The sequence below is a fragment of the bacterium genome (genome assembly GCA_004299235.1).
Taxonomy (GTDB): Bacteria; Chloroflexota; Dormibacteria; order Dormibacterales; family Dormibacteraceae; genus SCQL01.
Genome location: SCQL01000026.1, coordinates 1 through 115055 on the forward strand (window position 1 = coordinate 1; position 115055 = coordinate 115055).

Consider the following 115055-nt stretch of genomic DNA (forward strand, 5'->3'; position numbering starts at 1 on the left):
ACGAGCGTGCACACACCGGTCGGCGTAACCAAGGTCGACCACCGGCCGAACTGGTCTATGGTGCTCGGAAGATGCGCCCACGATGAGCCGCGACTGTCGCGACATCTCGTGCGCTGTTCACACTAGGCCGGAAACGGGAAAGCGGCCAGCAGCGCCGTCAGGCCGGCGACCGCGACCGCGGCTCCGGCCTCGACTCGGGCCACCGGCAGCCCACGACGCCAGGCCAGCGAGGACAGGACGAGCATCGCCAACACCCCGGCGGACTTCAGCCCCAGGACCAGCCCGTAAGGCGTGGTCCAGAGGTCGCTGACCCCGGACAGCTGCTCGGTCGCCCGGAGCACGCCGGTGAGCGCCGTCACCCCGAACGCGATCAGCGCCACGCTCGAGAAACGGCCGAGCAGCATCCGCGCCTCGGGGCCGCGCCAGCCGCCGGGCGGACGCAGGGTCGCAAGCGCCAGGATGCCGCCCGCCCACATGCCCGCGGAAAGCACATGGATCGCGTCGGCGAACTCGGCGCCGGCGGGAGGCTCGACCGCCGTGGAGTGGCCGGCCAGGGCCAGGGAGGCGGCCGCGAGCGCCGTCATCGGAGCCACGTAGGGCAGGCCGCGCACGCAGAACAGGAGCGCCAGCCCCTCGGCCGCCACGCGCACGATGCGCACCCAGCCGCCGGCGCCACCGATCAGGAAGGCCAGGGCGCCCGCGGCCGAACCCGATCCTTCCAGCGCCTCCAGCGTGATCACGCCAAGGCCGCCGGCGAACGCCGCGGCGAACGCGATCGCCATGGGCGGGCGCGCCCACGGGATCCGCGGCGGGTGAGAGGCCAGCCGCCTGACGACGAACGAGCCCAGGCCCCCGAGCAGCCCGACGTACTCGAGCCAATGGAATGCCGCGGCGGCCAGGTCCGGGTGCCCGCTCAAGCCGGCGAGCTACGCCCTGGCGGCGGCGATGATCCCTCCACCGAGGACCCGGGTCCCCGAGTAGAGCACAGCGGCCTGGCCGGGCGCGGCGCCGAGGAACGGCTCTTCGAGCGCCAGCCGGCCTGCCTCGTACACGGCGGTGATCGGCGTGGCGTGGTAGCGGAGGCGGGCCTCGCAGGCTAGCGGCCCCTCGGTCGCCTCACCGACAAAGCTCATGTCGCGCAGGTCGACCTCGCGTGCCCCGAGCGCGTCCCGGCGCCCGACCACGAGCCGGTTGGACGCCACGTCGACCCGGAGCACGTACCATGGGCCGGCTTCGGCTAGGTCACCAAATCCGCTGCGCTGGCCGACCGTGTACAGCGCGGCGCCGCGATGGGTGCCGAGCTCGCGACCGACCGAGTCGACGACCGCGCCCGCGCGCACCGGCAGCCGCTCCGCCAGGTAGCGTGCCGTCTTGCCGCGGGGCACGAAGCAGATCTCCTGGCTCTCCGCCTTGTCGGCAACCGGCAGCCCGAACTCGCGCGCGTGCTCGCGGACCTCGCCCTTGGTCATGCCGCCGAGGGGAAAAACGATGCGCGCGAGGCGCTCGCGGTCGAGGTGATAGAGCATGTAGGACTGGTCCTTGGCAGGGTCGACGGCAGCGTGCAGCTCGGGGCCGTCCGAGCCCTGGACGATGCGCGCGTAGTGACCGGTCGCGAGGCGGTCGAAGCCGAGCTCGAGGACGCGGGCGAGCATGAGGTCGAAGCGCACGAAGGCGTTGCAGCGCACGCATGGGTTGGGCGTCCGGCCCTCGAGGTAATCGCGGTGAAAGGGTTCGATGACCCTCTCGCCGAACTCCTTTTCGAGGTTCCAGCAGTAGTAGGGGAGGCCCAGTAGAGACGCCACTCGCCGCGCGTCTTCGACTGCCGACAACGAGCAGCAGCCGCCGTGCCGCGCCGATTCCTCGGCGTCATCCCTCGGCCACTGCTGCAGGGTGACGCCGACGACGTCGTGACCCTGGGCCTGCAGCAGCGCGGCCGCGACCGAGGAGTCCACGCCGCCCGACATCGCGACTGCGATCCTCACGTGCGCCCGGCCACGAGCTGAGTGCCCTCGCCCGACCCGTCTGCCGTCTCGTGGCCCCGGCTACTCAACGAGATCGCCCTCGGTGGGCTCCACCTTGACGCCGCGTGATTCGAGATAGGCGACGCCCCGGTCCAGCTCCTCCGCCTCACCCGTGATCTCGAGCAGCACCCAACCTTGATCTCGCGTCACGTCGGCGCGGCGAATGTTGGTCACGATCTCGAACCTCCTGCCCAGCTGGTAGATGACCGGTTCCTTGACCAGAGCAGGGCCGAAGACGAGCTTCAGGCGGCGGCGTCCCATGGCCGAAGTCTAAGGTCGGCGCCGGCCCCCCGCCACGGCGGGCACGATCGATATCTCGTCCCGCTCGCTGACCTGGGCTTTGAGGCCCGAACCGAGACGGACGTCCTCGTCGTTCAGGTACACGTTGACGAACTGCCGGAGCTCGCCGCTCTCATCGAGCAGGCGGTCTTTAAATCCGGGGTAGCGGGCATCAAGCGCCGCGATGGCGGCGCCGAGGTCCGTCGCGTCGACGGCCACGGTGACCTGTCCTTCGGACAGACGGCGGAGGGGTCCAGGGATTCGAAACTGCGGCATCTTCAGATATTCACCTTTTCACGTAATGACTTTAACGTCGGATCAATTTCCACCCGTCTCGCATGACCGTCCACGGAGGCGAGAACGTCGGCCGTCTTGAGGCCGTGTCCGGTGACGTAAGCTACCACGACCTCGTCGCCCCGCCACCGACCCGCCTTCGCGAGCTTGGCGAGCACGCCGATCGTCACCCCGCCCGCGGTCTCGGTGAAGATCCCCTCGGTGCGCGCGAGCAGGCGCATCGCGGCCACGATCTCCGTCTCGGTGACCGCCTCGACCACGCCCTTCGTCTCGCGTGCGATCCGGTTGACGTACATCCCATCGGACGGGTTGCCGATGGCGATCGATCGGGCGATGGTGTCGGGTTTGACCGGCAGCACGCGCTCGGGCGTCTCCGAGTGAAACGCGTTGTAGACCGGAGCGCAGCCCAGTGCCTGCGCGCCCGTCAACGCCGGAAGGCGATCGTCGGAGACCAGGCCGAACTCCATCAGCTCGCGCACCGCCTGGCGGTGACGCACGAACTGGCAACCGCTGGCGATCGGGATGATGATCTCGTCCGGCAGCTTCCAGCCGAGCTGCTCGGCGGTCTCGAAGGTCAGGGTCTTCGAACCCTCGGCATAGAAAGGCCGGATGTTGATGTTGCAGAACGCCCACGGCGTCGACTCGACGAGCTGGCTGCACAGCCGGTTGACCTCGTCGTAATTGCCCCGCACGGCGACGACGTTGGGATCGAAGACCCCGATGCTGACGATCTTGGCCGGCTCGAGGTCCACCGGGACGAAGACGAAACATTCGAGACCGGCCCGGGCCGAGTAGGCGGCCACGGCATTGGCCAGATTGCCCGTCGACGCGCACGCGATGGTTTCGAAGCCGTGAGCCCGGGCCCAGCTGATGGCGACCGACACCACCCGGTCCTTGAAGGAGTTGGTCGGGTTCATGCTGTCGTTCTTCAGGTAGAGATTGCGCAGCCCCAGCTCGGCGCCGAGCCGGTCCGCCTTGACCAGCGGGGTGAAGCCCTCGCCCAGGGTGACGACCGCGGTCGACTCCTCGACGGGGAGCAGGTCGCGATAGCGCCACATCGACGGCGGGCCCTGCTCGATTCGCCGGCGGCTCACCACCTTCTTGAGCGCGGTTTTATCGAAGGCCACGTCGAGCGGACCGAAGCACATCTCACACACATGCGTCGCCTGGAGCTCATACTCCGCCCCGCATTCGCGACAGCGCAATCCGAGCAGCTTGGGCACGAGCTCAGTTTAGAGTTGGAGTCGGATCACTTGCTCGGGTCAGGCGGAAACGGAGCCACTCGGATCGTAGGCTCGATGTGGATCAAGTCAGTCGCCCTGCTGGTGGCAGCAGAACTGCTTGCCGCCTGCGCTCACCCGGCCGCGGCGCAAGCCCATCGCAGCCCGACCCCGGCGCCGGTCGTCCAGCAACAGCCCAGCCCGACCCCGACCCCGACCCCGCCTCCGGCGCCGGCGCCCGCTCTCACGCACGTCTTCGTGATCGTGATGGAGAACCGCAGCTACGCCCAGGCGATCGCCAACCGCTACACGGCACAGCTGGCCGCGCAGTACGGCGCCGCCATCAACTACCACGGCGTTGCGCACCCCAGCCTCCCCAACTATCTCGCCCTCACCTCGGGCAGTACCTGGGGTATCGCCGATGACGGCTTTCACCCGCTGCCGCCCGGCGGGCTCGGCGCGCAGCTGACCGCTGCCGGCATCGACTGGCGCGCGTTCATGGAGGGGATGACGAACGGCTGCTTCCACAGCCCGTATCCTTACGCGCTGAAGCACAACCCGTTCGCGTACTACGGCAGCGCGTGCCCGCCCCAGGTAGTGCCGTTCACCCAGTTCGCGGTCGCCATGTCCGGCAACGTCCCGCGTTTCGTCTGGATCACGCCGAACATGTGTCACGACGGCCATGACTGCTCGAGCTCGGCGGCCGCCGCCTGGCTGGCCCAAACCGTCGGGACGATCACCGCCTCCAGCGCCTGGCAGGACGACGGGCTGCTCCTGATCACGTGGGATGAGGGCGGGGATCCCGCGAACAGCGTGCTCACCCTGGTCATCCACCCGGACCCCCTCGTGCATCAGAGCAACCGCGCCTACGACCACTTCTCTTTGCTGGCGACGATCGAGGACCAGCTCGGCCTGCCCCGCCTCGGACGGGCGGCAAGCGCGAGCCCGATGACCGACCTGCTCGCCGTGCGGCCGCCGGGCTTACGAAAGGGCCTGACCTGAGCGGCCCGCCTCGACCGTTCGGGTCCGGTGGGTGATCTCCTTCAGGAACGCCTCATCGACCGTCACGCCCAGGCCCGGCCCGGCCGGCACCCTCAGGCGCCCCTCGTCGAGGACGAACGGTTCGGTGATGTCGCGGCGGTAGTAGCGGTCTGAGGCGGAGGTGTCGCCTGGCAGGGTGAAGTTCGGCATCGCCGCCATGGCCACGTTGCCGGCGCGGCCCAGGCCCGTCTCGAGCATCCCGCCCATCCAGACGGCGATGCCATGCGCCGCACAAAGGTCGTGGATCCGGCGCCCTTCGAGGTAGCCTCCGACACGGCCTGGTTTGATGTTGATGATCTGACAGGCGCCCAGCCGGATGGCGTCGGCCGCGGCCTGCTCCGAAGTGATCGATTCGTCCAGGCAGATCGGCGTGCGCACCACCCGCGCGAGCTCTGCGTGCGCCAGCACCTGATCCTCCGGCAGCGGCTGCTCGATCAGCAGCAGACCGAAGGCATCCAGCTCGGCCAGGTGCCGTGCGTCGGACGCGGCATAGGCGGTGTTGGCGTCGACCTGCAACGGCACGTCTCCGAATCGCTCGCGCACCGCGCGCACCGGTTCGATGTCCCACCCCGGCTTGATCTTCAGCTTGATCCGCCTGTAGCCCTGGTCGAGATAGTCACCGACCGTTTGCATGAGCGCGGGGATTGAGGCCTGGATGCCGACCGAGACGCCGCAGTCGACGGCCGGGCGCACGGCGCCGAAGTAATGGCCGAACGACTCACCGCGAGCGCGGAGCTCCGCGTCGAGGACGGCCATCTCGATCGCGGCCTTGGCCATGTTGTGGCCGTGAACGGGACGCAGCGACCTCGCCACGTCAGCGGCCTCGAGGCGCGGCTCGGCGAACAGTCGGGGCAGCAGGTGGTGGATCAGCACGTGCTCGGCCGCATCGACGTACTCGGATGAGTAAGTCGGCTCCTCGGCGGCGACGCACTCGCCCCAGCCCTCACCCTCGCTGGTGGCGGCCTTCAGGAGCAGGATGTCGCGCTCCGTCTGGACTCCGAAAGACGTCTCGAATGGAGCCACCAGCGACATGCGCACGCGGCGCAGCTCGACGGCCTGCAGCTTCACGAGGCCCCCAACGTCAGGCGGTCGTACACCATCTGCGACCACGATTCCATGCCGAGGTAGTAGATGCGCATCTCGTCCAGGGTCAGCAGCTCACCCGCCAGCTTGTCGGTTTCACGGATCGAGATGTTCGGCGAGTCGCCGTCCACCAGGAAGACTACCCCGAGGTGCACCCTGGACACCGGCGACGAGTCGTCGTTCAGCAACCCCAGGAGCTTGGCTTCGAACCGGCCGTCGTAGACGACCTCCTCTCGCCACTCGCGCTTCAGGCCGTCCAGGATGGGATCGCCGGCTTCGAGGTCTTGCGGGTTGACATGGCCGCCGACGCCCAGCGAGTACTGCTTGCGCAGGCGCTTCTCCGAAGATGCGCGCAGCCGGTGGGTGAGGAAATAGCGGTCCGCATGCCGGAAGACGACGTAGGGGATGATCTGCTGGTAGGTCGGATCATCTTCGACCGAAGCACGCGTCATGAACAGGTGGCGGTCGCGGATCACGGCCTGGTGGCGCTCCAGATCCCGGCTCACGAACCCGTGCCAGGCTCCGTCGGGGAAGATGTCCTCCCGCTTCACGCACAGGACCTCCTCGGAAGCCGGTCTCAAGCTCGGATCACACCATCCGGATCAGGCCGCGGCCGAACACCGCGACGAGCTCGGCCGTCCGATCGACGACCTCGTCGGCGACGGGCAGGAAGTAGATCCAGGCCGCACGCTCGGTGTCGGTCGTGATCATGGTGCGCGCGGAATCGGAGCTCGGGTTGCCGCAAGGCCCCTCGGCGTCGGCGACGCAGATTCGGCCCGCCACGTTGACGCGCTCCTTGCCGATGCCGAGGTAGCCCTCTCCATCGGCGCCCAGCCTGATCACCAGCTCCCCGCCCTTGATCTTGTCCAGGTCGTAGAGCCCGACCGGCACCTGGAGCTGCACGGAGAGCGCGTTGGCGACATCGACCAGGGAGTTTATCCGGGGCAGCGGATCCCCCTTCTTCAACCGCCGCAGGAGGGCTTCGGAGGACGGGCGCACACGCGTCGGATCGACGCCGAAACGGCGGTACAGCTCCCTGGCCCGGCTGACCTGCCCGACCTCGCCGGAGCGGGCCGCCTGCAGTGCGCGCGCCACCTCGAGCTCGAAGTCCTCGCGGGGCTCCGTGACCTCGAGCTCGTACAGCTCGAGCGTGACCGGCTCGACCTCGATCTCGCAGCGAACCTTCAGCACAGGGATTCGAGGGTGTCGAAAAAGCCCGGATACGAGATGTCGACACACCCGGCGTCTTCGATCTCGGTGGCGCCATCCGCAAGCAGCCCGGCCACCGTGAGCGCCATCGCGATTCGATGGTCGCCACGCGAGCGGACGCGCGCGCCTTCGAGGTGACTCGGTCCATGGATCGTCCAGCCGTCGTCTTCGGCGGTGATGTCCGCCCCCATGGCGAGCAGTCCTTCGGCCATCGCCGCGATGCGATCGGACTCCTTGACGCGCAGCTCGCCCGCATCCGCGATCAGGCTGCGACCCGGCAGCTGCGTGGCCGCGACCGCGAGCACCGGCAGCTCATCGATCATCTCGGCGGACATCGCGCCGGTGATCTCGAAGGGTCGCAGCCCGGCCGCCGGCCCGACCTCGAGGTCGGCCACCGGCTCGCCGCCCTCCGTGCGCTCGTTGGACATGGCGACGCGCACTCCGAACGTTCGCAGCAGGTCGATGAAGGCGGTTCGTGTCGGGTTGACCCCAGCGCCCGGAAGACGCAGCCGTGAACCGGGGACGAGCCCACCGGCGACGAGCCAGAAGGCGGCGGCGCTCAGGTCGCCGGGAATCTCCATGTCGAGCGGCTCGAGCCGGTCTGTCCTGGCGACCCCGACCCGCCGGCCGTCGACCCTCACGTCCGCGCCCATCGCCTTCAGCATCAGCTCCGTATGGTTGCGGGTCCCCACCGGCTCGATCACCGTGGTGGCGCCATCGGCGAAGAGCCCGGCGATCAGGATGGCGGACTTGACCTGGGCGCTCGCCACCGGCTGGCGGTACTCGATGCCCTGAAGCGGCACCTGCCCGCCCACCCGCAGGGGCGGCCAGTCCGCACGCGCGCCCATCTCGCGCAGCGGAGTCACCACGCGATCCATGGGCCTCCGCGACAGGGACTCGTCACCTTGCAGCTCGCTCGCGAACTCCTGTGCGGCGAGCAGGCCGGCGAGCAGGCGCATGGTCGTGCCGGAGTTGCCGCAGTCGAGAGGGCCCTTGGCCTCACGCAGCCCGCGCACCCCGCAACCGGCGAGCGTCGAGCCGTCGAGCTCGGCGCCCAGGGCGCGCAGGCACCGCGCGGTCGAATTCACGTCCGCGCCGTTCGAGAGCCCGCGCAGGCGACTGCGGCCGGAGGCGATCGCGCCGAAGATGAGCGCACGGTGGGAGATCGACTTGTCGCCCGGAAGCCGGACCTCGCCTTCGAGGCTCCGAGGCCGGCGAACGCTCGCGATCACGACGGGCGGGCCCAGCGCTCGCGCACCGATCGCGCCTCTTCGAAGAGCTCGACCAGGCGGGGATCGTCCGCCTCCAGGTGCCGGCGCAGGCGCGCCAGCTCGGCGCTGACGGCGTCGAGCTGTTCCAGCATGTTCGCGCGGTTGGTGCGCGCCACGCCCGCGTAGAGCTCGGGGTCACCGGCGGCGAGCCGGCTCATGTCACGGAAGCCGGACGCCGCGAGGCGGGCCGCCTCGGGCCAATCGGCACGCCGCGAAAGGGCCAGGACGTAACCCACCGACAGCAGGAAGGCGGCGTGGCTGACGCCCGCGACCAGGCGGTCGTGAGTCTGGGCGCTCATCACCATCGGATGCGCGCCGACCGCCTCCACCAGGCCGCTCGTCATGGGCTCGGCCCGTGTCAGCGCCCAGGGCGCATCCCTGAACATCGACGCGTCGGCGCCGTCGATGCCGGCCACCTCCCTGCCGCACATCGGATGGCCGCCCACCAGGTCGATCCCGGCAGCCGCGGCCCACTCCATGACGTCGGCTTTGGTGCTCGCCATGTCCGTGACCACCTTGCCGGCGGTTCTGCCGGCCAGGTTGCCAAACACCTCCCGCATCGCCCGGATCGGAGCCGCGACGACCACCAGGTCGGCGATCTCGACGGCACCCAGGTCGGTGGACGCGCTGGCCACGATCCCGCGATCGAGCGCCTTGCGCACCGTCGCGGGATCGCGGTCGCTGCCGACGACCACGACGTCCGGCCGCGCCGCCTTCAGCGCCAAGGCGAACGAAGCGCCCATCAGGCCAAGGCCGACGACCGCGACGGCAGGCATCGACTTAGTGGCGGGGCACTTACGCGAGCTGCTTGGCCATCGAGGCGAGGAGCCGCCGGAGGTCGGACATCAGGTGGTCGAAGGAATGGAAGTCCAACGACTGGGCGCCGTCGGACAGCGCCTGGTTCGGCGTCGGGTGCACCTCCACGATCAGGCCATGGGCGCCGGCCGCGACCGCCGCCAGCGCCATGGGTCGCACGAGCGACCACTTGCCGGTCGCCTGGGAGGGGTCGACGATGATCGGCAGATGTGACAGCTCGCGCGCCAGCGGCACGGCGTTCAGGTCCAGTGTGAACCGGGTCGCGGTCTCGAAGGTCCGGATGCCGCGCTCGCACAGGATCACGTCTCGGTTGCCCTGCGACAGGATGTACTCGGCCGCCAGCAGCCACTCCTCCATGGTCGACGACATGCCCCGTTTCAGGAGCACCGGCTTGCCCGACCGCCCCGCCTCCTGCAGCAGCGCGTAGTTCTGCATGTTGCGCGTCCCGAGCTGGAGCACGTCCGCGTAACGCGCGACCAGCTCGACGTCGCCCGTCGACACCACTTCGGTCACCACCTTGAGCCCCGTCTCCGCACGTGCCGTCGCCATCATCTTCAGGGCGGACTCGCCCAGGCCCTGGAACGAGTAGGGCGAGGTGCGAGGCTTGAACGCTCCGCCTCGTAGCAGCCGGGCGCCCTGCTTGGCGACGTGGCGGGCGGTTTCGAGGAGCATCTCCTCACCCTCCACCGAGCAGGGACCCGCCATCATCACGACCTCGTCCGAGCCGATCTTCACCCCGCCCACGTCGACCACCGTGTCGACCGGCCGGAATTCGCGACTGGCCAGCTTGAACGGCTTGGTGATCGGGATGATCTCGTGGATGGCGGCGAGGTGCGAGAACGCCTCCTTGTAGGCGTATGCGTTGCCGCCGATGACCCCCACCAGAGCCCGTTCCTCGCCGCGGGACAGCTCTGTCTTGAGGCCGATCTCGTGCACGCGGTCGACGACCGCCTTGATCTCGGCTTCGGTCGCGGTGTGCGACATGACAATGATCACGGTGTTAAAGACCCCCTGAGATAGTCGAGGTCGACTTTGATCGCCTGCGCACCCCGCAGGTACGCAAAGCGCATCGCCGACTGCGGTCGTGAGGTGTTGTAAAGCAGCAGGATACGCACACACATCGGCACGCCGCGCGGGTTCGGCGGCCGGACGTCCATGTCATGCCCGCACAGAAGCGGCACGTCCAGCCAGCCCAGCTTGCGGGCCGCGAACGCTGGAAATTCGGCGGTCAGGTCGCGCGTCGTCGTGAAGTAGGCGAAGCAGATCTCAGCCGGGTCGAGGTCGTTGAGGCGGACGAGCTCGCGCAGCAGCTCCTCGGTGGCGTCGGTGATCGCCTCGGTCGTGTTCGCCGTCGCGGTGGTCGCGCCGCGAACCCCCCTCACCGGCATGCTTTCAGCAGGTCTTTGATGAGCGGCACCGGGTCCTCACCGCCGTCGATCTTCTCGACGATGGCGCTGCCGACCACCGCCGCGTCGGCGCTGCCGCGCAACGCCTTCATGTGCTCGGGGCGGGAGATCCCGAACCCGGCCGCGATGGGCAGCTGGGTGTGGCGCCGCACCTTCTTGAAGAGCTCCTCCATCCCTGCGGGCAGCTCTCTGCGTGCCCCGGTGATGCCGGTGACCGTCACGCAGTAAACGAATCCAGCGGAGTGTCCGCAGATCGACTCGAGGCGATCTTCGGACGTGGTCGGCGCGACCATGAAGACCGTGTCCAGCGACGCGGAGCGCAGCCACCCGGACACCGGCTCGGACTCCTCGACCGGGAGGTCGGGCACGATCACGCCCGCGACGCCGGCCTGAGCCGCCTCCGCGGCAAAGCGCCGGGGATCCTGCGCCAGGATCGGGTTGATATAGGTCATCAGCACGACCGGCACGCCCTCGTTCGCGACCGCGGCGGCCACCTCGAGCGCGCCTCCGACGGTCATGCCGTGCTCGAGCGCCGCCTGGCCCGCGCGCTGGATGACCGGGCCGTCGGCCAGCGGGTCGGAGAACGGGATGCCGATCTCCAGCGCCGCGATGCCCGAGTTGGCAAGCCTCTTCCCCACCTCGATGGAGCGCTTCTTGGTCGGGTGCCCAGCCATCATGTAGGCGACCAACTTTAAGTCGCCTTGAGAGTGCAGGGCCAGCTCGAGCCGGGTGCCTTCAGCCACCGTCGACCGAGTCCATGTCCTTGTCGCCCCGGCCCGACAGGCAGACCAGGATGCGCCCGCCCGGCCCGAGCTCACGTGCGAGCACGCCCGCGTGATGCAGGGCATGCGCCGGCTCGAGCGCCGGCATGATCCCCTCGAGCCGCGTGCAGAGCTTGAAAGCGGCGACGGCGTCCTTGTCGGTGACGGCCACGTACTCGACCCGCTTGGAGTCGTGAAGGAAGGCGTGCTCCGGGCCGACGCCCGGATAGTCGAGACCGGCCGAGATCGAGTGCGTGGGCAGCACCTGGCCGTCCGGGTCCTGGAGCACGTACGAGAAGCTGCCGTGCAGCACGCCCGGGCGTCCCCCGACGATCGACGCGGCATGGTGACCGCTCCTCACGCCCTCGCCCGCCGCCTCGACGCCCACCAGCGCCACGTCCTTGTCGTCGAGGAACGCGGTGAAGATCCCCATCGCGTTGGAGCCGCCACCGACGCATGCGACGACGACGTCGGGCAGCTTGCCGTCGGCTGACAGGTACTGCTCACGCGCTTCGTCACCGATCACCCGCTGCAGGTCGCGAACCATCTCCGGGTACGGGTGAGGTCCGACCACGGAACCGATGATGTAGTGAGTGGTGCGGACGTTGGTCACCCAGTCGCGGATGGCCTCAGACGTCGCGTCCTTCAGCGTCCTGGTCCCGCTCGTCACCTCCATCACCTCGGCGCCGAGCAGCTTCATGCGCCTCACGTTCATCGACTGTCGGCGCATGTCCTCGGTGCCCATGTAGACGGTGCATTCGAGCCCGAAGCGCGCGCAAACGGTCGCGGTGGCGACGCCGTGCTGGCCCGCTCCCGTTTCCGCGATGACGCGCTTCTTGCCCATCCGCAGAGCCAACAGCGCCTGCCCCACCGCGTTGTTCAGCTTGTGAGCCCCGGTGTGGCACAGGTCCTCGCGCTTGAGGTGAATGTGGGCGCCGCCGAAGTGCTCACCGAGCCGGGTGGCCGAGTAAAGCGGGGTGGGACGGCCGACGAAAGCATGCCTGTGGCCGGCCAGCTCGAGCTGAAACTGGGTGTCGGCCTTCGCCTCGCGCCACACCCTCTCCAGCTCCGCCAGCGCGCCCATCAGCGTCTCGGGCACGTACTGGCCGCCATAGGCGCCGAAGCGCCCGCCCACCGGTTGGGTCACGCGGTCCTCCCCCCTCGGCCCGAAGGCGTCGGGTGCGGAGCCGGATTCCACATCACGCCGGGACCTCGGCCAGGCGCACGGCGTTGACGAATGCCCGCATCTTGTCCGGGTCCTTGATGCGAAGCGCGGCCTCGACGCCGCTCGACACGTCGACGCCATATGGCTTGAAGCTGCTCACGACCCTGCCCACGTTACCCGGTTCCAGACCGCCGGCGATGAACACCCGCCGCGTGGCGAGAAACTCGCGCGCGAGCTCCCAGTCCCACGTGCGCCCGGTGCCCCCCCGCTGGTCCGGCGACCAGGAGTCGAGCATGAGCGGATCCGGCCAATCGTCCACGCCCGGGATCCGGCCGTCCTTGACCTTCAGCACCTTCATCACCGGCCGCCCGGCGTCAAACCCCGGAGGCTCGGAGCCGTGGAGCTGGAGCACGTCCAGGCCGACGAAGTCCGCGACCTGCCGGACCTCTCGCGGATCCTGGTCGAGGAACACGCCCACGATCGAGGGTCGCGAAGACAGCCCCTCGACGATGCCCCTCGCCTCCTCCGGGGAGACCCCGCGTTTGGACGGGCAGAAATGGAAGCCGAGCAGGTCGGCGCCGGCCTCGACGGCGGCATGCGCGCCGCCGGCATCGCAGATGCCGCAGATCTTCACCTGGACCATGCGGTCAACTCCCTGATGCGGGCCGCGGGATCCGGCGCGCGCATGATGGCCTCGCCCACCAGGATGGCGTCGGCGCCCGCGTCGTGCATCCGGCGCGCGTCGTCCGGGGTGTGAATGCCGCTCTCCGCCACCAGGACCACGTCGCTCGGAACCACCTTGCGCAGCCTCTCGGTGAGGGTCAGGTCGACGGTGAAGGTCCGCAGGTCGCGATGGTTGACGCCGATCACCCGCGCGCCGGCGTCCAGGGCGGCGGCCGCTTCGGCCTCGTCGTGCACCTCGACGAGCGCCGCGATGCCCCGGCTTCGCGCCACCCGGATCAGCTCGGCCAGCCGCGGCCGGTCGAGAGCGGCGACGATCAGCAGGACGGCGTCCGCTCCCGACGCCCTCGCCTCGGCCACCTCGTAGGAGTCGGTGATGAAGTCTTTGCGGAGAATCGGGAGCGGCGTCGCGACACGCACCGCCTGGACGTGCTCGGGACGGCCGCCAAAGCCCGCCATGTGAGTCAGCACCGAGATGGCGGCGGCGCCGCCTTCGGTGTATGCGCGTGCCAGGTCCACCGGCCGGTAGTCCTGCGAGAGGACGCCCATGCTCGGGGTGCGCTGCTTCATCTCGGCGATGACCGCGAGCCCCGGACCCCGCAGCGCCCCGACGAAGTCCTTCGGCACGTGCGACGCCACGGCGCGTTCGAACTGGTCTTGCGAGATCAGCGCCCGCCGCCGCCGCAGGTCCTGCCGGGCCTCCGCGACCAGGCGGGCCAGCAGGTCTTCTTCCGCGCTCACTCCTGTGAGATTCTCGCCCAGCGCTGGAGGACCTCGCCGGCGCGCCCTTGGTCGATCGCCTCCGCGGCCTGGCCGATGCCCTCCCTCCAATCCCTGGCCAGGCCGGCCGCCCGGAGCGCGGCCGCGGCGTTGAGCAGGACGACGTCGCGGCGAGGACCGGCCGCGCCTTCCAGCACCTCACGCGCCAGGCGCGCGTTCTGCTCGGGGCCTCCGCCGCGCATCGATTCGAGCGGGGCTGCGGCCAGGCCAAGCTCCGCCGGGTCGAGCTGGTACTCCTTGTGCGCGCCGTCGATCTCGATCACGAATGACGGCGAGCTCACCGAGAGCTCGTCCATGCCGTCGCCGGCGTGAAACACGATCGCCCGCTCGACGCCCAGGCGGACGAGCACATCGGCCATCTTCGGCGCCAACGATCCGTCCGCGACGCCGAGCGCCTGGTATCTGGCCCCGGCGGGATTGCACAGCGGGCCGAGCACGTTGAACACGGTGCGGATGGCCAGCTCGCGGCGCGTCACGCCGGCGAAGCGGAATGACGGATGGAACACCGGCGCGAAGAGAAAGCCGATGCCGGCCTGTTCGATGCAGCGGGCCACGCCATCGGGTCCGAGGTCGATCTTCACGCCCAGCTGCTCGAGCACGTCGGCAGAACCACACAGTGAAGAGGCGGCACGGTTGCCGTGCTTGGCGACGCGCGCGCCGCAGGCCGCGGCGACGATGGCCGCCAGCGTCGAGATGTTGAAGGTCGCCAGCCCGTCGCCGCCGGTGCCGCAGGTGTCGAGCAGCGCACCGTCCACCGCGATCGGCGTCGCCATGGCGCGCACGGTGCGAGCGAAACCCGTGATCTCGTCCGCGGTCTCGCCCTTCATCCGCAGCGCGACGACGAATCCCGCGATCTGCACCGGGGTGGCGTCGCCTCGCATGACCACCTCGAACGCCGCCGCGGCCTCGTCCTCGGTCAAAGACTCGCGCCTCACCAGCTTGGCGATCGACTGGATCAAGCCGCACCCCTGGCCGAGCGCCGCAGGAAGTTGGACAGTATCTTTTTGCCCTCCCTGGTCAGCACCGACTCGGGGTGGAACTGCACGCCGTACGTGGGGTGCTTGACGTGTCGCAGTCCCATCACAGTTCCGTCAGGAGTCCAGGCGGTGACGATCAGCTCTTTCGGCACCGAGGCCCGCTCGACGATCAGGGAGTGGTAGCGCGTGGCTTCGAACGGGTCGCTCACGCCGGCCATCACGCCCGAGTTGTCGTGACGGATCCAGGAGGTCTTGCCGTGCGCCGGCTCGTTGCGGACGACCCGGCCGCCAAAGGCCTCGCCGAGGCACTGGTGGCCGAGGCACACGCCGAGGATGGCGACCCTGCCGCTCAGCTCACGAATCGCGCTGGTCGAGATCCCGGCATCGGCCGGCGTTCCCGGGCCGGGTGAGATGACGATCCCGTCGTAGCCGCCCAGCTCGTCGACCGTGACCCGGTCGTTGCGATGGACCACGGGTTCGCAGCCCAGCTCGCCCAGGTACTGCACCAGGTTGTACGTGAAGGAGTCGTAGTTGTCGATCAACGCCAGATTGACCATCCGCGGGTCCTCTTAGAGGCTCTCGGCCATCTCGATGGCCTTGAACATCGCATCAGCCTTCTCGAGCGTCTCCTCGAACTCCCGCTCGGGCCTGGAGTCGGCGACGACCCCCGCGCCGGCCTGCACGTATGCGATGCCATCCGCCACGACCACCGTACGGAGCGTGATCGCCATGTCCAGGTTCCCGCCGAAACTCACGTAACCCAGCGATCCCGCATACACCCCGCGCTGCTCAGGCTCGAGGTCCGCGATGACCTCCATCGCGCGGATCTTGGGCGCCCCAGAGACGGTGCCGGCGGGGAACGCCGCCCTCAGCGCATCCAGCGACGTGCAGCCTTCACGAAGCTCGCCACTGACCGTCGAGGAGATGTGCATGACGTGCGAGTAGCGCTCGACCTCCATCAAGCGGTCGACGCTCACCGTGCCCGGCCGCGCGACACGGCCCACGTCGTTGCGCCCGAGGTCGACCAGCATCACGTGCTCGGCGCGCTCCTTCAGGTCGCTGAGCAGCTCCTTCTCGAGCCTGAGATCCTCCGCCGGGTCGGCGCCCCGCCGTCGCGTTCCGGCCAGCGGCCTCGTCTCGACGCGCCTGCCCTCGACCTGGACGAGCTTCTCGGGCGACGTGCCGACCACGTGCCGGTCGCCGCCCAGCGCCAGGAAGTACATGTACGGCGAGGGGTTGATCGCGCGCAGGCAGCGATACACATCGAACGGGCTCGCCTCGAGCGGCTTGCGGAATCGCTGCGACACGACGATCTGAAATGCGTCGCCGGCGAGGATATGCTCGCGGGCGGCGTCCACCATGCCGTGGAACTGGCCTTCGGTCACGTTGGACTGCCAGCGCGCGCCATTGGCCCCGCGCGGTGCGGCCGGTGCCGGGTCACCAGCCAGGCGCATCTCCATCTGATCGATGCGATCGACCGCCGCCTGGTAGTCCTCGCGGTCGGGACGGTGGATCGTCAGCAGCTTCAGGCGTCGCGTGACGTGGTCGAAGACCGCCAGGTCCTCGGCGCGCAGGAAGGCGCTCTCCGGCATCGGCGGCGGCGCCCCCTTGGCGACCGGCAGGCGCTCGAAGTGGCGCGCCATCTCGTAGCCCAGGTAGCCCACCGCCCCGCCGTGAAAGCGCGGGACGCCCGGGACCGGCGCGGTCACCTCGGCGGCCACCGCCTTCAGGGCGGCGAGCGGATCACCTCCGGCAAGCGCTGCGCCCGGCGCCGGCTTGTCACCTGCAATTGCCAGATCCAGCGGCCGCGGCTCGAAGCCGATGAAGGAGTAGCGGGCCAGGCGCTCGCCACCCTCGACGCTCTCGAGCAGGAAGCCAGGGGCGCCGGGCGGGCACAGGAGCGTGTAGGCGCGGACCGGAGTGAGCATGTCGGCCAGCACCTCCCGGTAAACCGGGATGAGGGCATGGTCCTTCGCCAGCGCCCGGGATTCCTCCCGGGTGGGGGTGCAACCTTTCACGAAATGCGCTCTGCGCGCGCCCGGCTCACCAGCTGTACCTCTCTCGTCTCAGTCTTTCTCGTCTCAGTCTTGCCGCGCGGCTCACTCTGGCCGCGCCGGGTGGCAAACGTTACCAGAGGACGGGTCAGCGGCCGGCGCGCATCTCGCGCTTGACCTCGCGCGCATGCGCCATCGATTCCTCCGTGTCCACGTCCGCGATCGTGTGCCAGTTCGCGGCCTGCTTCTCCCAACCCCTGGGTTGGACCCCGAACTTCTTGGCGAGGACGGCGACGAGGATCTTGACCTTCATGTCCCCAAAGCCGGGCAGCTTTTTGATGCGAGCCGCCAGGTCGTCCCCGTCGCGGGGCTCTCTCCAGACGGCGCCGGCATCTCCGCCATAGTCGCTCACGACCGCCTGGCAGAGAGCCTGGACGCGCTTCGACATGGTGCCCGGGAAGCGGTGCAGCGCCGGGCGTTCGCGGAACGCGGCCAGCAGCTCGTCGGGGTCCATGGCCGCGATCCTGCCCGCGTCCAGGTGGCCCAGGCGCCGCTGGAGCTCGTAGGGACCGTTGAACGCCTTCTCCATCTTCACCTGCTGGTCGAGCACCAGCCCGATCAGCAGGGCGAGCGGATCGGTCTCCAGGAGTTGGTTGGCCGCCGGATTGCCGGTCCAGACGATTGGCACGCTCTCACTTTAGGCCACCAGGGCATGTAGCCTTCGGCGTTATAGCAAGCGTGGGGGCAGCGCCCGATCCGCAGGCGGAAACCTACCGGCCGGGGGCCAAAGACGACTTCGATCGGCTGTATCGCAGCGCCTATCCGCGCGTCTATCGGACCCTGACGGCCATCCTCGGCGATCCCGCCGAGGCCGAGGACTGCGCCCAGGACACCTTCGTGCAGGCGTTCGGGGCCTGGCCGCGGTGGCGCCCCGATGCACCAGCCGAGGCGTGGGTCCACAGGATTGCGGTCAACAAGGCGATCTCCTACCGCCGCCGGGCGCGTCTGCGTTCGGTCGGCGAGCTCCTGCGGCGCCTCGGGAAACCCGCCCGAGGTCACGACCCGGCCGAGATCGCACTCCGCCCGGACCTGTTGACCGCCCTCCGCGCCATCCCTCCGAAGCTGGCCGCGGCGATCGTGCTGCGCCACTACCACGGGTACAACAACCGTGAGATCGCCGCCGCGCTCGGTGTTTCGGAGCGGACGGTGGGCGCGCGCTTGAGCCAGGCAGCCGGCCGATTGCGCTCCCTGCTCGCCGGCGCCGGGCAGCCGAGCTTCTCACTTGACCCCCGAGCGGCGTTGTCTTCAGAACAGGACCAAAACTCATATGCCGACCGCTGAGCACGATCCGCTGGGTCCGGGGTTTGAATGGCGGCTGAAGGCCGCCCTGGATCGGCTTTCTCCCCCTCCATACCTCACCAACGCCCGCTACCGGTCGATGTCACCGCCGGCACGCGTGTGGCGCTTGGCCCCTGCGCTGCTCGCCATCGGCACCGCCGGCATCCTCGCCCTGAGCGCCACCGCGGCCACGGGCAGCCCCAGCCCTGCCGTGTGGACGCAGCGTGCCGCGTCCACGATCGGATCCATGGGCCACGCCCCGGAGACCAGCCCGATCTCGGACCTCAGGCCGAGCCCGAATCCGCATCGTGAGCCGGGCGGGGATGAGCCTGGGGCGGCCCCCCTGCCCTCGCACGACCGCGAGGCGTCCCCCCGGCCGGAACCCGCAGCGACCCCCCACGGGTCACCCCGACCCGAGCCCTCGGAGTCCCCTGCGTCCTCCGACCGCCCATCTCAGACCAACTCACCGAGCCCTTCGCCCAGCCCCGCCGATCACTGAGTGGGCCTTCCGACTTGGCCGCGGCGAGGCGTTTTAAGTCCATCAGGCCAGGTAAGCAAGGAGGACAAGCGTGCCCAAGAAAACGATGTTCAGGATCGGAGCCGCCACCGCCGCCGCCGCGGCGGGAGTGATCCTCGCGATCACGTCGGTCGCGGCCCACTCGGACACCCGCGCCACCGGCGATTCGCTGATCGGCAGCCTCGTCAGCGCGGCCGACAGCACCGGCCTCTCGCCGGACCAGGCCGGCTCCGCGCCCAACTCCGTCACCGACGAGCAGGCCTCGGACGCCGCCGAGCTCGCCGCCCAGCAGGCCGAGCAGGCTGCAGAGCTTGCCGCCCAGCAGGCGGAGCAGGCCGCCGAGCAGCAGCCGGAGGCGAACGACCAGGACCAGGACACCGACCAGGACGAAAACGAGGCTCAGCAGCAAAAGACCAAAGACCAGAAGACCGGCGACGACACCATGAGCGCAACGACGACGGCCGGCGCACGCGAGAGCGATTAGCGTCACGGTTCGATCGCGCTGACGAGGGCCGGGCGAGCGTCGCCCGGCTCTTCTCTTATGGCTTTCTTTTCTGCACGAACTGGAAGCCGAACCGCCCTTTGACGCAGAGGTGGCCGGCGGTCACGCTGTGGTCGAGAGGCGACGTCACCTTGACGATCGAGTTGTCCTGGACGTGGAGCTCGAGCATGCAGCCCACGCCGCAGTAAGGGCACACGGTCTCGGTGATGCTCTGCGTGGATTCATCCCACGTGCCCGCCTCGCGCATGTCGTGCTCGCTTTTGAACATGAGCGCGCCGGTCGGGCACACGCCGATGCAGTTGCCGCAGTAGACGCACGCCGACTCCGGCAGCGGCACGGCGTACTCGGTCGAGATGTGGGCGTCGAATCCGCGACCCGCGACTCCTATGGCGAACGTGTTCTGCGCATCGACGCCGCACGCCTCGACGCACTTGTAGCAGAGGATGCAGCGCGAGTAATCGCGAACGTAGAGGTCGTTGTCGATCTTGACCGGCTGCGCCACGGTGGCGACGTCCTGCCCAAAGCGCTGCGGCGTGGCACCATACCGCGCCAACCAACCGTGGACCTGCGCCGAGCACAGCGACATGTCGACCGATGACGCCAGCAGCTCGAGGACCAGCCGGCGGCTGTGACGCACGCGCTCGGAGTCGGTCCGGATGTTCATTTCCGGCTCGACCTTGCGCGAGCAGGCCGGCACCAGGACCCGCGAACCCTCGACCTCGACCACGCAGACCCGGCAGACGTTCACCGGCGTCAGCGTCTCCAGCTGGCACAGAGTCGGAGTGTCGATCCGCAGCTGCCGGCAGGCCTCCAGGATGGTCGTACCCTCGAGCACCTCGAGCTCGTGGCCGTCGACGGTGAGGCGGACCATGCGCTTGGGCAGGCCGACGAAAACTCTATCTGCCATCTATGAGCGGTGGCCGCCTCCGACCACTCCGAGCTGCATCACCGCGGATGAAATCGCGTTCGCCGCCGTCTGGCCGAGGCCGCAGATCGATGCGTCGCGCATCGCCTGGGCGATGTCGTTCAGCAGGCTGATGTCGCCCTGCCGCGCGTCGCCGTCGCGCGAGCTCAGCAGCCGGCGGAGGACCTCCTCCTGCCGCACGGTCCCGACGCGGCAGGGGACGCACTGCCCGCAGGACTCATCACGGAAGAAGCGAGCGATCCGGAGCAGGATCTGATTCATGTCGGCGGTGTCGTCGAGCACGATCACCGCGCCGGAGCCCAGCGTCGCCCCGATCGCCTGGGTGCCCTCGAAGCTGAGCGGGACGTCGAGATGCCGTTCGGTGACGAACGAGCCGGCCGCTCCGCCGAGGAGCACCGCCTGCATCGTCCTGCCCTCGCGCAGGCCACCGGCCAGTTCGATCAGCGCGCGCAGCGTGGTCCCCATCGCCACTTCGTACAGCCCAGGCCGGCGCACATGGCCGGACAGGCAGAAAAGGCGCGTGCCGGTCGAATCGGGCGTCCCGGTGGCGGCGAAGGCGGCGCCGCCTTCGTTCACGATGTCGAGCACGTTGACCAGCGTCTCGACGTTGTTGACCAGCGTCGGCTTGCCGAAGAGGCCGGCCTGCACCGGGAAGGGCGGCTTGTTACGCGGCTCGCCCCTCTTGCCTTCGATCGAGTTGAAGAGGGCAGTTTCCTCACCGCAGATATAGGCGCCGGCGCCCCGGCGGACCTCGATGTCGAAGCGAATGCCCGTGCCCTCGATATCGCCGCCCAGGAATCCGTGGGCGCGGGCTTCGGCGATCGCGTGCTCGATCCGGTGCCGGGCCAACGGATATTCGCCGCGGACGTAGAGGTAGCCCTGCTCGCAGCCGGTGGCGATCGCGGCGATCGTCATCGCCTCGACCACGGCGAAGGGATCGCCTTCCATCAACACCCTGTCCTTGAAGGTCCCGGGCTCCGACTCGTCCGCGTTGCAGACCAGGAAATGCGGATCGACCGGGGACCTGCTGACCGAGTCCCATTTGCGACCGGTGGGAAAGGCGGCGCCACCGCGGCCGAGCAGCCTGGCTTCGGTGACCTCGCGAATGACACCTTCCGGCCCGAGCTCGATCGCCCGCCGGAGCGCCGTGTAGCCGTCATGGTGCCGGTAGCTGTCGATGCTCGCCGGGTCGGTCACGCCGATTCGTCGCAGCAGCGTCAACCCAGCTCGCTGCGGCAGCGGGCGTTCACCCGGTTCCGGCCACTCGCCCCTACCCAGGACCACCTGGGCGACATCGACGGTGAGCGGCGCGACCTGCATCTCGGCACGGCCTCGGCCTGTCCCCGCCCGCTCGGCCAGGCCGGCCGGCGCCCGATCGCAAAGGCCGAGGCAGGGGCTTCGATACCACACGGCGGAGCCAGCGGCGCCTGGCGTCCCCGCCGGGCCGAACCCGGCCTCCAACGCCCGGCCCAGCGCATCCGCGCCCGCGCTCTGGCACGCGATGTCGTCACACACGTGCAGGGCGAGGGCGGGCCGCGCCTCGAGCGCGAACCGCGCGTAGAAACTGACCACCCCATAGGCCTCCGCGGGCGGGATGGTCAGGCGGCGGCAGGCGTACTCGAGTGCGCCCCGGCTAACCCACCCCACCTGGTCCTGAATGGCATGGAGCACCGGCAGCAGCATCGGGCGCCGCGACCTGGCGGCCCAGCCTCCATGCGCGACGTGGTCGTCCTCAGGCCGGCGGGCGCCGCCCTCCCAGATCGAGGCTGGTTCGCCCAGCACGCTGTCGATGGCGGCGATCTCGACGGCGGAGGCGGTTCCCCCGGTGGTCCGAATATCCACTATGGAATCGCGGCCGTGACGAGCTTGTCGATCCGGATCGCGCTCGCCTTGAACTCGGCGGTGCCGGACCTGGGATCGGTGGCGTCGATGGTGAGCACGTTGGTCGCCACCTGGTCTGGGAAGTGCAGGGTCAGGAAGGCCAGCCCGGGCCGCAGTGAAGCATCGAACCGAACGGGCACCTCGACCGAACCGCGTCGCGAGCTGGCTCGGACCCGCTCGCCATCGCCAATTCCCAACGCCTTGCCATCCGCCGGTGAGATCAGCACCGCCTCCTTCGTGCGCAGCGGCGAACTGTACAGGCCGGTCTGCACCCCGGTGTTGAACGAATCGAGGCGGCGGCCGGTCGTGAGCCGGATGGGAAAGTCGTCGGTCAACCGGTCGACCGGCGGATCGTGTTCGACGGCGTGGAACGGCGCGCGCGGGCCCTCGACCGGGTTCCGCCACAGACGCGCGTGGAGGAACTGGGTCCCGGGGTCCGATTCGTCGAGACAGGGCCACTGGATCCCGCCCAGCTCGTCCAGGCGCCGTTAGGCCATGCCCGCGTGCATCGGCGACAGGCTGCGGCACTCATCCCAGACCCGTTCCGCGGTTGGCCGGCCCCAGGCGCAACCGAGGCGGCGGGCCATCTCGCAGATGATGTCGATGTCGTCGCGCGCGCCCGCCGGCGGCTCCAGGGCCCGCCGGACTCGCTGCACCCGGCGTTCGCTGTTGGTGACCGTCCCCTCGGATTCCGCCCACCCCGCCGCCGCCGGCAGCACGACGTGGGCCAGCTCGGCCGTCTGCGTGAGGAAGATGTCCTGGACGACCAGGTGGTCGAGACCGCTCAGGAGGCCGACCGCCCGCTTCTGGTCGGCCTCGCTCCGCGCGGGATTCTCGCCCACGATGTAGGCCGTCGTCAGCTCGCCTCGCGCCATCGCTTCGAACATCTCGCTCAGGTGGTAGCCCTTCTCCAACGGGAAGGTGGCGCCGCCCCAGGCGCGTTCGAACTTCGCGTGGATTTCCGGGTCCTCGATGTCCTGGAACCCGGGCAGCTTGGCCGGGATGGCGCCCATGTCGCCTCCGCCTTGCACGTTGTTCTGACCGCGCAGCGGGTTGAGGCCGCAGCCGTAGCGTCCGACCTTGCCGGTCAGCAGCGCGAGATTGATCAGGGCGAGGACGTTGTCGGTGGCGTTGTGGTGCTCGGTGATGCCGAGCGTCCAGCAGATCATCGCTCGGTCGGCGCGCGCGTAGGCCAGGGCCACCTCTTGGATCGCGGAGGCCGGGACGCGGGTCTCGTTCTCGGCGCGGTCCAGGGTGTAGGCCTCGACGCACCTGGCGTAGGCCTCGTACCCGGTCGTGGCGCGTGCGATGAACTCGGTGTCCGCGAGCCCCGCGTGGATGATCTCGCGCGCCATCGCGTTGGCGAGCGCGATGTCGCTGCCGACGTCGATCCCCAGCCACAGATCCGCCCACTCGGCCGAGCTGGTGCGGCGCGGGTCCACGGCCGCGAGCCGGGCACCGTTGCGCACGCCCTTCAGCAGGTGGTGGAAGAAGATCGGGTGCGTTTCGCGAGCGTTCGAGCCCCAGAGGATGACGAAATCGGTCTCCTCAGCCTCGCGATACGACGAGGTGCCGCCTCCGGCCCCGAACACTGTCGCCAGACCGGCGACGCTGGGAGCGTGTCAAGTTCGGTTGCAGCTGTCGACGTTGTTGCTGTGCATGACCGCGCGCGTGAACTTCTGAGCCATGAAGTTCATCTCGTTGGTCGTCTTCGAGCAGCTGAACATGCCGAACGCGTTCGGCCCCTGGGCCCTCGCCTGCTCGAATCCCGCCGCCGCCCGCCGCATCGCCTCTTCCCAGGACGCAGGCCGCAGACGCCCGCCTTCCCTGACCAGCGGCTCGGTCAGGCGGAGGAGGCCCTCATCCATGGCGAAACCACTATAAGGAGATCGGGTTCGAGGCGAGGGGGGCGGCACGGAGGGTGGGTCGGGCGGAACGCCGGCGGGCGGGACTGATCAGCGCGGATTCGCGCGGATGAACTCTCGAATGCGGTCCAGGCCCCGACCGAGCTCCGCCTCCGACTGCGTGTACGCGATGCGGATGAAGCCGGCGCCCGCCTCGCCGAACGCGGTCCCCGGGAGCACCGCCACCCCCGCCTCGACCAGCAACCGGGCGGCCAGGTCCCGCTCTCCGAACCCGGTCCCCTTGATGTTCGGGAACGCATAGAACGCGCCCTGCGGCCGCGTGCACGTCATCCCCGGAATCGCGTTGATCCCGTCCACGACCAGGTCACGCCGCCGCTCGAACACCTTCACCATGCGGCTCACGGCCTGTGCCGACTCGGCCGTGCTCAGCGCTTCGATCGCGGCCATCTGGGTGAAGCCCGCGGCGCACGACGAGGAGTTGATCATCAGCTGGTCGAGCTTGGCGGCCAGCGCTCGCGGCGCCACCGCGTAGCCCAGCCGCCATCCCGTCATCGCGTACGACTTCGACAGCCCGTCCATGAGCACGGTGCGCTCTCGCATGCCGGGCTGTGACAGCGGCGAAACATGATGGAAGCCGTAGACGAGCTGGCTGTAGATCTCGTCCGAGACCACGAGCAGGTCGTGCTTCTGGGCCAGCTCGCAAACGCACGCCACGTCCTCGGCGGTGAGGATGCCGCCGGTCGGGTTCTGCGGCGTGTTGATGATCAGCATCCGGGTCTTGGGAGTGATCAGGGAGGCGAGCTCGTCGAGGTCCATCCGAAAGCCGCTCTCCTCACGCAACGTCACGACCTTCGGGACCGCCCCGATGAAGTTGACCTGGGACGCATACGCGGGATAGCCGGGGTCGGGCAGGATCACCTCGTCGCCGGGCTCGATGCAGGCCAGCAACGTGAAGAGGAGGACGTTCTTGGACCCGGGCAGGAGCACGACCTCCGCCGGATCGACCTCGGTCTTGTGCATCCGGGTCACGAAGCCGGCGACCGCCTGCCGCGCTTCGAGGATCCCGCTCGCGGGCGTGTAGTGCGTGTAACCGTGCTGGAGGGCTGAGATCCCCGCCTCGACGATGTTGTCGGGCGTGGCGAAATCGGGCTCGCCGATCTCGAGGTGGACGATGTTCTTGCCTTCAGCCTCGAGGCGGCGTGCCTTGGCCAGAACTTCGAAAGCGCTCTCCGTGCCGAGCCGGGACATACGCTCGGCGAAGCGAATGGCGGTCACCGGCAAATCCTAATGTCTTCGCCGGACGGTCAGTGGACGCCGACCAGCGCGCCGCCGTCCACGCCGAGCGTCTGGCCGGTGATGTACCCCGCCTGCCGCGAGCAGAGGAACGCGCACGCGGCGCCGAACTCCGCCGGGTCTCCGAGCCGCTTCATCGGCGAGCCGGCCGCCATCCGCCTGAGCCCCTCCTCCGGATCACCTCCCCCGGCGGCCAGCTGGCGGATCCGGTCCGTGAGGATGGCGTCGGGTGCGAGGCAGTTGACCGTGATCCGATCCGGCGCCAGCTCTCGGGCGAGCGTCTTGGCGAGGCCGGTCACCGCCGCCCGCAGCGAGTTGGAGAGGGTGATGTTGGGGATCGGCTGGCGAACTGAGATCGAGGTGATGAAAACGATGCGGCCCTGGTCCGAGGCCCGCAGGTGAGGGAGCGCCGCCTTGACCAGGCGCACGGCGCTCATCAGGGTCAGGTGAAATCCAACCTCCCAGCTCTCCAGGGGCGTGCTCTGGAAAGTGCCGGGGGGCGGGCCGCCCGCGTTGACGACCAGGATGTCGACGCCCCCCAGCCGGTCCGCGACTCCGCTGACCAGGAGCTCGGGCTGACCGTCCTCCGACACGTCGGCGGCCGACCATCCGGCCGCTTTGATCGTCCTACCCGTCGCCTCGATCGAGGCGGCGTCGCGAGAGGCGATGAAGACGCGCGATCCCTCGGCGACCAGAGCCTCGGCGCACGCGCGACCAAGCCCTCTGCTTGCCGCCGTGACCAGCGCGCGCCGGTCCTTCAGGCCGAGGTCCACGACCCAATTCTGGCGTAACGCGCCATCCCGGACGCCCGGCCCAGGCCGCTACCCCGTCGTGTTGACGTACCACTGCGTCACGTGCTGGAACCGGTCCGCCGGCTCGATCGCGGGGTTGACCCGCACGCCGTGAACCCGCCCCGACACCGCGTAGTCGTAATGCGGGGCGTAGAGGAAGATCGCCGGCGCCGCGTCCGCCATCAGCATCTGGAAGTCGATGTAGGCGGCCAGCCGCGCCGGCTGGTCGACCGCCGCGCGCCCGTCCTCGAGGTCCTTGTCGATCAGTCCCCAGCCGCGCGAATAGGCGAAGTTCAACGCTCCGGGGTCGGCGCCCGAGTGCCACAACGTGTACTGGTCGGGATCAGGGCCGACGTCGAACGCGACCAGGGCCATCTGGTATTTCCGTCCGATGAGGTAACGCTGCACCAGCGCCGACGCCGGCACCGCCTTGACGTCGACCCCGACTCCGATCTCCCCCAGCTGGCGCGCGACGGCATCCGCGATCTGCCGGTTGGGGTAGGAATCGGCCACCACCATGGAGACCTTGAAGGGGGCGCCTTCTTTGGACCTCAGCCTGGCTCCCGGCTGCGTCACCCAACCGGCCGCGTCGAGCGCCTTCGCCGCCGCCAGCTGGTCGTGCGCATGCAGCCCGGCCGCGGCCGCGGAGTACGCCCAATCGGCGGTCGGGATCGGGCTGGGGTCCGGGTCCGCCCTGCCGGCGAGCGCTTCGCTCACCACCCGCTCCCGGTCCACCGCCTGGACGAGCGCGAGCCGGACCTTCACATCGTTGAAGAACGGCGCCCCGTCGCCCTCCGGATTGAAGCTGATGAATGCGTTGGTGAAGGTCCGGACGTCCAGCACCGACACATCGGTGCGTCCCTGCAGGGCATCGACCTCCTGCGGCTCGAGGCCGCCGACCAGGTCGGCCGCGCCTGACAGCACGGCTCGAATCGCCATCTGGGGGTTGCCGGCCGGATAGGTCCGCAGGATCAGGTGGTCCAGGTAGGGCTGAGGATTGGCGTAGGGATTGCGGTCCAGGGTGATGGCGAGCGAGGAGATGGCCGCGACCTTGAACGGACCGGTGCCGAAGGCGCGCACGCCGCTGTAGGCGCTGGCCGCGATCTGCGGCGGCGCCATCCCGCCGAAGATGTGCTTGGCGATGATGCCGATCCGCAGCGCCAGGGGAAACGACGCGCTCGGCGCCTTCAGCGCGAAGACCACCTGGTTCGGGCCGCCCGCCGCGACCCCGACGTCGCGCCAGAACTCGGCACCCGGCTGCTGATACTCGAGGTCCTGCAGGACGTGGAACGTGAACAGGACATCGTCCGGGGTGAAGGGCTGCCCGTCGGCCCACCGCACGTCGGTGCGGATGTTGAAGGTGTACGTGAGGTGGTCGGGCGAGATCGTCCAGCCGCTGGCCAGCAACCCGACGACGTTCTGCTGGGCATCGATCGTGGTCAGGCCCTGGTAGATGACGCTGTCCACGTCACGCGTGGTGTCAACCGACTCGAACAGAGGATTGAGCACGCCCGCGGTGCCGACCAGGGCCTCGACCGCCGTGCCCCCCCGCGCCGGCTTCGGCACCGTCGCGACCGGCAGGCACCCCACGAGCGCCGCCACCGCCGCCACCGCGGCGGCGGCGAGCCGGCTACTTCGAATGAGTTGTCACCCAGATGTTGGCCAGCGAGCAGAGCAGGAAGGCCGCCGCCAGGACCCAGGTCGTCCAGTAGACCTGGCGTTCGAGGCCGCGACGGGTGCGATACCCGCCGCCCAACCCATCGCCGCCGCCACCACCGATCGTGCCGCCGAGCCCGGACGCCTTGGGCGTCTGGATGAGCACGCCCGCCATCAGGAAGAGGGCGAGAACGGCCTCGAGGATGACGAGCGCATTCCTAACCTTGTCCAAAGCGCCGGAATTCTACCGGTTCCCTCGCGATCTCAGTTGGTCCAGACGGTCCCAAACCTGGCCTGGATGGCATCCCAATTCAGGGTGTTGAACCACGCGGCGACGTAGTCGGCCCGCTTGTTCTGGTACCTGAGGTAGTAGGCGTGCTCCCACACGTCAACGCCCAGGATCGGCGTCAGTCCCTCCATGTACGGGCTGTCCTGGTTCGGATAGGCCTTGATCGACAGCTTGCCGGCCTTGTCGGCCACGAGCCACGCCCAACCGCTCCCGAACTGGCCGACGGCCGCCTTCTGCAGCTGCTCCTTGAAGGTGTCGTAGCCGCCGAACGCGTTCTTGATGGCGTCGCCCAGCCTGCCTGGCGGGTTGCCGCCGCCTCCCGGGCCCATGATGCTCCAGAAGATCGAATGGTTGGAGTGACCGCCCGCGTTGTTGCGAATCGTGCCGCGAATCTCCGCCGGCACCTGGTCGATGCCCCACAGGAGGTCCTCGACCGACTTCTTGGCCAGCTCCGGATACTTCTCCAGCGCCGCGTTGGCGTTGTTGACGTACGCGGCATGGTGCTTGCCGTGATGGATCTCCATCGTCTTGGCGTCGATGTGCGGCTCGAGCGCATCCAACGAGTAGGGAAGCGGCGGAAGCTCAAAGGCCATCGGGAACCCCCTTTTGTGAAGGTGTGTAGATCAGATGCGCGCCCTGCGCGTGCGTTGTCGAATCCAGTCTAAGTGGTGCGCGACGGAGGCACGGCCATCCATCGGCGGCCGGGCCCCGGGACGGCTACGCGGAATCGTGCTTCGATCCGCCCGCCTGGGCCCGCACCGCGGCCGCGCGACGTTCGATCTCCACAGGATCGCCCAGGTAGCGCCAGGACGTCGGACGGAAGTCGGCGCCCAACTCGTACACGCGAGGCACCCCAGTCGGGATGTCGAGATCGACGACCTCCTGGTCGGACAGCAGGTCCAGGTGCTTGACCAACGCTCGCAGGCTGTTGCCGTGCGCGGACACCAGCACGCAGGAGTGAGCGAGCAGATCAGGGACGATGGCGTCGTACCAGTAGGGCAGCATCCTCGCGACCACGTCCTTCAGGCACTCGGCGTTCGGGAGCAGCTCAGCAGGTAGTCCCGCGTACCTCGGATCGTGCGACGGATGGCGCTCGTCCGAGGGATCGAGGTCGGGCGGGCGGACGTCGTAGCTCCTGCGCCAGAGCTTGACCTTGTCAGCCCCGTACCTCTCCGCAGTCTGTTGCTTGTTCAGTCCCTGCAGCCCCCCGTAGTGGCGCTCGTTGAGCCGCCAGCTGCGACGAACAGGGATCCAGGTGAGTCCCATCTCACCAAGGGCCAGGTCCGCGGTCTCGATCGCGCGCACCAGGAGCGAGGTGTGCACCAGCTCCGGCGCCAGCCCGGCGGCCTTCATCAACCGTCCCGCCTCGATGGCTTCGGCCGTGCCCCGCTCGCTCAACGGAACGTCGTGCCAGCCGGTGAAGAGGTTCTCCAGGTTCCAGGTGCTCTGCCCGTGACGGAGCAGGATCAGGGTGCGGGGCCGGGTGAGGCGCCCCCGCGAACTCACAGCGCCGCCTCCAAGCGCGAGGGGATCTCAGCGATGGCCGTACACCTCGGCCGTCACCTTGACGATGTGGGCGAACTCCGCCGCATCGAGGCTGGCCCCGCCGACCAGGCAGCCATCGCAGAGCGGGAGCTCGACGTACGACTCGACATTGCTGGAGTTGACGCTACCGCCGTACAGCACTCGGACCTTGCGAGCGGCGCCGGCTCCGATCATCTCCCCCACGACCCGCCGGATGAGCCGCATCGTCTTGTAAGCGTGCTCGGGGTCCGCGCTCTTGCCGCTGCCGATCGCCCAGACCGGCTCGTAGGCGATCACCAGCCTGGCCGAGTCGTCGGCCGAGCAATTGGCCAGGCCGGCTCTGACCTGAGCGGTGACGATCTGGTCCGACGTACCGGCGTCGTAGTGTTCACCGAGCTCACCGACGCACATGATCACGTTCAGCCCGGTGGCGAGGGCGGCGGCTGTTTTCTTGGCCACCATCTCGTCTGTCTCACCGAGGTAGATCCGGCGCTCGGAGTGCCCGACGATCACCCACTGGCACCAGCCTTTGAGCATCGCCGGCGACACCTCGCCCGTGTAAGCGCCCGACGCCTCCCAGAAGCAGTCCTGGGCGCCGAGCTTGACCCCCGACTGGTCCAGCACCTCCGCCACGCCGAGCAGCCAGGGAAACGGCGGGAAGACGACCACCTCCACCCGGTCGGCATGCCCTCTCGCCACCGCCAGCACGCCCCGCACCAGGTCGAGCGCGTCCTCGGCGTCGCTCGGGTTCATCTTCCAGTTGGCCGCCACCAGCGGCGTCTGCGTAAAGCGGCTCGACATCGCCCTCACGTCTCCTTCAAGATCGCGACGCCGGGGAGCTGCTTGCCTTCCAGGTACTCGAGTGTCGCGCCGCCGCCGGTCGAGACGTGTGAGAAGCGACCCCCAAGACCCAGCGAATCGACGGCGGCCACCGTGTCGCCACCGCCGACCAGGGTGTACGCACCGGAGGCCGCGATCGCTTCGCCGATCGCGCGCGTGCCGTCGCTGAAGTCCCGGAGCTCAGAGACGCCCATCGGGCCGTTCCAGACGATCGCGCCGGCCCCGCGCAGGCGCTCGCTGAACAGCGCCACCGACTTCGGGCCGATATCGAGAGCCATCCAGCCGGGCTCGACCGCGTCCGCCGCCATGATGCGCAACGGCTCGCCGGCCTCCATGCGGCGCGCGCACACGAGGTCGACCGGCAGGAGCAGCTTGCGGCCGGCCTGTTCGGCGACCTCTTTCGCCACCGGCAGGGCGCTGTCTTCGACCAGTCCGTTTCCGGTCTGGAGACCACGAGCCTTGAAGAACGTGTTGGCCATCGCCCCGCCGATGATTAGCGCATCGACCTTTTCCAGCAGGTGGCGGACCACCCCGACCTTGGTCGATACCTTCGCCCCACCGACGACCGCCAGCATGGGGCGCCGGGGATGGTCCAGCGCCTGGTGCAGGGCCATCAGCTCCGACTCCATCAGCTCACCAGCGAACGCCGGAAGATACTCCGCCACCCCGACCACCGAGGCGTGAGCGCGATGCGAGGCGGCGAACGCGTCATTGACGAACAGCTCGCCGAGCGAGGCCAGGCGGTGCGCGAAGTCGGGGTCGTTGGCCTCCTCCTCGGGATGGAACCGGACGTTCTCCAGCAACAGGACCTGCCCGGCCTGCAGCTTGCCGACGGCCGAGCGCGCGGGCTCGCCGACGCAGTCTTCGGCGAAATGCACCTCACGGTCGAGCTCGTGCGCCAGCTTCATGCCCACCGGGCGGAGGGAGAGGTCGGGCTCGGCGCCTTTGGGGCGGCCGAGGTGCGACATGACGATGACCTTGGCGCCGCGCTGAGCGAGGTGCTGCAGCGTCGGGATGGCGGCGCGGATCCGGGCGTCATCGGTGATGGCGCCTTTGGACATCGGCACGTTGAGGTCCTCGCGAACGAGGACCCGCCTGCCGGCGACGTCGACGGAGGTAATCGAAGCTTTCAGAGCCGTTCCGCAATGTGGGTGATGAGGTCGACCATGCGGCAGCTGAAGCCCCATTCGTTGTCGTACCAGCTCACCACCTTGGCCCACGCGCCGCCGAGCATCAGCGTGAGTGGCGCGTCGACGATCGAGGAGTGCGAATCGCCCTTGAAGTCGGCGGACACGAGGTCTTCGTGGCTGACCGCGAGGATGCCTCTGAGCTGTCCGCCGGCGGCTTCGTCGAAGGCGGCGTTGATGTCCTGGGCGGTCGTCGTCCTGGCCAGCTCCACCGTGAGGTCGACCACGGAGACGTCGAGTATCGGGACCCGGAAGGCCATGCCGGCGAACTTTCCCGACAGCTCGGGCAGGACCTCTGCGACCGCCTTGTTGGCGCCGGTCGAGGTCGGGATGATGTTGTCCGCCGCGGCGCGCGCGCGCCGCAGGTCCTTGTGCGGAAGATCCTGCAGACGCTGGTCCGCGGTGTAGGCGTGGATCGTGGTCATCATGCCGCGCTCGATCCCGAACGAGTCGTGCAGGACCTTGGCCACCGGCACGAAGCAGTTGGTCGTGCAGCTCGCGTTGGAGACGACGGCGTGCTTCTCGGCGTCGTAGCCCTTGTGGTTGACGCCCATGACGATGGTGTAGTCCTGGTTGGTCGCGGGGGCGGAGATGATCACCTTCTTGGCGCCGCCCCGGTCGATGTGGACGCGGGCCTTGGTGGCGTCCGTGAACAGGCCGGTCGACTCGACCACGACCTCCACGCCGAGGTCCCTCCACGGCAGCTCCGCGGGGTCGCGGTGGCTCAGGAACTTGACCACCTTCCCATCGACCTTGATGGCGTCGCCGTCGGCCGAAACCGCGGGTCCGAAAGTCCCCAGGGCGGTGTCGTGCTTGAGTAGATGGCCGAACGTTCTGGCGTCGCCGATGTCATTGACGGCGACGATCTCGAAGTCCGGCTTCAGCTCGTGCGCAGCCCGGTAGATGTTGCGGCCGATGCGCCCGAAGCCGTTGATTCCTACCCTGGTGGTCATCTAGTCGCGAGCTCCTCTATTGCATGGGCGCCCTGTGCGCGCCGGGCCTGCCGGCCCAGCACGGATGGCGGGGGGCGACGAATCCCTGAGATCGACCGACTAATGTTAGGCGGAGCGGCGCGCCGGTTTGGGCGAGTTGACGTTGCCCGGGGCGGCCAGCTCCTGCAGCCGGCGCAAGCGGTGGTTGACGGCCGACTTGGAGAGCTTCATGCGCCCGGCCAGCTCCCCCAGGTTGAGCTGAGGGTTGGCGGTGCGCCATCGGGCCATCTCCCGCAGGGCGGGCGGGAGCCGTTCCAGCCTGCCGGTGGACTCGAGCCGTTCGATCGCCGCCGCCTGCCGCAGCCCCGATCCGATCGTCTTGCCGATGTTGGCGGTCTCGAAGTTCAAGCGGCGGTTGACTTCGCCACTGACCTCGCGGACGACGCGCACGTTCTCGAACTCCATGACCGCGCGGCTGGCGCCCATGAGCGAGAGCAGGCGGGCAATGCCGTCGCCGTCTTTGAGGTAGACGACGTGGTGGCCGCTGCGCTCCATGATCCCCGCCTTCGCGCCCGCCGACTCGGCCAGCTCGCCGATGGCCTTCGCCCAGGAAGCGGTCGGGGCCACGAACTCGAGGTGGTAGCGAGAGCTCGGTGCGTTCACGGACCCGCAGCCCAGGAACAGGCCGCGAAGGATCGCCTTGCGATCGCACGCCGCCTCGGGCACGGCCCGTGTCGCGGCCTGGGTGAATGCGGGCGCCACCCCGGCCGGCAGGGACAGCTCGATGAAGAACGACATGCGCTTGCGAGTCCTCACCGCCTGGTACTTCGCGTCCAAGTGCCCGACGGCCCGGCCGAGTCTCACGACCTTGCGGGCGACCGCGTTGCGCAGCAGCGAGAAATAGGCCGCCTGGCCGTCACCGGGCCTCTTGATCAGCCGGCCGCGCGAGCCGAAATAGATCCCCAGCAGCTCGCTGAGCTGGCAGCAGGGCCGCGCCGGCAGAAGTCCGGCCATCTCGTTCTTGACGTCCGCCGAGAACGAAATCCCGTGTACCTCCCAGGAACGTGATGGATACCCTCGCCCCTGGGATGCAGTCTACCCCTCGTCACCGGCCGGAGCGCGGATCGGCCCGCGGCGGGCTTGGCGCATGCAAGCGGGCGTCTGGCGCTGGACAATGTGCTCGAGGCACGACGTTCACATGGCTGAGATGAGGATGATCGAGGCGGTTCGCGCGGCCATGGCCGAGGAGATGGAGCGCGACGGCCGGGTGCTCGTCATGGGCGAGGACGTCGGGCGCAAGGGCGGGGTTTTCGGCGCCACCGACGGCCTGCACGCGCGCTTTGGCGAATCCCGCGTCCTCGACACCCCGCTCGCGGAGTCGGCCATCGTCGGAGTCGCGATCGGGGCCGCGCTCAACGGGCTGATCCCCATCGCCGAGATCCAGTTCGCGGACTTCATCCACCCGGCCTTCGATCAAATCGTCAGCGAGGCCGCGCGCACGCGGTATCGCTCCAACGGCGACTGGTCGGTGCCGATCGTCATCCGCGCGCCCTTCGGCGGCGGCGTCCACGGCGGGCTGTATCACTCGCAGTCGATCGAGGCCTTCTACGCTCATGTGCCCGGCCTCAAGGTGGTCGTGCCCAGCCTGCCGGCCGATGCCAAAGGGCTGCTCAAGTCGGCCGTCCGCGACCCGGACCCCGTGCTCTTCCTCGAGCACAAGAAGGTGTACCGGCTGGTCGCCCAGGAGATACCGGACGGGGACCACCTGGTCCCCATCGGTCCCGCCGCCGTGCGGCGTCCGGGGACGGGACTGAGCTGCTTTGCCTGGGGCCTGATGACCCATTACTGCCTGGAGGCGGCCGAGCAGCTCGGGTCGGAAGGCGTCAGCGTCGAGGTGGTCGACCTCCGGACGCTGGCGCCGCTGGATCGCCAGACGATCCTCGACTCCGTCCGCCGGACCGGCAAGGCGATGGTGGTGCACGAGGACAACCTCACCGGCGGATTCGGCGCCGAGGTGGCCGCGATCATCTCGGAGCACGCGTTCGACAGCCTCGACGGGCCGGTGGTGCGCGTGGCGGCGCCGGACATCCCCGCGATGCCCTTCAACACTCCCCAGGAGGAGTTCTTCATGCCCAACCCGGGGAAGATCGCGGAGGCGATGCGCAAGCTTGCGGCGTACTAGGTTGCCGAAGGCGGCCGGTCCCCGGCGGACGGGGAGGGCGATACCGCCCTCGCCTCCTCCGGTCACGCAGGTCCCAGAGATCAGCGCCGAGGAATACGCCATCCGGCGGGAGGCGGTGGCGGCCGGGATGGATGCCGCTGGGCTGGATGCGCTGTGCGTCTTCTATCCCGCCCGGATCGCCTACCTGACGGGCTTCCATCACGTGCCGACCGAGCGCCCGATCGCGCTCGTCCTCGGGCCGAGCGCCTATTCGGCGCTGGTCGTGCCGGCGGTTGAGAAGGAGCACGCCGAGGCCTCGACCTCGCTCGACCGCGTCGATGTCTATTTCGAATATCCGGGCGCCGAGCATCCGATGGAGCACGTGGCGACGATCCTCACCGAGATCAATGCCAAACCGAAACGCACCGGCGCCGACCACGACGGGCACGTGCCCTACTGGGGCTACCGAGGACCGCGGTTGAGTGACCTCACAGGCCACCCGCCGTTCGACGCGGAGATGATCATCGAGTCGCTCCGGCGGGTGAAGTCGCCGGCGGAGATCGCCTGCATTCAGCTCAGCTGCGACTGGGCGGCGCGCGCCCACCACCGCATGCAGGCCGCGATCAAGACGGGCAGGACGGAGGTGGAGTGCTATGCGCCCGGCGTCACGGAGACGCTGCACGAGATGCTCCATCAGATGCCGGGATGGCGACCGCGCGGCTTCGACGGCAACGGTCTCACGTCCATGTTCGTGGGCGGCCGCGCCACGGCGATGCCCCATGGGTTCGTCAAAGGCCATGGGATCCAGCCAGGCGACGTGCTGGTCAGCGGCGCGGCCGCGGACATCGACGGGTATCGCAGCGAGCTCGAGAGAACCATGATCGTCGGCGATCCGACCGCCGAGCAGGAGCGCGCGTTCGACACGATGCTCGCCCTGCAGACGCGGGCGCTCGAGGTCATGGCTCCCGGCGTCCCCGCGGGTGAGGTCGAGCTGGCCACCGTGCGCCTGGCCGAAGAGCTGGGGGTCGCGGACAACCTGAGGCACCACGCCGGCCACTCGATCGGGCTCGAAGGCCATGAGGCGCCGTTTCTCGACCGTGGCGACGAGGCGGTGCTCGAGCCGGGCATGGTGTTCACCGTCGAGCCGGGTGTCTACTTCAAGGATCTCGGCGGCTTCCGCCATTCGGACACGGTGGTCGTCACGGCCGGCGGATGCCGCGTCATGACCGACTACCCGCGCGAGCTGAAGGACCTCATCATTCGGGGCTAGAGCCGTGCCCGCCCGCGACCGTTTCGGGGGGCTTGTGGGCCTTGGCCGTGAACATGTGCAGGACGGTGTTGCCGTCGGTGTGATGGCGGCGGATGCGATCGAAAGGCACGGGAGGCAGCACGCCCTGGTCCTCAGCCGCGACGACGGTCTCCCTCGGCGAGATCGTCCTCCACACCTCGCCCACCATCTCGCGCGGGAGGTTGCCCGGCACGTACACGTACCTCCGGTTGGTGATGTGCTTGCGCGCGAGCATCTCGGCGCGAGCGAAAGCGTCGTGCGCGGAGTAGTCCTTCAGGTAGGGATCGGCGACCTCCATGAATTCAGGGTGGTCCTGTCCGGGCCGGTTTCCCCGGTAGAGGAACACGGCGCCACGACCCGCGGCGGCCCGCGCCGCCTCGCCCAACACCGCCTCGGCCGCCAGCTGCTCGTGCGGCAGGATCACGAGCACCTCGCCGGCCGACCGGCGGCCCCCCAGGGCGCTGGCGATCGAGGCCGCGGCACGCTGGGGCCGGAACGGCACGGGGAACACGGCGGGGCGGCGCCGTCGGTAGTACCGATAGGTCGCCAGGCCCGCGACCAGACCGATCACCGTGAGCCCGCCGCCGAATCCCGTCGCCAATGGTTTCGCGACCAGGTTCACCGACCAGGCGACGATGACCAGAATCGTCGTCAGGACCCCGACCGCGAACAACGCCACAAGGCGCGGAGTCCACAGGGAGCGCTCCCGCCAGCGGACCACGTCCAGGCTGACGCACGTGAGCACAAAGGTTCCCAGCAGGCCGAAGGCGTAGAGGTCGCCGAGCAGGTTGAGGCTGCCCTGGGCGGCGATGACGATGACGATGGGCAGGACGATGGCGGCCGCGATCGCCCAGTGAGGGGTCCGGCGCCGGTGGTTGCGTGCCTCCAGGACGCGGGGCATGAAACCCATTCGCGCCAGCGCGATGAACACGTGATAGGCGCCGATGATCGCGGTGTTGCTCGCGAACACGAGCAGCAGCGAACCGCTGACGGCGACGAAATCGCCCAGCGCCGGCCCGGCGACGTGAGCGCCGAGGAGCGAGATGAACTGGCTGGAATCGGCGTTGGTCGAAAGCAAGGTCGTCGACCACAACGTGAGCAATGGGCTGGTGACCGCCATCGAGAGCACGACTCCGCCCATGGCCCTGGAGGCGATCACGCGCCTGGGTTCCCGCATCGCCGGCGCAAGCTGCGCGATGCTCTCGAGTCCGGAGAAGGCGAGGAAAGCCGCCGCATAGCCGGTGACCAGCGACTGGACTGGAAACGCCGGGCCGGACGCGAGCGCGCTGAAGCTGTGGATGATGCCTGACGGCCCGAGGCTGATCGCGACGGCGATCACCACGAGCAGCTGGCCGCCGGCCGCGAGGCACGCGACCAGGGCCGTGGTGCGAGCGCTCTCCTTGATGCCCATCGTATTGAGCAGGCCCAGACCGGCAAGCGCCACCACCGTCAACCAGGTCGCGAGCGGCACGAGCCCGGGGACCAGCACGGCCATGTAGAACACGCCCGACAGAGCGCTGATGCCGGCGGTCAGGTAGTAGTCGACCAGGATGAAGAGGCCGCCGAGCAGGCCGACGAACGGATGCAGCGCCTGTGACGACACATTGACCACACCACCGCCTTCCGGGTAGCGCCACGTCACCTCGGCGTACTTGACGCAGAGCAGGATGAAGACGAACAGGGTCATCAGCACGAAGATCGTCGAGCGCGACCCGAACTGGCCGTAGAGGATCCCCGGCGTGTAGTAGACGGACGTGCCGATGTCGGCGAACACGACCGCCCAGCACAGGAAGGAACCCAGGTTCCCGCCCCGGACCTTGATCCGGCGGCGAGCGCCTCCCGGCCCCGCCGGGAGCATCCGATCGGGCGCCACGGCGCGGCTCAATCGATCGCCGGGTGAGGCGGTCCGCCCAGGTGACGCCGGAGGCTTGCGCTCTCGGTCCGAAGCCGGTTGACCATGCGCCGCGCCGCCCGGTCGTCCAGTTCCATGTAGGCCACCGCGGCGAGGTAGATCTCGGCCCGCTCCAGCTGGCGAATGGCGGCACGGAGGACCTGACGCTGCTCGTCGGGGGGCCGCCGGTCGGGGAGTCGCAGGATCGCGCTGTGCACGACCTCAACCTAGGAGGGCGCACGTGTGGACTCCGTTTGGAGACCTCACCCGACCGTATGGATCCCGTATGGGTCTTCAGCCGATCCATTACCCTCGCCTGCGATGAGCCCAGACGCCGTCGCACGCCGTGGCCAGCGCCCGGGAGACCTTCGGGTGGTCGTCCGCCGCGCCGCCAAGCTGCCGCGCACCCTTGGAGCGCCGGCGCTGTTCGCCGCTTGCTACGGCAACGTCGGGTCGAGCATCTACTACGCCCTCGGGGTGACCGCGGCGTTCGCCCTCGGCCTCACGCCCCTGGCGCTGATCATTGCCGGCTTGATCTTCGTCTCCACCGCCCTGAACTACGCGGAGGGAACGGCAGCGCTGCCGCATGCCGGTGGCAGCTCGAGCTTTGCGCGAAGGGCGTTCAACGGGCCGATCGGGTTTCTGGTCGGTTGGGTGCAGCTGCTGAACTACACCGCCACCGTCTCCATCTCCTCTTACTTCGCCATCAGCTATCTGGGGGTGTTCGGCAAGTACGTGCCGCTCTTCCACCTGCTGAAGACCAACGACCTCTGGCATGTCGTCGCCACCGTCCTTCTGATCGGATTCCTGATCGTCCTGAACGTGATCGGCATCCAGGAGTCGAGCCTGCTCAACCTGTCGCTCGCGGTCGCCGACCTCATCACCCAGCTCGTCCTCGTCATCCTCGGCCTGCTGCTGCTGCTCAACTTCCACACGATCATCAGCAACATCCACCTCGGGGTGGCCCCGACTTGGGGCAACTTCCTCGCCAGCGTCTCCATCGCCATGGTCACGTACACCGGCATCGAAACCATCTCCAACATGTCCGAGGAGGCGAGGAATCCGGGGCGCAGCGTGCCTCGAGCCACGTTTGCCGTCATCGCCGCGGTGCTTTTCGTCTCGGCCTTCCTACCGACGGTCGGCATGAGCGTCTTCCCGGTGCACCTGGACGGCACGGGGCAATTCACGACCGACCTGGCCACGACCTGGAAGGACAATCCGGTGGCGGGGATCGTCACCGGCTTCGGCCAGCCGCTTGCGTTCTGGGCTGGGATCTGGGTCGGGATCCTCGCCTTCACCATCCTGGTGATCGCGACCAACGCGGGCCTCATCGGCATCTCGAGGCTGAGCTACTCGCTGGCGGGCGCCGACCTGTTGCCGCGCCAGTTCGCGCAGCTTCACCCGCGTTACCGGACGCCGTACTTCTCGATCGTGATCTTCGGCGTCGCAGCGGCGCTCCTGGTGCTGCCGGGGATTTTTGTCTCAGGCAAGGAGATCGACCTCCTGGGCGCGGTCTATTCGCTGGCGGCGACTTTTGCCTTCTGTTCAGCGCACCTGTCCGTGATGCGCCTTCGATTCATCGAGCCCAACCTCTACCGCCCCTATCGAATGCCCTGGAACATCAAGTTCGGGCGGGACAGCATCCCGGTGATCTCGCTCGTGGGCGCGCTCGCGATCGGGACCGTGTTCACCCAGCTCATGTCGCAGAACATCTCCAACTCGACGTACATCTATCTCGGCTGGCTGGTTCTCGGCGGCCTCAGCTTCGTCCTGTACCGGCGCCATCGGAAGCAGCCGCTCTGGGAGCCGCTGGAGGTGCCCCCACCGCCCGACCGCGAGGTCGAGCGCCGCCCTCCCGAGCCCCTTCCCCAGACGGCGCGATACCGTCTCGGCAGGCGGGAGGGCGTCGCCGCCCACGCCGCCGTCGAACCACCCCGCCGCCGGCGCCAACGGCGCGGCTGGCGGCTCGGGTGGGAGCTCTTCTTCGCCCGCCATGGAGCCGTTCGCGGCGTGCTCATCGTGCTCGTCTTCGCCGCCACGAGCGGCCTTGCCGTGGGCGTCGACCTGTCGAGCTACGACCCCTTCGGGCCGGGTCTGGGTTGGTCGCCCGGCATCGTCCTGGTCGCCCTGATCGCCGCCTATCTCCTGAACCGCAGCCACGGCGAGCAGTGACCGCGGGGCTTGGCTACGCCTCGAGCCGGTAGCCGACCCCTGGCTCGTTGACGATGTAGCGCGGGTTGGCGGGATCGTCGCCCAGCTTCTTGCGGATCTGGGCGACGACGTAGCGGGTGTTGTACTTGTCACCGACGGCATAGTCACCCCACACCTGGCGCAGCAGGGTGGTATGCGTGACCGGCTTGCCCGCGTGCAGCGCGAGATAACGCAGCAGCTCGTACTCGGTCGGCGTCAGGCGCACGGCGCGGCCGCCGACGGTCACGGTGCGCCGCCCCAGATCGACCTCGAGGTCTCCTGAGCGGACGACCGGCTCCCCGGCGGACACGTCCGCCTGCCGGCGCAGTACGGCACGGATCCGCGCCACCAGCTCCTCGGTGCCGAAGGGCTTGACCACGTAGTCGTCGGCACCGAGGTCCAGCGCCCGCACCTTGTCCTTCTCGCCGGGCATGACGCTGACCACGATCACGGCGGCGCGAGTCGCCGGCCTCAGCGCTCGCAGGGCGGCAAACCCGTCCATGCCCGGAAGGCCCAGGTCCAGGAGGATCACGTCCGGCCGCCAGGCGGCCGACTCGCGCACAGCCTCCTCACCGCTACCCACCGCCCGCACGTCGAAGTCGTGATACGTCAACCCCGCCCGCAGGGCGCGCTGCATCTCGACCTCGTCGTCGACGACGAGGACCCTTCCGCTCACCGCGGCATCCTGGCGCGCGCGAGCGGCAGGGTGAAGGTGAAGCGCGGTCCACGCCGGCGGTTCTCGGCGCGGATGCTGCCGCCGTGCGCTTCGACGACGCGCTTGCAGATCGCGAGCCCCAACCCGCTACCTCGGGCGCGGCGCGTCCAGAAGGTGTCGAAGACCCGATCCAGGTCCACCGGCGGAATCGCGGGGCCGTCGTTCTCGACCCACGCCTCGAGCTCGCTTTCGTGGGCGACCGCCCCCACCTCGATGACTCCCTTTGGAGGCGTCCACTCCAGAGCATTTTCGAGCAGGTTGGTCAGCACGCGACCGACCTGGACCTCGTCGACCTCCACCGGAGGCAGGTCGTCCGGAATCTGAACCGGGACGTCGTGCCCTTGCAACTCGGATCGAAGCGGTCGCATCGCGGTGCCCACCAGGTCGGCGAACCGATGCGGCTCCTTCTCCAGCTCGAGGCCCGCCTCCAAGCGAGACAGCGCCAGCATGTCGCCGACCAGGTGGTCCAGCCGGCTGGCCTGCCGGTCGAGGTCGGCGAGCAGCTCCTGCTGATCCGGTTTGAGGCCCGCCTGCGGCGCGGTGAGCGCGGTGAGCCCGGCGCGCAGCGCTGCGATCGGGCTCTTCAGCTCGTGGGACAGGGACGAAAGGATGGCGGCTTTCAGCCGGTCCGACGCCTCGAAGCCGCGAGCTCGCTCGGCCTCCAGGGAGGCGCGCCGGCGGTCGAGCAGCAGGTCGGCCAGTCCCACCAGCGCCGCGAGCAGGCGGAGCTCGGCGGCGTCCGGACGCTGCGATTCGATCCCGATCATGGCGACGCCGCTGCCGAGTGGCAGGTACGCCGGCGCGGCCGCGCCGGGATGGGTGCGCATCAGCTTCACCGCGCCGTCGTGGACCGCGATGCCGACAGGCTTGCGGTTGGCATAGGACCATGCCGCCTGCCGCATCTCATCAGGGCTGAGCTCGCCGCCGGCCAGAGGCGTCGCCTGCCCGAAATCCATCGCCACCAATGCGAACCGCCTGACGCACTGGAGGCGAAGCGCCCACTCACACACCATCGACAGCGCGGCCGTCACCTGCGGCGTGCGCAGGGCGGCGGTCGCCAGCTCGTAGAGCGTGCGGGAGTCGGCGGCCAGGGTCTCGGCCGCAGCTTGCGCGCGGCGCAGTGAAGCCGCCAGCTGGCTCGTCACCAGGGCGACCGCGAGCAGGACGGTGAGCTCCAGCAGCTCTGACGGGCTGCTGACCGTGAACGTCCCGACCGGCGGCACGAAGAAGAAGTCGTACAGGAGGAAGGCGGCCCCGCTGCCGGCGACGGCGGGACCGCGGCCCCAGCGAGCTCCGAGCCACAGCACGAACAGCAGGTAGAACGCGGACAGGCCGGGGATGGCGGCGCGGGAGGTGATGAGGCCGAGGACGGCCGTGATCGCCAGGGCTCCCCCGATCGCGATCGAATAGGGCCCCAGGCGCCTCATCATGGGGCTGAGAATACGAGCCGGCGCACCCCCCCTCCGGTGCGCGGTGTCAGCTCGCGCCGGCAACGGCCAGCTCGCTCGCTCGGTTCGCGTAGCCGGGATGCGTAGGGTGCGCGACCCGGTACCACGCCAGCGTCTCGGCGAGGGCGTCCTCCAAGGCCGACGGTTCGAAGCCCAGCTCGGCCCGCGCCCGATCCAGCACGCAGCCGCCGGGGCGGCGCGGATCGGGACCGTACGGGCTCGCCCCCTCGGGCAACTCAGCGAACGGCATCGGATGGATGCGGGCCGGCACGCCCATGGCGCGCGCCATGCCTTCGATGAGGTCGCGCAAGCTCACCCCTTCGAAGGCGGCGTTGTAGGCCCTGCGCGCCGTGTCCTTGCGCAGGTCACACGCCAGCGCGCAAGCGAAGCCGATGTCCTTGACCCAGGACAGGTTGGCCGGCCGCTCGTAAGACTCGGCCGGGACCAGCAGCGGACCGCCGTCCGCGACGCGCTGCATATAGGCCGCGATCCGGAGCGTGTGGTCGGCGGGTCCAATGACCGCCGGCGGCCGGACCACAGTCCACGGGAGATCCCGAGTGCGAGCCAGGACCGTTTCGCACCACCGCTTGCCGTCGAGGCAATCCAGGACGTCCGGAGGCTCGCCCTCGAGCGGCACGAAGTCGTCCTCACGCGCCGGCCGGCCGTCAAGATCCGGGTACACGGTGGTCGAGACGAACACGTACCGGTCGCCCCTGAAGATGCGGGCGACCGCCTCCACCTCGCCTGGCTGGTAGCAGGCGAGGTCGAGCAGCACATCGGGTTCGACCGTCGCCAGGGCGCGCCGAAGCTGCTCTTCGTCGGTCCGGTCGAAGGCGATGTAGCTGGTGAAGGTGCCGTAGGGTCGCTCCTTCCGTCCCGCGGCGATCGTCTCCACCCCACGCCGCATCAGCTCCTTGCACGCGGCGGCCCCGATGAAACCCGCCCCGCCCAGGACGAGGGCGCGAGTCATGTACCTACAGGTCGCGGGCGGCGAAGTCGATGTCGAGCCCATCGACACGAGCGAGCCGTCTCGCCATCTCACGCGCCATGGCCACGGAGCGATGCCTTCCCCCCGTGCAGCCGAACGCGACCACGAGCTGCGAGCGGCCGTGCTCGCGGTAGCGCGGGATCGCGGCGCGAAGGGTCGTCTCGAGATTGTCGAGCAGCTCTTGGGCCGCGGGTTGGCTGACGACGTAGTCGCGGACTCGCGGGTCGCGGCCGTCGAGCGGCCGGAGCTCCTCCACCCAGTACGGGTTGTCGAGCAGCCGGACGTCCACGACCCACGAGGCGCCGTCGGGGAGGCCGTTCTTGTAGCCGAACGCCAGGCAGGTGATCAAGAGCCTCTCGCGCGAGCGCAGCCGCTGCGCCAGCTCGCCGAGCTGGGTGGCGTCGACACGGTGATGCGCCCGGTCGTGGCTGCCGCCGGCCCTGCCGTCATCGGGTCCGACGTGGACGAGCACGTAGCGGATGTCGCGGGCGTCGGCGTCCTTGAGCAGCGTCACCGCGTCACCGCGCAGGGGCAGCACGGCGTCCGCCTCCTCCCAGGGCGACAGCCAGCGGGCGAGCTGAAAGCCGGTGTCTAGGAACACGCCCACGGCTTCGTCGAGCTCGGGCTCGCTCGACCCGCCGACGATCACGAGCGTCACCGGCGGGCCTTGGGCCCGAACCGTGGAGTCATAACGTCTCCTTGAGACGCTTGGCGAGGCGCTCGGGCAAGCCGAGGGCCACGATGTCTTGGACCGGGGCTTCTCGAATCGCCTGCACCGAGCCGAAGTGTCGCAGGAGCGCTCGCTTGCGCGCGGGGCCGATGCCTTCGACCGAATCGAGCGGGGACGTCAGCGCTTTGCGCGAGCGGACCTTGCGGTGATGGGTGATGGCGAAGCGATGGGCTTCGTCGCGGACGCGCTGGACCAGGAACATCCCGGGCGAGTTCTTTTCCTGGACGATCGGGTCGGAGCGCCCGGGCGCGAAGATCTCCTCGCGTTCCTTGGCCAACGCGAAGGTCGGTATGTCGGCATAACCTGCCGCCTCGAGCACCTCCAGCGCGGCGCTGAGCTGCCCCTTGCCCCCGTCGATGAGGATCAGGTCCGGCCGGCTGGTGAACGAACTGTCGCCCACGTCGTCGGCCTCCTCGCGGCGCTGCGCCGACTCCAGGCGCTCCAGACGGCGCCGGAGGACCTCCTGCAGCATGGCGAAGTCGTTGGGGCCGGGCACCAGCTTGATCCTGAAGTGACGGTAGTGGTCGTTCCTCGGCCGGCCGTCCTCGAACACCACCATGGCGCCGACCGCGGAGTCGCCCTGGAGGTTGGAGATGTCGTAGCACTCGATTCGCTTCGGCGGCGTCTCCAGGTCGAGGGCTTCGGCGAGCGCGGCCAGCATCGGCTCGGTGCGACTGCGGTCGTAGTCCGCCTGGATGCGCAGCTGCTCGAGCTCCTGGGAAGCGGTCTCCGCCAGCTGCGTGACCAGCGCCCGCTTTCGACCCCGCTGCGGCACCTCAACCGTCACCGGCCCCCCCCGACGCTGGCTCAGCCACCCGGCGACCAGGTCCGGCTCCTCCAGGGCTCCCGGCAGGATGAGCACGCGCGGCACATGGGTCGCGCTCGCGTAGTACTGGAGGACGAAGCCTCGCAGCAGCTCGGCTTCGGCGGCCTCTCCCGCGCCGTCGAGGGCGTGACCGTCGTGGCCGACCATCTTCCCCTGCCTCACGTATGCCACCTCGACGAAGACCTCGCCCCCGCGCCGGGCATAGGCGATGAGGTCCTGGTCCTCGCGGCCGTGGGTCAGGACCTTCTGGCGGTCGGCGATGCGCTCGATCGATTGCAGCTGGTCCCGATAGCGCGCCGCGTTCTCGAAGTCGAGCCGGCCGGCGGCGCCCTCCATGCGCTCCTGGAGCTGGCGGACCAGGACGTCCGAGCGGCCTTCCATGAAGAGGGCGACCTCGTTGATCCGCGCGTTGTAGTCCTCGGGGCTGATGCGCCTCTCGCATGGGCCCGGACAGCGCTTGATGTGGAAGTCCAGGCAGACCTTGCCCTGCTTGAAGATCTCATCCGAGCAGGTCCGGAACGGCAGGAGCTGGCGGATCGACTTGACCGTGCCGCGCAGCGACTGCGCCGAGGTGTACGGCCCGAAGTAGAGGGCGCCGTCGTTCTGAACGCGCCGCGAGTAGTGGACGCGCGGGAACTCCTCGGTGACCGGCAGCTTCAGATAGAGGTAGTTCTTGTCGTCCTTGAGGCGGATGTTGAATCGCGGCCGGTAGTTCTTGATGAGGTTGCACTCGAGCACCAGCGCCTCGACCTCGTTGGCGGTCGTGACGAACTCGAAATCGGAGACCTTGCGCACCAGCTCGGCCACCCTCGCGGTCTGGGCGTAACCCGGCGTGAAATACGAGCGCAGCCGGTCGCGGAGGCGCAGCGCCTTACCGACGTAGATGACCTGGCTGCGGTGGTCGCGGAAGAGGTAGACACCAGGGGCGTCGGGGACGGCGCGCAGCCGGCGCTTGATCGTTTGCTCCAGCGGGGCCACCATTGAAACGGATTGTATGAACACCTAGACTTCGGGCCGTGAGCACGACTCCGGGCGAGCTGCCACCTCGACCCCCCTCCCAGCCGGGGCAACCGACGCAGATCGCGGGTCAACAGACCACGCCCGCAACCTCCGTTCCCGGGGCGCCGCCTGGCGCGGTGTACACGCCTGCCGCCGGGACCCAGACCAACACCCTGGCGATTGTCAGCCTGATCACGGGGATCGGCTCCTTTTTCGCCCACATCATCCCCGGCGTCGGCGGCTTCACCGTGGCTGTCGTCGCGATCGTGACGGGTTACATGGCCCGCAAGCAGATCAGGCAAAGCGGGGAGCAGGGAATGTGGATGGCCACCGCCGGGATGGTCATCGGCATCATTCACCTGGCTCTAATCGGGCTCCTGATCATCATCCTGATATTCGCGATCTTCGTCTTCGGGATCGCTCTGTTCGGCATCACCGCCCACTCCGTATCGGGGCGCTGATCCCCCGAGCGCCTCTCGGTCAGAGGCGTCCCGTGCCGTCTCGAGCCGGGATGGCGAGCATCGGGAACAGGCCGGCGATGACGGAGACGACCACGGCCGCCCACAGGGCGGCGTTCAGGGACCAGCTGATCAGCGGGCCCGCGAAGGCGGAGCCGATAGGAGTGCCGACGTAGTTCACGGCCATCGACACGGCGAAGGCGCGGCCAAACCAGGCCGGGTCGGTTCTTCGCTGCCGGAGGGTGAACAGCCCGATGTCGAAAGGCCCGTTGGCGGCGCCGAACAGCACGACGGCCAGGATCACCGGCGCCAGGCTGGTGGCGAAGGGCAGCAGGGACAGCGCGACGACGCTGATCGCGATCCCGGCGACCATCAACTGACGCTCGCGGCCCCGGCTCGGTAGGCTGCCCGCGATCAAGGCCGAAACGAGGCCCGCGGCGCCCAGCCCGCCCCACAGGAAGCCGACCGTGGCGGGTCCCTGATGAAGCCGATCGAGCACCAGGACCGGGATGGCGATCACCAGCACGCCATTGCCCAGGTTGAAGGTGCTGAGTGTGAGCGCCAGCCCGCGCAGGGTGGGATTGCGCGCGACGTACTCCAGCCCCAACCACGCATTGCGCACGACCGACCCGCCGGCGTGGTGAGCGTTGACCGGGTCCCGCAGCCCCACCATCACCACCGCCGCGGCCGCAAAGACCGCGCCCGCGGCGAGCAGCGCCCACTCGCCTCCGACGAGCCCGACCAGGACGCCCGCCAGGGGCGATGCGACCAGCGACGCGATGACGTAGCCGCTGCTGTCGAGCGCGTTGGCCCGCTCCCAAAGGTGCGCCGGGGCGAGGATCGGCACCAGCGAGCGGGCGCCGGTCGCGCTCAGGGGATTGGTCAGCGACGCGAGGCCGACAATGGTCAGCAGCGCCGCTGGTGGCAGGACGTCGAGCATGGCCAGGGCGGCGATCAGCGCCGCCGCCAAGCCCGCGATCAAATAGTCGAGGACGATCAGCCGGGCGCGGCCCCTGCGGTCCAGGAGCGCGCCGGCCAGCGGCGACACCAGGACGCCGGGAAAGATGCCGACGAATGCGGTGGCGCCCGCCAGCTGGGGGGAGTGGTAGCGCCCCAGGACGAACAGGACCAGGATGACGATCATCATCTGCCCGCCCATGCGCCCCAGGAGCAGGCCCGCGTACAGCCGGGCGAAGCCCGGGACGCGCAGCAGGGCGCCGTACCCGACCGGCCGGCCGGGTTTCAGCCGACGGCCACTTTCGCGCGCCGCGAGCGAACCGAGCCGTCCGTCCTGTCGGGCTGCTTATGCGCCTTGCCGAGCAGCGCGCCGAGGAACTGGCCCGTCGCCGACTCGGGGCTGGCGGCCAGCTGCTCGGGCGTCCCCTGCGCGATCACGTACCCACCGCCGTCGCCGCCCTCCGGTCCGAGGTCGATCAGCCAGTCGGCGGTCTTGAGCACGTCGAGGTTGTGCTCGATGACGACCACCGTGTTGCCGTGGTCGACCAGGCGGTGCAGCACCACCAGCAGCCGCTCGACGTCGGCATAGTGCAGGCCGGTCGTGGGCTCGTCGAGGAGGTACAGCGTCCGTCCGGTGTCCCGGCGCGACAGCTCGGTCGAAAGCTTCACGCGCTGCGCCTCGCCACCCGACAGCTGGGTCGCCGGCTGGCCGAGGCGGATGTAGCCCAGACCCACGTCGTGCAGCGTTCGGAGCTTGACTTTGATCCGCGGCACGTTCTCGAAGACCTCCAGCGCCTCGTCGACGGTGAGCTCCAGCACATCGGAGATCGAGTGGCCGCGGAACTTCACCTCCTGCACCTCGCGCGAGTAGCGCGTGCCGTGACAGACCTCGCAGGGCACGTAGACGTCCGGCAGGAAGTGCATCTCGATCTGGATGATCCCGTCGCCCTGACAGGCTTCGCACCTGCCGCCGCGCACGTTGAAGCTGAACCGCCCCGGCTTGTAACCGCGCATCTTCGCCTCGGGCAGGCTCGCGAACAGCTCCCGCATGTAGGTGAACATGCCCGTGTAGGTCGCCGGGTTGGACCGCGGCGTGCGGCCGATGGGCGATTGGTCGATGTCGATGGCCTTGTCAAGATGCTCGAGCCCCTCGACGCTCCGGTGCAGCCCGGGCCTCTCCTTGGCCTTGTAGAAGTGCTGCGCCACCTTGCGGCTGAGGATGTCGGTGACGAGCGAGGACTTACCCGAACCGCTCACTCCGGAGACCGCGACGAAGCCGCCCAGCGGGATCGCCACGTCGAGATCCTTCAGGTTGTTCGCCTGCGCGCCCCGAATCACCAGCTGCTTCCCGTTGCCACGGCGGCGCTTGGCGGGAATCGGGATCTCGCGGTCGCCGCGCAGGAAGGCGGCGGTGATCGAGTTGGGGTCGGCGATCACCTCGTCGACGGGGCCGGCGGCAATGATCTCGCCGCCGTGCTCGCCCGCGGCCGGGCCGATGTCGACCATGTAGTCCGCCGACCGGATCGTCTCCTCGTCGTGCTCGACGACGATCAGCGTGTTGCCGAGATCCCGCAGGCGCAGCAGCGTGTTGATCAATCGCCTGTTGTCGCGCTGGTGGAGCCCGATCGACGGCTCATCGAGGATGTACAGGACGCCCATCAGCTTGGACCCGATCTGCGTCGCCAGCCGGATGCGCTGCGACTCGCCGCCCGACAGGGTGTTGGCGGCTCGCGCGATGGTGAGGTACTCGAGGCCGACATCGATCATGAACTGCAGCCGCTCACGGATCTCCTTCAGCACGCCGCGCGCGATCAGCTGCTCGCGCTCGGTGAGGTCCAGGGCATCGAAGAAGCCGATCGCCGTGCTGACCGACAGGGCGCACACCTCGGCGATGTTGCGGCTTGCCACCGTGACCGCCAGCGACTCCGGCTTGAGGCGCCGGCCCTTGCACGCCGGACACGGCTTGTCGGACATGTAGCGCTCGAGCTCGGCTTTCAAGAAGTCGGACTGCGTCTCCTGGTAGCGCCGCTGGAGGTTGGCGATCACGCCCTCGAACGGCGCCTCGTACCAGCGGGCGTGCCCGTACTGGTTCTTGTAGCCGAAGCGGATCTTGCGGTCGCCCGTCCCGTTCAGCAGGACCTCGCGGTGCGGCTTGGTCAGCTTCGACCACGGCTTGTCCATGTCGATGCCGAGGTACTTGCTGACCGACTCGAGCAGCTCGGGATAGAAGAACTGGGAGCGGCTCCACGCCGCGATCGCGCCCTCTCGCAGTGAGAGGGAGGGGTCCGGGACCACCAGGTCGCCGTCGACCACCAGCTGAAAGCCGATGCCGGTGCAGGTCGGGCAGGCGCCGTGCGGATTGTTGAACGAGAAGTTCCGCGGCTCGGGTTCGGGAACGCTGGTCCCGTCGTAGGGACAGGCGAAGTCCTGCGACATCTGGATCTCGTCCACGTGCTCTTGAGGCGGAACGTCCCCGCCGGGATCGCCGGGCGTGACGGCGGCGGTCCCCGTTCCCAGGGGGACGATGATCACCGACCCTCCGCCCAGACGCGCCGCCGTCTCGATCGAGTCGACGAGCCGGGTCCGCTGGTCCGGCCCGACCACGATCCGGTCCACCACCACCTGGATGTCGTGCTTCTTGTTCTTGTCCAGGGGGATCTGCTCGCCCAGCTCGTAGAGGCTGCCGTCGACGCGAACCCGAACGAACCCCGACTTGCGCACGTCCTCGATGAGCGAGCGATACTCGCCCTTGCGGCCTTTGACCACCGGGCCGAGCACCATCACGCGCATTCCCTTGGGCAGCTTCTCGACGTGGTCGGCCATCTGCTCGACCGTCTGGCGGCGCACCTCGCGTCCGCACACCGGGCAGTGCGGGTGCCCGATGCGCGCATACAGGAGCCGCAGGTAGTCGTAGACCTCGGTGACGGTACCGACCGTCGACCGCGGGTTCCTGGACGTGCCCTTCTGGTCGATCGAGATCGCGGGGGAGAGCCCCTCGATCGTGTCGACGTCAGGCTTCTCCATCTGGCCGAGGAACTGGCGCGCGTACGCGGAAAGGGACTCGACGTAGCGGCGCTGCCCCTCGGCGTAGATCGTGTCGAAGGCGAGCGACGATTTGCCCGACCCCGAGAGCCCGGTGAACACCACGAGCTTGTCTCGCGGGATCGAGAGCGTGACGTTCTTGAGGTTGTGCTCACGCGCCCCGCGAATCGTTATTTGGTCAATCGGCACTGGGTTCCCCCCGAGACACCATGAATGTTCCGCTTGCGGTCGCGATCAGCCGCCCTCCTTCGCCTTCGACCCGGCACTCGGTCACGCACGTACGCCGGCCGGCGTGCACCACCTTCCCCGTGGCTCGGAGCGTCTCGCCGATCTCCGCCGCGGCGATGAAGTTGAGCTTCAGGTCAAAGCTTACGGCGCGGCGCACCGCGGGCTTCAAGGTCCGTACCGACGCGCCCATGGCGCTGTCCGCAAGGGCGCCGATCAGGCCGCCATGCAGAAAACCCGCGTGGTTGGCCATCTGTTCCAGGCCCACCATCTCGACCGTCGCGGTCCCCTCGCCCTGGTGGACGAGCCTCACTCCCAGCCACTCCCAAGCGCGGGAGGGCGCGGGCGCTTCGGTCACCGGCCCTGTCCCGGGGGCACGACGATGCACGTCGAAGACGCCCGCGCGACCAGGCGGCCGGCGGCGTCGATGACGTCGGCCTCGCCGAAAAGCAGGGACTGGCGCATTTCGATCACCCGCCCGACCGCGCGCAACCTCCCCTCGACCACCGGGCGCAGGAAGTTGATCTTGAGCTCGATCGTGGTGTTCCAACTCCCATCCTCCTGCAGGGTCGCCAGCGACATGCCCATCGCCGCGTCGGCGATCTGGGTGATGACGCCGCCCTGGACCACACCGCCGCCATGGCGGTGTTGCGGGCCGGCCTCCAGCTCGACGACGACGCGGCCCGGTTCCGCCTCTGCGATGCGGGCGCCGAGGGTCTCCATCCACCCCGCGGCATCGGCCTCCAGGAGCCAATTCGCGCGATCGAGGTTCTTCACGGGCCGCGCCGGGCCTTTCTCCAATTGCGCACGGTCGTCCTCTGCTTCGGCGCGGCGGCGATCGCCAGGGCCACGTCACTGTCGTCTTCGCCGCCGCCCTCCTCCCCGGCGAGGCGCTTGCGCAGCGCGATGATGCGGTCGCGCACCCGCGCCGCATCTTCGAACTGGAGCTCCTTCGACAGGCGGCGCATCTCCTTCTCGAGGTCGCGCACGATCGCCAGGAGGTCCTCACGCGGCACTCCCGCTCCGACCATGAGCTCGACCGCGTCCGCCTGGATGTCCTTGTCTTCGATCTCGAGCGCGTAGATCGCCTTCTTCACGGTCTCGGGCGTGATGCCGTGCTCCTGGTTGTAGGCGACCTGCCGCGCGCGCCGGCGCTCGGTCTCGTCGAGCGCCTGCCGCATCGAATCGGTGATCTTGTCCGCGTACATCACCACGTGGCCCTCGACGTTGCGGGCCGCGCGCCCGATGATCTGGATGAACGACCGGTACGCTCGGAGATAACCCTCCTTGTCCGCGTCGAGGATGGCGATGAATGCGACCTCCGGCAGGTCCAGGCCTTCGCGCAGCAAGTTGATGCCGACGACCACGTCCACCGCGCCGGTGCGCAGGTCGCGCAGAACGTCGATCCGCTCCATCGCGTCCAGCTCGGAGTGCAGGTAGCGCACCTTGACGCCGTACTCGCGCAGGTAGTCGGCGAGGTCCTCGGCGAACCGCTTGGTCAGCGTCGTCACCAGCGAGCGGTGGCCCAGCTGGGTGCGCCTCTTGACCTCGGCCAGCAGGTCGTCGATCTGGCCCTCGGTGGGTCGGACCTCCACGGTGGGATCCACCAGCCCGGTCGGGCGCACGACCATCTCCACCGTGTGCTGCGACCGCCGCAGCTCGTACGGCCCGGGGGTGGCGGAAACGTAAATCACGCTCTGCGCGCGCTCCTCCCACTCCTCGAAGCTCAGAGGCCGGTTGTCGAAGGCGCTGGGCAGCCGGAACCCGTACTCGACGAGCGCCGCCTTGCGCGACCGGTCGCCACCCAGCATGCCGCCGATCTGCGGCACCGCGACGTGGGACTCGTCGACGAATATGAGTGCGTCGTCGGGCAGGAAGTCCATGAGCGTGTATGGGGCGTCGCCGGGCTGGCGTCGCGTCAGGTGCATCGAATAGTTTTCGATCCCGGCGCAGGTCCCCGTCTCGCGCAGCATCTCCAGGTCGAAGTTGGTGCGCTGCCGCAGCCGTTGAGCCTCGAGCAGCCGGCCGTGCTCCTCGAACCACTTGCAGCGCTCATCGAGCTCCGCCTCGATGTCCACCATCGCCAGGCGCAGCTTGTCCGCCGGCGTGACGTAGTGGGAGGCCGGGAACACGGTGAACTCGTCGCGCGGGCCCAGGATCTCACCGGTCACGGCGTCCAGCTCTTGGATCCGCTCGACCTCGTCGCCGAAGAACTCCAGCCGGAAGACCTTCTCCTCGTTCGCGGGCACGAGGTCGACGACGTCGCCTCGAACGCGGAATCGCAGCCGTGCCAGGTCGTAGTCGTTGCGCTCGTACAGCATCTCGGTGAGCTTGCGAAGGAAGACCTCCCGCCGGATCGACTGGCCCTTCTCGACGTGGAGGGATTCGCCCATGTAGTCCTCGACCGAGCCGATGCCGTAGATGCAGCTGATGCTGGCCACCACCAGCACGTCCCGCCTGGTCATCAGTGACTGGGTGGTGGAGTGCCGCATGCGGTCGATCTCATCGTTGCGGCTCGAGTCCTTCTCGATGTAGGTGTCGGACCGCGCGATGTACGCCTCCGGCTGGTAGTAGTCGTAGTAGCTGACGAAGTACTCGACCGCGTTGTCGGGCAGCAGGCGCCGGAACTCGGCGCAGAGCTGGGCCGCGAGCGTCTTGTTCGGGCTGAGCACCAGCACCGGCCGCTGGAGCTGCTCGACCGCCCACGCCATGACGTTCGTCTTGCCGCTCCCGGTCACGCCCAGGAGCACCTGCTGCGTCAGCCCGGACCCGACGCCTTCGACCAGCTGCTCGATCGCCTGCGGCTGGTCTCCGGCCGGCTTGAAGGGTGCGTCGACACGAAAGCGGGAGGGCATCGGGAATCTCTCATTCTAAGGCGCACAAACGTTCGCCGGAAGACCGCAATCGCGATCAGGGCAGCGCCAGGATCAATGCCTCCACGATCGTCCCGGCCGTGACCTCCTCGGTTCCGGGCGCGATCCGGACGAGGGCGTGCGCGCCCGCCAGGGACATGAGGCGGGAGGAGGACTGTGAGCCGGTGGTCTCGGCCACCAGCTCTCGACCGTCGCGCCGCAGCGTGACGCGCTGGAACTCCGTGCGGTCGGCGCTCGCGCGCGCGTCGTACAAAAGGCGCACCGGCAGCGTCGGTCGGTGCAGCCGGGCGAAGCCCTGCATCTTGCGCAGCGCCGGTCGCACGAAGACCTCGAAGGTCACCAGCGAGGAAACCGGGAAGCCGGGCAGTCCGAACGCGACCTTGGACTGGGGGAGGGTGGCGAACGTGAACGGTTTGCCGGGCTTGAGCTTGACCCGGCCCACATGCACCGTGCCGAGCGACTCAAGCAGCGGCTTGACCAGGTCGTGCGTGCCCACGGAGACGCCCCCGGACGTCACCAGCGCGTCCGCCCGGTCCAGCGCCTGCACGACGAGCCGCCGGAGCGGTTCCGGCTGGTCCGGCCCGATCCCGAGCAGGCTCACCTCGGCGCCCGCCTCCCGAAGCGCCGCCAGCAGGGCCCAGCGATTGGAGTCGGCGATCTGCCCGCGGCGCGGCTCCTCCCCCACCTCCACCAGCTCGTCGCCCGTCGACATGAGAGCCACGCGCGGCCGGCGGTGCACGCTGAGGTATGCAAGTCCGAGAGCGGCAGCCACTCCCAGCTCGGCTGGGCCGAGGTGGCTCCCGGCCGAGAGAACCCGCTCGCCGGCGCGGAGGTCGGCGCCCGGCGGATGGAAGTTGGCGCCCGCTCGCAGGCCGCCGGGGACGGTGACGACGTCGCCGTCGACGCGCACGTCCTCGACCATGACGACGCAGTCCGCGCCGTCGGGCAGCACGCCGCCGGTGAGGATGCGCGCCGCCGTGCCCGACTTCACCTCGCCGGCGAAGGGACGGCCGGCGGCCGACTCACCGAGCACGCGGAGCGCCCTCCCGGCGTCGGCCGCTCGCACCGCGTACCCATCCACGGCACTGGACGGAAACGGGGGCAGGGACGCGGACGCGACCACATCCTCACCCAGCACGCGGCCGGCGCAATCGGCCAGGGGCAGTCTCTCCACACCCAGCACCGGGGTCCGCTCCAGCACCAGCGCGGCGGCTGCGTCGACGTCGAGCAGCGGGTACGTGGACGCCCTCATGTGGTCACCGAGCGCGAATCACTCGTAGCGGAGCGCTTTGATCGGATCCTGGCGCGCGGCTCGCAGGGCGGGCAGCAGGCCGCTGACCGTGCTGAGCAGCACCGCGAGCACCAGCGCGGCGAGGACGACCGTGACATCGGTCCTGAACACGTCGAAGGTGGTGGGGCTCACCGCCCGGGTGAGGCGGTCGACGGCGGCGTTGCCCAGCCGGGCCAGGCCGACGGCGACCAGCGTGCCGACCAGCCCGCCGGCGAGGCCGATCACCGCGGCCTCGGCGACGAATACCTGCAGCACGTCGCGCCGCCGAGCGCCCAGCGCCTTGAGCACGCCGATCTCCTTGGTGCGCTCGAGCACCGCGGTGTACATGGTGTTCGCGATGCCGAGACAGGCGAGCAGCAGAGCGACGATCGCCAGTCCGAGCAGGGCCAGTCGCAACTTGGCCAGCAGGTCCTCGAAGTCGCGGAACTGGTCGCCGAAAGTCTGAGCCTGGAAACCGAGCGCCTCGACGCGATGGCGAAGACCGTCGACCGCGGGGCCGGAGTCGGCCAGCAGGGTGATGCTCGCGAATTCGCCGCCCTTCCACCCGTTGGCCTGCGCCAGGCGCGTCCAGTAGGCGCGGAGCAGCCCGTATGGGGCCAGGCCGCCTGGCGCGCCCGCCGGCATGTACCGGTTGGAGACGACCCCGACCACCAGCAGCTCGATGGGGACCGGATGCGTGACCGGGTTGCGAGCCGCCCCCGGAAGCAGCAGGGCGCCGTAGCCCGCGCTGAACCCGACCTTCGTCCCGATGGCCGCGGGCGCGCTCACCAACCCGAGCGCGGTCGCCTCACCGTCGCTGAGCACCACCTCGAGCGCCGAGTCCGACTGCGGCAGGCGTCCCGCGGCCAGCTTGAGTCCACCGCTCGACTGCCCGACCGGTGGCAGCGAGACCAGCGCGCCTGAGGGCATGGCGGCCGGCTCCGCCGCGACGGCCGCGCCCGGTGCCGGCGGGTTGAACGCTCCGCTCATCGCCATCTCGCCCCAGGCGGCGCGGACGTGGGCCAACCCGCTCAGCGTGGCGAGCGTGCCGGCGTCGAAGGCGGCCGGATTCGCGGTGGCGAGAGGATAGACGGCGAGCTGATGCAGCTGGCTCGTGGCCAGGGCCGGGGAGCTGAGAGCGCCCTGCAGGCCTTCGGCCAGGGCGACGATCAAGCTCATGGCCGCGATCCCGATGGCCACGCCCGTGGTCGTGAGCGCCGTGCGCAGTGGCCGCCTGCCGGCGCTGCCCAGGCCGACCTTCAAGGTGTCCCGCCAGTGAAGACGGGCCGGCAGTCCCACCGGGTCCTGGTTGCGCACGGTCGGGCGCCCGGCGTCCAGCTCGATCGCACGGCCGTCGCTCATCCTCACCACCCGGCGGGCATGCCGCGCGACCTCAGGGTCGTGGGTAACGAGCACCACCGTCGCGCCGCGGCGGTTGAGGTCTTCCAGCAGCTCGAGCACGACCTCACCCGCGGCTGAATCCAGGCTTCCCGTGGGCTCGTCGGCGAGGATGAGACCGGGCCGGTTGGCGAGAGCGCGGGCCACCGCCACCTTCTGCTGCTCGCCGCCGGCAAGCCGGCCGGCGCGCGCCCGGGCGCGGTCCTCCAGGCCGACGAGCACGAGCAGGCGACGCGCTCGGCGGCGGCGCTCCTCGAGCTCGACCCCGGCCAGGGTCAGCGGCAGCGCCACGTTATCTTCGACCGTCATCGAGGGGATCAGGTTGAACGTCTGGAAGATCGTGCTGACGCGCTGCAGGCGGTAATCGGCGAGGTCCTGGTCGGAGAGCTCGCCCAGCGGCAGGCCGGCGCCGTAAACGTGGCCAGTGGTCGGGCGGTCGAGCCCGCCCATCAACGAGAGCAGCGTGGTCTTGCCGCAGCCGGAGGGCCCGACGACGGCAACGAACTCGCCTGGTCCGATCTCGAGCGATACGTCTTTCAGCGCCGAGACGTGCGACTCGCCCCTGCCCCCGAACTCCCGCGAGACCGCATCCAGGCGGAGGCCGACCGCCTGGCCGAGGAGGTCTTTGAACTCGGCCTCCACCGGCTCGGGCATGGGCAGCAGCACACCGGGACCGGTGGGCGCTTCGAATCCAGGGCCCACGCCGGCGGCCGGCGCCGCCTCGGTGACGGAGGGCGGGCTCTCGGCGCCGCTCCCGCCGACCGGTGGCGCCGCCTCAGGCGCTGGACCGTGGGCCGGGCGCCGGCGGCGGCGTTTCCGGGCGTCGCCCGATTCGCCACCCCGGTCGCGTGCTGCGGTCGCCACCCCCAACAGAGTGTAAGTGCTCACTTAACAGTCAGCGCATCCGTTGACTGACCTGATCCTCGAGCCATTTCAGGTAGGCGGGCGAGCCGCCTTCGACCGCGATCTGAAGGATCTCGGGGAGCTCGTAGTCGTGGTGGCTGCGGACGTATTCCTGGACCGCCTCGGAGCGCGACTCGACGGTCTTGACGAGGAGCAGGGCCTCATGCTCCCGCTTCAGCTGGCCGTCCCAGTAATAGAAGGAATGGACGCTGGGCACCACCGAGCAGCACGCGGCCAGGCGCTCCACCACCAGGGCCTCTCCCAGCCGCTCGGCATCGTCGCGGCCGCCAGTCGTGACCATGATCAGGACAGGGCGGTCCGGCATCAGGTCAATTGTGGGCTGTTCTTGGCCTGTCCAGCCAGACGGTTCCGGCCAGCAGCGCGATCGCCCCGAGCAGCAGCCCGCCGATGACGTCGGATTCCCAGTGCACGTCGAGGTACAGGCGGTCGAAGGCGACCAGGACGATGATGGCGATCGCGACCGGGATGGCGAGGGCGCGAGCAGCCGGCGATGGAGCCAGCCGCCTGACGGCGAACGCGAGCAACCCGTACGCGACGACGGTGCGCACCATGTGCCCGCTCGGAAAGCTGTTCCCCAGGCCGGAGCCGAGCAGCAGGTCGGTGACGCTGGGACCATCGCTGTGCGACAGCGATCGCGGGGGCCCCGGATGGTGCAGGTAGTACTTGTACAGCAGCTCCAGCACCTGGACGGCGATGAACGCGACGACCACCCACGCGTCGGCCCCGAACCCGCCGCGGAGCAGGTACACGACGAGGGCGAGCATCAGGACCGAGGTGAGCTCGAGGCCGCCGAGCTCGGCGATCGCCTCGAACAGCGTGTGGAGCGAGTCGAGCCAGGCGCCGTGCATCGCCTGCGCGACCTGCTGATCAAGGGTGGTGAACATGCCCGCCGCGATCGCCATCGTCAGCCCGACGAAAGCCACCGCGAGGACGGCGATTCCAACCAGGCGAGGGATCAATGCTGGCAACGACGGCAGAAGACCGTGCTGCGGCCGGCGATGCGAATCATCGAGAGCGGCCGCCCGCACGTGAAGCAAGGTTCGCCCGCCCGGCCGTAGACCAGAAGCCTCTCCTGCTGGCCCCCGATCTCACCCCACGCATCGCGGTACGTGCCGACGGAGCTGCCGCGATTTTCGATCGCGGCCTGCAGCGACTCGCGCAGCGCGTGGTGCAACCGCCCCACCGACCTGCGGCTGAGGCTGCCGGCCAAGCGGTCAGGGCGCAGGTGCGCTCGGTAGAGCGACTCGTCGGCGTAGATGTTGCCGACGCCCGCGACCGTTCTCTGGTCGAGCAGCACCGCCTTCAGCGGAGCACGACGGCGGCGAAAGCGCGCGTACAGGTCGTCGGCTCCGAAAGTTGGATCGATCGGTTCCGGACCCAGGCGCGGCAGGGCCCTGGACGCGATGAGCGCCGCCTCGGTCCCGAGCAGGATCCGGCCGAAGCGGCGGGGGTCGCGGTAGCGCAGATGCCGGCCGTCATCGAGGACGAAGACCGCATGCGTGTGCTTGGCCGGCGGAATGCCCGCATCGACCAGCCGCAGCTGGCCGCTCATGCCCAGGTGCACGACGAGAAGGCAATCGCCCTCGAGCCGGATGAGGATGTACTTGCCGCGGCGGCCGACCTGCACGATGCCCATGCCCGCGACCGAATCGATGAAGGCCTCTGATTCGGGGTGCCGGACGATGGCCGGGAAGCCAAGCTCGCACCGCACGATGGTGCGGCCGGCCAGGTGCGGGCGCAGGTCGGCGACGATCGTCTCGACCTCAGGCAGCTCCGGCATCAGGCGCGGACGACCGCGAGCTTATGCATGTCCGCCCAGTTGGGCCCGACCTTGGCCTCGACCTCGATGCCGGTCTCGAGCTCGTATGCCCCGGTCATGATTCGCGGCACGGTCTCGGCAAACCGGTCCAGCTCGGTCTTCGGGACCTCGAACAGCAGCTCGTCATGGACCTGCAGCAGCATGCGACCTTCGATGTGATCCGCCTCGAGCTCGCGCTGCAGCCTGACCATCGCGATCTTGATGATGTCCGCCGCCAGCGACTGCATCGGAAAGTTGATCGCCATGCGCTCGGCGGCGCTGCGCAGCTGGAAGTTCGGCGAGCGCAGGTCGGGGATCGCCCGGCGCCTGCCGGTGGCGCTGACGACGAACCCCTCCTCGCGCGCCTTCTTGCGCACCTCGTCCAGGTATTCCTTGAGCCGTGAGTAGGTCGACCAGTACTGCCCGAGGAACTCGCGCGCGACGTCGCCGGTGATGCCCAGCTGCTGAGACAGGCCGTACTCGCCCTGGCCGTAGATCGACCCGAAATTGGCGACCTTCGCGAGCCGCCGCTGGTTCGGATCGACGGCCTCGATCGGGACCCTGAAAACCGCGGCCGCGGTCGCGGTGTGGATGTCCTGCCCGGCGGCAAAGGCTTCGAGCAGCTTGGGGTCGCCGCTCAGGTGCGCGGCAATGCGGAGCTCGATCTGCGAGTAGTCCGCCGAGACCATCACGTGGTCCGGCCTGGCCGCCTTGAACGCGCGCCGGATGCGCTGGCCCAGCTCGGTCCGGATGGGGATGTTCATCAGGTTGGGGTTGGAAGACGCCAGGCGCCCGGTGGCGGTGCTCGCCTGGCCGAACGACGTGTGGACGCGCCCGCTCAACGGATCGACCAGCTGCGGCAGTGCGTCGACGTAGGTCGACTTGAGCTTGGACAGCTGGCGATGCTCGAGGATCAAGCCGACGATCGGATGCTTGTCGCGCAGCGTCTCGAGCGTGTCCGCATCAGTCGAGTAGCCGGTCTTCGTCCGCTTGCCGACAGGCAGTCGGAGATCCTCGAACAGCACCTTGGCCAGCTGCTGCGGCGCGTTGAGGTTGAACTTCTGGCCCGCGACCTGTTCGACCTCGGACTCGATGGCGGTCAGCTGTGCCCCGAGCTCATCCTGCATCTGCTTGAGGTACGGGACGTCGATGGCGACGCCCTCCGATTCCATGTCCGCGAGCACGCCGGCGAGAGGCAGCTCGATCTCGTGAAATAGGTAATCGACGCCAAGGTTTCGCATCTCCGCTTCGAGCCGCGGCCGAAGGTTGAGGATGGCTTCGGCGCGCCGGGCGGCGAACTCCGCCGCCTCCGGCGCCTCGACGGCGGCGGGCTTGCGCGCGCTGCGACCGGTGCCCAACAGCTGCTCGGTGCCGACGAGCTGGACGTCGAGGAACTCACGCGCCAGGTCCTCCAGCCGCGGGTCTCGCGAACCGGCGCCGAGCAGGTACGCGGCGAGATAGGTGCTGAACGCCCACTCCCTTTTGCCGCCACCGAGCGACCGCAGCGCAAGCTCGGTCTCCTTGGCGTCGTGACCGAGGACCGGGCGGCCGGACAGAATGCTGGCCACCGCGTCCATCGCATCCGCCTTGGCGACATAGAACGTGTCCTTGCCGGTCGCGACGCCCAGACCGCAGACGCGGGCGCCGCGACCCGCGCCCTCATTGAAGGTGAAGACGCCCACGTCGGTCACACCATCCAGCAGGCTCGCTGCCTCCGTCGCATCGTCGACGACTCTCAGGCCGGCCGGCCGCGGCGCGGCCCCGAACGTGAGGCTGGGCTGCACGGGAACCTGGTCGGGGGGCGGGAAGCGGCTCAGCAGCTGCCGGAACTCGAGGCGGTCGAAGACGAGCCGGGCCTTCTCGTAGTCGTACCGCGTCCAGCGAGCCTGCTCGAGCTCGAGCTCGACCGGGACGTCGCGGACGATCGTGACCATCCGCTTGCCGAGCCGCATCTGATCAGCGTTCGCCCTCAGCGAGGTCTTCAATCGCCCTTCCGGCAGCTCATCTAGCCGCTCGAGAAGGGCTTCGATCGAACCGTATTCCCCGACCAGCTTCGCGGCCGTCTTGTCGCCGACGCCGGGGACGCCCGGGATGTTGTCGGAGGTGTCGCCACGAAGGGCCTTGAAATCGATCAGCTGCGCCGGCTCGAAGCCGTATCGCTGACGCACCTGGTCGGGCCCGTAGACGAATGTGTCGGTGATGCCGCGGCGCGGCACCAGGGCCTCCACCGACTCCGACACCAGCTGGAGGCAATCGAGGTCCCCCGACACGATCGTGACCGCATGGCCCCTCTCCTCTGCGATCCGCGCGAGCGTGCCGATGACATCGTCGGCCTCGAAGCCTTCAAGCCCATAGATGGGAATCGAGAACGACTGCAGGACGTCGCGCACCTTCTCGATCTGCGGCCGGAGGTCGTCGGGCATCGCCCGTCTTCCCGCCTTGTACTCCTGGTATTCCTTGGACCGGAACGTCGGAGCGCCCAGGTCGAAAGCGGCGACCGCGTACTCCGGGCGTGACGCCAGGACGATGGCCAGCATCGAGGTGAAGCCGTAGACGGCGTTGGTCACCTGGCCGTCCGAGGTGCTCATCGGAGGCAGGGCGAAAAAGGCCCGGTAGATGAGGCTGTGTGCGTCGATCAGAACCAGCCGTCCTCGCCGCCCCTTCGCCACGTCCGGATTCTACTGGCGGCATGGTCCGCGGCCCGGCGGACGGCACCTTCAAACCCCCTGGGATCGCGTAGCCCGAAGGGTAGAATGGGCTTGAGGATGAAAAACCTCATCGAGGTCTCGGTCGACAGCATCAGGATCCACATGCCGACCGCCCAGCACCTTGTGATCCTCAAGGAAAAAGAGGCGGATCGGTACCTACCGATCTGGATCGGCTCATTCGAGGCGCAGGCGATCGCCACCAAGATCTCCGGTAACCCGCTGGGCCGCCCTCTCACCCACGACCTGATGGCGACCGCGTTCGGCGACCTCGGCGTCAGCGTCAAGCGGATCGTGGTCACGCGCCTTGCCGACCAGGTCTTCTACGCGCGGCTCTACGTCAAGCAGGACGGACGCGACCTCGACTTCGATGCACGGCCATCCGACGCGATCGCGCTGGCGGTGCGCGTCGAGTGCCCGATCTTCGTCGCCTCGGAGGTCATGGAGACCGCCGGCATCATCCCTGAGGCCGACGAAGCAGGAGACGACAAGGACAAGGCGGAGAGGTCCGTGGACGACGAGCGTCTCGCCGTCTTCCGCGACTTCGTCAACAGCCTGGACCTACCGGAGCTTCCCGACGAGCCGGGCGCCAAGGACGAGCCCGGTGCGCAGGACAAGCCCGGAGGTCGCCCCGGCCGGGGCTGAGGAGCTGCCTCTCACCGGCGACTCCGACCTCGGATTTCGCGTCCTCGTCGCGCTGCTGCTGGGCCTGATCCTGGGCACCGAGCGAGAGATTCACGGCCATCCGGCCGGGATGCGGACGATGGCTCTCATCGGCGCCGGGTCGTGCATGTTCACGGCGCTCGGCCTGGAGCCAAGTTTCGGCGCCCGCACCGACCCTGCGCGCATCGCCGCCCAGATCGTCACCGGCGTCGGGTTCCTGGGCGCCGGCGCCATCCTGCGCCAGGGCGGCGAGGTCATCGGTCTCACCACCGCCGCGTCCATCTGGGTGGTCGCCTCTTTAGGCATGGCGGTCGGATTCGGCTATTACGGGATCGCGGTGTTCACCACGTTCCTCGTGATCGTGACCCTGGTGGCGATCAGGCCGCTCGAGCAGCGACTCTTTCGCGGCCGCAAGAACCGGCGCCGCGACGACCCGTTGCCGACCGAGACGCCGCAATAGCGCGAGTATCATTGGCCGGCTTGAGCCACCGGACCGTAGCCATCGTCACGGATTCGACTGCCGACCTCCCCCCGCAGCTGGCGGCGGCCAGGTCCGTGACACTGGTCCCCCTCACGCTCAACCTTGACGGGCAAAGCCTGCTCGACGGGCTTGACATCACACCCGCGGAGTTCTACCGCCGCCTGCCGGCGGCCACATCCCATCCGACCACCTCGCAGCCGTCACCGGGCCGCTTCGCCCAGACCTACGAGACGCTGCTGGCCGACCACGACGCCGTCGTGTCGATCCACATCTCGGAGCAGCTGAGCGGCACCTACGCATCGGCCCGGCAGGCGGCGGACATGACGGACCCGAAGCGGGTGCACGTCATCGACTCCGAGGTGGTGTCGATGTCCCTGGGCCTGGTCGCGCTGGCGGCGGCCGCGCTTGCCGCCCAGGGCCTGGACGCCGATACGATCCAGACCAGGGTCCTGGCCATGCGACAGCACGTGCAGACCTACTTCTCAGTGGCCACGCTGGAGTTCCTCCGGCGAGGCGGGCGGATCGGGCGGGCCAGCGCACTCTTGGGGTCGGTGCTGCAGGTCAAACCGGTGCTGTGCATCCGCGACGGCCTGGTGACCCCGCTCGAGCGGGTGCGCACCTTCGAGCGGGCCCTCAACCGCGTGGTCGAGCTGGTGCGCGAGGTCGATCGCGGCAGCGGCGTCTGCGTCATCGTCGGCCACGCCGACGCGGAGGCGGACGCCGAGCGCGTGGGTCGTGAGCTGGAATCGATCGCCGAGACGCTGATGATCCAACCGCTCGGCCCTGTCGTGGGCGCGCACGCGGGTCCAGGCGTGGTCGGCGTCGGCTGCTATCCGGCCGACATCCTACCGCTGGGGCTCAAGGCGATCGGCGCCGCCGGGGCTACCCGCTAGAACGCCGCCGGGCCCACGTCCCGTGCGCCATCCGACCCCAGGCTCCAGCGGACCGAGTCAGGGTTGACCGTCTTCGTCAGGCGTCCCTCGACCGCTAGCGCCTGCAGATGCGCCAGCCCCTCCTGAAGCGCAAGGCGCTTCTCGTAGAGCTGTTTCCGAGAGCCCCACAGTTCGAGCGCGACCTCCCACGCGCTCTGCTCCCCACCGGCGACGATCTCGACGATCCGGTCGAGCCGCCGCTGGTGGTGCGCGACGAGCGCTTCGACCCGACCCGGCGCATCCGAGAACGGGCGACCGTGCGCGGGCAGCACCAGGCGCGGCCGATACGCCGCCAGCCGCCGGAGGCCTTCCAGGTACTCGTGCAGCGGATCAGGCGTGCTCTGCGGATGCAGCCCGATGTTGGGTGAGAGGTCCGGCAGCATGTGGTCGCCGGCGAAGAGCAGCCTATCGTCAGGGTCGTAAAGGCAGATATGCCCGGGCGAGTGCCCCGGCGTCCACTCGACGCGCAGGCGGCGGCGCCCCATCTCCAGCGACTCCGCGCCGTCGAGCTTGACCGAGGCTTCCGCCGTCTTCACGAGCTGGCTGAGAGCTCGCTGCGAGTTGCTCAGCACCTCTGCCTCATCCGGCGGCACTCCGTTGACGAGAAGGTACGTGCGCACCTCTTTGACGAGCTGCTCGAGCTCGACGTAGCGTGGATGCACGAGCGGGACCTCGAGGCGGTGTATGTAGAGGTCTGCCAGCCCTTCACCCGCGAACGTGCCCGCGGCGCCGTAGTGGTCGGGATGGATGTGCGTGATCACCAGGCGTCGAAGACGGTCCGCCCCTAGATGCGCCAGCGCGTGGCGGATGGCGTCCACGGATTCCTCGGAGTTCATCCCGCAGTCGAGGAGGTCGACCTCGCGGCCGTCGGTGAAAAGAAAGACGTTGACGAGGCCGTCTTCGAAGGGGATCGGCAGGCGCAGCTCGAAAACGTCCGCCGCCACCTCTGTCAGACCGTCGTGCTCAGCCAATCCCGGCATTGTCGCTGAGCGGGCTAAGATGGGGCGCAGTTCGGCCGCGTCGATTTGGCTCAGGAGGAGCGAATGTCTGAAGTTCAGCTGTCACCGGACGAGATCGTCGAGGCGCTTCCCAAATACCTGGTGCCCGAGAAGGCCGGCAGCACCAAGGCGACCATCCAGTTCGACCTCAGCGGCGACCAGGGCGGCAAGTGGTGGGTGAAGATCCACGACGGCGCGGCCGAGTCCGGGAAGGGCGATCCCCCTGATGCTCCCAACCTCACGCTGACGGCCGACGCGGGAGACTGGGTGAAGATCATGCTCGGCACGCTCGACGGCACAGCCGCCTTCATGCAGGGCAAGTTGAAGATCAAAGGCGACATGGGCCTCGCCATCAAGATGCAGTCGCTGTTCAAGAGGCCCGGTTAAGGCTCGTAGCGCAGACCTCTCAGTAGGTGAATTGCCAGGTGTCCAGACGGCTGGACATCTCCGCCTCGAGATCGAGGTGACCCTGGCCTGAGTGCAGATCCAGGATCACGACGTGGTGTTGCGTCAGCGCGATGCGGCGCCCGTCAGGCAGCCTGGCAGCTTCCACCGCGTTGCCCCAGGAGATCGGCTGCATGGCCGGCACTGACGTCAGGTTGGCCTGGGCCCAGGCGCTGAGGTTGGGCGCATCGCCTCGCTCGTAGGTCGAGATGATCATGAAGGCGAAGAGCCCCGCGTTGGGCGAGCAGACGGGGGCGGCCGACGCCCCGCTCGGCGGGGTTGCGCACGGGATGTCGGTGATGTCAAAGGTCAGATCGAGACTGGGGGGAGCGGGACTCTGGCTCCCCTGCGACTTTTCGACGTACTGCCAGGTTCCCGGGTAGCAGAAGCCCCAGCCCGCCTGGAAGTCCGAGAAGCCATGGTCCCCACCCGCGCACTTGAGGTCTCCGCCTATCTGCGCTACAGTCGGCACCGGCCGAACGGTTGGTCCGGGCTGGCAACCGGCGAGCGCCAGCAGGGCGACGACCCAGGCCAGTCTTCTGACTGCGGATGGCGGCGAGAGCGGCATCAGGCGACTAATTGTGCGGGACTGGGTGGCAAGCCCCGGACGGGCGTAGTGTCAATCAGAATCCCAACGTCGCCTGCGGCGGTAAATCAGATTGGGATGGGGGTTTGCAAATGGCAAATCGCAAGCGACCTGAGAACGCTCCGGAAGCAAGGCTGGAGGCCGACCGGCGGCAATTGGAGCTCCTGGCCGCACAGTGCGGCGAGGATGGGGGGCTTCACCGGCCGTTGAACGAGATCGTGGGCGGCGTCATCACCGGGATTCCCGAGGACATCGACCTGGCCCAGGCCCTGTCCGACCGGGAGACGACCGACCTCCTGGTGCATCTGCTCGACCAGAACCGCGAGCAGGTCGAGAGAGCGCTGGAGCGAGTGCGGGAAGGCGCCTACGGGATCTGCGAGAGCTGCGGCCGGAGGATCCCGGCGGCGCGTCTGCAGTTCCAGCCCGCGGCCACGCGCTGCGTCGAGTGCCAGGCCCACTGGGACCGGGCCGGCGGGCGCACCGCCTAGCGCCGTCTGAGCAGGCCCGCCCCGCCCAGCGCCAGGCCGGCCACCACCATCGCACTCCCGATCCAGAACCAGTGGAGGTCACCGGTCATGAAGCTGCCGGGGATGTAGCCGAGCCCCTGGCCGGCGAAAACCGCCCCCGCCAGGAGCACCAGCAACCCAACGGCCGCGACCGCGGCTCTCACGGCACGCCAACGCTCGGCGAGGTTACCGCCTACACCCCGCCAATGACGACTGACTTCTCCTCGGTGTACCCGTGGTACGCCTCCAGGCCGTGCTCCTTACCGAAGCCCGACTGCTTCGTCCCGCCGAAGGGCAGCTCGTCGTGCGCGATCTGCAGAGCGTTGACCCACGTGTAGCCGGCCTCCAGCTCCTGGACGGCGCGGTTGGCGGCGGCCATGCTGCTCGTCCAGATCGACGAGCCCAACCCGTACTGAGAATCATTGGCCAGCCGGAGTCCTTCGTCGAGGTCCTTGATCTTCCGCACGGGCAGCGCCGGGCCGAATACCTCCTCGGTCCACATCCGGGCGCCGTCGGGCACGTTCTCGAGGATCGCCGGCTCGATGAACCAGCCCTTCTCGTACCCGGCCCCTTCCGGCCGGCCCCCGCCGAACGCGGCCCGCGCCCCCTTCTGGAGCGCGTCCTTCACCTGGGCCTCCACCTCGGCTCGCTGCGTCTCGGTGTGCATGGGGCCCATGCGGCTCTCCTTCTCGAGACCGTTGCCAGGCTTCAGCTTGGACGCGCGGGCGATCAGCTTCTCCAGCAGCGCGTCGTAAACGCCTTCCTGGACGTAGAGCCGCTTGACGGCAAGGCAGGCCTGCCCGCAATTGAAGAAGCGGCCGATCGAGATGGCGCGCGCGGCCGCCTCGAGGTCGGCGTCGTCGAGGACGATGCACGGATCGCTGCCGCCGAGCTCGAGCGTGATCTTCTTCAGCCCCTCGGCCGCCCTCGCCATGACCTTCTTGCCTGTGGGCGTGGAGCCGGTCAGGGCGATCTTGCGGATGAGCGAGTGCTCGACGATCGCCTCCCCGGTCGCCTGGCCGAGCACGACGTTGACCACGCCCTCGGGCAGGCCGCCTTCGATGAGCGCCTCGATGCACGCGAGCGTCGAGAGCGGCGTCGTGCTGGCCGGCTTCAGGACGACCGTGTTGCCCGCCGCGATCGCGGGGGCGACCTTGTTCGCGGCAAGGGTCAGCGGAAAGTTCCAGGGCACGATCGCCCCGCACACCCCGATCGGCCTGCGCACCACCAGCCCATAGGTGGTGGTGTCGGGCAGCGCGACGTGCTGACCGTGAACCTTGTCCGCCAGGTCCGCGAACCATGCGATGTTCTCGCCAAAGCGCTGGGCTTCGAGCCGTGACTCGAGCAGCGTCTTCCCCTGCTCCCTGGTGAGGATCGGCGCGATCTGCTCCACCTTCTCGAGCATGTGACGCGCGGCCTGGTGCAGGATCTCGGCGCGCTTGTTGGGCGCAAGCCTGGACCACGTGGTGAATGCCTTCGCCGCCGCCCGCGCCGCCCTGTCGACGTCGGCCGGGCCACCAGCTGGGACCTCGTCGACGACCTCGCCTGTGGCCGGGTTGCGGACCTCGTACGTCTTGCCCGACGCCGCCTTGGCCCTGTCGCCCTCGATGATCATCGTCGCCATTCGTGTGGCACCCCTCTTCGGTTGGATTTGGCTAGTGCTTCAATTATCGGCGTCGGCGGTAATCAGAGCCGGAGGGTGAATCATGTCTGTCAGGCTGGAGAAGGAAGGCGCTGTCGGAATCATCGTGCTGGACCGACCACCGGCCAACAGCTACGACTATGCATTTCTGCGCTCGTTCGCGGGCGTGGTCGACGACGCGCGCAATGACGCAGAGATCGGCGCGGTCGTGGTCACCAGCGCCTCGGAGAAGTTCTTCTCCGCCGGTGCTGACGTCGGGGCCTTCGCTTCCGGCACGGCGCGCTCGCGGTTCATGACCGCCCTCATGGCCCACGAGGCATTCCGGAAGATGGAGAACACGCCGCTGGTCTTCGTCGCCACCATCGCCGGCCACTGCCTGGGCGGCGGCTTCGAGCTGGCCCTTGCGTGCGACCTTCGATTCGCCGCCGAGGGTGCGTATCAGATCGGGTTGCCGGAGGTGAATCTTGGTCTTTTCCCCGGTTCGGGCGGCACGCAGCGGCTGCCCCGGCTCGTCGGCCTGTCGAAGGGCCTCGACCTGATCGCCAACGGCACCACCATGAGCCCGTCCCAAGCCCATGAGCTCGGCCTGGTCGACAGGTTGTTTGGGGATGCGGCGGCGTGCCGCGCCGGGGCCATCGAGTACGCGGCGAAGCTGGCCGCCGGGCCAAGCGTCGCGATCGGACACGCCAAGCTCGCCATCACGCAGGGCTTCGGCGCCCCGCTCGACCTTGGGCTCGCGATCGAGCGCGAGGCGATCGGCCGGGTGTTCGTCTCCGAAGACGCCGACGAGGGGATCAGGGCTTTCGGCGAGAAGCGCAAGGCGGAATTCAAGGGGGCGTGATGGGTGCCGGGGTCTCCCCACCCGGTCTTCGCCAACCTCCCGTACCCGCGGCGCGGGGACCCCGGCGCAGGTGTATCCTCCGCGCAGATCAAAACCAGGAGGTGGGGTTCGAATGGCTGAGCTTGCCGTGACCGTCTGCCGGCCGTCGGCCCCCTCCGGAGCGCGCTTCTAAGCCTCCTCCGCCGGGTGGACCGATACCGCCCGCGCGTCTTTCTCGGAGGATTCGAGGTGTCCGATCGACTCACACCTGGGCTGGCCAGCCTGGGCTGGGATCCGTACTTCGCCGCCAACTTCCAACGCCTTGCCGATGACGGCACCGTCCCGGCGCGAGTCATCGCCGATTTCGGGGCTGAGTACCTGGTGCATGACGGCGAGGCGGCCAGCCGCGCGGCGGCAGGCCGGCGCCTGCGTCATGACGGATTGACCCTGCCGGCGGTCGGCGATTGGGTGGCGCTCTTCAAGGTCGAGCCGCTGGGCAGCGTCCACGGCGTCGTCGAACGGCGCACGGTCTTCTCCCGGAGGGCGGCATCGGTCGAGACCAAAGAGCAGGTGCTGGCCGCCAACGTCGACGTCGCATTCGTTGTCGCCGCGGCCACCGACGTCAATCCGAGACGGATCGAGCGCTACCTGACGATCGCCTGGCAGAGCGGAGCGATGCCCGTCGTCCTGCTGACCAAGGCGGACGTCGCGGATTCGCCGGACGAGCTCCGCGAAGAGCTCGAAGCGGTGGCGATGGGGACCTCGGTCGTAGTCACGAGCAGCGTCACCGGTGACGGGATCGACGAGGTCGCGCGCCGGCTGCGACCGGTGCTCACGGGAGTGATCCTCGGGCCGTCGGGAGCCGGCAAGTCCACGTTGATCAACCGGATCGCCGGCACCGACGTGATGCGCACGCGCGCCATCCACCGCTCCGGCGAAGGACGCCACATGACGAGCCACCGCCAGCTGATCCAGCTGCCGGGGGGCGGCATGATCATCGACACGCCCGGTCTCCGCGAGGCGCAGCTCTGGCAGGGGGGTGATGTCCCCGGCGAGCAGGCACTGGCCAACCTGTTCGAGGACATCGAAGAGCTGGCGCTGGGCTGCAGGTTCAACGACTGCGCCCATGTCACCGAGCCCGGGTGCGCGATCAAGGCGGCGCTGGCCGGCGGCAGCCTTGATCCTGGACGCCTTCAGAGCTACCGCAAGCTTCAGCGCGAGCTGCGGGCGGTGGCCGCCAAGACGGACGCGCGCATCCGCGCGGAGGAGCGCAAGAGGTGGCAACGGATCGCCGTGGCGAACAAGGCCGAGGGCCTGTCACGTTGACAGGCCCTGCAAGGGAGGAGTGAGGGGGCTATCTGGTCGTCGCCGCCTTGCGCACGTGAATGCCGTTCCAGAAGGGGATGCGGCCTTTGATGATCCGGTCGAGCACCCTGTCCGCCTGCGCCTGCGTGATGACCTTCTTCTCGACGAGCGCCTCGAGCCGCGGCTTCAGGTTGGCGAGGAGCCTGGTCTCGAACTGCTCTTTGGTCATGCCCTTGTCCCTGGACAGGTCGAAGACCTTCCGTCCGTCCTTCAGGTCCTCGCGCAGCGTTTTGGGCGTGATCCCGAGCACGCCGGCCTCGGATTCGAGTACGGCGACGCGGATGGCGCGGCGGTCGCTGCGGGAGTCGGGCACGCGATGCGTCGAGCCGGCGGCCGGCGAGGGGCTCGGGCTGGGTGAAGCGGCCTGCGCCAGGCCGCCGGCGACGCCCAGGCTGAGCATGGCGGCGGCCGCGGCGGCACCGATTGTCTTGACGGCGACTGCTGCATACGGAGTCATTTCGTCCACCTCTTTTCGTTTTCCGACCCCGATCGGGGTCGACGCACACGATGAGGCGGGACTGTCAGCCGATGGTTTTCGTGCCGTCAGCCTTTCGTAAGCGCGCGGGTCCAGAAACCATCAGGATCGAATCGCCGGATCGCGGCGAGCTCCGCCTCCGTCGGCGGTGAAGTCTTACCGACGCCGGCCGCGACCTTCAACTCCCAGCCTGTTTCTCGCCGGATCTCATCGACGCTGTGCCCGGGGTGAGCAGAAGCGAGGTACGCTTCCCCGCCGCCCTCCGGAAACCGCAGCACACACAGGGTCGTGATGACGGCGGCGGGCCCCGCACCGAGCAGCCCGTTGCGCTCGCGCCAGCCGGGCGTACCGTCGCCATGGCCGGGTGAGGTGACATATGACACCCTCTCGACCAGGCGCCGGCGCTCGTGGCTCATCAGCGTCACCCAGCGACGGCTGAGGATGGCGATGTCCGACCCTCCCCCGCTCCCCGGCAGCTTCACCGCCGGTCGGGCCGCCGGACCCACATAGGACGTGTTCAGGTTGCCGAACCGGTCGACCTCCGCCCCGCCGATGAATCCCAAATCGACGCCGCCTTGGGCCATCAGCGCCATGACGTTGGACATCCGCGTCGCCCACAGCGCGCCGGCGACGTTGGGCGGGTCGCCCATCGTGCCGAGGAAGGCGGCGGCGGGCTGGTCGCGCATGAGCCCGACCTCGAACAGGCCGCGCGCGGTCGGTGCATGGGCGTTGCGCGCCACCGCGAAAGCCAGGATCGGCAGGCGCATGCCGACGAAGACGAGGTCGCCATCGTGGATCTCACGCGAGGCCACGGCCACCATCAGCTCCTGCGGCGTGTAGGCCGCGCCGCTACTCATCGCCGTAGTCCACCGGCGCGGACAGCCGGTGGCGACCGATGCGCAGCGAGGCGGCATCGATCATGCCCATGTAGGTCGAGCGATCGGGGACTTCGAGCACCCACCGGCTCAGCCACGCGCGGTAACCGCCGGCCGAACGCGACTCCTCCGCGTATGCGCGGTAGCAAGCGTGGTCGCGGCGAAAATAACCCTGAACCGGCGACGGATGCGCCCCTCCGGGCTCGTGCACGACCGCCACGACCTTGGTCTCGGGGAACAGGATCCGGTTGGGGTCGCTCAGGGTCACGCTCGAGTCGACGAGCTCCTCGCACGAGAGCACCACGCCATCGGCCGCCAGGCCAGCCTCCTCGACCACCCCCAGCGGCCCCCAGGCATGGGCCCTGCCCATTGCATCCGCACGCTGGACGTGGACGATCGCCACGTCAGGCTTGATCGCCTCCACGTGCACGAGTCCGCCCGAGACGGAGAGGCCCGGATTGGTGCGCAGGATGTCGCTGCCGAGGAGCGTGCGCGCCGGCAGGCTGGGCACGTTCCACGCCGCGGCCCACAGCGCCAGGGAGATCGAGAAGTTGGAGTGGTCGTGGACCTCGAGGGGACGCGGGTCCGAAGACTCACACGCACGCCGGTAGCAGTGGCCGAGTCCCTCCGACACATTGCCCACCCACGCCGCCGTGACGCGACGAACGCAACCGGCGCCGATCAGTTGATCGAACAGCGCGTCGGAGATCGGGCCTACCAGCTCCAGGTCGCGGCGTTCCTGCCGGATGATCTCGTGCCCCGCGGCGAAGGGGATGAGAGGTTCCAGGGCGAGTCCGAGCGCGACGGTTGAGCGGTCAGGGACGAACCGTCTGATGGCTTCCGCCATCGTCATCAGCTTGCCGGGCACTCGCGCTAGTATCCTGCCCCGTCGATTTTTCGGGGAGGGACGCTAGCCGGTCACCGTCCGATGGATTCGAGATAGGACCGGTGGTTGCGCTCCAACTCGGCCATCGAGTCGCCGCCGAACTTCTCCAGGAACGCGTCCGCCAGGGTCAGCGCCACCATCGCTTCGCCGATGACTCCCGCGGCGGGCACGACGCACACATCGCTCCGCTCGTAGTGCGCCTCGACCTTGGCCTTCGTCTTCAGGTCGACGGAGGGCATCGGCTTCTTCATCGTCGAGATGGGCTTGATGGCGACCCGCAGGTCGATCGGCTCGCCGTTGGTGACGCCGCCGGTCAGGCCGCCGGCGCGGTTCGTGAGATGGCGGAACCGGCCGCTCTGGTACTCGATCTCGTCATGGAACTGCGAACCGCGACGAGCCGCACCCTCGAAGCCCGCGCCGAATTCAACGCCCTTGATCGCGTTGATCGACAGGATCGCCTGCGCGAGGCGACCGTCGAGCTTGCGGTCCCAGTGCACGTAGCTGCCGAGGCCCAGCGGGACGCCGCGGGCGATGACCCGAAAGGTGCCGCCCAGCGTGTCACCCAGCTCGCTGACGGCATCGATGTCCGCCACCATCCGCTTCGAGGCCTCAGGGTCGGGGCAGCGGACCGGCGAGGCCTCGATGGCCTCGACCGTGACCGTGTCGGGGTCACAGCCTGCGTAGCCGATGTCAACGGTGCCGATCGACTGGGTGAAGCTCAGGATCTCGACGCCGAAGTGAGCAAGGAGCCTGCGGGCAACGCCGCCCGCGGCGACTCGGGTCGCCGTCTCGCGAGCCGACGACCGCTCCAGGACGTTGCGGATGTCGGTGTGCCCGTACTTGAGGGCGCCCGCGAGATCCGCATGGCCGGGTCGAAGCCTGGTCACCGGCTTGGGTGCGAAGCCCTCCTTGGCCGCGGTCATCTCGGCGGTCCAGTTGGCGTGATCCTTGTTCTCGAGCACCAACGTCACCGGGCTCCCGATCGTGAACCCGCCGCGGACGCCGCTGACGATGCGCGCGAGGTCGGTCTCGATCTGCTGCCGGCCGCCCCGGCCGTGGCCTCCTTGCCGGCGCGCGAGGTCGCGGCGCAGATCCTCCGCCGAAATCTCCAGTCCGGCGGGAAGTCCCTCGATCACGACCGTGAGCTGCGGACCATGCGACTCACCGGCGGTCAACCACCTCAGCATTGAAGCGATGATATAGCGGTCGGATGAGACGGCCGCTGGAGGTTGCCCTGATCGACGTCGGCGGGACGTTGTGGCCGAACTCGTGGCCATTGCGTGAAACCGATGGACGCAGCCGTCATCAACGGGTGGCGGCGGCGATGCCAGAGCTGGGGACTCGCGCCGTCGAGGCGCTCGTCGCCGACCTGATCGAGAGCAGCCGCGCCGGCGACCAGGCGCGCAGCATCTCGACCGAGACGAAGGAGACGATCACCGCCGCCGAGGTCCTGGTGGCGGCGTCGCTGGCACGCGCTGGCCTGCCGGGGGACGCGCAGACGGTCGCGCGCATCCGGCGTGCGATGGCGCTTCCCGTCAGCGACCGGCTGCAGCCTCTCCCCGGCGCCATCGAGCTGCTGGCGGAGGTCCGCGCCCTCGGCCTGCGGACGGTGATCGCCAGCAACACCTACTGGCGCGACGCCGAGAGCTACTGGGAAGACTTCCGCCTGCTGGGCATGGCCGAGTACGTCGACGCCATCGTCACCTCGGTCGACGCCGGCCACCTCAAGCCGCACCCGGCCGTGTTCGAGTTGGCGATGCGGGCGGCCGGCGCCGCGCCCGATCGATGCGTCGTCATCGGCAACCGGGAGGAGAACGACATCGAACCGGCGATCGCGCTCGGCATGTGGGCGATCCTGGTCCATCCCGATGACCCGAAACCCACCTCCAGCCGGGCGCACGCGGTGGCCCCGGACCTCTGGGCGTGCGCCTCCACACTGAGGACTATGCTCGGCCCCAGATGAGAGAAGAGATGCTGCGGGAGGTGGATCGCCAGGTCGTGACGCTCGACGTCGACGGCGAGCGCACGCAGCTGCTGCTGCCGGTGCACAAGACGCTGCTCGAGGTGCTGCGCGAAGACATGCAGCTCACGGGCACGAAGCACGGCTGCGAGCTAGGCGAATGCGGCACCTGTACGGTCCTGGTCGACGGCAAGCCCGAGCTGAGCTGTCTTTTGCTGCCGGTCCAGGTCGAAGGCCGCGTGATCACGACCGTGGAGGGGCTGGCGCACGGGTCTGAGCTGCATCCCCTGCAGCAGGCGTTCGCCGAGCTGGGCGCGGCCCAGTGCGGCTACTGCACGCCCGGCATCCTGCTCTCGGCGAAAGCGTTGCTGGAGAGCAACCCGCGGCCGGCGCGTGACGACATCCGCGAGGCGCTCGCCGGCAACCTGTGCCGCTGCACCGGGTACGCGAAGATCCTGGATGCGATCGAGCTCGCGGCGGGCCGCATGCGATGACTGACTTTGCCGTCATCGGCAAGCCGCTGCCGAAGGTGGACGCGGCGGCGAAGGTGACCGGTCGCGCCGTCTATGCGGACGACATGCTCCTGCCGCGCACCCTCCACTGCAGAATCCTGCGGAGCCCGCACCCGCACGCGCGCATCCTCTCCATCGACACCTCCGCCGCGCGGCGCATGGAGGGCGTCCGAGCGGTCATCACGGGCGCCGACCTGCCGGTCAGGTTCGGCATCCTACCGGTGACGCAGGACGAGCGGGCGCTCGAGCACGAGAAGGTGCGGTACGCCGGCGATCCGATCGCCGCGGTGGCCGCCACCGACGAGGAGATCGCGGCGGCCGCGTGCGACGCCATCTCGGTCGAGTACGCGGTCCTCGAGCCGGTGATGTCCATCGAGGACGCCCTGAAGAATCCCAAGGACGAACGCATCCAGGACTATGGCGGGCCCAACAACATCCACAAGCTCGTCGCGCTGGAGTTCGGCGACGTGGACGCCGGCTTGGCGCGAGCCGACCACGTGCGCGAGGACGTCTTCTTCTTCCAGGGCAACACGCACCTGCCGATGGAGCAGCACAGCGCCATCGCCACATACGTCGCCGGCAAGATCACGCTGTGGTCCTCGACCCAGGTCGTCCACTACGTGCATCGCGCGCTGGCGAAGGTGCTGGGGCTGCCGATGCACCGGATCCGCGTCATCGGCGCCGCCCACGGCGGCGGGTTCGGGGGCAAGACCGACCCCTTCGCGCACGAGATCATCGTGTGCAAGCTGGCGATGATGACCGGCCGCCCGGTCAAGTGCACGCTCACGCGCGAAGAGGTGTTCTACGCGCATCGCGGCCGTCACCCGGTGCTCATGTGGGTCCGCACCGGAGTCAGGCGGGACGGGCGCATCACCGCCATGCACTTCCGCAGCGCCCTCGACGGCGGCGCGTATGGGTCGTATGGCGTCGCCTCGACCTTCTATACGGGTGCGCTGCAGACGGTGACCTACGACATCCCGGCCTACCGCTTCGAAGGCTGCCGGGTGTTCACCAACAAGCCGCCGTGCGGTCCGAAGCGCGGCCACGGCACCCCTCAGCCCCGGTTCGCGCTGGAGCTCCACCTGGAGAAGATCGCGCACGACCTCGGCATGGACCCGGTGGACCTGAAGCAGCGCAACTTCGTCCAGCCGATGACGCGCACGGTGAACTGGCTGCGCGTCACGTCATGCGGCCTGGACGAGTGCACCGAACGGGTGCTGACCGCCTCCGGCTACAGGCATCGCGAGCGAAGACCCGGTCACGGCATGGGGTTCGCCATCTCGAGCTACCTCTCGGGCGCCGGGACCGCCATCTACTGGAACGACATGCCGCACTCCGAGGTGCAGCTCAAGGTCGACCGCGGCGGGGTCACCGCCTACTGCGGGGCCATGGACATCGGCCAGGGATCGGACTCGGTGCTGGCGGCCATCGTCGCCGAGGAGCTGGGAATCCAGCCGGCCGAGGTGCGGCTGGTCACCGCGGATACCGACACGACGCCCATCGACCTCGGCTCTTACTCATCCCGCGTGACCTTCATGGCCGGCAACGCGGCGATCGAAGCCGCGCGAAAAATGCGCGCCATGCTGGTCGGAGCCGCCGCCGCGAAGATGGGCTGCGACGCGGCCGCGGTCGTGGTCGAAACGGGCCGCATCGGCGACTACAGCTTCGAGGAGGCCAGCATCCTCGCCGAGGCGAAATTCGGCGCCCTGACCAGCGCCGGCAGCTACACGCCGCCGAAGCTTGCCGGACCGTACAAGGGTGCCGGCGTCGGCCCGAGCCCGGCGTACAGCTTTACGGCGTGCGTCGTCGACCTGGACGCCGATTCTCGCACCGGCCTGGTGCATGTCAACAAGGTATGGATCGCCCACGACGTCGGCCGTGCGATCAACCCGCTGCTCGTCGAGGGGCAGGTCGAGGGGAGCGTCTACATGGGCCTCGGCGAGGCGCTCATGGAAGAGCAGACCTTCCGCAAGGGCCTGCACAAGTGGCCATCGATGCTCGAGTACAAATCCCCGACCTTCCTCGACATGCCTGAGGTGCAGACGCTCATCGTCGAGACCGTCGACCCGGAAGGTCCGTACGGCGCCAAGGAGGCCGGCCAGGGACCGCTGCTGCCGGTCGCGCCGGCGGTGTGCGCCGCCGTCCACGACGCGCTCGGGGTGTGGATCGACGAGGTCCCGGTCACCCCCGAGAAGGTGGTCGAGGCGCTGCGGCGCAAGAACAAGGGCGAACCCGCGCGCTTCGGACCCTTGCGATTCCCAGACGTCCCTTACCCGCCGTGCATCAAGGTCGAACCCCCCGCCAAGGACCTGGATCATGCTCCGGCTGCCTCGATTTAGATATCTGCGGCCGAAGACCGCGCGTGACGCCGCCGCCATGGCTGCCGCCGCGGGGCAGCGCGCGATGTTCGTCGCGGGGGGGACCGATCTCTTCCCCAAGCTCAAGCGGCGCCAGTTCGACATCGACACCTTGATCGGCCTCGACTGCCTTTCGCGCGAGATCCATGGAGGAGCGGAAGGGACGGTCGTGGATGCGGGCGTCACGCTCGCCACCGCCGCCTCCGACGGCCGTCTCAACCATGAGTTCCGGGGCTATGCGCAGGCGGCGGGCCTGGTCTCCTCTCCCCCGCTCCGCAACGCCGGCACGATCGGCGGCAACCTCTGCGTCGACACGCGCTGCAACTACTACGACATGACCTACGAATGGCGGAAGGCGGCCGGGTTCTGCATGAAGAAGGACGGCGACATCTGCCTGGTCGCTCCCAGTAGCCCGCGGTGCTGGGCGGTCTCGTCGTCCGACACGGCGCCGATGGCGATCGCGCTCGGCGCGAGCGTGACCCTCAGCGGACCCGAGGACGATCGCGAGCTGCTCGTCGCGGCGCTGTACCGCGACGACGGGATGGACTATATGGCGAAGCAGCCGCACGAGGTGGTCACCGGTTTGCGGCTGCCCGCCGCCCCAGGGGTGCGCACCGCCTATGTCAAGCTGCGGCGGCGAGGGTCGATCGATTTTCCAATCGCGGGCGCGGCGGTCGCGCTGGAGCTCGATGGAGATGTGGTCGTCGCCTGCCGGATCGTGCTTTCGGCGGTGGCCTCGCACCCGCTCGAGGCGGCCGCCGCTGAAGAATTCCTGAAGGGCAAGCGCATCGACAGGGAATCGATCCGCGAGGCTGCGGAGATCGCCGCCAAGCCGGCCAAACCCCTCGACAACGCCGACCTCAGTCACTCCTGGCGCAAGCGCATGGTCCGTGTGGTCGTCGAGGATGCACTCCAACAAGCCAGCGATCAGCAGGCCGGGTTCGGCGGTTAAGCTTCTAGGTCACCACCAGTTGAAACGCACGCAAATCGGACAATCCGGGCAAGGAATGGTGGAGTACGCGCTCATCCTCGCCCTGGTCGCGCTGATCGTGGTCATTGCCCTGATCGCCACCGGAGGGCAGCTCATCAACCTGTTCTCCAACATCAGCGCGACCATGTGCAATCACCACGTCGGGTGCTGAGGTGCCAGGTGTGCAGGCCGGACAGGGGATGGTCGAGTTCGCGCTCATCCTCGCCCTGGTCGCGCTGATCGTGATCGTCGCCCTCATCGCCACCGGTGGTCAGGTGATCAACCTGTACTCCGACATCGTCCAGACGATGTGCAACTATCACGCCGGGTGCTGATGCTCGGGATAGCGGCTTAAGGCCCTCACCCGGTCCGTCTCCCCGAAGGGACGCTCGCTCCGCTTTGGGGGACGCTCAGTCCGCTCTGGCTGCCGCCGCCGCCTGTGCCGCCCGTTCCGCGCTCTCGCGGACCCGGTCCATGTCCCGGCCCGCGAGCGCCTCGGCCGGAAACAGTGAGTTCGTCAGGCCCACGGCCTTGACCCCCAGCCTCAGGTACGCCGCGATGTCCTCGATCGGGACTCCCCCGGAAACCCAGAAAGGGACGCCGGCCATCGGCCCGTTCAGGGTCCGGACGTACTCGGGACCCCCGACCGGGGTGATCGGGAACACCTTGACGAGCGCGGCGCCGGCGACCCGCGCCTGGTAGATCTCCGTCGGGGTCAGCGCCCCCAGCACGCACAGCATGTCCTCCTGGCGGCAGGCCTCGGCCACCTCGGGCAGGAGCACGGGCGTGACCACGAACGAGGCGCCCGCCTGCTTCGCCTCCCTCACGGCGCCCGGATCCCAGACCGTCCCCACCCCGATCGGGAACCGGCCGCCGGTGGTGGCGATGAGGCCGCGGATCATCTCGAAGCAGGAGGGAACCGTCTTGGTGATCTCGAGCGTCCGCACCCCGCCCTCCAGGGCGGCCAGGCAGGCCTGGAAGCCGGCGTCGGCGTTGTCGGTGCGCAGCACGCCGCAGAGTCCGCTGGGAAAGACTTCCTCGATGCTCCGCACGGGCGATCCGATTATCCCGGAACCCGGCACCGGCTCGACGCGCCCACCGCACCTTGCCCAGGCCGAGTCGGGCCCAATGCCGCTCCCTGTGCACGGCTAAACTGGTACATACGTATGACAGGGGCGACCGCAACCGAGTCAACTCGCGACCAGATCATCCACGCCGCGGCCGAATCGCTCCTGGAGAGCGGCTATTCCGGGACGAGCGTCCGGTCCATCGCCACCCGGGCCGGAGTCGCCATCGGCAACCTTCAGTACTGGTTCCCCACCAAGTCCGAGCTGCTGGTCGAAGCCTGGCGGTACCTCACCGCGAAGTCGGTCGAGGAGCTACGACACGCCCTGAACCAGCTGACGGACCCGCTCGAGGTGCTCGAGGTCGGGGTGGAGGCGATCTGGGATTCCCTGCGCCGCCTCGGTGACATCCAGCTCGCCGCCTTCGACCTGCTGGTCCAAGCACCCCGCACCGAGCGCCTGCAGGCATACCTGCCCGAGCTTTTCACCCGCTACCGCGAGGTCATCCAGGAGCAGCTCGACCGGCTGGAGGCTGACGGCCGTCTCCGGCTGACCGTACCGCGTGAGGTCCTCGTGCCGCTGGTCCTGAACACGGTGCTCGGGTTCGGCCTCTACTACGTGGTCACACGCGACGACGAGTCATGCGTTCGGGCGCTTTCCGCATTCCGGCAGCTGGCGGGCAGCCTGGTGGAGCCGGTCGGATGAAGGCGCCCGCCATCGACACGGAGCTCCGGCGCCTCGAAGGGCTGTGGGCGGACGGGCTTTCGGACGCGTATCGCTCGTACCTCGAGGCGGTGGCCGGTTACGACTCCGCCGGCCAACCGAAGCTGGCCCTGGCGGCGGCCCTGATCGAGGTCGGGATCCGGCTCCAGGGGCTCGGCGGCCCTGCGGCCCCCGCGCCCACGCTGCTGATGGGCGACCTGTGCCTTGCCCGCGCATCGCGCCTGCTCGCGGACACCGCGTCGCAGCCTGTCCAGGTCGCGTTCGCCAGCGCGGTCGCAGAGCTGTCATCGGCAGCCGCCTCCGGGCAATCCGCCCTGCCTGCTCGCGAGCTCCTCCTGCAGGCGTTCGAGGCCGGCCGGTGATCGGCACGCGGCTGCGCTTCGAGACGTCGCACCCCACGCAGTTCGTCGACATCACCGAGCGAATTCGAGAGGAGGTCCGGCGGTCGGGCATGCGCATGGGCCGCGCCCACCTGCAGTCGCTGCACACGACCCTCGGCCTCGCGGTCAACGAGAACGAGCCCTTGCTGCTTCGCGACTTTTCGAACCTGCTCGAGCGGCTTGCGCCGAGCGGCACGGATTACGAACACGACGACTTCGCCCGCCGGTTTGACATCGCGCTCGACGAGCCGGTCAACGGGCACGCCCACTGCCGCCAGCTGCTGCTGACCGGTTTCGCGACGGTGCTGGTCGAAGACGGCGAGCTCGTGCTCGGACGGTGGCAGTCGGTCTTCGCGGTCGAGCTCGATGGGCCGCGCCATCGCGAGCTGGCTCTGCAGCTGGACGGCGACTTCACGTCCAGCGGCCCGCATCGCGTCGAGGGCTCGGAGGCTCTGGTCGAGCTCGAGCTCACACGCCAGCTGCTGGTCGATCCCGAACCGGTGGCCGCGCCGATGCGGCGCTTGGTGGAGGCGGGCGGCAAGCGGCTTCGCCCGCGGCTCGTCCAGCTCGCCGCGGGCATCGGCCCGCGCAACGAGCCGCTTCGCGCCGCGGCGCTGGCGGCCGCGGTCGAGCTGTTGCACAACGCCACCCTCGTCCATGACGACTATGTCGACGAGAGCACCCACCGCCGGGGGCAGCCGACGGTCGCGGCGGCGGAGGGACCGGAGCGTGCGATCGCGGTTGGTGATTATTACTTTGCCAAGGCGACCAGGCTCATCGCGGAGATTGGCAACCGCGGAGTGTCGTCAACGCTCGCGGAGGCCCTCGAGGCCATCTGCACGTCACAGATCGATGACGTCGCGCTCCGCGGCACATACCCGGGCGACCACGACTCCTACCTGCAGGTCGTGCGCGGCAAGACCGCGGCTCTGTTCGCCGCCGCCTGCGCGTCGGGCGCGATGCTCTCCGAAGCGAGCCCTGAGGTTGTCGGCGCCCTGCGCCGCTACGGCGAGCTGCTCGGCGTGGCGTTCCAGATGGCCGACGACATGGTCGACTTCAGCCCCAGCTCCGGCAAGCCGGTCGGCCTCGACATCCGCCGGCGCGTCCTGTCTCTACCTCTGATCTACGCCGCCGAAGACCGATCTGTCGGAGCCGAGGTCCGGCGCCTGCTGGCCGGGTCGCTTGACGACACAGAGGTCGGCCGCGTGGCGGAGCTGGTGACGGCGAGCGGGGCGCTCGAGCGCGTCCGCGGCGAGGCCCAGGGCCTGGCCGACGCCGCGGTGCACGAGCTCGAGACGATCGAGCTTGACGGCCTGCGACCGACGCTGATCGACCTCGCCCGTTCCGCCGCCAACCGCAAGTCTTAGCCTGCCGCCAAACTAACCGAGCCTGTCTGGTGCCACGGCACGGGCGCCCCCCAGGCCGGTGACCTGCAGGAGAAGAGGCTGGTAAGAGGGCGTCTGGGGAGGTCCGTGGGCATCGGAGCGTGTCAGTGGGGATGTCCCCTCTCCCCGCCGGGGAGAGGGCAGTGGTGAGGGGCGCGGGCTCGCTGCCGCCGCGGGCGAAAGATCGTCCATGAGGGCGGCTGGCAGGTGGTCAACGCCGGGCGCGAGTTTCGTTTCCTTCCCCCGAGCGGGGAGGTCCTACTCTTTCGCGCCCGACACGATGGCGACCGTGCCCATGGCGAGGCTTTGGTGGCGAACACTCGACCAGCCGGCCGCCGCCGCCATCGCCCTGAGCTCGTCCGGCGTGCGGTAGGAGTCGACTGTGTCGCTCAGGTATCGGTAGGCGGACGGCTGGCCGGAAAGGGCACCGCCGATCACCGGCAGCACCGTCCGCAGATACAGCCGGTACGCAACGCCGACCACGCCGCGGGGCGGCCGGACGAACTCCAGGACGACGGCACGGCCGCCAGACTTGACGACCCGCAGCATCTCGCGCAGGCCTTTCACCGGGTCGGCGAGGTTGCGCAGCCCGAAGGCGATGGTGGATGCATCGAAGCTGGCGTCATCGAACGGCAGCTTGAGGGCGTCGCCCTCGATGAACTCCAGCCCTGGATGCTCGCGCCGCGCCAGCTCCAGCATCTGCGGGCTGAAATCGAGGCCGACCACCCGCCCCTTCGGGCCGGCGATCCGTTCCAGCCGCGCGGTCAGCTTGCCTGAACCACAGGCGACGTCGAGAGCCGAACCGCCCGCGACGAGGCCCGTCGCGCCGGCGGCACGCCGGCGCCACCCCGCATCCGTTCCACCCGACAGGACGGTGTTGACCAGGTCGTACCGGCGGGCGATGCGGTCGAACATCGCGCGCACTGCCTGCGGGTCGCGTTCGGAGATGGCTACGACCTCAGACTCGCTGCCAGATCGACGCGATTCCCTGCCCGACGCCAATGCACATCGCGGCGAGGCCGTACTCCGCGTCCCGGTGCGCCATCTCCCGCACCAGCGTGCCCACCAGCCGGGCGCCGCTGCTGCCGAGCGGGTGGCCGAGCGCGATGGCGCCGCCGTTGACGTTCACCCTCTCCCCATCCAGCCCGAGCAGCCGGATGCAGGCGAGGGACTGCGAGGCGAACGCCTCGTTGAGCTCGACCACACCCATGTCCGAAGCCCGCAACCCCGCCTTCTCGAGGGCCTTCAGCGACGCGGGCACCGGGCCGATCCCCATGTAGTCGGGATGGACACCGGCCGGCGCCCCCGCCACCAAGCGCGCCAGCGGCTTCACGCCACGCTCCCTCGCTTTCGAGTCCGACATGAGAACCAGCGCGGTCGCTCCGTCATTGAGGGGAGATGCGTTGCCGGCCGTGACCGAACCGTCCTTGCCGAACGCCGGGCGCAGCCTGGCGAGCGCCTCCAGCGAGGTGTCGGGCCGGGGACCCTCGTCCGCGATCAAACGGATTGGACCGCCCTCGGCGCCGCCCCTGTGCGGTGGCACGTCGACGGGGACGATCTCCTCCGCGAGCCGGCCCGACTGCTGCGCCGCGACCGCCAGCTGATGGCTGCGAAAAGCGAAGGCATCCTGTTCCTCGCGCGAGACCTCGTACTTCTGCGCCACCCGCTCGGCCGTCTCCCCCATCTGGAGCGTGCCGTACAGCTCGGCCATCTTCGGGTTCACCAGCCTCCAGCCGAGAGCCGTGTCGTAGGCGGTCTGAGGGCCGCGCGGGAAGGCGCCGTCCGGCTTGGGCATGACCCAAGGGGAGCGCGTCATGCTCTCGACGCCGCCGGCGATGACGATGTCGGCGCCGCCGGTCTGGATCTCACGCGCCGCGCTGATCGTCGCCTGCATTCCCGACCCGCAGAGGCGGTTGACCGTCTGGCCCGGAACGTCGACGGGAAACCCGGCGAGCAGCAGCGCCATGCGCGCGACGTTGCGGTTGTCCTCGCCCGCCTGGTTGGCGCAGCCCATGATCACGTCTTCGACCTCGGCCGGTTCGATGCGCGCCCGCTCGCAGACCGCTTTCAGCACGATCGCCGCGAGGTCGTCGGGCCGGATGTCCTTCAGCTGCCCGCCGTAGCGGCCCATCGGCGTGCGGGCGGTGGCGACGATGACCGCGTCACGCAGCTCGGGCATTACCTGGTCTTGGCGCGTTTGGCGAGAAAGGCCTGCACGCCCTCGGCGAACTCGGGGCTGGCGGCCTGAGCTTCCTGCAGGTACGACTCGAACTCGAGCGCCTCCTCGTAGCTCGACTCCAGAGCGTGGTTGACCGCGCGCTTGGCCGCCGCCATGGCCTGCTTGGGCTGTGAGGCGAGATGTCCGGCGAGCTCACGCACCTCGGCGTCGAGACGGTCGGCGGGCACCAGGCGGTTGATGACCCCAAGCCGGTGCGCGTCCGCCGCCGCCAGCGGCCTGCCCGTGAAGAGCATCTCGTACGCCACCCCGGTGCCGGCGAGCCGGGGCAAAAGCCAGCTGACGCCGCCGTCGGGAGCCAGGCCGAGGTTGACGAACGCTTCCATGATGTAGGCCTCCGGTACGGCGATGCGAATGTCGCACGCGAGCGCGTAGCTGGCGCCGATGCCGACAGCCGGTCCGTTCATCGCGCAGATGACAGGTTTCGGCATGGTGCGCAGCCGGTTCAGCATCGGCATGTACTCGTCGCGGAGGACGTTGCCGACGTCCTCCGGCGATCTCATGCCACCCTCACCGACCATCTCGGTGACGTCTGCGCCCGAGCAGAAGGCGCGGCCGGAGCCGGTCAGCACGACCACCCGGACGGCCTCGTCGCGCTCCGCCTGCTTGATCGCCTCGCCGAGCTGCCGCCGCGTCAGCGCCCCGATGGCGTTCATCTTCTCGGGCCGATCGAGCCGGATCCAGCCCGCGCCGCCCTCGACCTCAACCTTCACGTGCTGCTCGACTTCAGTCGCCATCCCTCACCGTCCTCAACAATCAGCCTCGACGCCGCGGGGACCCATTGGCCCTCATCTGCCTCTGAAGCTTGGGCGTCTCTTTTCCAGGAAGGCGTGCATGCCTTCTTTCTGGTCCTCGGTCGAGAAAAGGAAATAGAAGCTCTTGCGCTCCGCCGCCAACCCCTCCGAGAGCGGGGCCTCAAACGCTTTGAGCACCGCTTCCTTGGCCATGCGGAGCGCAAGGGGAGCCTTGGACGCCAGCTGCCGTGCCGTGCGCCTGGCGACCTCGACCGTCATCTCGGCCGGCACGACCTTGTTGACCAGGCCGAGCTCGTACGCGCGCTGCGCGCTCACCGGCGCACCGGAGAGCATGACCTCCATGGCCGCGTACTTGCCCGCCGTCCGCGGCCATCGCTGCGTGCCCCCCGCGCCGGGGATGATGCCGAGATTGATCTCGGGCTGGCCGAGCCGCGCCCCGTCGCCGGCGATGATCAGGTCGCACATCAGCGCCAGCTCGCAGCCACCACCCAGGGCGTAGCCGTTCACCGCCGCGACGAGCGGCTTGCCGAACGCGGCGACGCCCGCCCAGCGGCCGGTCTGGTCGCGCCGCATCTGGTCGACGGCGGTGCGGTCGGCCATGTCGGCGATGTCCGCGCCAGCGGCGAACACGCGAGGGCCGCCGGTCAGCACGACCGCATGCACGTTTTCGTCGGCATCAAGCTCGCCCAGAGCCGCGTTGAGCTCTCGAATCAGGTCGGGGCTGAGGGCGTTCAGGACCTTCGGCCGGTTGAGGGTGACGGTCGCGATCGGGGCCTCGATATCAACCAGGATGTGCTCGTACCCCATGACGGCTATCATCGGCCATATGAGCTCCGCGAGGCTGACGGACTCGTACGGGCGGGTGGCCGACGACCTGAGGATCTCGATCACCGACCGCTGCAACTTCCGCTGCATCTACTGCATGCCGGCGGAGGGGCTGAAGTGGCTCAACCGCGAGGACATCCTGCGCTTCGAAGAGATCGCCCGGCTCGCACGCATCTTCGTCGAGAACTACGGCGTCCGGACCATCCGGATCACCGGCGGTGAGCCCCTGGTACGCGTGAAGGTCGAGGAGCTGGTCGGGATGATCAACGCCATCGACCCGACGCTCGACATCACCATGACCACCAACGGCGTGCTGCTGCGTCAGAAGGCGCTGGCGCTCAAGGAAGCCGGCCTCAAGCGCATCAACATCTCGCTCGACACGCTGCACATGGACCGCTTCCACGACATCGCGCGAAGCGACGCGTTCGGGCGGGTGATGGACGGCATCCAGGCTTCCCGAGAGGCGGGCCTGTGGCCGATCAAGCTGAACATGGTGGTCATGAAAGGCCACAACGACGACGAGGTCGTCGACTTTGCCCGTCTCGCCCGCGACGAGGGTTACGAGGTCCGGTTCATCGAATTCATGCCGCTGGACGGCGACGGCATCTGGACCAACGAGCAGGTGGTCCCCAGCCGGCGCATCCAGGAGCAGATCGAAGACCTGTTTCCGCTGCTGCCGGTCGCCGATCCGAGGCCTGGACCGGCCACCCGCTTCCGTTTCGCCGACGGCGCGCCGGGCGGGGTCGGCTTCATCTCATCGGTGAGCCAGGCGTTCTGCACCACCTGCAACCGCATCCGCCTGACCGCCGAGGGCGGCCTGCGCACGTGCCTGTTCTCTCTGCAGGAGACGCCGCTGCGCGACCTCATGCGGTCGGGCGTCTCGGACGAGCACCTCCGTGGCGTGATCGAGACCGCCGTCTGGCGCAAGGAGGAGGGCCACCTCATCAACCAGCCCGGCTTCATCAAGCCCGCAAAGTCGATGTCCCAGATCGGGGGTTAGACCCGCTGCTGCGGCCAGTCGAAGCTCAACGCCCCTACACCGTCACCGAGCTCGCCAACGAGATCCGGCGCGAGCTTCGCCCGCTCACCGCCATGCTGGTGAAGGGCGAGGTCAGCGGTATGAAGCGCGGCGGGGCCGGTCACTTCAACTTCTCCATCCAGGACGGCGTCAGCCGGCTCGACGCCGTCCTGTTCGCCGATGACGCGCGGCGGGTCACGACCCTGCCCGAAGACGGCCAGGTGTTCGTCTTCCGCGGCCGCGTCGATTTCTTCGGCAAGACCGGACGGCTCAGCTTCATCGTCGACCGGGTCGAGTTCGACGACGTCGGCAAGCTCCGCGCGCGGCTCGAGGAGCTGAAGCGCCGGCTCGAGGCCGAGGGCGCGTTCGCCCCGACGCGCAAGCGCCGCCTGCCCTTCCTTCCCCAAGCGGTCGCACTGGTCACCTCGCCCACCGGGGCCGTCATCCACGACCTCCAGGAAACGATCTTGGAGCGCTATCCGAACATGAGCATCGTCGTCTACCCGGTCCAGGTGCAGGGAGCGAGCGCGCCGGCCAGCGTCGCGCGAGCCCTACGGCGGTGCAACCAGGAGGCGCTGGCGGACGTTATCGTGGTGGCCCGTGGTGGCGGCAGCTTTGAGGAGATGTACGCGTTCAACACCGAGGTGGTGGCGCGCGCGATCCTCGAATCGAGGCTGCCGGTGGTCACCGCCCTCGGCCACACGTCCGACCGCACCGTCGCCGACCTCGTCGGTGATGCGGAGTGCCGGACGCCGACCGAAGCCGGCGCGCGCGTCGTGCCCAAGAAGTCGGACCTACTCACCCAGCTCCGCGAGCGGGGGCGCCGGCTGGACCGCGAGATCGGTCAGCGCGTCGCCCGGGAGGCGGAGCGCTTGGCCGTCAAAAAGCAGCGCATGGGGCAGCTCCTGCCCGCGCTCGTGCGCCAGCGGGTGGAGCGGCTGGCGAGGGCGGCCTCGGAGCTGGCTCGCTTGAGCCCGCTGGCGCAGGTCGCGCGGCGTGAGGACGCGATGCGAGAGCGTGGACGGCGACTGCACAGCGCCGCCCTGGCGCGGTTGACGCGAAGTCGCAACGCGCTTGCGGCCCGCCGCGCCGGCGACCGCCTCGACCGGGCGCTTGCCGAGCGCTTCGCCATCGCCGGTCGCGGGCTGGAGCACCGCCGGCAGCAACTGGTCGCCCTGAGCCCTGATGCGGTCCTCTCGCGCGGGTACAGCATCACCCAGGACGCCGAGTCTGGCGCGGTGCTGCGCTCCGCCGCCGGGACCGCAGTCGAGCGCAGGCTCCGCATCCGGCTGGGCGCCGGGCGGCTGGGCGCGCGCGTCGACGAGGTCGAGCCGTGAGCCAGGACCTGAGCTACGAGCAAGCGCTCGAGAAGCTGGACGAGAAGCTGAAGCTGCTCGAGGACGGAGACCTTTCGCTCGAGGACGCGCTCCAAGCCGTCGACGAAGCTCGGGTCTACCTGAAGGTATGCACCGAGCGCCTCGACGCGGCTCGCCGCAAGATCGAGATCCGAGCCGAGCCCGAACCGTTCGCCGGCTGATCAGTCGGCCGCGGTGGGTGCGGCCCCTGGCTGCGCCGGCTTCGCCAGCTCCAGCTGGTCGTTCATGACGCGCAGGCGGTGGCTCAGGTTCTTGACGAACTCCAGCAGCACCTCCGGGTGTTCGTGGACGATGGCGTGCATTCGATCTCGGCGCAGCACCCGCACGGTGCTGTCCTGGCTCGCCTCGGCGCTGGCAGAGCGCGGCTGATCGTCGAACACTGACATTTCGCCCACCACGGTGCTCGGTCCGTGGCGCGCGACGGTGACCTCGCGCCCGTCGTGGTCGAGATGAATTCGAATTTCGCCCTCGAGGACGACGTACAGCTCGGCGCCGACGTCGCCCTTCCGAAAGATCGACTCGCCTCGTGCGTAGTGGCGGGTCACCATGAGGCGGTCGATGCTCGCGAGCTGCTCCAGGCTGAGGGTGCTGAAGAGCGGCACGCGTTTGAGGGCGATCAGCTCTTTCATGTGCACGCCGAGCCCTTGGGCAACCGCTTCGGCGGTCTCCCGGACCCACTTGTCGGGATGGTTCGCAAGCGCTTTGAGCTCGGCATGTGTCAGCGGACGAGCCGACCCTCCCTCGAACGACCCGGGGTCCAGCAGCTGCGCCAGCCGCCCGGCGAGCCAGCCCGGGCCGAAGTTTATCAGCGTTTCCAGCGCCTCTATCCGGGCTCTGGACTCCTCGGATCGAAGGCCGCGTTCGACCGTGGCGAAGCCTCTTTTACCCTGCAGCGCCCTCATCGCCGCAAGCCCGGACTCGGCCGCGTTGTGGACGTAATCGTCGAGCCCGATGCGCAGCAGCGTGTAGCCGGCGACCACGTCACCCTCGTCCTTGGGCGCGCCCGCCGCCACCCGCGCCGCCAGCCGCGCCATGTGGAGCGCATCCGCCAGGTGCGACTCAAGATGGACCCGCGCCTGCCGAAAGAGGTCTGGGCGCCCGCTGCGTAGCAGGGCCTCGACGGTGGCCGCCGCGGTCTCGTCTCGCGACCTCAGCAGCGGCAGCGTGAGCACCAGAGCGTCGGGCGATTGAGCCGCCATCGCCTCCGCCGCCAGGCGTCGGGCGTCGCGGTCCCGACTGGCCAGCGCCTCAGCCAGGGCTTCGGCGAAAGCCTGGCGCTGGCCGCCCGGCGGCGTCCAGCGGACGGCCTGTCGAAGCGCCTCTCGCCGCACCTCGACGTCGCCATCCCGGAGGCAGGCGATCACGCCAGCGGACACGTTGGCGACCTGTGCCTTCATCTTGGCGAAGCTGCGGATCGCCTCCAAACGCACTCGCGGCTCAGCATCCCGCATGGCCTCCGCCACCATCTCCTGGGCGCCGACAAAAGCCGCCGCCCAGACGGCCGCGGCGCGATCGGTCGATGCATGGGAGCGCCAGAGCTCGCCCATGACCTCATCCGACCGCGACCACCGCTCCTTTCGGGTGGCCCCCGCGACGGCGGCAGCCGCCCGGACCCAACCGTCGGGGTCGCGCCCGGCCGCATCGAGCTGCTCCACGGCGATGCTGTCCGGAGGCGCCAGCTGCAAGGCCAGCCGGCGCACGACCGGGTCGGCCGCCGCCAGCAGCTCGGGCAGCATGGCCGTGAAGACGTCGGGCGAGAGCTTGCCCAGCGCGGCCGCCGCAAACTGTCGCGCCTTGTCGTCGGTGCCGCGAATGAAGCCCTGGAGCTCGGCGACCTGCTCCGGGCTGGGGCGGCCGACCGCCTGCTGGAAATCGCCAAGGCTCAGGGCGTGAGTGCGCAGCCGCTCATAGATCGCGTGCACGTACAGGCCCCGTACCCGCAGCGCCGCCAGGATGAACAGCACGCCGGCGGCGATGCCGATGACCGCCAGCACCTCGACGCCGGCCGCGCCCGACCTCTGGACCAGAAGCAAACCCGCGCCGCTGAGCACGGCGGCGCCCGGCAGCACCGCGTTTTCGAGCAGCAACTTGAGCTTCGGGCTCACCTGCGCCGGCAGGGCGGTGCCGAGCACGCTTTCGGCCGGGTCGTCCAGTCCGGTCTGGAGCCCGTTGCGGACGATGAACAGGAAGAGCGAGGTGGCCAGCACAGGGCTGAGGGCCACCGCCGTGAATCCGACAAGGGTGAATACAGGCAGGGCCATGATGGCGTTCTTCACGCCCAGCTGGTTGAGGACCCACGGGGTGACGAACAGGCTCACCGCCAGCTGGACGGCATAGCTCACCAGCCAGGCGTTGCCGATGAGGATCGTCAGCGACTGCAGGTTGCCGTGCGTCGCGGCGACGAAGAGCACGGCGACCAGGTAGTCGCCGACCCGGCTCGCGACCTGCAGGACCAGGGCGAGCAGGACCAGGGCGAGCACGAGCCTGCTCCCGGTCACATAGCGGACCGCACCCTTGAGGATGGCGAGGACGCCGTGCTTCTTGAGGGCAGCCTCGTGGTCGGCCAGGAACTCGTCGGCGTCGTCGATGAACTCCGGGCGAAACAGGCGCCGCTCGAGGCCGACGGAGATCAGCGCTGCCGCGCCGGCGCCGAAGGCCCAGACGATCATCAACGGCTCGGTCGAGTAGACGGCGACGACCGTGGTCGTGAAGCCGGCCAGGATGTAGCCGATGCTCGAGCCCGCGGCGATCACCGGGAAGATGCGCTTCCCCTCGAGCAGGTTGAAGTGCTGGCTCGCGAAGCTCCAGAAATGGAGCATCACCAGCTCGAACGCGACCGAGTAGACGACGTAGGCAGTGAAGGCCACGGTCGCGGTCTCCCCCACCGCGTATGCGGCATAGATGCCCAGGGCGGCCACGGAATTGAGTGCGAGATTCAGGCGGAATGCGCGGCCGACGCCGATTCTTCGGGTGACGATTCCCTGCAGCGCGACCATCGGCCAGACGGCCAGGGCCAGGACGATGAAGAAGAGCGGGTAGGCGTGCGGCCCCGCCTTGGCCAGGAATATCGCCTGGGTCGCGTTGAACGCCGTGTACATGGCCCAGCCGACGACGATCGCGAAGCCGGCGACCTGGAGCGTGCGGTTGAGCTCGCTGCGCCGGACGCGCAGGAACCTCGCCAGCATCGGCGACATGGCGTCCGGACTGACCCAGCCCTGCACGGCAAAGCGATTATTAGCTAACGCAACGCGGACGGCGCCTGGTCAGGTCTGCTGGACGCTCGCGATCCTCTCCAGGGCGGCGATTCGCTCCTCGATGGGAGGGTGGGTGTCGAACAGGTGGTTGAAGAAGCTGCCGTGGTGCTCCTGCGGGTTGTCGATGCACATCGCGGCCGCCGCGTGGTTGAAACGCTCGGGGGGCTTGTCGTTTTGCGCGATCTTCTTCAGCGCATTGATGAGGCCGACCGGGTTGCGTGTGAGCTCGACCCCACTCACGTCCGCAAGCGACTCGCGCTGGCGTGAGAGCGCGAGCTGCATGAGGGGCCCGACGAGGAAGGCGATGAGCGTGAACATGATGCCGACGGCGAAGACGACCAGGACTGCCCGGTCGTCACGGCTGCGGATGCGCCAAGCACCGTTCCAGTACATGCTCGCGATCAGCGCGGCGAGCCCGATCATGGTCGTGACCACCAGCAGCAGGCGGACGTCGAAGTTCCTGATGTGGCTCATCTCGTGCGCGAGCACGCCCTCCAGCTCCTCGCGGTTCATCATCTCGAGCAGCCCGGTCGTCACGGTCACCGCGGCGTGGTTGGGATCGCGCCCGGTGGCGAATGCGTTGGGACTCGGGTCGTTGATGATGAAGACCTCGGGCATCGGTAAGCCGACGCCGATGGCCAGCGCCTGGACGACGTTGTAGAGCTGCTGGAACCGCTGCGGATCGGCCTTCTGCGCGCCCATCGCGGAAAGGACCGTCGCCGACCCGAAGTAGTAGGAGAACAGAGCCGCGCCGACGCCCAGCAGGCCCAGGACCATGGCGCCCGTGATCGCGCCGCTCGTCCCGTAAGCGATCGCGCCGACGATCAGGCCGGCCACCAGCCAGACCGCGAGAAACCCGAGGATCACGACGACGCTGTTGCGCTTGTTGCGGGCGATCTGGTGATACACCTAGCTCGACTCTCTCCTCGTCCTACCCCTTGCAACTGAATCTTTTACCCATTCTGCCGCCCATCGACCCCAGATCTGCGCCCAGACCAACCCGTTGCCGAACGCCGAAACGTCCTCGGCGTGGTGCTTGAAGTGGTAAGCCCACATCGCCCGGTGCCGCTCGTATGACATCCGCCTTCGCGCCCCGGCATCGCCCGGGCGGTCGTGATGGACGGCGCCGGCGGCCGGCAGGTAGAAGACCTTCCAACCGCCGAGCTTGAGCCGGTAGCACAGGTCGATGTCCTCGCCGAACAGGAAGTAGCGCGGATCGAAGAACCCGACACGATCCAAGGCCGCCGTCCGCAGCATCAGGCAGGCGCCGGTGCCGGAATCCATCTCGTGGACATCCGATTCCGGGACGTGCCCCATGTTGTGGCGGCCGAAGCGCGGGCTCTTCGGAAACAGCCGGCTCAGACCGACGGTCCGGTAGAAGAGCGTGCTCGGGAGGGGAAAGGCCCGGCGTGCGTCAGGGTCGAAGCGGCCGTCAGAGAGCAGGACCCGCGGACCCACAGCCCCAGCGTCCGGCCGCGTCAGGAGGAAATCCGCGAGCCTGCCGACGCACTGCGGGTCGACCGTCACGTCGGTGTTCAGAAGAAGCACGAAGCGGCCCTGGCAGCGCTCCAGCCCGACGTTCGCGGCCCGCCCGTAGCCGAGGTTCTTCGGCTGGACGAGCACGGTCGCCTGCGGATACTCGTCCGTGACCGCCGCGGCCGATCCGTCAGACGAGTCGTTGTCCACGACCACGGCTTCCACCGGCACGTCCGCACTCGCGAAGAAAGCCTGCAGACACCGGAGAAGAAGGTCCTTGGCGTTGTAGCTGACTATCAGTGCTGAGACGATGGGCTTCGCCTGATCGGGCATCGGGAACGCATTATCGCCGCCGGGGCGCGGTGCACGCGTCGAGTAGAATCTCCCGGACTGTGCAGACCGGCGCGCGACTGGGTCTCGGCCAGCGCCTGGCCCAGGTCCGGCGGAACCGGTTGGTCCGGCAAAACTTGGTCCTGTTCGTCGGCGGACTGGTCGCGGGCATCGGCGGGTTCGTCTTCCACGCCATCGCGGGGAGGGTGCTCGGGCCGGCCACCTACGGCCAGGTTGCATTCCTGATCGCGCTTTACGCCGTCGGGACCGCCCCGGCCCTGATCCTGATCGTCGTCCTCGCCAGGTACACCGCGACATTGGCGGCTCGCGGAGATGCCGGCGTCCGGTCGCTTCTGGCCCGCACCACCAGGCTGGTCGCCATCCCCTGCCTGGTGGCGGTGCTCCTGACGACCCTGTTCGCGCGTCCGGTGGCGGCCTTCGAGCACCTGGGTTCGACGATCCCGATCGTCATCCTCGGCTTCTCGATCGCGCTGATCTGGCAGGTGGCGATTCCGCGCGGCATCCTCCAGGGAGTGCAGAGATTCCCGGCGCTTTCACTCAACCTTTCGCTGGAGCTGATCGTGCGCACCGCCGTGGTGTTCGGGCTGCTCAAAGCCGGCTATGCCGTTTCAGGCGCGATGGCGGCGGTGTTCACGGGGCTCGCCATCTGCTTCGGTGTAGGACTGTATTCACTGCGCGACCACTTCCGCCGCACGGGCAGAAGGGTCCGGTTGCGGGTCATGGCCGGGTTCTCACTGACCGCGGCCGCAGGCATCATCGGCATCCAGATCCTCTACAACCAGGACGTGATCCTCGCCGAGCACTACCTGAGCGGCCATGACGGCGGCATCTACGGCGGGCTGAACAAGATCGGGACCATCCTCTTCTTCCTGACCCTGAGCGTCAGCCAGGTGCTGTTCCCGAGAGTTGTGGAGGCGGTGGCCAAGGAGCAGCACCCTGGGCGGATCCTCCTCTCCTCAGCCGGGATCCTGGCGGCGCTGGGCGCCGGCGCCCTGCTGGTCTTTGCCGTGGTGCCGGGGCTGGTCGTCGGCATCCTGTTCGGTCCCGGGTTCCGCGACGCGACGCCTTACGTGTTCGCCGTGGGCGTCATCGGCCTGGCGCTGTCGCTGGACAACCTGCTCGTCCAGTTCTTCATGGCGGTGCACGATCGCGTCTTCGTTCCGATACTCGCGGCGGCCTGCGGCGCCGAGGGGTTGCTGATCATCCTGTTCCACGCCAGAGTCGGGCAGATCGTGCTCGACGTTCTGGCCGCCCTGATCGCCCTGCTGGTGCTGCTGAGCATCCGCTGCTACCTGCTCCTACCCAGCCTGCATGCGGAGAGCCTCGCGGAAGCCGAGCCGGCGATCGACTAGAAACAATGAGTCCCGTCGCCCTTGCGGGCTCCGGGACTCATAAAAACGCTCGGCAACGACCTACTCTCCCACCGGGTTACCCCGACAGTACCATCGGCGCTGGAGGGCTTAACTGCCGTGTTCGGAATGGGAACGGGTGTCTCCCCTCCGCCATGGTCACCGAACGCATCGATTATAGCCAGGTTGGGGTGAGGGGATCATGTACCCCGCTCTCCCCCTCGGGAAGAAGGTTGGGGTGAGGGAACCATGCATCTTCAAGGTCACCACCTCGGCTCTGCTGTCGCATCATCGGACAGCGCGCGAGGGCCACTGGCAGGTGGTCCCCAAGGATTCGGGAAGGTGCCCCTCCCGCCTCTACCATTCGCCTCCCGAGCGGTGGTAGGCGCCGGTCAGCGGGTCCGGCGACGCCGCGCGCGGAGGCTCTTGATCTTGCGAGCTTCCGCCGGCGGGACGTAGTGCGAACGGCGTCGCATCTCGCGCACGAGCCCCTGCTCCTGCACCTTGCGGCGGAACTCCCGAAGTGCCTGCTCGAACTCCTCGGGATCCTTGACTACGATACGCACAACCCTCCAAGGATAACCGGTCAGCGGCAGCCGCTGCTCTGTGAGGTCTCCTCGAGGCCGAACCGATCGACCGCCAGCCGCCTCAGGCACCGCGCCGGGGTTGCCATGGGTCAGATCGCCGGTCCCGCTATCAGTGTGACCGTCGCGGTATGCGTGCCATTCTGGTCGACCCAGGTCACAGGCAAGCGCTCGCCCGGCTTGTGGGCGTGGAGCGCGGTGCCAAGCGTGTCGATCGAGATGACAGCTGCGCCTCCGACCGCCGTGATGACGGAGTACTGGCCGATGCCGGCCGCGGCAGCGGGTGATCCCGGTTGCACGCCGACCACGAGGGCGCCCGACGGCACGTTCAGGCCGAGCCGCGCGGCGATGGAGCCGTCCAAGTCGCGGACCTGGACTCCCAGGAAACCGACGGGACCGATGATGAACCCGGAGCCGGATTGACCCGAGCGAATCTTGTTGACGCTCGCGAGCGCGGCATCCGACGGGACCGCGTACGCGACGGTTGAGCTGGTCGACCGGAAACCCTGCACGTCCCCAGCGGTGATCATCCCGATGACCTGGCCGGCGGCGTTGACGAGCGGGCCGCCTGAATCGCCCTGGCTGATGCTGGCGTCGCTCTGGATCATCCCGGTCAGGGTTTCTGAGGCGGCGCGGCCTTCACCGGCCGTGATGGTTTGATCGAGAGCCGTGATCGTGCCCTGGGTGGCGTGCGGAGTGCCGCCCAGACCGAGCGCGTTGCCAAGGGCGACGACCTTGTCGCCGACGTGAAGGCTCGAAGAGCGCGCCATCGTCACGACCGGCAACCCGGAGACGCCGCGGATTTGAAGAAGAGCGACGTCCGCGCTCAGATGCACGCCGACGACCTCGGCCGCGTACGTTCCAGAACGACCCGCGATCGTGACCTGGATCTTGGTGGCTCCGTTGATGACGTGGTTGTTGGTCAGCACCTCACCTGAGGAGGTCAGGATCATGCCGGTGCCGGCCGCCTCGCCGGAGACGGTGACGGTGTTGATGTCGACGATCGCGGGATCCACCTTGGCGGCGATGGCGGCGGCGTTGAGGCTTCCGTTCTGGGCACCGGCTCCGGACCCGGTGTCCGGGTTGACGGCCTGGATCGGCGCCGGCAACGAGATCTGCGGCGGGTGCGGGCTGATGCCTCTCGCCAGGCTCCAGCCGATGCCGGCGCCGCCTGCGGCGGCCACGACCGCGACCAGCACCACGATCGACGCGATGCGATGCCCCAACGAGTTGTTGGCGGGGGCGGCAGCAGGCGGCGCTGGCGGCAGCGGCGACGGTGGATCCGCCGGCTGCGGCGCGGTCAGCGACGGCTGACCCGATTCAATCGATTCTCTGTCCATTTCCGACATGTGGGTTGGCCTCCGGTAGCGAGGTGCTCGAGATGTGTCCCACGATGCGGCCGGAAACTTTGAGAACGGTGGCAGAACCCTTGGAGTTGGCTGAGAAATTTGCTTATTGCCGGTTGCCAGCCGGTGTCTCATGCTCCCGGCATGAAGATGCTCAGCGGTCTCGCAAGCTTCAGAGGCACCCTCATCCAACCGGAGGACGGCGGCTACCACGAGGCGCGGCGGATCTGGAACGACGCCATCGACCGCAGGCCCGCGGTGATCGCGCGGTGCATGGACACGGACGACGCGGCGATGGCGCTCAGACACGCACTTGCCGAGGGGCTGCCGGTCGCGATCCGTGGCGGCGGGCACAACGTCGCCGGTTCGGCCCTGTGCGACGGCGGGGTCGTGATCGACTTTTCGGCGCTCCGAGGGGTGGAGGTGGAGCCTCGTGCGCGAACCGCCTGGGTCGAGCCAGGGGCTCTGTGGGGCGACTTCGATGCCGCCACCCAGGCCCACGGCCTGGCCGCGCCGGCTGGAATCGTCACCCACACGGGCGTGGCGGGGCTGACGGTCGGCGGTGGCTTCGGCTGGCTCAGCCGGCGCTGGGGATTGACGTCCGACAACCTGCTCTCAGTCGAGATGCTGCTCGCCGATGGGAGCCGGGTCCGCGCGGCGGCCGACGAGCACGAGGAGCTCTTCTGGGCAGTGCGCGGCGGCGGCGGGAACTTTGGGATCGTGACCAGATTCGAGTTCCAGCTCCACCCGCTTGGCAACATGGTCCTCGCCGGACCGCTCCTGTTCACTCCTGAGCAGGCGCGCGAAGCGCTCGCTTTCTATCGAGAGTTCATCTCCTCCGCGCCGAACGAGCTGGCCGTTTACGTCAGCCTCCGCACCGCACCACCGCTCGACTGGGTTCCACAGGATTTGCGCGGCACTGACGTCCTGATGCTCATCCCCTGCTATGCCGGTGAGCCGGAGCACGGAGAGGAGGTGCTGCGGCCGCTGCGCAAGTTCGGACCACCCGCGGCCGACCTCGTTCAGCGAAAGCCATACCTCGAGCACCAGTCGATGTTCGACGCCAGCGTCCCGCACCACTGGGGCTACTACTGGAAGTCGCATTACCTGCCTTCGCTGACGGACGCTGCCGTGGAGGTCATGTTGGAGCGGGCATGGGGCAAGGCCTCACCGGCCTCGTACACCCTCCTGTTCCACCTCGGAGGTGCCATCGCCGAGCGGCCGGAGGACGCCACCGCCGCGAGCGGCCGCGACGCCGTGCACGCGATCAACATCAACGCCGCATGGCCGGAGGGAGGGCCTCAGCATCCCGACATCAGCTGGTGCCGCGACTACTTTGCCGCCCTGGAGCCGCACTCGACCGGCGGTGTGTACGTGAACTTCCTCCACAACGACGAAGGCGAGGCTCGCGTGCGCGCCGCCTATGGTCCGCGCTACGAACGGCTGGCCCGGATCAAGGCGCGGTACGACCCGGACAACATCTTTCGATCCAACCAGAACATCAAACCGGCGGATGGAGTCGCGTGACGCCGCTCGTCGCCTGTCATTTCCCGGCCAAGCGGCCGCGGGCCGGCGGACGCAAGCTCAGCTGATGCAGCCAGGCGATCAGCTCGGCGGCAACTCACTTGAGGTGAGACCTTCGGTGAGGGGCTGCCACGCTTCCAACGCGAGGTCTGCGGCTTCGTCAAGGCTGAGGACCTTGCCGCTGACGCCATGACCCGCGGCCCAGGTTTCGGCCAGCTCGCGGTTGGCGAAGAGATTGCTGTTCGGACACCACTCCTCATACACGTTCTGGCAGCAGTCGATCAGCTCTGTATCAGGCCGGAAGAGTACCGCGTCGCTCGGCCGCGGCCTGCCGCGATCGAAACGGACTTCGATCAGGCTGCGGTCGGGCGGACTCGGAGAGAACGCCCGGCCGCCAGCCCGTAGAGCTCCGAAGATGCCGAGGATGTCGTAGGCGCACCAGGTCCAGAACCGGCGTCCCTCGACTTCGATCTCGTGGCGGTCAGGAATGACGCTCAGGCCGGTTGAACCGACGACCTGCCCGGCACCGTCGCGCCGGATGCGCCCGGCCCGGTCCAGTTCTTCGAGCAGCGCGGCCAGCCGGTCCAAGCGGAGGCCGGAGGCCTCGGCAAGCGTCTCGGGTGCGATCGCTTCGGCACGAGTGAACAGGAGCTGAAACGCCGCGGTTCGCACCAGGGCCTCGAGGTCGAGCGGCGGCTTCAGCCTCGTCTTCGGCCGGCGGACGGACATCCCGCTCATGCCGCGCAGCAGCTCAGCTTGGACACGTCGCGCTTGAAAGTCTGGGCGGCGAGCTTGAAGGCCTCGGCGAACGTGAGGTATGGCGCCCAGGCATTGGCGATGTCATCGGTGGTCAGCCCGAACTGGATCGCCAGGACGGCGCTGTGGATGACGTCCCCGGCTCCGTCGGCGACCATGCTGGCGCCGAGGATCTTGCCCGTTCCGACCTCCGCCACGATCTTCATGAAGCCTCGGGTATCACGGTTGACCAGCGCCCTGGGCACCGCCGACATCGGTAGGACGCGGCACTCGCATTTGATGCCTCGGGCGTTCGCCTGCTCGTCAGTGAGCCCCGCGGCGGCGAAAGTCGGCGAGGTGAAGATCACCCGCGGCAAGGCGTGGAAGTCGACTTTTCGTCCGGCCGCCTGGAGGGCGTTGCGGGCAGCGATGTTGCCCTCATAGGCCGCGACGTAGACGAACTGCCGGTGCCCGGTCACGTCGCCCGCCGCCCACACCCGCGGATTCGTGGTCTGGAGATCGTCACCGACCTTGATCGCCCGGTTTTTGGTCACCTCGATGCCGGCTTTCTCCAGCCCGAGGCTCTCGGTGTTCGGCCTCCGGCCCGTCGCGACCAGGATCTCATCGACGTCCAGGACTTCTTCTCGGCCGTCGTGCCTGAAGCTGACGCGTCGCCCGCCGGCGACCCGTTCGACCCCGGTCACCTCAGCATTGGTGATCACCCGCGCGCCCTCCTGCTCGAGGACGGCCGTGAGCGTCTGTGAGGTTTCGGGCTCCTCCCGCGACGCCACTTCGCCGCGGGTGATGAAGGTGACGCTGCTACCCAGGTGCATGAAGAGCTGGCCCATCTCCAGTCCCACCGGACCGGCGCCCAGCACGGCCATCCGCTTCGGCGGTTGGCGGAGCTCGAGCGCCGTGGTGCTGGTGAGGTAGCCCGCGTCCTTCAGGCCGGGAACCGGCGGAACGGCCGGCGATCCGCCGGTCGCGATGATGTACTTGCCGGCGCGAATCAGCTCGCCGCCGCACTCGATGGTCTGCGCATCCACGAACTCAGCCAAACCTTTGCAAATCGTGAAGCCATAGCTCGCGGCGAGATCCATGTACTTCTCCTGGCGCAGCTCATCGACGAGTGCCGCCTTGGCGTCCACCAGCTGCCCAAGGTCGAAGCCGAGCGCCGCCCGTTCGATGCCGGCGAACGGATGATGGCCCGCACGGTAGCGCTGTTCGGCTGGAGCCAGCATCGCTTTGGATGGAACGCATCCCACATTGACGCAGGTGCCGCCGACGACGTTGGACTCCATGAGGGCGACGCGGGCACCGGCGCCGGCGGCGTGGATGGCAGCCGCGAACGCCGCCGATCCGGAGCCGATGACGACGAGGTCGTAATCGGAGCGCGCGTCGCCGACAACGGCACGAAAGCCCGTCGGCCGCTCGGCTTCGGCCGCGATCGAGGTGACCTTGTAGCCGGCCTCTTCGACGGCGCTGGTCAGCTGGTGATCTGAAGCGTCAGCGGCTTCAAAGACCGCCTGGCCGCCACGCCAGCTGACCTGGGCCGCCGCCGCCCCCGCCGACGTCAGTGCCTCGGCCACGGTCTTTTCGCAGTGCTCGCAGGTCATGCCCTCGATCTCCATGCGCTTGGTCGTCATCTGTGGTGCCTCCTCATGAAATGCAATCCCGTGCCAGCCGGACATGAATATAGTATCCTGTTTGCCAGATATGAATTCCGTCTTCCAGGCTCCGACTGAGACGAGCGCGGCGGCGCGCTTCTTTCGCGTCCTGGGCGATCCCACGCGCCTGAAGCTCCTGCAGCTGCTCAGCGCAGGCGAGCGCACGGTTGGCGAGCTGGTCGCCGCGGTCGAACAGCCACAGCCTCGAGTCAGCACCCATCTCGCCTGCCTGCGTCACTGCGGTTTCGTCAGCACCGAGCGGCGGGGCAAGGAAGTCATCTATCGCCTTGCACTGGACGGCCTGGTCGGCATCATGGATCGGGCGGCGGACGCGATGGAACCGATCTGCGACCGGCTCGCCGCCTGCACGCGTATCGGACCTGAGTGGGTGTGATGGAGAGTCGAAGAACAGCGGAGCCGGCCGATTCTCCCGAGCACGGACCGGCAGGAGGCCAGGCGCCAACCGGCCCGCGATCACCGGCCCGGACTCGATCGCTCGCCGCCCCGGTGATGGCGATCGTTGCCGTCGTCTGCTGCGCCGGCCCGCTTTTCGTCGGCGCGTTGGCCGCGACCGGGGCGGGCGCGTGGCTGGCCGCGCATGGATACACCATTGGCGCCGCCGCACTGGTGGTGCTGGCGGCACTTCTCGCCTGGCGCATCCGCGAGCGCATGAGCCGGGGGTGAGGCTGCGCCTCGTCTCGCATCGGCCGAACCAGGCTGACCCCCACCCCGCCGGGATCGGACGATGATCCGATCGGCCCGATGCGCCGTACCAGTCGGTGAGGCGGCGGCGCGGCGATCTTGGGGAGGCTCGGATGGCAAGGCGGCTCAGCGCGCGAGAAACCGAGGTGCTCGCGTTGGCGGCCCGTGGATTGACCTATAAGGAGATCGCTTCGCGCCTGGGCATCTCGACCCGAACCGCACGCAACCACATCACGCACATCTACGGCAAGCTGGGCATCCACGACCGCGCGGGTGCAGCTCTCAGCGCAGTCCGCTTAGGCCTGGTCTAGGACTGAACGCGCCCGGCGGCCCGGACCAGCTCGCGGTCAGGCAGGCAGGTCCTCGAGGGTCAGCGTGACATCGTGGCCTGCCAGCGGCGCGATCACGATGCCCCGCGCCCGGTCGATCGTGATCTGAACCTCCGGCGCCTCCCGCGGTTGGAGCTGGGAGCGGTCGTCGACCACGCCGGTCAGACGCACGAGTCCCCCTTCCTGGGTCGCGCTGGTGACCCGGATCAGCCGGCTGAGCCCGGGCAGCGCAATCTGGCTCGGCTCAGGGTAGCCGGCCAGCACCCGGCTGTTGACGATCCCGGTTCCGCTGGTCAGGTCGACGCGGCCATCGACGATCTTGGTGACCATGCTCGGCAGCGGTTTGGCCGGGAGCCCGGTGGAGGCCCGGAACGACAGGTATCGACTCGCCGGCGGGAGCAGCACCGCGGAGCCGGACACCGCCGCGGCGGCGACCGCGACCGAGCCGCTGCCGGCCAACTTCAGGAAGGTCCTGCGGTCCACTCGGTTCATCCTCTTCGCCTCCCTCATCAGACGTGGGGTGCGCCCAGGTAGGGCATGGTGGCCAGGTAATCGGTGTGCTTGCCGACGAGGTCGGTCGTGATCTTGCCGTCGGTGACCAGGCCTAGTGAGGTATCGATCACGTCGTCCTGCAGCCGGCGGCCGTTCAGGAAGCCGGCCGTGCTCGAGTAGTCGAAGGTGAGAATGTCGGGCAGGAGGATCTCAGCGATCGCTTTGGCCTGCGCCGCCGAATAGCCGAATGAACTCAGAGTCGCCTCGAAGCTCTCGAGGAAGGTCATACCCGACCCGATTTTCGTGGTCCGCATCTTGTCGGGTTGGGTCATGTTGAAGATGTTCTTGTCGTTGCCGTGATTGAAGACGGTGTTGATCGCGGGCCGTCCCATCTGGTCCACCTGCGTCAGATGGTCGGGCTGAAGAGTCATCGGCACCAGGGTCCGGGTCCAAACACCCACCTTTGGGTTGCGGCCGAGCAGGCGGCTCGGCATCTCCAGCACCATGCCGAAAACGTTCTTGTCGATGAAGAAGTCGCTACCCGTGAACTTGAAACCGTTCAGAAAGCCCAGAAGGTCAAAAAAGAATGGGTCGCTGCGGAAGCCGGCGAAGAAGCGCACGTCGTCGTGGCCTTTGGTGATGCGGGCGTGTGAGCCGAAGGAGACCGGCGCATGCTCGACGAGCACCTCCGTCTCGAGTTCCTCGTGGATGTGGCCATCCTGGAGATCGCGTTCAATCTCGGCGCGGGTGACCCGAGCGAACTGCCTGCCCGCCTCCTTGCGGGTGAAGCGGTAGCGGAACGCGATGTCCGGTTTGGCGTCCGCATTCGTGTCGACCAGCGTCTCGTAAAGAGCGTCGTGCCGGAACTCATCGGCATGGCTGGGCGCCAGGGGATTCACATTGAAGATCAGGACGGTCCTGGACGCGTGGCCGGGTTGCTGGAACGCAAAGTGGTCGGTGACATCCACTCTCGCATCCATGGCCGGGGACGTGAGACCGGGTGCGTCTAAGTGATCTGCCATGTGGACCCCCTCCCAAACCGATCGGGCGCAGGCGGCAATCGACTGGTAAAGGCAGGCTACGACGGCGCCGGCCCAGCGTCGATGGAGCATTTGGCCCATGCGAGCCGGTCGCGTCCTGCGGGCCCATACCCTCGGGGGGTATCATGCCCGGCATGCGAGGCTACTCCAAGGACAAGAGCAGGATTCAGGCTCGGCTTCACCGGATCGAGGGTCAGGTGCGTGGAGTTCAGAAGATGATCGAGGAGGACCGGTACTGCATCGACGTCCTCACACAGGTCAATGCGGTGAGGGCGGCTCTTGAGAGCGTCGCGCTGCAGCTATTGGCGGACCACACGGAGCACTGCGTGACGGAGGCGATACGCGCCGGCGGCGGAGGCGAGAAGGTCCGCGAGCTCAACGAGGCCGTGGAGCGGTTGGTGAGGGCGTAGCCGATGTTGGTCGTCAACGCCGCCGCACACGCGCTGCAGCTCTCGTTTTTCATGTTCTGGGAGGTCCTCTGGCCGCTGGCCTTCGGCTTCCTCCTCTCCGCCATCGTCCAGACGGTGGTGTCGAAGAAGACGGTTTCAAGTGCGCTGGGCCGATCCGACCTCAAAGGCTTCGCCCTCGCCTGCGGCTTCGGCGCCGCCAGCTCGAGCTGCTCTTACGCCGCGGTGGCGGTGGCGCGAGCCCTGTTCCGCAAGGGCGCCACCCTGGTGAACGCGATCATCTTCGAGTTCGCCTCGACGAACCTGGTCTTTGAGCTCGGGCTCGTCCTGCTCATCCTCCTGGGCTGGCAGTTCGTGGCCGCGGAGTTCGCCGGCGGCCTGCTCATGGCCGTGATTCTCTGGATCATCTTCAAGCTGACTCTGCGCCGGCGGCTGGTCGACGAGGCCAGGAGCCAGGCCGAGCGCGGAATCGTCGGCTCGAATATGGAAGGACATGGCGAGATGGACATGTCCATCACCGAGGGACCCTTCCTTGCCCGGCTCTTCTCGGCGCGCGCCTTCACCGCGATATCCCACTACTTCTTCATGGACGTCTACAGCCTCTACGCCGATCTCGCCCTGGGCTTCCTCATCGCCGGTGCATTGGCTGCATGGGTGCCGGACAGCTTCTGGCAGGCTTTCTTCCTGTCCACCCACCCCACCCTCAACGAGTTCTGGGGACCGCTCGTCGGCCCCGTGATTTCGATGCTCAGCTTCGTCTGCTCGGTCGGGAACGTGCCCCTCGCGGCGGTGCTGTGGAATGGAGGCATCTCGTTCGGCGGCGTGGTTTCGTTCATCTTCGCCGACCTGATCATCCTGCCGATCTTGAACATCTACCGGAAGTACTACGGCGGCCGGATGTCGCTCTACCTGCTGGTGGTGTCTTACGGAGCGATGGTCCTGGCCGGCTTCCTGGTCGGCGGTGCGTTTCAATTCTTCGGCCTGGTGCCGACCAACCACCACATCGCGGTCTTCGAGACCCATCCGGCCTGGAACTACACGACGTTCCTGGACATCGCGTTCCTGCTGCTCATGGCCCTCATGGCTTGGCGATTCCTGAGGACCGGCGGTGTGCAGATGCTGCGCTCGATGGCGATCCCGCCCGCGGCGTCAGCCTTGTTGGTGCGCGACCCGGTGTGTGGCATGACCGTGGACCCAACCGATGCCAAAGAGAAGGTTGAGTACCTGGGCGCGCCGTACTACTTCTGCTCGGCGGGCTGCCGATCGGCTTTCGCGCACCATCCCGCTAGGTACGTCACCGAGGCGGCCGGCTCCGACCGGCCTGCCACCGGGCCGGCAGAACCGCGGCGGCCGTGACGCCGTATTGAAGGCCCGCCGCCCATCAGGACGTATCCGGCGCCCCCATTGAAACGGGGTTCGAGCGGCGCCTCGCCCGCCATCGCCAGAAACCGGTCAACCCGCCTTGGATGCCACGCGGGAAGGCCAGCATCGCGATCACGAACACGGCTCCGAACAGGGCCAGCGGCAGCTCGTCCCGGACGGTGCCGGGCAGGTGCAGCGCATCGTTGAGGGAGCCGATCCAGTCGGGAATGAAGACGATGATCAGCGCACCCCAGATCGCGCCGGGTAGGGTGCCAAGGCCCCCGATGACGATCGCCGCCAGCAGCTCCAGCGACAGCGTCAGCGGAAAGCTGCCCGGCGCGGCGAGGTTGGACGTGTAGCCCAGCAGCGACCCCGCCAGTCCCGCGCAGGCGCCGCTGAGCACGAACGCGACCACCTGGGTCCGAGCGACCCGGATACCGTTGAGCGCAGCGGCCACCTCGTCTTCGCGGATGGCCTGGAAATCGCGTCCGTACCGTGTGCGCACGAGGTTCGCCAGCAAGGTGAAGGTGATGGCGGTCGGAACGAGGCCGACCCAAGCCAGCCAGACTTCCTGGGGGATCGAGCTGAGCGCATCGGGAGCAGACAGGGCGGGAACGGCCAAGCCGGCGTCGCCGCCGAAGATGTTGGAGAACCGCACCGCGACACCTGGCAACCCGACGGCCAGGCCCAGAGTCGCGCCGGCCAGGTAGGGCCCGCGCAGCCGCGCGGCCGCGGAGCCGACGACAATCGAAGCCCCCGCCGTCATCAGGGTGGCGGCGGCCATCACCAGCCCCGGATTGAGATTCATGTACCGCTTGAGCAGGATCGCGGTGGTGTAGGCGCCAACCCCCATCAGCGCGCCGTGACCGAGGGACAGCTGACCGTTGAGGCCGGTCAGGACCGTCAGTCCGGCGGCCGCGATCGCGAAGTAGCTCACGGTCGACAGCTGAAAGACGAGGAATGGGTTGAGGGAGTCAAGCAGCCAGATGGCCAGCGCGGCTGCCAGCCCGAGCCCGAATAACAGAACGGCATGCCTTAGAAGTGTCGGTCGAAGGCCGCCCAGCTGGGCTCCGAATCTCGACGCGACCACGCTCACACCCGCCTCTCGGCCGCATGCGCGAACAGCCCTTGCGGTCGGACCATGAGGATGGCGATCAGGATCACGAGCGCACCGACGGTCTCGAGGTCGCCGCCAAAGTAGCCACCGACAAACGACAGCGCGATTCCAATCGCCAGCCCGCCGACGAGGGCCCCGACAGGACTGTCCAGCCCACCCAGCACGGCCGCCGTGAACCCGTACACGAGCACGGCGTCCATGTTGTTCGGATAGAGCAGCAGGGTCGGGGCGACGAGCAGGCCCGCCAGCGCGCCGGTCATCGCCGCCAGGCCCCAACCGAAGGTGAGGAGCCGCCCGACGTGTACACCCATCAGGCGTGCGATCTCGGGCGCGATCGCCGCTGCTCTCATGCGGAGGCCGAGCATTGTGAACCGGAACAGAACGAGCAGTGCAGCCACGACCGAAAGGACGACCAGGATCGTGAAGATGTTGAAGGGCGACAGGGCGATGAACACGCCGCCGACCTGCGTGGCGGCGATCGAGAACGGAGCCGGGAACGAGCGAATCTGGGCCCCCCAGATCATGGGCACGACCGCCTCCAGCACCAGGAGAAGGCCGAGCGTGAGGATGACGGCGTTGAGCGGTGGTCCCGCCTCCACCCAGCGCACGAGGCTCCGCTCCGCGAGCCCACCCATGACCAGACCGCCGGCCAGGGCGGCGACGAAGCCGAGCCAGTAGTTGCCGGTCGCCTGGATGACGGCAAGCGCGATGTAGGTGGTCGCCATCGCCATGGCGCCCTGGGCGAAGTTAACGACCCGAGTGGCCCGCCAGATCAAAACGAGCGCGAGCGCGAGCGCGGAGTAGATCATGCCCGAGGCGATGCCGGTGAGCGTCAGGACGATGAAATAGCTCATCCGCCGCCGGCGGCCTCAATAACCGAGATATGCATGCCACAGCTCCTCTTCTTGCGCGAGCTCGCCCGCTCGGCGCGTGGCCACCGTGCGGCCGGATGAGAGAAGGACCGCCTCGTCTGCGATCGAGAGCGCGCTGCGGGCGTTCTGCTCGACCAACAGCACGCTGAGCCCTCGCCTCCCGCTGAGGTCGCGAACAGTGCGCATGATCAGGCTGACGAGCTTTGGCGCCAGGCCCAACGACGGCTCGTCCATCAGAAGGAGGTCGGCCCGCGACATGAGGGCGCGGCCGACGGCCAGCATCTGGCGCTCGCCGCCGGACAGCGAATGGGCCGGCTGATCGCGCCGCTCCGACAGAGCCGGGAACAACTGCATGACCTCGTCCCGAGCCCTGCGGAGGTCGGCAGGGTCGCGACGCCAGAGGTGCGCCAGCTTCAAGTTCTCGTCGACGGTCAGCTCGCGGATGATCCCTCCCCCCTCCGGGACCATGCTGACTCCCGCCCGAACTATGGCCTCGGGCGGCATGGCGTTGAGCAGACGTCCGTTGTAGCGAATGCTGCCGGACCGCGGGCGGACCAGGCCGGCGATGGTACGCAGGAGAGTCGACTTGCCGGCGCCGTTCGGACCCAGCACGGCCGTGATGCCCTTGCCAGCCACTCGCAGGCTCACACCGTCGAGTGCCGTAACGCCCTCGTAGGCCACGCTGAGGGCTTCAATCTCGAGCACGGGCGACCTCGTTGGCGTCACTCACCCCAAGTTCCTCGCCCAAGTAAGCGTCGGTCACTCCCTTGCCCTTCTGCACGAGCTCGGCAGGGCCCGAAGCGATGAGGCGGCCGAAATCGAGGACGTGGACCTGTTCGCAGACGTTCATGACCAGGTCCAAGCGGTGCTCGACCAGCGCGATGGACATCCGCGCGCGCAGCGAGCGCAGCAGGTTCGCGAGGTCTTTGATCTCATTGGCTGTGAGGCCGCTGGCGGGTTCGTCGAGCAGCAGCAGCCCCGGCCGTGAGACCAGAGCGCGCGCCAGAGAAACCAGCTTCTGGACACCGTAGGAAAGCGAAACGGGATACCGGTTCGCACTCTCCTCGATGCCGAGCTCTTGCAGCTGTGCCAGGGCCAGGCCGGCCAGCCCGGCTTCGTAGCGGTCGGACCGGTCAAGCCCCAACAGCGCGAGGACGAAGCCGGGCGCCGCCGAACGGCGAGCGCCGGTCATCACGTTCTCGAGCACCGTCAGGCCGCGCCACAGGCCGAGCCCTTGGAGGGTGCGCGCGATGCCGAGCCCGTTCAGATCGTGGGGCCGCACGCCATTGATGTTGCGTCCGTTGAAGATGATCTCCCCTGCCTGCGGGCGCAACAAACCGCAGACGGCGTTGAAAAGGGTCGTCTTGCCGGCGCCGTTCGGGCCGATGATGCCAACGATCTGACCGGCAGGCACATGCAGCGAGACATCGTCCAGCGCCGTCAGTCCCCCGAAGCGCACGGTCAGGGAGCGAACCTCGAGCGAGCTTGGACTGGCTGCGGCGTCGTTCAACACTGCACCGGGCCAGCCGGCCTCATCCGCACAGGCTGATGACGCCTATCGACTCTTGGGTGGCGGATCTTCCTGAACGATCACATGAGCCGGTTGCACCGATCCGACCGTCACGGAATGCCGTTGGCGGGCATGGCGCCGGAAGCGCAGCTGCCACACGCCGTGACCGAGCCGCTGACGCTGGCCGTGTAGATCGAGCCGGAGTATTGAAGCGATCCGTTCTGGATGGTGGCCATCTGGACGCCCTGATACCCCAGATGGCTGCTCGACGAGTAGCCGAAGGGGACCAGGCCCGGCCCCGGGTCCAGCTTGCCGCTGTCCAGGACATTGATGACGTCCTGGCGCGACGGGTTGCGGCCGGCTTTCTTCATCAGCAGGACGAATGAGTAGGCGACGGCCATTCCGTACTCGACGTTGCCGTCGAACGGCAGCGAGGCGATGTACTTGTCGTGGATCTGCTTGAACAGGTTGATCCAGGAATTTGAGGTGTCGCCGGTCGAGGGAAGGTAGTAAGAGGTGACCACGCCGTTGATGAGGCTGGCCCCGGCCGCGCCCTTGGAGAATGCCTGCACCAGACCCGCCAGAGTTGTCGGGTCTGCGCCGACGCTGCTGACCACCCACTTCGGGCTGTAGTGGATCGCGGCCGCGGTGAGCATCGCGATGGCGGTGAAGGCGGGGATGGTGTACAGCACCACGACCTGGGCGCCGGCAGCCTGCAGCGAGGCAATCTGAGGGCCGAGGTTGGTGTTGGTGGGCACGTACTTTTGCTTGCCGACCACGCTCGAGGCCGAAATCTGAGAATCCAGGCCACTGACCCCACCCTGGCCAAAGTCGTCGTCCTGGTAGAGATAGCCGACCTTCATCCCGGAGTAGTTGTCGTTGACGTACTTGCCGGTGATCTTGCCCTCGATGATGTAGTCGGGCTGCCAGCCGAAAGTCTCCGGCCATTTCGATGGCTGGTTCCAGCAGTCACAGCCCGAGGCGACGAAGAGGTCGGGCACCTTTTGACTGTTCAGATAGTCGACGACGGCGGTGTGAGTCGGGGTTCCGAGTCCGTTGAAGATGGCGAAAACCTTGTCCTCGAGAACGAGCTTGCGCACGACGGTGGCCGTATTGGCCGGGTTGTAGCCGTCATCTTCGAAGAGGTAGTTGATGGTTCGGCCGTAGACGCCGCCGTGGTCGTTCACCCACTGGAAATATGCGTTCGAGGCTTTGGAGATCTCCGAGTAGCCAGGTGCGGCGGGGCCGGTCAAAGGCTGGTGGCTGCCGATCGTTATCTGCGTCGCGGTGATACCCGGAGCGGAGGCCGTGTTGGTCGTACTGGTGCCGCCCTGACCACCGCAGGCGCTCGCGAGCAGGGCCAGGGTCACGAGCCAGGCTCCCCACGCCCCAGTCAGTCGCCGGATCGAAGAGGTCGCCATGTCCACCTCCGTTTGTAAGGCGCCACGCCCGGCCCGCCGGTTGCACCCTGGACCCGCGCGCCCGTTTCGCCGATGGTACTCTCGGTGAATTGTCGTGGCAACAATTGGGTTCGGCCTGCCTGGCTGAGGTGTCGAGATGGCGGCGCCATTGACTCGCCGTGAAGCCAAGCAGCGCACACGCAAGCGCCTGCTCGACGCCGCCCGAAAGCTGATCCTGGCCGGCGGCGAGGCCCGCCTCGCCGCCAGCACCGTGGCCAGGCAGGCCGGCGTCGCGGGCGCCACCTTCTACGAGCACTTCCGCAGCCGCGACGATCTGGTGAAGGCGCTCTCGAACGACCTCTTCGACGAGCTCCGGGCCGAGCTCGGGAAGCGCCGTCACGAGGCCTTGGCGGCACCCGGAAGCGAGGAGAAGCTTCGCCAGGAGTTCCGCACCCCGCTCGAGATACTGGCCGCCAGCCCGGACCTCTTCCGGCTGGCGCTGCGGGTGCGTCACCACCCGGCATCGCCGTTGGGCGACTCCAGCCGGCGATTGGCCGGTAATACCCGTACCGACCTGGTCACCGAGCTCGTTGCCCGAGGCTATCCGCACGACGGGCCCGGGGAGCGGCGGCGGCTCGAGATGATCGCGGACATCCACATCGCCGCCACCGAAGTGCTGGCGCTCGGCTACCTGTCGGGACGTTATCCGGACCTCGATGAGATCGTCGACATGCTGGTCCTGGTCACCCGAGGAACTCGTCTGGCACGAGCGTGGCGGGGCCGCGGCGCGACCACGCCGGCCGCGGACGCAGCACCAGTGCCCGACCGCCACAGCGCAGCGGGCGGTCTGGCTTCGGGGCGGAGCCTGAACACGCGACTGACGACATAGCGTTCGATAGGAGCTCCGGTCGTTCAGCCGGCTCGCCGCGGGGGCACCCAGAACTTCACCGTTGTGCCCCGACCCGGCTTGCTGGTGATGACGGTGCGCCCTCCGGCAAGTTGAATCCGCTCTTTCATCGCGACGAGACCGATGTGCCCCGGCGTGGTGTCTGCCGGCACCTCGAACCCGACGCCGTCGTCCCGGATCAGCACCTCGGTCCCCCCTTCCGCTTCCCGAACTCGGACGGTCGCGTGTCGCGCTCGGGCATGCTTGCGGACGTTGTTGAGCGCTTCCTGGCAGGCTCGGTAAACCATCAACCGGGTATCCGCCGGCAGTTCTCGGGTCAGCTGGCTGTCGATGGCCAGCTCAGGATCGACACCGGTCGTGGTTTGCTCGAAGTAGAAGCGCAGGGCGGGCGCAAGCCCGAGCTCGAGCGCGTCCGGCCGGAGGTCGAAGATGAGACGCCGGAGCCTGTCACCGGCCACGGCGAGAGCTGAGCTCAAGTCCCGCAAAGACTGCTTCTCAGCGGGGTCGTAGGGACCTTCCGCCATCACCTGGAGCCGCATGCCGAGACCGGCCAGGACCTGAAGCGCGTCGTCATGGATGTCACTCGCGATCCGCTTCCGCTCCTCCTCGACCACGAGGCTCAGTCTCTCGAGGAGATGCCGCCGAGCTTCGTCGACCTCCCGGAGCTGGCGCAGGCTTTCCTCCTTCTCCTGTTCGGCGTGCAATCGGATGAAGGATTCGGCGAGGGTGTTCGCTGTCGCGCGCATGAAGAGAACGTCGTCCTGGGTGAACAACCGGCGTTTGGTCGTGTAGGCGGCCAACTCTCCGAAGGGGGTGGGCGAGCCATGAATGACCGCCCTGATCCCGCTCCGCACGGAGTGTTCGCGCAGCAGCCAGGCGGCCTTGAATCGGGTGTCGGTCTGAAAATCCTCGATGATCAGCGGTTCGTTGCTCTCGAACATGTAGCCCACCTGGGTGTTGTCGAGACGGACGGTGGCCGTGCCGACCAGACCCGGCCGCCAGCCGGTGCCGGCTCGCAGGAGCAGGTTCTTGCCATCGGGGAGCAGCTCGAGGATGCGGACGTAATCCACGTTCAGCGTCGAGGCGACGAGAGCGACCGCATGCTCCATCAGCTCCTGGGGGGCGGTGCCCACCAGCGCCCGCCAGCCGAGCTCGGCGATTCCCGCCTGTTGCTGCTGGCGGGACTGCTCGTGGTGCAGGAGCTCGAGCCTTCGAATCAGGTCCTTTTGAGCTTCATACAGCCGTGCGTTGTCGATCGCGACGGCCGCCTGGTTGGCGAATGTGGAGAGCAGGCGATCCTCCTCATCTGAGTAGCCCGACTTGCGGTTGGCAACCCCGACCATGCCGATGATCTCGTCCCCCACCCGCAGGGGAACACCGAGGAACGTTCGCACCGGGGGATGGCCGGGGGGCTGGCCGACCCTCCGGGGGTCGTTGACGACGTCGTTGGAGATGCAGGCGCGACCCTCGCGGATGACCACGCTGAAGATGGTCGGACGCACCGGTATGTGTCGGTACCGCTCGTAGAAGGTGGGGTCGGAGGGCTCGAATCCCTTGATGGCCGCCACCTCCAACATTTCCCTGCCGGCGTTGAGCAGGCCGACGAATCCGAACTCCGAGCCGGTCAGCTCCAGGCAGTATCCGAGGGCGCGATCAAGGACCTGCGGGAGTTCGTGGAGCCTCGACACCTCAACCGAAATCGAGTGGAGCGACTCCAGCTGCTGGCGGAACCCCACGTCGGCGCCTGAGCCCATACTCGCTGCCCGCCAATAGCCTACGCGCCACCTGGGCGAGATTCACCAGTCGCTCGCCCGGACCGGGGGAATCAGAGGCGACCGTGCGGGCCGCGAAGTCGCCGACCCGTGCTCAGCTAGGCGTCGATCAGGCTCATGTCGGCGTAGCGGGCCCCGACCGCGACGCCGAGGGGGGCGACCGCCTCGATACGTTCCAGGTCGGCTCCGGTCAGCTTCACGGCGACGGCGGCAACGTTCTCCTCCAGGAAGCGGATCCGCTTCGTACCCGGAATGGGCACGACGTCTTCTCCCTGCCGCAGGAGCCAGGCGAGGGCGAGCTGCCCGGGCGTGCAACCCTTCTCCGCCGCGATCTCCTTCACCTTCTCCACCAGCTCGAGGTTCTTGGCGAAGTTCCCGCCGACGAACCGTGGCGAGGTGCGCCGGAAGTCACCGGCCGGCAGATCGTCGAAGCGCTTGATCTGCCCCGTCAGGAAACCGCGGCCGAGAGGACTGTACGGGACGAGCCCGATGCCCAGCTCCCGTACGGTCTGCAGGACGCCGTTGTCCTCGATATCGCGAGACCAGAGTGACCACTCGCTCTGCAGGGCCGAGATCGGGTGCACGGCATGCGCTCGCCGGATGGTCTGGGCCGACGCCTCGGAGATGCCGAGGTAGCGGACCTTGCCCGCGGCCACGAGCTCGGACAGCGCGCCCCACGTCTCCTCGACGGGCACAGAGACGTCGATGCGGTGCTGGTAGTAGAGATCGATGTGGTCCACTCCGAGACGGCGCAGCGAGCTGTCGACCGCGGCGCGCACATACTCCGGCCGTCCGTCCGTCCCGCGGCGGGTGGGGTCTTCGGGGAAGCGCACGCTGCCAAACTTGGTGGCCAGGACGACCCGGTTGCGACGGCCCTTGATCGCCCGCCCGACGAGCTCCTCATTGATGTACGGCCCATAGACGTCGGCGGTGTCCAGAAGGGTGATTCCCAAATCGAGGGCCCGATGAATGGTGGCGATCGACTCGGCGTCGTCTCTCGGGCCGTAGAACTCGGACATGCCCATGCAGCCGAGACCCAGCGCCGAGACGGCAAGACCCTTGGTTCCGAGGTGGCGCTGTTCCATCACGAATTGATAACCATATCCGGTCAGGCGTATTGGCTCCGTCCGGCTGCGGGGTTTCGCCTTTAGGAGGAATATCGGCCGCTCTCGCCCGCATGAAGCGAAGCCGCACGCAACCCCATTACGGTCAGAAACTCGGTCACCTCGATTCGCGCGCCGGCCGGCCTGCTCCTCCAGAGATCTTGCAGACGCTGTCTGCCTCGGGACGGGAAGCGGGGCGGCCGTTGACCCAGGTGAAGATACCGGTGCAGCTGAGCCAGGCTGGCAAGGCGAACCCGGAACCGGTGGTGGCTCGCCCCAATGAGGGCGAATCGTCGCTCGTCAATGACGGTCTGAATCGCCTCCATGGCTGCATTGATAAGAGGCTGGAAAACTGGATTTACCACAGCAGCGACCGGTTGGCGTTTTTGCGCCGAGCTGATGGCAATGAACGGTCGATTCCATTGATGCGGTTGGATCAAGACGAGCACGCCGTCGGGCAACAAGTGTTGCCTGGCTCGCTCGAGGGCATGGACCATGCCCTGGATCGCGATTCATCAAAGCGACAACGGAAGAGCGCGACGTCGAATGCGTCGCCACCAACGCGACGGTGTTCGGCCGACCCGATACAAAACGAGACGTTGCGGATGCCCTCTGATGCGGCCAGGTGTCGGGCGCGGGCGATCTTCGCGGGATCCGGTTCGATGGCGACCACGCTGGAGGCCAGAGGCGCGAGCTGGCGGGTGAGCCTGCCGTCACCGCATCCGATCTCCACGATCCTGCGGCCCTCGAGTGCAACGTAACGCTCGATGAGCCGGACCTCCATCCCAGGAGGCGGATAGTCCGAGAGCTGAGCGACCGCTCCTTCATCCCGACGATGCTGGCGCGAGCTGCGTGGGTCGACAGGGTTCGAACAACCGGACACCAAATCGGCTGAGTAAGTCGCTCCAACCGAACATCGCGTCGCTTAGGATCACGCTTCGTGGCCAAGGCGGCGGACGAAATCGCGTCCGGGCAGTTCAGCGAGCATCTTGAAGCGGTCATCGGCGGCCGCCTCCGCAAGGCGCTCATCCTCACATTCGTGATCCTGGCTGTCGAGCTGACAGGCGCGGTTCTGTCGCACTCACTCGCGCTGTTCTCCGACGCAGGACATGTAACCACCGACATCTTGGCCCTGGGACTCGCCTGGTTCGCTGTCGAGCAAACCAAACGGCCGGCGGATGACAAGCGCAGCTTCGGATACCACCGGGCGGGCATCCTGGCCGCCACCGCCAACGGCGCCACTCTGATCGTCCTGGTCTTTGTGATCGCTTATGAGGCGGTGCAGCGCCTAACTCACACGGAACCGGTACAGGGGTTGGTCGTCATCGTTTCCGCCCTCGTCGGGGTTGTGGTCAACGGCTACGTGGCTTTCAGCATGCGAGGCCAGGGCACGAACCTGAACATTCGAGCCGCGCTGCTGCATGCGCTGGGAGATCTGGCGGCTTCCGTTGGCGTGATCATCGCCGGCGCTGTCATCCTCTTCACCGGCTGGACCTTCATCGATCCGCTGGTCTCGATACTGATCGCGGCCTTGATCGGCTGGAACGCGCTGAAGATCGTCACCGAGACTGTCAACATCTTGCTGGAGGGAACACCGCGAGGGGTGAGCTCGCAGGGCATTGCTTCTGCGATCAGAGGCACTGAGGGAGTGCGGTCGATGCACGACCTGCACGTCTGGTCGATCTCAGCCGAGAACGTAGCTTGCAGCTGCCACATCGTTGTTGGGGATCAGTCTCTCCCCGAGTCGGAACGCGTCATGCGGGCAGTTGAGGAAAGGCTGTGCGCGGACTTCGCGATCGGACACACCACGATCCAGGTCGAGAACTGCGCGCCGTGCCACGAGGAAGCGGAGCACTTGATGCATCACAACCATCCTCATATCCAGCTGGCCGAGCTTGCCTTGGAGGGACGCCGGCGCACACCACTCTCGAGGCGGCGCTCAGCCCGCCCGGCTTCAATCGCGCAGTAGACCGGCCGAGGGAGCCTTTGGCGCGACTTCGGACCGAAGACCCCGGCCTTCCCGCATTTCGCGGATCCAATCCACGCGGCAGAAGACGCAAGGAAGCGGCCCCCGCAATGAATTCAGAACCGGAGCTTG

Annotated in this window: 112 protein-coding genes, 1 rRNA gene and 2 pseudogenes; 33 read left to right on the forward strand and 82 right to left on the reverse strand. The window is 68.5% G+C overall.

Features of this window, described 5'->3' with window-relative positions; all coding sequences use genetic code 11:
* Positions 1-122 precede the first annotated feature (122 nt).
* The 5 genes from EPN29_07015 to EPN29_07035 form a co-directional block, all read right to left on the reverse strand.
* Positions 123-917: a hypothetical protein gene (locus EPN29_07015; protein TAN32772.1), complete on the reverse strand. Its 795-nt coding sequence runs from the start codon at positions 915-917 to the stop codon at positions 123-125.
* 9 nt (positions 918-926) lie between these two features.
* A complete protein-coding gene (mnmA, locus tag EPN29_07020) occupies positions 927-1964 on the reverse strand; it encodes a tRNA 2-thiouridine(34) synthase MnmA (protein ID TAN32906.1) in 1038 nt (345 codons plus the stop codon).
* Between the two features lie 78 nt (positions 1965-2042).
* On the reverse strand, positions 2043-2282 hold the full coding sequence (locus tag EPN29_07025) for a FeS-binding protein (protein TAN32773.1): 240 nt from the start codon (positions 2280-2282) through the stop codon (positions 2043-2045).
* 9 nt (positions 2283-2291) lie between these two features.
* Positions 2292-2576, reverse strand: a complete 285-nt coding sequence (locus EPN29_07030) for a MoaD/ThiS family protein (GenBank protein ID TAN32774.1) — start codon at positions 2574-2576, stop codon at positions 2292-2294.
* Positions 2577-2578: 2 nt separating this feature from the next.
* Positions 2579-3817: a threonine synthase gene (locus tag EPN29_07035; GenBank protein ID TAN32775.1), complete on the reverse strand. Its 1239-nt coding sequence runs from the start codon at positions 3815-3817 to the stop codon at positions 2579-2581.
* Here EPN29_07035 and EPN29_07040 point away from each other — a divergent pair.
* A complete protein-coding gene (locus EPN29_07040) occupies positions 3752-4816 on the forward strand; it encodes a hypothetical protein (GenBank protein TAN32776.1) in 1065 nt (354 codons plus the stop codon). The genes EPN29_07035 and EPN29_07040 overlap by 66 nt on opposite strands.
* Here EPN29_07040 and menC read toward each other — a convergent pair.
* From menC to EPN29_07115, 15 genes are all read right to left on the reverse strand, one after another.
* Entirely contained in the window at positions 4796-5923 is a 1128-nt protein-coding gene (menC, locus tag EPN29_07045; GenBank protein TAN32777.1) for an o-succinylbenzoate synthase, read from the reverse strand. The genes EPN29_07040 and menC overlap by 21 nt on opposite strands.
* A complete protein-coding gene (locus EPN29_07050; GenBank protein TAN32778.1) occupies positions 5920-6519 on the reverse strand; it encodes an NUDIX hydrolase in 600 nt (199 codons plus the stop codon). The genes menC and EPN29_07050 overlap by 4 nt, the downstream gene beginning before the upstream one ends.
* Positions 6520-6526: 7 nt before the next feature.
* Complete coding sequence (locus EPN29_07055) at positions 6527-7177, reverse strand: hypothetical protein (GenBank protein TAN32779.1); 651 nt, start codon at positions 7175-7177, stop codon at positions 6527-6529.
* Positions 7123-8376 carry a 3-phosphoshikimate 1-carboxyvinyltransferase gene (gene aroA / locus EPN29_07060; protein ID TAN32907.1) on the reverse strand — a complete coding sequence of 418 codons (1254 nt, stop codon included), beginning with the start codon at positions 8374-8376 and terminating at the stop codon, positions 7123-7125. Before aroA ends, EPN29_07055 begins: the two co-directional genes overlap by 55 nt.
* Positions 8376-9194, reverse strand: coding sequence for a prephenate dehydrogenase (locus EPN29_07065; GenBank protein TAN32780.1), 819 nt, complete (start codon positions 9192-9194; stop codon positions 8376-8378). The genes aroA and EPN29_07065 overlap by 1 nt, the downstream gene beginning before the upstream one ends.
* Before the next feature lie 19 nt (positions 9195-9213).
* On the reverse strand, positions 9214-10230 hold the full coding sequence (aroF, locus tag EPN29_07070; GenBank protein TAN32781.1) for a 3-deoxy-7-phosphoheptulonate synthase: 1017 nt from the start codon (positions 10228-10230) through the stop codon (positions 9214-9216).
* Entirely contained in the window at positions 10227-10622 is a 396-nt protein-coding gene (aroH, locus tag EPN29_07075) for a chorismate mutase (protein TAN32782.1), read from the reverse strand. Before aroH ends, aroF begins: the two co-directional genes overlap by 4 nt.
* Complete coding sequence (locus EPN29_07080) at positions 10613-11488, reverse strand: tryptophan synthase subunit alpha (GenBank protein ID TAN32783.1); 876 nt, start codon at positions 11486-11488, stop codon at positions 10613-10615. Before EPN29_07080 ends, aroH begins: the two co-directional genes overlap by 10 nt.
* A complete protein-coding gene (trpB, locus tag EPN29_07085) occupies positions 11376-12707 on the reverse strand; it encodes a tryptophan synthase subunit beta (GenBank protein TAN32784.1) in 1332 nt (443 codons plus the stop codon). The genes EPN29_07080 and trpB overlap by 113 nt, the downstream gene beginning before the upstream one ends.
* On the reverse strand, positions 12601-13209 hold the full coding sequence (locus EPN29_07090; GenBank protein TAN32785.1) for a phosphoribosylanthranilate isomerase: 609 nt from the start codon (positions 13207-13209) through the stop codon (positions 12601-12603). The genes trpB and EPN29_07090 overlap by 107 nt, the downstream gene beginning before the upstream one ends.
* On the reverse strand, positions 13197-13970 hold the full coding sequence (gene trpC, locus EPN29_07095) for an indole-3-glycerol phosphate synthase TrpC (GenBank protein ID TAN32908.1): 774 nt from the start codon (positions 13968-13970) through the stop codon (positions 13197-13199). Before trpC ends, EPN29_07090 begins: the two co-directional genes overlap by 13 nt.
* Positions 13971-13984: 14 nt before the next feature.
* A complete protein-coding gene (trpD, locus tag EPN29_07100; GenBank protein TAN32786.1) occupies positions 13985-14986 on the reverse strand; it encodes an anthranilate phosphoribosyltransferase in 1002 nt (333 codons plus the stop codon).
* Positions 14983-15561, reverse strand: coding sequence for an aminodeoxychorismate/anthranilate synthase component II (locus EPN29_07105; protein TAN32787.1), 579 nt, complete (start codon positions 15559-15561; stop codon positions 14983-14985). The genes trpD and EPN29_07105 overlap by 4 nt, the downstream gene beginning before the upstream one ends.
* 12 nt (positions 15562-15573) lie before the next feature.
* On the reverse strand, positions 15574-16932 hold the full coding sequence (gene trpE / locus EPN29_07110; GenBank protein ID TAN32909.1) for an anthranilate synthase component I: 1359 nt from the start codon (positions 16930-16932) through the stop codon (positions 15574-15576).
* 214 nt (positions 16933-17146) lie between these two features.
* Positions 17147-17686, reverse strand: coding sequence for a Fe-S cluster assembly protein HesB (locus tag EPN29_07115; GenBank protein TAN32788.1), 540 nt, complete (start codon positions 17684-17686; stop codon positions 17147-17149).
* On the opposite strand from EPN29_07115, the gene EPN29_07120 reads away from it, so the two are divergent.
* Both EPN29_07120 and EPN29_07125 read left to right on the forward strand, forming a co-directional pair.
* Positions 17680-18339 (forward strand): sigma-70 family RNA polymerase sigma factor, encoded by a 660-nt coding sequence (locus tag EPN29_07120; protein ID TAN32789.1) that lies wholly within the window; start codon positions 17680-17682, stop codon positions 18337-18339. The genes EPN29_07115 and EPN29_07120 overlap by 7 nt on opposite strands.
* A gap of 566 nt (positions 18340-18905) precedes the next feature.
* Positions 18906-19337: a hypothetical protein gene (locus EPN29_07125; protein ID TAN32790.1), complete on the forward strand. Its 432-nt coding sequence runs from the start codon at positions 18906-18908 to the stop codon at positions 19335-19337.
* Positions 19338-19392: 55 nt separating this feature from the next.
* Here EPN29_07125 and EPN29_07130 read toward each other — a convergent pair whose 3' ends face one another.
* The 13 genes and pseudogenes from EPN29_07130 to whiA all read right to left on the reverse strand — a co-directional run bounded on the left by EPN29_07130 (position 19393) and on the right by whiA (position 33552).
* A complete protein-coding gene (locus tag EPN29_07130; GenBank protein ID TAN32791.1) occupies positions 19393-20262 on the reverse strand; it encodes a Fe-S-binding domain-containing protein in 870 nt (289 codons plus the stop codon).
* Positions 20263-22122, reverse strand: a complete 1860-nt coding sequence (locus EPN29_07135; protein ID TAN32792.1) for an NADH-quinone oxidoreductase subunit E — start codon at positions 22120-22122, stop codon at positions 20263-20265.
* A pseudogene (locus EPN29_07140) lies at positions 22122-24029 on the reverse strand (formate dehydrogenase). The gene EPN29_07135 and the pseudogene EPN29_07140 overlap by 1 nt, the downstream one beginning before the upstream one ends.
* An 87-nt stretch (positions 24030-24116) precedes the next feature.
* Entirely contained in the window at positions 24117-25274 is a 1158-nt protein-coding gene (locus EPN29_07145; protein TAN32910.1) for a pyridoxal phosphate-dependent aminotransferase, read from the reverse strand.
* Positions 25275-25330: 56 nt separating this feature from the next.
* Positions 25331-26092 carry an SDR family oxidoreductase gene (locus EPN29_07150; GenBank protein ID TAN32793.1) on the reverse strand — a complete coding sequence of 254 codons (762 nt, stop codon included), beginning with the start codon at positions 26090-26092 and terminating at the stop codon, positions 25331-25333.
* Between the two features lie 48 nt (positions 26093-26140).
* Positions 26141-27721, reverse strand: a complete 1581-nt coding sequence (locus EPN29_07155) for a peptide ABC transporter substrate-binding protein (protein TAN32794.1) — start codon at positions 27719-27721, stop codon at positions 26141-26143.
* 19 nt (positions 27722-27740) lie between these two features.
* Positions 27741-27998: a preprotein translocase subunit SecG gene (gene secG / locus EPN29_07160; protein TAN32795.1), complete on the reverse strand. Its 258-nt coding sequence runs from the start codon at positions 27996-27998 to the stop codon at positions 27741-27743.
* 32 nt (positions 27999-28030) lie between these two features.
* Positions 28031-28648 carry a superoxide dismutase gene (locus EPN29_07165; protein ID TAN32796.1) on the reverse strand — a complete coding sequence of 206 codons (618 nt, stop codon included), beginning with the start codon at positions 28646-28648 and terminating at the stop codon, positions 28031-28033.
* Between the two features lie 124 nt (positions 28649-28772).
* A complete protein-coding gene (locus EPN29_07170) occupies positions 28773-29561 on the reverse strand; it encodes a 2,3-diphosphoglycerate-dependent phosphoglycerate mutase (protein ID TAN32797.1) in 789 nt (262 codons plus the stop codon).
* A 27-nt stretch (positions 29562-29588) separates the two neighbouring features.
* Positions 29589-30380, reverse strand: a complete 792-nt coding sequence (locus EPN29_07175) for a triose-phosphate isomerase (protein ID TAN32798.1) — start codon at positions 30378-30380, stop codon at positions 29589-29591.
* A gap of 5 nt (positions 30381-30385) precedes the next feature.
* Positions 30386-31606, reverse strand: a complete 1221-nt coding sequence (locus EPN29_07180; protein ID TAN32799.1) for a phosphoglycerate kinase — start codon at positions 31604-31606, stop codon at positions 30386-30388.
* Entirely contained in the window at positions 31549-32559 is a 1011-nt protein-coding gene (gene gap / locus EPN29_07185; protein ID TAN32800.1) for a type I glyceraldehyde-3-phosphate dehydrogenase, read from the reverse strand. Before gap ends, EPN29_07180 begins: the two co-directional genes overlap by 58 nt.
* A 105-nt stretch (positions 32560-32664) precedes the next feature.
* The gene (whiA, locus tag EPN29_07190; protein TAN32801.1) at positions 32665-33552 is read right to left on the reverse strand and encodes a DNA-binding protein WhiA; all 888 of its coding nucleotides are present in this window, start codon (positions 33550-33552) and stop codon (positions 32665-32667) included.
* 184 nt (positions 33553-33736) lie between these two features.
* Between whiA and EPN29_07195 the strand changes: the two genes are divergently transcribed.
* Positions 33737-34720: an alpha-ketoacid dehydrogenase subunit beta gene (locus EPN29_07195; GenBank protein TAN32802.1), complete on the forward strand. Its 984-nt coding sequence runs from the start codon at positions 33737-33739 to the stop codon at positions 34718-34720.
* On the forward strand, positions 34707-35969 hold the full coding sequence (locus EPN29_07200) for an aminopeptidase P family protein (GenBank protein TAN32803.1): 1263 nt from the start codon (positions 34707-34709) through the stop codon (positions 35967-35969). Before EPN29_07195 ends, EPN29_07200 begins: the two co-directional genes overlap by 14 nt.
* Here the strand turns inward: EPN29_07200 and EPN29_07205 are convergent.
* Positions 35956-37872, reverse strand: a complete 1917-nt coding sequence (locus EPN29_07205; protein TAN32804.1) for an APC family permease — start codon at positions 37870-37872, stop codon at positions 35956-35958. The two genes, EPN29_07200 and EPN29_07205, sit on opposite strands and share 14 nt — an antisense overlap.
* A complete protein-coding gene (locus EPN29_07210; GenBank protein ID TAN32805.1) occupies positions 37869-38096 on the reverse strand; it encodes a hypothetical protein in 228 nt (75 codons plus the stop codon). The genes EPN29_07205 and EPN29_07210 overlap by 4 nt, the downstream gene beginning before the upstream one ends.
* A 103-nt stretch (positions 38097-38199) precedes the next feature.
* Here EPN29_07210 and EPN29_07215 point away from each other — a divergent pair, with 103 nt between their 5' ends.
* Entirely contained in the window at positions 38200-40050 is a 1851-nt protein-coding gene (locus tag EPN29_07215) for an APC family permease (protein TAN32806.1), read from the forward strand.
* 13 nt (positions 40051-40063) lie between these two features.
* Here the strand turns inward: EPN29_07215 and EPN29_07220 are convergent, their stop codons facing one another.
* Genes EPN29_07220 through uvrC form a run of 5 tightly spaced genes read right to left on the reverse strand, consistent with a single transcriptional unit; the run spans position 40064 to position 45756 of the window.
* Positions 40064-40744 carry a response regulator transcription factor gene (locus tag EPN29_07220; protein TAN32807.1) on the reverse strand — a complete coding sequence of 227 codons (681 nt, stop codon included), beginning with the start codon at positions 40742-40744 and terminating at the stop codon, positions 40064-40066.
* On the reverse strand, positions 40741-42213 hold the full coding sequence (locus tag EPN29_07225; GenBank protein TAN32808.1) for a DUF4118 domain-containing protein: 1473 nt from the start codon (positions 42211-42213) through the stop codon (positions 40741-40743). The genes EPN29_07220 and EPN29_07225 overlap by 4 nt, the downstream gene beginning before the upstream one ends.
* Before the next feature lie 46 nt (positions 42214-42259).
* Positions 42260-43249 (reverse strand): NAD-dependent epimerase/dehydratase family protein, encoded by a 990-nt coding sequence (locus tag EPN29_07230; GenBank protein ID TAN32809.1) that lies wholly within the window; start codon positions 43247-43249, stop codon positions 42260-42262.
* On the reverse strand, positions 43206-43877 hold the full coding sequence (locus tag EPN29_07235; protein TAN32810.1) for a hypothetical protein: 672 nt from the start codon (positions 43875-43877) through the stop codon (positions 43206-43208). Before EPN29_07235 ends, EPN29_07230 begins: the two co-directional genes overlap by 44 nt.
* A 28-nt stretch (positions 43878-43905) precedes the next feature.
* Positions 43906-45756 carry an excinuclease ABC subunit UvrC gene (gene uvrC / locus EPN29_07240; protein TAN32811.1) on the reverse strand — a complete coding sequence of 617 codons (1851 nt, stop codon included), beginning with the start codon at positions 45754-45756 and terminating at the stop codon, positions 43906-43908.
* A gap of 35 nt (positions 45757-45791) precedes the next feature.
* On the opposite strand from uvrC, the gene EPN29_07245 reads away from it, so the two are divergent.
* Positions 45792-46235, forward strand: coding sequence for a DUF4190 domain-containing protein (locus EPN29_07245; protein TAN32812.1), 444 nt, complete (start codon positions 45792-45794; stop codon positions 46233-46235).
* Positions 46236-46254: 19 nt separating this feature from the next.
* On the opposite strand, the gene EPN29_07250 is transcribed toward EPN29_07245, so the two are convergent.
* From EPN29_07250 to polA, 11 genes are read right to left on the reverse strand one after another with little or no spacing between them, the layout of a single operon-like run.
* Positions 46255-47478, reverse strand: coding sequence for an MFS transporter (locus tag EPN29_07250; protein TAN32813.1), 1224 nt, complete (start codon positions 47476-47478; stop codon positions 46255-46257).
* Positions 47475-50420, reverse strand: coding sequence for an excinuclease ABC subunit UvrA (uvrA, locus tag EPN29_07255; GenBank protein ID TAN32814.1), 2946 nt, complete (start codon positions 50418-50420; stop codon positions 47475-47477). The genes EPN29_07250 and uvrA overlap by 4 nt, the downstream gene beginning before the upstream one ends.
* Positions 50410-50844, reverse strand: coding sequence for a PaaI family thioesterase (locus tag EPN29_07260; protein ID TAN32815.1), 435 nt, complete (start codon positions 50842-50844; stop codon positions 50410-50412). The genes uvrA and EPN29_07260 overlap by 11 nt, the downstream gene beginning before the upstream one ends.
* On the reverse strand, positions 50811-51257 hold the full coding sequence (locus EPN29_07265; GenBank protein TAN32816.1) for a PaaI family thioesterase: 447 nt from the start codon (positions 51255-51257) through the stop codon (positions 50811-50813). The genes EPN29_07260 and EPN29_07265 overlap by 34 nt, the downstream gene beginning before the upstream one ends.
* Positions 51230-53311 carry an excinuclease ABC subunit UvrB gene (gene uvrB / locus EPN29_07270; protein ID TAN32817.1) on the reverse strand — a complete coding sequence of 694 codons (2082 nt, stop codon included), beginning with the start codon at positions 53309-53311 and terminating at the stop codon, positions 51230-51232. Before uvrB ends, EPN29_07265 begins: the two co-directional genes overlap by 28 nt.
* 55 nt (positions 53312-53366) lie before the next feature.
* On the reverse strand, positions 53367-54581 hold the full coding sequence (locus EPN29_07275) for a molybdopterin molybdenumtransferase MoeA (protein ID TAN32818.1): 1215 nt from the start codon (positions 54579-54581) through the stop codon (positions 53367-53369).
* A gap of 18 nt (positions 54582-54599) precedes the next feature.
* Positions 54600-56885 carry an ATP-binding cassette domain-containing protein gene (locus EPN29_07280; protein TAN32819.1) on the reverse strand — a complete coding sequence of 762 codons (2286 nt, stop codon included), beginning with the start codon at positions 56883-56885 and terminating at the stop codon, positions 54600-54602.
* Positions 56886-56892: 7 nt separating this feature from the next.
* Positions 56893-57225, reverse strand: coding sequence for a divalent-cation tolerance protein CutA (locus EPN29_07285; protein ID TAN32820.1), 333 nt, complete (start codon positions 57223-57225; stop codon positions 56893-56895).
* Between the two features lie 4 nt (positions 57226-57229).
* Positions 57230-57889: a phosphatase PAP2 family protein gene (locus EPN29_07290; GenBank protein ID TAN32821.1), complete on the reverse strand. Its 660-nt coding sequence runs from the start codon at positions 57887-57889 to the stop codon at positions 57230-57232.
* Entirely contained in the window at positions 57877-58701 is an 825-nt protein-coding gene (gene mutM / locus EPN29_07295; GenBank protein TAN32822.1) for a bifunctional DNA-formamidopyrimidine glycosylase/DNA-(apurinic or apyrimidinic site) lyase, read from the reverse strand. The genes EPN29_07290 and mutM overlap by 13 nt, the downstream gene beginning before the upstream one ends.
* Positions 58701-61388: a DNA polymerase I gene (gene polA / locus EPN29_07300; protein TAN32823.1), complete on the reverse strand. Its 2688-nt coding sequence runs from the start codon at positions 61386-61388 to the stop codon at positions 58701-58703. The genes mutM and polA overlap by 1 nt, the downstream gene beginning before the upstream one ends.
* A 96-nt stretch (positions 61389-61484) precedes the next feature.
* Here polA and EPN29_07305 point away from each other — a divergent pair, with 96 nt between their 5' ends.
* Genes EPN29_07305 through EPN29_07315 form a run of 3 tightly spaced genes read left to right on the forward strand, consistent with a single transcriptional unit; the run spans position 61485 to position 63461 of the window.
* Complete coding sequence (locus tag EPN29_07305; GenBank protein ID TAN32824.1) at positions 61485-62069, forward strand: bifunctional nuclease family protein; 585 nt, start codon at positions 61485-61487, stop codon at positions 62067-62069.
* A 4-nt stretch (positions 62070-62073) separates the two neighbouring features.
* Positions 62074-62547 (forward strand): MgtC/SapB family protein, encoded by a 474-nt coding sequence (locus tag EPN29_07310; GenBank protein ID TAN32911.1) that lies wholly within the window; start codon positions 62074-62076, stop codon positions 62545-62547.
* The gene (locus EPN29_07315; GenBank protein ID TAN32825.1) at positions 62211-63461 is read left to right on the forward strand and encodes a DegV family protein; all 1251 of its coding nucleotides are present in this window, start codon (positions 62211-62213) and stop codon (positions 63459-63461) included. Before EPN29_07310 ends, EPN29_07315 begins: the two co-directional genes overlap by 337 nt.
* Here EPN29_07315 and EPN29_07320 read toward each other — a convergent pair.
* A complete protein-coding gene (locus tag EPN29_07320) occupies positions 63458-64480 on the reverse strand; it encodes an MBL fold metallo-hydrolase (protein TAN32826.1) in 1023 nt (340 codons plus the stop codon). The genes EPN29_07315 and EPN29_07320 overlap by 4 nt on opposite strands.
* Positions 64481-64543: 63 nt before the next feature.
* Between EPN29_07320 and EPN29_07325 the strand changes: the two genes are divergently transcribed.
* Positions 64544-64885, forward strand: coding sequence for an SCP2 sterol-binding domain-containing protein (locus EPN29_07325; protein ID TAN32827.1), 342 nt, complete (start codon positions 64544-64546; stop codon positions 64883-64885).
* A gap of 19 nt (positions 64886-64904) precedes the next feature.
* Here the strand turns inward: EPN29_07325 and EPN29_07330 are convergent, their stop codons facing one another.
* The gene (locus EPN29_07330; protein ID TAN32828.1) at positions 64905-65414 is read right to left on the reverse strand and encodes a hypothetical protein; all 510 of its coding nucleotides are present in this window, start codon (positions 65412-65414) and stop codon (positions 64905-64907) included.
* 206 nt (positions 65415-65620) lie between these two features.
* On the opposite strand from EPN29_07330, the gene EPN29_07335 reads away from it, so the two are divergent.
* Complete coding sequence (locus EPN29_07335; protein TAN32829.1) at positions 65621-66016, forward strand: hypothetical protein; 396 nt, start codon at positions 65621-65623, stop codon at positions 66014-66016.
* Here EPN29_07335 and EPN29_07340 read toward each other — a convergent pair.
* Both EPN29_07340 and EPN29_07345 read right to left on the reverse strand, forming a co-directional pair.
* Complete coding sequence (locus EPN29_07340) at positions 66013-66198, reverse strand: hypothetical protein (protein ID TAN32830.1); 186 nt, start codon at positions 66196-66198, stop codon at positions 66013-66015. The two genes, EPN29_07335 and EPN29_07340, sit on opposite strands and share 4 nt — an antisense overlap.
* A 29-nt stretch (positions 66199-66227) precedes the next feature.
* A complete protein-coding gene (locus EPN29_07345) occupies positions 66228-67658 on the reverse strand; it encodes an aldehyde dehydrogenase (GenBank protein ID TAN32831.1) in 1431 nt (476 codons plus the stop codon).
* Positions 67659-67740: 82 nt separating this feature from the next.
* Here EPN29_07345 and EPN29_07350 point away from each other — a divergent pair, with 82 nt between their 5' ends.
* On the forward strand, positions 67741-68517 hold the full coding sequence (locus EPN29_07350; GenBank protein ID TAN32832.1) for an enoyl-CoA hydratase/isomerase family protein: 777 nt from the start codon (positions 67741-67743) through the stop codon (positions 68515-68517).
* A 135-nt stretch (positions 68518-68652) separates the two neighbouring features.
* Positions 68653-69822: a ribosome small subunit-dependent GTPase A gene (gene rsgA / locus EPN29_07355; GenBank protein TAN32833.1), complete on the forward strand. Its 1170-nt coding sequence runs from the start codon at positions 68653-68655 to the stop codon at positions 69820-69822.
* Between the two features lie 28 nt (positions 69823-69850).
* Here the strand turns inward: rsgA and EPN29_07360 are convergent, their stop codons facing one another.
* From EPN29_07360 to EPN29_07375, 4 genes are all read right to left on the reverse strand, one after another.
* On the reverse strand, positions 69851-70318 hold the full coding sequence (locus EPN29_07360; GenBank protein TAN32834.1) for a hypothetical protein: 468 nt from the start codon (positions 70316-70318) through the stop codon (positions 69851-69853).
* Between the two features lie 86 nt (positions 70319-70404).
* On the reverse strand, positions 70405-71193 hold the full coding sequence (locus EPN29_07365) for a CoA-transferase (GenBank protein TAN32835.1): 789 nt from the start codon (positions 71191-71193) through the stop codon (positions 70405-70407).
* The gene (locus tag EPN29_07370; GenBank protein ID TAN32912.1) at positions 71186-72064 is read right to left on the reverse strand and encodes a CoA transferase subunit A; all 879 of its coding nucleotides are present in this window, start codon (positions 72062-72064) and stop codon (positions 71186-71188) included. Before EPN29_07370 ends, EPN29_07365 begins: the two co-directional genes overlap by 8 nt.
* A 65-nt stretch (positions 72065-72129) precedes the next feature.
* A complete protein-coding gene (locus tag EPN29_07375) occupies positions 72130-73281 on the reverse strand; it encodes a chorismate synthase (GenBank protein ID TAN32913.1) in 1152 nt (383 codons plus the stop codon).
* Between the two features lie 26 nt (positions 73282-73307).
* Here EPN29_07375 and EPN29_07380 point away from each other — a divergent pair, with 26 nt between their 5' ends.
* The 6 genes from EPN29_07380 to EPN29_07405 are packed head-to-tail and all read left to right on the forward strand — an operon-like array spanning position 73308 to position 78231.
* The gene (locus EPN29_07380) at positions 73308-74060 is read left to right on the forward strand and encodes an HAD family hydrolase (GenBank protein TAN32836.1); all 753 of its coding nucleotides are present in this window, start codon (positions 73308-73310) and stop codon (positions 74058-74060) included.
* A gap of 8 nt (positions 74061-74068) precedes the next feature.
* Positions 74069-74551, forward strand: a complete 483-nt coding sequence (locus EPN29_07385) for a (2Fe-2S)-binding protein (GenBank protein TAN32914.1) — start codon at positions 74069-74071, stop codon at positions 74549-74551.
* Positions 74548-76908, forward strand: coding sequence for an aldehyde oxidase (locus EPN29_07390; protein TAN32837.1), 2361 nt, complete (start codon positions 74548-74550; stop codon positions 76906-76908). Before EPN29_07385 ends, EPN29_07390 begins: the two co-directional genes overlap by 4 nt.
* Entirely contained in the window at positions 76886-77878 is a 993-nt protein-coding gene (locus EPN29_07395) for a 4-hydroxybenzoyl-CoA reductase (protein TAN32838.1), read from the forward strand. Before EPN29_07390 ends, EPN29_07395 begins: the two co-directional genes overlap by 23 nt.
* On the forward strand, positions 77832-78068 hold the full coding sequence (locus tag EPN29_07400) for a Flp family type IVb pilin (protein ID TAN32839.1): 237 nt from the start codon (positions 77832-77834) through the stop codon (positions 78066-78068). Before EPN29_07395 ends, EPN29_07400 begins: the two co-directional genes overlap by 47 nt.
* Positions 78049-78231 (forward strand): hypothetical protein, encoded by a 183-nt coding sequence (locus tag EPN29_07405; protein TAN32840.1) that lies wholly within the window; start codon positions 78049-78051, stop codon positions 78229-78231. The genes EPN29_07400 and EPN29_07405 overlap by 20 nt, the downstream gene beginning before the upstream one ends.
* 75 nt (positions 78232-78306) lie before the next feature.
* On the opposite strand, the gene EPN29_07410 is transcribed toward EPN29_07405, so the two are convergent.
* Entirely contained in the window at positions 78307-79026 is a 720-nt protein-coding gene (locus tag EPN29_07410; protein TAN32841.1) for a bifunctional 4-hydroxy-2-oxoglutarate aldolase/2-dehydro-3-deoxy-phosphogluconate aldolase, read from the reverse strand.
* Positions 79027-79062: 36 nt separating this feature from the next.
* Between EPN29_07410 and EPN29_07415 the strand changes: the two genes are divergently transcribed.
* Positions 79063-79665 carry a TetR/AcrR family transcriptional regulator gene (locus EPN29_07415; GenBank protein ID TAN32842.1) on the forward strand — a complete coding sequence of 201 codons (603 nt, stop codon included), beginning with the start codon at positions 79063-79065 and terminating at the stop codon, positions 79663-79665.
* 43 nt (positions 79666-79708) lie between these two features.
* The gene (locus EPN29_07420; protein ID TAN32843.1) at positions 79709-81430 is read left to right on the forward strand and encodes a hypothetical protein; all 1722 of its coding nucleotides are present in this window, start codon (positions 79709-79711) and stop codon (positions 81428-81430) included.
* Between the two features lie 276 nt (positions 81431-81706).
* Here EPN29_07420 and ubiE read toward each other — a convergent pair whose 3' ends face one another.
* From ubiE to EPN29_07440, 4 genes are read right to left on the reverse strand one after another with little or no spacing between them, the layout of a single operon-like run.
* Positions 81707-82396 (reverse strand): bifunctional demethylmenaquinone methyltransferase/2-methoxy-6-polyprenyl-1,4-benzoquinol methylase UbiE, encoded by a 690-nt coding sequence (gene ubiE / locus EPN29_07425; protein ID TAN32915.1) that lies wholly within the window; start codon positions 82394-82396, stop codon positions 81707-81709.
* Between the two features lie 10 nt (positions 82397-82406).
* The gene (locus tag EPN29_07430) at positions 82407-83627 is read right to left on the reverse strand and encodes a thiolase family protein (GenBank protein ID TAN32844.1); all 1221 of its coding nucleotides are present in this window, start codon (positions 83625-83627) and stop codon (positions 82407-82409) included.
* Positions 83627-84421 carry an enoyl-CoA hydratase gene (locus EPN29_07435; protein TAN32845.1) on the reverse strand — a complete coding sequence of 265 codons (795 nt, stop codon included), beginning with the start codon at positions 84419-84421 and terminating at the stop codon, positions 83627-83629. Before EPN29_07435 ends, EPN29_07430 begins: the two co-directional genes overlap by 1 nt.
* A 51-nt stretch (positions 84422-84472) precedes the next feature.
* On the reverse strand, positions 84473-85246 hold the full coding sequence (locus EPN29_07440) for an enoyl-CoA hydratase (GenBank protein ID TAN32916.1): 774 nt from the start codon (positions 85244-85246) through the stop codon (positions 84473-84475).
* Between the two features lie 19 nt (positions 85247-85265).
* Between EPN29_07440 and moaA the strand changes: the two genes are divergently transcribed.
* The 3 genes from moaA to xseB are packed head-to-tail and all read left to right on the forward strand — an operon-like array spanning position 85266 to position 87819.
* Positions 85266-86264 (forward strand): GTP 3',8-cyclase MoaA, encoded by a 999-nt coding sequence (moaA, locus tag EPN29_07445; GenBank protein TAN32846.1) that lies wholly within the window; start codon positions 85266-85268, stop codon positions 86262-86264.
* The gene (gene xseA, locus EPN29_07450; GenBank protein ID TAN32847.1) at positions 86090-87619 is read left to right on the forward strand and encodes an exodeoxyribonuclease VII large subunit; all 1530 of its coding nucleotides are present in this window, start codon (positions 86090-86092) and stop codon (positions 87617-87619) included. Before moaA ends, xseA begins: the two co-directional genes overlap by 175 nt.
* Positions 87616-87819 carry an exodeoxyribonuclease VII small subunit gene (xseB, locus tag EPN29_07455; protein ID TAN32848.1) on the forward strand — a complete coding sequence of 68 codons (204 nt, stop codon included), beginning with the start codon at positions 87616-87618 and terminating at the stop codon, positions 87817-87819. The genes xseA and xseB overlap by 4 nt, the downstream gene beginning before the upstream one ends.
* Here the strand turns inward: xseB and EPN29_07460 are convergent, their stop codons facing one another.
* Genes EPN29_07460 through EPN29_07470 form a run of 3 tightly spaced genes read right to left on the reverse strand, consistent with a single transcriptional unit; the run spans position 87820 to position 92958 of the window.
* A complete protein-coding gene (locus tag EPN29_07460) occupies positions 87820-90879 on the reverse strand; it encodes a cyclic nucleotide-binding domain-containing protein (protein ID TAN32849.1) in 3060 nt (1019 codons plus the stop codon).
* 42 nt (positions 90880-90921) lie between these two features.
* Positions 90922-91821: a zinc metalloprotease HtpX gene (locus tag EPN29_07465; GenBank protein TAN32850.1), complete on the reverse strand. Its 900-nt coding sequence runs from the start codon at positions 91819-91821 to the stop codon at positions 90922-90924.
* Entirely contained in the window at positions 91822-92958 is a 1137-nt protein-coding gene (locus EPN29_07470) for a glycosyltransferase family 2 protein (protein ID TAN32851.1), read from the reverse strand. It lies immediately after the preceding gene.
* On the opposite strand from EPN29_07470, the gene EPN29_07475 reads away from it, so the two are divergent.
* A complete protein-coding gene (locus EPN29_07475) occupies positions 92688-94091 on the forward strand; it encodes a hypothetical protein (protein TAN32852.1) in 1404 nt (467 codons plus the stop codon). The genes EPN29_07470 and EPN29_07475 overlap by 271 nt on opposite strands.
* A gap of 47 nt (positions 94092-94138) precedes the next feature.
* On the opposite strand, the gene rrf is transcribed toward EPN29_07475, so the two are convergent.
* The 3 genes from rrf to EPN29_07490 form a co-directional block, all read right to left on the reverse strand.
* Positions 94139-94255: ribosomal RNA gene (gene rrf / locus EPN29_07480) — 5S ribosomal RNA — on the reverse strand.
* Positions 94256-94480: 225 nt separating this feature from the next.
* Complete coding sequence (rpsU, locus tag EPN29_07485; protein TAN32917.1) at positions 94481-94678, reverse strand: 30S ribosomal protein S21; 198 nt, start codon at positions 94676-94678, stop codon at positions 94481-94483.
* Positions 94679-94764: 86 nt separating this feature from the next.
* Positions 94765-96153, reverse strand: coding sequence for a PDZ domain-containing protein (locus tag EPN29_07490; GenBank protein ID TAN32853.1), 1389 nt, complete (start codon positions 96151-96153; stop codon positions 94765-94767).
* A 9-nt stretch (positions 96154-96162) separates the two neighbouring features.
* On the opposite strand from EPN29_07490, the gene EPN29_07495 reads away from it, so the two are divergent.
* On the forward strand, positions 96163-97545 hold the full coding sequence (locus tag EPN29_07495; protein TAN32854.1) for an FAD-binding oxidoreductase: 1383 nt from the start codon (positions 96163-96165) through the stop codon (positions 97543-97545).
* Between the two features lie 78 nt (positions 97546-97623).
* On the opposite strand, the gene EPN29_07500 is transcribed toward EPN29_07495, so the two are convergent.
* Both EPN29_07500 and merA read right to left on the reverse strand, forming a co-directional pair.
* On the reverse strand, positions 97624-98280 hold the full coding sequence (locus EPN29_07500; GenBank protein TAN32855.1) for a hypothetical protein: 657 nt from the start codon (positions 98278-98280) through the stop codon (positions 97624-97626).
* The gene (merA, locus tag EPN29_07505) at positions 98277-99923 is read right to left on the reverse strand and encodes a mercury(II) reductase (GenBank protein TAN32856.1); all 1647 of its coding nucleotides are present in this window, start codon (positions 99921-99923) and stop codon (positions 98277-98279) included. The genes EPN29_07500 and merA overlap by 4 nt, the downstream gene beginning before the upstream one ends.
* Before the next feature lie 70 nt (positions 99924-99993).
* Here merA and EPN29_07510 point away from each other — a divergent pair, with 70 nt between their 5' ends.
* Both EPN29_07510 and EPN29_07515 read left to right on the forward strand, forming a co-directional pair.
* Complete coding sequence (locus tag EPN29_07510; protein TAN32857.1) at positions 99994-100338, forward strand: ArsR family transcriptional regulator; 345 nt, start codon at positions 99994-99996, stop codon at positions 100336-100338.
* A 421-nt stretch (positions 100339-100759) separates the two neighbouring features.
* Positions 100760-100957: a response regulator transcription factor gene (locus EPN29_07515; GenBank protein TAN32858.1), complete on the forward strand. Its 198-nt coding sequence runs from the start codon at positions 100760-100762 to the stop codon at positions 100955-100957.
* 36 nt (positions 100958-100993) lie between these two features.
* Here EPN29_07515 and EPN29_07520 read toward each other — a convergent pair whose 3' ends face one another.
* Positions 100994-101485, reverse strand: coding sequence for a twin-arginine translocation signal domain-containing protein (locus tag EPN29_07520; protein ID TAN32859.1), 492 nt, complete (start codon positions 101483-101485; stop codon positions 100994-100996).
* Positions 101485-102588, reverse strand: coding sequence for a DUF4331 domain-containing protein (locus tag EPN29_07525; protein ID TAN32860.1), 1104 nt, complete (start codon positions 102586-102588; stop codon positions 101485-101487). The genes EPN29_07520 and EPN29_07525 overlap by 1 nt, the downstream gene beginning before the upstream one ends.
* 53 nt (positions 102589-102641) lie before the next feature.
* Here EPN29_07525 and EPN29_07530 point away from each other — a divergent pair, with 53 nt between their 5' ends.
* Both EPN29_07530 and EPN29_07535 read left to right on the forward strand, forming a co-directional pair.
* Complete coding sequence (locus EPN29_07530) at positions 102642-102917, forward strand: transcriptional regulator (protein ID TAN32918.1); 276 nt, start codon at positions 102642-102644, stop codon at positions 102915-102917.
* Between the two features lie 3 nt (positions 102918-102920).
* Positions 102921-104045: pseudogene (locus EPN29_07535) on the forward strand (permease).
* A 250-nt stretch (positions 104046-104295) separates the two neighbouring features.
* Here the strand turns inward: EPN29_07535 and EPN29_07540 are convergent.
* From EPN29_07540 to EPN29_07560, 5 genes are all read right to left on the reverse strand, one after another.
* Positions 104296-105372, reverse strand: coding sequence for a branched-chain amino acid ABC transporter permease (locus EPN29_07540; protein ID TAN32861.1), 1077 nt, complete (start codon positions 105370-105372; stop codon positions 104296-104298).
* Positions 105369-106247: a branched-chain amino acid ABC transporter permease gene (locus EPN29_07545; GenBank protein ID TAN32862.1), complete on the reverse strand. Its 879-nt coding sequence runs from the start codon at positions 106245-106247 to the stop codon at positions 105369-105371. The genes EPN29_07540 and EPN29_07545 overlap by 4 nt, the downstream gene beginning before the upstream one ends.
* Positions 106248-106262: 15 nt before the next feature.
* A complete protein-coding gene (locus tag EPN29_07550; GenBank protein TAN32863.1) occupies positions 106263-106970 on the reverse strand; it encodes an ABC transporter ATP-binding protein in 708 nt (235 codons plus the stop codon).
* A complete protein-coding gene (locus tag EPN29_07555) occupies positions 106957-107778 on the reverse strand; it encodes an ABC transporter ATP-binding protein (GenBank protein ID TAN32864.1) in 822 nt (273 codons plus the stop codon). The genes EPN29_07550 and EPN29_07555 overlap by 14 nt, the downstream gene beginning before the upstream one ends.
* Before the next feature lie 107 nt (positions 107779-107885).
* Complete coding sequence (locus EPN29_07560) at positions 107886-109196, reverse strand: ABC transporter substrate-binding protein (protein ID TAN32865.1); 1311 nt, start codon at positions 109194-109196, stop codon at positions 107886-107888.
* 136 nt (positions 109197-109332) lie between these two features.
* Here EPN29_07560 and EPN29_07565 point away from each other — a divergent pair, with 136 nt between their 5' ends.
* Positions 109333-110064, forward strand: a complete 732-nt coding sequence (locus EPN29_07565) for a TetR/AcrR family transcriptional regulator (GenBank protein TAN32866.1) — start codon at positions 109333-109335, stop codon at positions 110062-110064.
* A 23-nt stretch (positions 110065-110087) separates the two neighbouring features.
* On the opposite strand, the gene EPN29_07570 is transcribed toward EPN29_07565, so the two are convergent.
* The 3 genes from EPN29_07570 to EPN29_07580 form a co-directional block, all read right to left on the reverse strand.
* Positions 110088-111836 (reverse strand): GAF domain-containing protein, encoded by a 1749-nt coding sequence (locus EPN29_07570; GenBank protein TAN32867.1) that lies wholly within the window; start codon positions 111834-111836, stop codon positions 110088-110090.
* 116 nt (positions 111837-111952) lie between these two features.
* Positions 111953-112939, reverse strand: a complete 987-nt coding sequence (locus EPN29_07575) for an aldo/keto reductase (GenBank protein TAN32919.1) — start codon at positions 112937-112939, stop codon at positions 111953-111955.
* Positions 112940-113393: 454 nt separating this feature from the next.
* Positions 113394-113741: a methyltransferase domain-containing protein gene (locus EPN29_07580; GenBank protein ID TAN32868.1), complete on the reverse strand. Its 348-nt coding sequence runs from the start codon at positions 113739-113741 to the stop codon at positions 113394-113396.
* A 156-nt stretch (positions 113742-113897) separates the two neighbouring features.
* Here EPN29_07580 and EPN29_07585 point away from each other — a divergent pair, with 156 nt between their 5' ends.
* A complete protein-coding gene (locus tag EPN29_07585) occupies positions 113898-114926 on the forward strand; it encodes a cation transporter (GenBank protein TAN32869.1) in 1029 nt (342 codons plus the stop codon).
* The last annotated feature ends 129 nt before the right edge of the window (positions 114927-115055 follow it).

Coding starts and splice junctions, on each gene's coding strand:
- mnmA (TAN32906.1), bottom strand. CDS start 1,964: ATGTCGGGCGGCGTGGACTCCTCGGTCGCGGCCGCGCTGCTGCAGGCC.
- EPN29_07025 (TAN32773.1), bottom strand. CDS start 2,282: ATGGGACGCCGCCGCCTGAAGCTCGTCTTCGGCCCTGCTCTGGTCAAG.
- EPN29_07030 (TAN32774.1), bottom strand. CDS start 2,576: ATGCCGCAGTTTCGAATCCCTGGACCCCTCCGCCGTCTGTCCGAAGGA.
- EPN29_07040 (TAN32776.1), top strand. CDS start 3,752: ATGCGTCGCCTGGAGCTCATACTCCGCCCCGCATTCGCGACAGCGCAA.
- EPN29_07065 (TAN32780.1), bottom strand. CDS start 9,194: ATGCCTGCCGTCGCGGTCGTCGGCCTTGGCCTGATGGGCGCTTCGTTC.
- aroH (TAN32782.1), bottom strand. CDS start 10,622: ATGCCGGTGAGGGGGGTTCGCGGCGCGACCACCGCGACGGCGAACACG.
- EPN29_07080 (TAN32783.1), bottom strand. CDS start 11,488: ATGCCCTGCATCACGCGGGCGTGCTCGCACGTGAGCTCGGGCCGGGCG.
- trpB (TAN32784.1), bottom strand. CDS start 12,707: ATGGCGTCGACGTGTCGAGCGGCGTCGAGGCCGCGCTTCGCATCAAGG.
- EPN29_07090 (TAN32785.1), bottom strand. CDS start 13,209: ATGGTCCAGGTGAAGATCTGCGGCATCTGCGATGCCGGCGGCGCGCAT.
- EPN29_07105 (TAN32787.1), bottom strand. CDS start 15,561: ATGGTCAATCTGGCGTTGATCGACAACTACGACTCCTTCACGTACAAC.
- trpE (TAN32909.1), bottom strand. CDS start 16,932: ATGCTCACTCCGGTCCGCGCCTACACGCTCCTGTGCCCGCCCGGCGCC.
- EPN29_07130 (TAN32791.1), bottom strand. CDS start 20,262: ATGGCAGATAGAGTTTTCGTCGGCCTGCCCAAGCGCATGGTCCGCCTC.
- EPN29_07145 (TAN32910.1), bottom strand. CDS start 25,274: ATGTCCCGGCTCGGCACGGAGAGCGCTTTCGAAGTTCTGGCCAAGGCA.
- EPN29_07165 (TAN32796.1), bottom strand. CDS start 28,648: ATGGCCTTTGAGCTTCCGCCGCTTCCCTACTCGTTGGATGCGCTCGAG.
- EPN29_07175 (TAN32798.1), bottom strand. CDS start 30,380: ATGTCGAGCCGCTTTACGCAGACGCCGCTGGTGGCGGCCAACTGGAAG.
- EPN29_07180 (TAN32799.1), bottom strand. CDS start 31,606: ATGGGGCTTCAGCTGCCGCATGGTCGACCTCATCACCCACATTGCGGA.
- gap (TAN32800.1), bottom strand. CDS start 32,559: ATGACCACCAGGGTAGGAATCAACGGCTTCGGGCGCATCGGCCGCAAC.
- whiA (TAN32801.1), bottom strand. CDS start 33,552: ATGGCCGGACTTCTGCCGGCGCGGCCCTGCTGCCAGCTCAGCGAGCTG.
- EPN29_07195 (TAN32802.1), top strand. CDS start 33,737: ATGGCTGAGATGAGGATGATCGAGGCGGTTCGCGCGGCCATGGCCGAG.
- EPN29_07215 (TAN32806.1), top strand. CDS start 38,200: ATGAGCCCAGACGCCGTCGCACGCCGTGGCCAGCGCCCGGGAGACCTT.
- EPN29_07225 (TAN32808.1), bottom strand. CDS start 42,213: ATGATGAGGCGCCTGGGGCCCTATTCGATCGCGATCGGGGGAGCCCTG.
- uvrC (TAN32811.1), bottom strand. CDS start 45,756: ATGGTGGCCCCGCTGGAGCAAACGATCAAGCGCCGGCTGCGCGCCGTC.
- uvrB (TAN32817.1), bottom strand. CDS start 53,311: ATGCCCTCCCGCTTTCGTGTCGACGCACCCTTCAAGCCGGCCGGAGAC.
- EPN29_07275 (TAN32818.1), bottom strand. CDS start 54,581: ATGAGGGCGTCCACGTACCCGCTGCTCGACGTCGACGCAGCCGCCGCG.
- EPN29_07285 (TAN32820.1), bottom strand. CDS start 57,225: ATGCCGGACCGCCCTGTCCTGATCATGGTCACGACTGGCGGCCGCGAC.
- mutM (TAN32822.1), bottom strand. CDS start 58,701: ATGCCGGAGCTGCCTGAGGTCGAGACGATCGTCGCCGACCTGCGCCCG.
- EPN29_07305 (TAN32824.1), top strand. CDS start 61,485: ATGAAAAACCTCATCGAGGTCTCGGTCGACAGCATCAGGATCCACATG.
- EPN29_07320 (TAN32826.1), bottom strand. CDS start 64,480: ATGCCGGGATTGGCTGAGCACGACGGTCTGACAGAGGTGGCGGCGGAC.
- EPN29_07325 (TAN32827.1), top strand. CDS start 64,544: ATGTCTGAAGTTCAGCTGTCACCGGACGAGATCGTCGAGGCGCTTCCC.
- EPN29_07335 (TAN32829.1), top strand. CDS start 65,621: ATGGCAAATCGCAAGCGACCTGAGAACGCTCCGGAAGCAAGGCTGGAG.
- EPN29_07345 (TAN32831.1), bottom strand. CDS start 67,658: ATGGCGACGATGATCATCGAGGGCGACAGGGCCAAGGCGGCGTCGGGC.
- EPN29_07350 (TAN32832.1), top strand. CDS start 67,741: ATGTCTGTCAGGCTGGAGAAGGAAGGCGCTGTCGGAATCATCGTGCTG.
- EPN29_07360 (TAN32834.1), bottom strand. CDS start 70,318: ATGACTCCGTATGCAGCAGTCGCCGTCAAGACAATCGGTGCCGCCGCG.
- EPN29_07365 (TAN32835.1), bottom strand. CDS start 71,193: ATGAGTAGCGGCGCGGCCTACACGCCGCAGGAGCTGATGGTGGCCGTG.
- EPN29_07370 (TAN32912.1), bottom strand. CDS start 72,064: ATGACGATGGCGGAAGCCATCAGACGGTTCGTCCCTGACCGCTCAACC.
- EPN29_07380 (TAN32836.1), top strand. CDS start 73,308: ATGAGACGGCCGCTGGAGGTTGCCCTGATCGACGTCGGCGGGACGTTG.
- EPN29_07385 (TAN32914.1), top strand. CDS start 74,069: ATGCTGCGGGAGGTGGATCGCCAGGTCGTGACGCTCGACGTCGACGGC.
- EPN29_07390 (TAN32837.1), top strand. CDS start 74,548: ATGACTGACTTTGCCGTCATCGGCAAGCCGCTGCCGAAGGTGGACGCG.
- EPN29_07395 (TAN32838.1), top strand. CDS start 76,886: ATGCTCCGGCTGCCTCGATTTAGATATCTGCGGCCGAAGACCGCGCGT.
- EPN29_07400 (TAN32839.1), top strand. CDS start 77,832: ATGCACTCCAACAAGCCAGCGATCAGCAGGCCGGGTTCGGCGGTTAAG.
- EPN29_07415 (TAN32842.1), top strand. CDS start 79,063: ATGACAGGGGCGACCGCAACCGAGTCAACTCGCGACCAGATCATCCAC.
- EPN29_07430 (TAN32844.1), bottom strand. CDS start 83,627: ATGCCCGAGCTGCGTGACGCGGTCATCGTCGCCACCGCCCGCACGCCG.
- EPN29_07435 (TAN32845.1), bottom strand. CDS start 84,421: ATGGCGACTGAAGTCGAGCAGCACGTGAAGGTTGAGGTCGAGGGCGGC.
- EPN29_07440 (TAN32916.1), bottom strand. CDS start 85,246: ATGGGGTACGAGCACATCCTGGTTGATATCGAGGCCCCGATCGCGACC.
- moaA (TAN32846.1), top strand. CDS start 85,266: ATGAGCTCCGCGAGGCTGACGGACTCGTACGGGCGGGTGGCCGACGAC.
- EPN29_07470 (TAN32851.1), bottom strand. CDS start 92,958: ATGCAACCTGGCCGTAGGTGGCCGGCCCGAGCACCCTCCCCGCGATGG.
- EPN29_07490 (TAN32853.1), bottom strand. CDS start 96,153: ATGAGACACCGGCTGGCAACCGGCAATAAGCAAATTTCTCAGCCAACT.
- EPN29_07495 (TAN32854.1), top strand. CDS start 96,163: ATGAAGATGCTCAGCGGTCTCGCAAGCTTCAGAGGCACCCTCATCCAA.
- EPN29_07500 (TAN32855.1), bottom strand. CDS start 98,280: ATGAGCGGGATGTCCGTCCGCCGGCCGAAGACGAGGCTGAAGCCGCCG.
- merA (TAN32856.1), bottom strand. CDS start 99,923: ATGACGACCAAGCGCATGGAGATCGAGGGCATGACCTGCGAGCACTGC.
- EPN29_07510 (TAN32857.1), top strand. CDS start 99,994: ATGAATTCCGTCTTCCAGGCTCCGACTGAGACGAGCGCGGCGGCGCGC.
- EPN29_07515 (TAN32858.1), top strand. CDS start 100,760: ATGGCAAGGCGGCTCAGCGCGCGAGAAACCGAGGTGCTCGCGTTGGCG.
- EPN29_07520 (TAN32859.1), bottom strand. CDS start 101,485: ATGAGGGAGGCGAAGAGGATGAACCGAGTGGACCGCAGGACCTTCCTG.
- EPN29_07525 (TAN32860.1), bottom strand. CDS start 102,588: ATGGGCCAAATGCTCCATCGACGCTGGGCCGGCGCCGTCGTAGCCTGC.
- EPN29_07530 (TAN32918.1), top strand. CDS start 102,642: ATGCGAGGCTACTCCAAGGACAAGAGCAGGATTCAGGCTCGGCTTCAC.
- EPN29_07545 (TAN32862.1), bottom strand. CDS start 106,247: ATGAGCTATTTCATCGTCCTGACGCTCACCGGCATCGCCTCGGGCATG.
- EPN29_07560 (TAN32865.1), bottom strand. CDS start 109,196: ATGGCGACCTCTTCGATCCGGCGACTGACTGGGGCGTGGGGAGCCTGG.
- EPN29_07565 (TAN32866.1), top strand. CDS start 109,333: ATGGCGGCGCCATTGACTCGCCGTGAAGCCAAGCAGCGCACACGCAAG.
- EPN29_07570 (TAN32867.1), bottom strand. CDS start 111,836: ATGGGCTCAGGCGCCGACGTGGGGTTCCGCCAGCAGCTGGAGTCGCTC.
- EPN29_07575 (TAN32919.1), bottom strand. CDS start 112,939: ATGGAACAGCGCCACCTCGGAACCAAGGGTCTTGCCGTCTCGGCGCTG.
- EPN29_07580 (TAN32868.1), bottom strand. CDS start 113,741: ATGGAGGTCCGGCTCATCGAGCGTTACGTTGCACTCGAGGGCCGCAGG.